The 115343-nt window shown below is 38.2% G+C and carries 105 protein-coding genes (2 of these 105 only partly in view); 27 read left to right on the top strand and 78 right to left on the bottom strand.

What is annotated here, in order from left to right:
• The 7 genes from LZF87_RS06430 to recR form a co-directional block, all read right to left on the bottom strand.
• Positions 1–855, bottom strand: the 5' portion of a protein-coding gene (locus LZF87_RS06430; protein ID WP_244343136.1) for a lipopolysaccharide biosynthesis protein. 594 nt of this gene lie to the left of the window's left edge; 855 of the gene's 1449 nt are visible here — the first part of the coding sequence; the start codon lies at positions 853–855; its stop codon lies beyond the left edge, outside the window.
• A gap of 89 nt (positions 856–944) precedes the next feature.
• Positions 945–2222 (bottom strand): nucleotide sugar dehydrogenase, encoded by a 1278-nt coding sequence (locus LZF87_RS06425; RefSeq protein WP_244343134.1) that lies wholly within the window; start codon positions 2220–2222, stop codon positions 945–947.
• 15 nt (positions 2223–2237) lie between these two features.
• Positions 2238–3626, bottom strand: coding sequence for a UDP-glucose 6-dehydrogenase (locus LZF87_RS06420; protein WP_244343132.1), 1389 nt, complete (start codon positions 3624–3626; stop codon positions 2238–2240).
• Between the two features lie 4 nt (positions 3627–3630).
• On the bottom strand, positions 3631–4611 hold the full coding sequence (locus LZF87_RS06415) for an SDR family oxidoreductase (protein WP_244343130.1): 981 nt from the start codon (positions 4609–4611) through the stop codon (positions 3631–3633).
• A gap of 90 nt (positions 4612–4701) precedes the next feature.
• The gene (locus LZF87_RS06410; protein WP_244343127.1) at positions 4702–7161 is read right to left on the bottom strand and encodes an exopolysaccharide transport family protein; all 2460 of its coding nucleotides are present in this window, start codon (positions 7159–7161) and stop codon (positions 4702–4704) included.
• 5 nt (positions 7162–7166) lie between these two features.
• The gene (locus LZF87_RS06405) at positions 7167–7958 is read right to left on the bottom strand and encodes a polysaccharide biosynthesis/export family protein (RefSeq protein ID WP_244343735.1); all 792 of its coding nucleotides are present in this window, start codon (positions 7956–7958) and stop codon (positions 7167–7169) included.
• 83 nt (positions 7959–8041) lie between these two features.
• On the bottom strand, positions 8042–8662 hold the full coding sequence (gene recR, locus LZF87_RS06400; protein WP_244343125.1) for a recombination mediator RecR: 621 nt from the start codon (positions 8660–8662) through the stop codon (positions 8042–8044).
• A gap of 84 nt (positions 8663–8746) precedes the next feature.
• On the opposite strand from recR, the gene LZF87_RS06395 reads away from it, so the two are divergent.
• Positions 8747–10243, top strand: coding sequence for a sodium:solute symporter (locus tag LZF87_RS06395; RefSeq protein ID WP_244343123.1), 1497 nt, complete (start codon positions 8747–8749; stop codon positions 10241–10243).
• Here LZF87_RS06395 and LZF87_RS06390 read toward each other — a convergent pair.
• Positions 10240–10596 (bottom strand): CoA-binding protein, encoded by a 357-nt coding sequence (locus tag LZF87_RS06390; RefSeq protein ID WP_244343120.1) that lies wholly within the window; start codon positions 10594–10596, stop codon positions 10240–10242. The genes LZF87_RS06395 and LZF87_RS06390 overlap by 4 nt on opposite strands.
• A 143-nt stretch (positions 10597–10739) precedes the next feature.
• Between LZF87_RS06390 and LZF87_RS06385 the strand changes: the two genes are divergently transcribed.
• On the top strand, positions 10740–11363 hold the full coding sequence (locus LZF87_RS06385; RefSeq protein ID WP_244343117.1) for a MarC family NAAT transporter: 624 nt from the start codon (positions 10740–10742) through the stop codon (positions 11361–11363).
• Between the two features lie 48 nt (positions 11364–11411).
• Here LZF87_RS06385 and ctlX read toward each other — a convergent pair whose 3' ends face one another.
• Complete coding sequence (gene ctlX / locus LZF87_RS06380) at positions 11412–12368, bottom strand: citrulline utilization hydrolase CtlX (RefSeq protein ID WP_244343115.1); 957 nt, start codon at positions 12366–12368, stop codon at positions 11412–11414.
• 4 nt (positions 12369–12372) lie between these two features.
• Positions 12373–13326 (bottom strand): arginase, encoded by a 954-nt coding sequence (locus tag LZF87_RS06375; RefSeq protein ID WP_244343113.1) that lies wholly within the window; start codon positions 13324–13326, stop codon positions 12373–12375.
• Positions 13327–13586: 260 nt separating this feature from the next.
• Here LZF87_RS06375 and LZF87_RS06370 point away from each other — a divergent pair, with 260 nt between their 5' ends.
• Complete coding sequence (locus tag LZF87_RS06370) at positions 13587–13979, top strand: hypothetical protein (protein WP_244343101.1); 393 nt, start codon at positions 13587–13589, stop codon at positions 13977–13979.
• 46 nt (positions 13980–14025) lie between these two features.
• On the opposite strand, the gene LZF87_RS06365 is transcribed toward LZF87_RS06370, so the two are convergent.
• The 4 genes from LZF87_RS06365 to LZF87_RS06350 form a co-directional block, all read right to left on the bottom strand.
• Positions 14026–14625 carry a YiiX/YebB-like N1pC/P60 family cysteine hydrolase gene (locus LZF87_RS06365; RefSeq protein ID WP_244343084.1) on the bottom strand — a complete coding sequence of 200 codons (600 nt, stop codon included), beginning with the start codon at positions 14623–14625 and terminating at the stop codon, positions 14026–14028.
• Positions 14625–15218 (bottom strand): hypothetical protein, encoded by a 594-nt coding sequence (locus tag LZF87_RS06360; protein WP_244343081.1) that lies wholly within the window; start codon positions 15216–15218, stop codon positions 14625–14627. Before LZF87_RS06360 ends, LZF87_RS06365 begins: the two co-directional genes overlap by 1 nt.
• 4 nt (positions 15219–15222) lie before the next feature.
• Positions 15223–15882, bottom strand: a complete 660-nt coding sequence (locus LZF87_RS06355) for a hypothetical protein (RefSeq protein ID WP_244343079.1) — start codon at positions 15880–15882, stop codon at positions 15223–15225.
• A gap of 142 nt (positions 15883–16024) precedes the next feature.
• Complete coding sequence (locus LZF87_RS06350; RefSeq protein ID WP_244343078.1) at positions 16025–17308, bottom strand: citrate synthase; 1284 nt, start codon at positions 17306–17308, stop codon at positions 16025–16027.
• A 421-nt stretch (positions 17309–17729) separates the two neighbouring features.
• On the opposite strand from LZF87_RS06350, the gene LZF87_RS06345 reads away from it, so the two are divergent.
• Positions 17730–18413, top strand: coding sequence for a hypothetical protein (locus LZF87_RS06345; protein WP_244343077.1), 684 nt, complete (start codon positions 17730–17732; stop codon positions 18411–18413).
• A 61-nt stretch (positions 18414–18474) separates the two neighbouring features.
• Here the strand turns inward: LZF87_RS06345 and eno are convergent, their stop codons facing one another.
• From eno to rpsL, 34 genes are all read right to left on the bottom strand, one after another.
• Entirely contained in the window at positions 18475–19770 is a 1296-nt protein-coding gene (eno, locus tag LZF87_RS06340) for a phosphopyruvate hydratase (RefSeq protein WP_244343076.1), read from the bottom strand.
• A gap of 35 nt (positions 19771–19805) precedes the next feature.
• The gene (carA, locus tag LZF87_RS06335; RefSeq protein WP_244343075.1) at positions 19806–20915 is read right to left on the bottom strand and encodes a glutamine-hydrolyzing carbamoyl-phosphate synthase small subunit; all 1110 of its coding nucleotides are present in this window, start codon (positions 20913–20915) and stop codon (positions 19806–19808) included.
• A gap of 322 nt (positions 20916–21237) precedes the next feature.
• Positions 21238–21723 (bottom strand): 50S ribosomal protein L17, encoded by a 486-nt coding sequence (gene rplQ / locus LZF87_RS06330; RefSeq protein WP_023574079.1) that lies wholly within the window; start codon positions 21721–21723, stop codon positions 21238–21240.
• A gap of 62 nt (positions 21724–21785) precedes the next feature.
• The gene (locus tag LZF87_RS06325; protein ID WP_035629583.1) at positions 21786–22778 is read right to left on the bottom strand and encodes a DNA-directed RNA polymerase subunit alpha; all 993 of its coding nucleotides are present in this window, start codon (positions 22776–22778) and stop codon (positions 21786–21788) included.
• Between the two features lie 25 nt (positions 22779–22803).
• Positions 22804–23409 carry a 30S ribosomal protein S4 gene (gene rpsD / locus LZF87_RS06320; protein ID WP_023574077.1) on the bottom strand — a complete coding sequence of 202 codons (606 nt, stop codon included), beginning with the start codon at positions 23407–23409 and terminating at the stop codon, positions 22804–22806.
• Positions 23410–23495: 86 nt separating this feature from the next.
• Positions 23496–23879, bottom strand: a complete 384-nt coding sequence (gene rpsK, locus LZF87_RS06315) for a 30S ribosomal protein S11 (protein WP_023574076.1) — start codon at positions 23877–23879, stop codon at positions 23496–23498.
• 11 nt (positions 23880–23890) lie between these two features.
• A complete protein-coding gene (gene rpsM / locus LZF87_RS06310) occupies positions 23891–24265 on the bottom strand; it encodes a 30S ribosomal protein S13 (RefSeq protein WP_023574075.1) in 375 nt (124 codons plus the stop codon).
• A gap of 2 nt (positions 24266–24267) precedes the next feature.
• Positions 24268–24384 carry a type B 50S ribosomal protein L36 gene (gene ykgO, locus LZF87_RS06305; RefSeq protein WP_002987490.1) on the bottom strand — a complete coding sequence of 39 codons (117 nt, stop codon included), beginning with the start codon at positions 24382–24384 and terminating at the stop codon, positions 24268–24270.
• Positions 24385–24395: 11 nt separating this feature from the next.
• Positions 24396–24611 (bottom strand): translation initiation factor IF-1, encoded by a 216-nt coding sequence (infA, locus tag LZF87_RS06300; RefSeq protein ID WP_007136545.1) that lies wholly within the window; start codon positions 24609–24611, stop codon positions 24396–24398.
• 5 nt (positions 24612–24616) lie between these two features.
• Positions 24617–25963 (bottom strand): preprotein translocase subunit SecY, encoded by a 1347-nt coding sequence (gene secY / locus LZF87_RS06295; RefSeq protein ID WP_244343074.1) that lies wholly within the window; start codon positions 25961–25963, stop codon positions 24617–24619.
• Between the two features lie 14 nt (positions 25964–25977).
• The gene (gene rplO / locus LZF87_RS06290) at positions 25978–26430 is read right to left on the bottom strand and encodes a 50S ribosomal protein L15 (RefSeq protein WP_244343073.1); all 453 of its coding nucleotides are present in this window, start codon (positions 26428–26430) and stop codon (positions 25978–25980) included.
• An 11-nt stretch (positions 26431–26441) separates the two neighbouring features.
• Complete coding sequence (gene rpmD / locus LZF87_RS06285) at positions 26442–26624, bottom strand: 50S ribosomal protein L30 (RefSeq protein ID WP_244343072.1); 183 nt, start codon at positions 26622–26624, stop codon at positions 26442–26444.
• A gap of 12 nt (positions 26625–26636) precedes the next feature.
• Positions 26637–27161 (bottom strand): 30S ribosomal protein S5, encoded by a 525-nt coding sequence (gene rpsE, locus LZF87_RS06280; protein WP_023574071.1) that lies wholly within the window; start codon positions 27159–27161, stop codon positions 26637–26639.
• Between the two features lie 5 nt (positions 27162–27166).
• Positions 27167–27517 (bottom strand): 50S ribosomal protein L18, encoded by a 351-nt coding sequence (gene rplR / locus LZF87_RS06275; RefSeq protein ID WP_023574070.1) that lies wholly within the window; start codon positions 27515–27517, stop codon positions 27167–27169.
• Between the two features lie 11 nt (positions 27518–27528).
• Complete coding sequence (gene rplF / locus LZF87_RS06270) at positions 27529–28071, bottom strand: 50S ribosomal protein L6 (RefSeq protein WP_244343071.1); 543 nt, start codon at positions 28069–28071, stop codon at positions 27529–27531.
• 15 nt (positions 28072–28086) lie between these two features.
• Complete coding sequence (gene rpsH, locus LZF87_RS06265; protein WP_244343070.1) at positions 28087–28485, bottom strand: 30S ribosomal protein S8; 399 nt, start codon at positions 28483–28485, stop codon at positions 28087–28089.
• A gap of 77 nt (positions 28486–28562) precedes the next feature.
• Complete coding sequence (gene rpsN / locus LZF87_RS06260) at positions 28563–28832, bottom strand: 30S ribosomal protein S14 (protein ID WP_023574067.1); 270 nt, start codon at positions 28830–28832, stop codon at positions 28563–28565.
• A 3-nt stretch (positions 28833–28835) separates the two neighbouring features.
• Entirely contained in the window at positions 28836–29387 is a 552-nt protein-coding gene (gene rplE, locus LZF87_RS06255) for a 50S ribosomal protein L5 (RefSeq protein ID WP_035629576.1), read from the bottom strand.
• 2 nt (positions 29388–29389) lie between these two features.
• Complete coding sequence (gene rplX, locus LZF87_RS06250; protein WP_023574065.1) at positions 29390–29704, bottom strand: 50S ribosomal protein L24; 315 nt, start codon at positions 29702–29704, stop codon at positions 29390–29392.
• Positions 29705–29716: 12 nt separating this feature from the next.
• Positions 29717–30085 (bottom strand): 50S ribosomal protein L14, encoded by a 369-nt coding sequence (rplN, locus tag LZF87_RS06245; RefSeq protein WP_007803649.1) that lies wholly within the window; start codon positions 30083–30085, stop codon positions 29717–29719.
• A gap of 2 nt (positions 30086–30087) precedes the next feature.
• Positions 30088–30345, bottom strand: coding sequence for a 30S ribosomal protein S17 (gene rpsQ, locus LZF87_RS06240; protein ID WP_023570336.1), 258 nt, complete (start codon positions 30343–30345; stop codon positions 30088–30090).
• A 17-nt stretch (positions 30346–30362) separates the two neighbouring features.
• Positions 30363–30554: a 50S ribosomal protein L29 gene (rpmC, locus tag LZF87_RS06235; protein WP_023574064.1), complete on the bottom strand. Its 192-nt coding sequence runs from the start codon at positions 30552–30554 to the stop codon at positions 30363–30365.
• 11 nt (positions 30555–30565) lie between these two features.
• Positions 30566–30985, bottom strand: coding sequence for a 50S ribosomal protein L16 (rplP, locus tag LZF87_RS06230; protein ID WP_035629573.1), 420 nt, complete (start codon positions 30983–30985; stop codon positions 30566–30568).
• Between the two features lie 19 nt (positions 30986–31004).
• Positions 31005–31739 carry a 30S ribosomal protein S3 gene (gene rpsC / locus LZF87_RS06225; RefSeq protein WP_023574062.1) on the bottom strand — a complete coding sequence of 245 codons (735 nt, stop codon included), beginning with the start codon at positions 31737–31739 and terminating at the stop codon, positions 31005–31007.
• Positions 31740–31747: 8 nt separating this feature from the next.
• The gene (gene rplV / locus LZF87_RS06220; RefSeq protein ID WP_023574061.1) at positions 31748–32158 is read right to left on the bottom strand and encodes a 50S ribosomal protein L22; all 411 of its coding nucleotides are present in this window, start codon (positions 32156–32158) and stop codon (positions 31748–31750) included.
• A gap of 6 nt (positions 32159–32164) precedes the next feature.
• A complete protein-coding gene (gene rpsS, locus LZF87_RS06215) occupies positions 32165–32443 on the bottom strand; it encodes a 30S ribosomal protein S19 (protein ID WP_023570340.1) in 279 nt (92 codons plus the stop codon).
• A gap of 9 nt (positions 32444–32452) precedes the next feature.
• A complete protein-coding gene (gene rplB, locus LZF87_RS06210; protein ID WP_023574060.1) occupies positions 32453–33277 on the bottom strand; it encodes a 50S ribosomal protein L2 in 825 nt (274 codons plus the stop codon).
• Between the two features lie 6 nt (positions 33278–33283).
• Positions 33284–33574 carry a 50S ribosomal protein L23 gene (gene rplW / locus LZF87_RS06205; protein WP_244343068.1) on the bottom strand — a complete coding sequence of 97 codons (291 nt, stop codon included), beginning with the start codon at positions 33572–33574 and terminating at the stop codon, positions 33284–33286.
• Between the two features lie 7 nt (positions 33575–33581).
• A complete protein-coding gene (rplD, locus tag LZF87_RS06200; RefSeq protein WP_244343067.1) occupies positions 33582–34211 on the bottom strand; it encodes a 50S ribosomal protein L4 in 630 nt (209 codons plus the stop codon).
• Positions 34211–34828: a 50S ribosomal protein L3 gene (rplC, locus tag LZF87_RS06195; RefSeq protein WP_244343066.1), complete on the bottom strand. Its 618-nt coding sequence runs from the start codon at positions 34826–34828 to the stop codon at positions 34211–34213. The genes rplD and rplC overlap by 1 nt, the downstream gene beginning before the upstream one ends.
• A 113-nt stretch (positions 34829–34941) precedes the next feature.
• The gene (gene rpsJ / locus LZF87_RS06190) at positions 34942–35247 is read right to left on the bottom strand and encodes a 30S ribosomal protein S10 (RefSeq protein WP_023579610.1); all 306 of its coding nucleotides are present in this window, start codon (positions 35245–35247) and stop codon (positions 34942–34944) included.
• Positions 35248–35258: 11 nt separating this feature from the next.
• A complete protein-coding gene (gene fusA / locus LZF87_RS06185; RefSeq protein WP_023574056.1) occupies positions 35259–37415 on the bottom strand; it encodes an elongation factor G in 2157 nt (718 codons plus the stop codon).
• Positions 37416–37425: 10 nt separating this feature from the next.
• Positions 37426–37902, bottom strand: a complete 477-nt coding sequence (gene rpsG / locus LZF87_RS06180) for a 30S ribosomal protein S7 (protein WP_023574055.1) — start codon at positions 37900–37902, stop codon at positions 37426–37428.
• Positions 37903–37926: 24 nt separating this feature from the next.
• Positions 37927–38310 (bottom strand): 30S ribosomal protein S12, encoded by a 384-nt coding sequence (gene rpsL, locus LZF87_RS06175; protein WP_007136570.1) that lies wholly within the window; start codon positions 38308–38310, stop codon positions 37927–37929.
• Positions 38311–38490: 180 nt separating this feature from the next.
• Between rpsL and LZF87_RS06170 the strand changes: the two genes are divergently transcribed.
• Together LZF87_RS06170 and rlmB are read left to right on the top strand one after the other, a co-directional pair.
• Complete coding sequence (locus LZF87_RS06170) at positions 38491–40155, top strand: outer membrane protein assembly factor (protein ID WP_244343065.1); 1665 nt, start codon at positions 38491–38493, stop codon at positions 40153–40155.
• A 121-nt stretch (positions 40156–40276) separates the two neighbouring features.
• The gene (gene rlmB / locus LZF87_RS06165; RefSeq protein ID WP_244343064.1) at positions 40277–41011 is read left to right on the top strand and encodes a 23S rRNA (guanosine(2251)-2'-O)-methyltransferase RlmB; all 735 of its coding nucleotides are present in this window, start codon (positions 40277–40279) and stop codon (positions 41009–41011) included.
• A gap of 239 nt (positions 41012–41250) precedes the next feature.
• On the opposite strand, the gene LZF87_RS06160 is transcribed toward rlmB, so the two are convergent.
• Both LZF87_RS06160 and LZF87_RS06155 read right to left on the bottom strand, forming a co-directional pair.
• Positions 41251–41940 carry an alpha/beta fold hydrolase gene (locus LZF87_RS06160; RefSeq protein WP_244343063.1) on the bottom strand — a complete coding sequence of 230 codons (690 nt, stop codon included), beginning with the start codon at positions 41938–41940 and terminating at the stop codon, positions 41251–41253.
• Positions 41941–42002: 62 nt separating this feature from the next.
• Complete coding sequence (locus tag LZF87_RS06155; RefSeq protein WP_244343062.1) at positions 42003–42803, bottom strand: rhomboid family intramembrane serine protease; 801 nt, start codon at positions 42801–42803, stop codon at positions 42003–42005.
• A gap of 155 nt (positions 42804–42958) precedes the next feature.
• Here LZF87_RS06155 and LZF87_RS06150 point away from each other — a divergent pair, with 155 nt between their 5' ends.
• On the top strand, positions 42959–44236 hold the full coding sequence (locus LZF87_RS06150) for a replication-associated recombination protein A (RefSeq protein WP_244343059.1): 1278 nt from the start codon (positions 42959–42961) through the stop codon (positions 44234–44236).
• A 29-nt stretch (positions 44237–44265) separates the two neighbouring features.
• On the opposite strand, the gene LZF87_RS06145 is transcribed toward LZF87_RS06150, so the two are convergent.
• From LZF87_RS06145 to radC, 6 genes are all read right to left on the bottom strand, one after another.
• On the bottom strand, positions 44266–44964 hold the full coding sequence (locus LZF87_RS06145) for a hypothetical protein (protein WP_244343056.1): 699 nt from the start codon (positions 44962–44964) through the stop codon (positions 44266–44268).
• Between the two features lie 2 nt (positions 44965–44966).
• Positions 44967–45656, bottom strand: a complete 690-nt coding sequence (locus tag LZF87_RS06140) for a YjjG family noncanonical pyrimidine nucleotidase (RefSeq protein WP_244343053.1) — start codon at positions 45654–45656, stop codon at positions 44967–44969.
• Positions 45657–45738: 82 nt separating this feature from the next.
• Entirely contained in the window at positions 45739–46275 is a 537-nt protein-coding gene (locus tag LZF87_RS06135) for a hypothetical protein (RefSeq protein ID WP_244343050.1), read from the bottom strand.
• Positions 46268–47482, bottom strand: a complete 1215-nt coding sequence (locus LZF87_RS06130; protein WP_244343036.1) for an ABC transporter permease — start codon at positions 47480–47482, stop codon at positions 46268–46270. Before LZF87_RS06130 ends, LZF87_RS06135 begins: the two co-directional genes overlap by 8 nt.
• Entirely contained in the window at positions 47479–48108 is a 630-nt protein-coding gene (locus LZF87_RS06125) for an ABC transporter ATP-binding protein (RefSeq protein ID WP_244343035.1), read from the bottom strand. Before LZF87_RS06125 ends, LZF87_RS06130 begins: the two co-directional genes overlap by 4 nt.
• 86 nt (positions 48109–48194) lie before the next feature.
• Positions 48195–48887: a RadC family protein gene (gene radC, locus LZF87_RS06120; protein ID WP_244343034.1), complete on the bottom strand. Its 693-nt coding sequence runs from the start codon at positions 48885–48887 to the stop codon at positions 48195–48197.
• Positions 48888–48936: 49 nt separating this feature from the next.
• Between radC and LZF87_RS06115 the strand changes: the two genes are divergently transcribed.
• Positions 48937–49524, top strand: coding sequence for a DUF1287 domain-containing protein (locus tag LZF87_RS06115; protein WP_244343032.1), 588 nt, complete (start codon positions 48937–48939; stop codon positions 49522–49524).
• Here LZF87_RS06115 and LZF87_RS06110 read toward each other — a convergent pair.
• The 3 genes from LZF87_RS06110 to LZF87_RS06100 form a co-directional block, all read right to left on the bottom strand.
• Positions 49521–50876 carry a UDP-N-acetylmuramate--L-alanine ligase gene (locus tag LZF87_RS06110; protein WP_244343031.1) on the bottom strand — a complete coding sequence of 452 codons (1356 nt, stop codon included), beginning with the start codon at positions 50874–50876 and terminating at the stop codon, positions 49521–49523. The genes LZF87_RS06115 and LZF87_RS06110 overlap by 4 nt on opposite strands.
• Positions 50877–50895: 19 nt before the next feature.
• A complete protein-coding gene (locus tag LZF87_RS06105; RefSeq protein ID WP_244343030.1) occupies positions 50896–51579 on the bottom strand; it encodes a tetratricopeptide repeat protein in 684 nt (227 codons plus the stop codon).
• A 251-nt stretch (positions 51580–51830) separates the two neighbouring features.
• Positions 51831–53981 carry a S46 family peptidase gene (locus LZF87_RS06100; RefSeq protein ID WP_244343029.1) on the bottom strand — a complete coding sequence of 717 codons (2151 nt, stop codon included), beginning with the start codon at positions 53979–53981 and terminating at the stop codon, positions 51831–51833.
• A gap of 663 nt (positions 53982–54644) precedes the next feature.
• On the opposite strand from LZF87_RS06100, the gene LZF87_RS06095 reads away from it, so the two are divergent.
• Positions 54645–55385: a DUF6261 family protein gene (locus LZF87_RS06095; protein WP_244343028.1), complete on the top strand. Its 741-nt coding sequence runs from the start codon at positions 54645–54647 to the stop codon at positions 55383–55385.
• A gap of 114 nt (positions 55386–55499) precedes the next feature.
• Here LZF87_RS06095 and obgE read toward each other — a convergent pair whose 3' ends face one another.
• From obgE to LZF87_RS06075, 4 genes are all read right to left on the bottom strand, one after another.
• A complete protein-coding gene (gene obgE / locus LZF87_RS06090; protein ID WP_244343026.1) occupies positions 55500–56507 on the bottom strand; it encodes a GTPase ObgE in 1008 nt (335 codons plus the stop codon).
• Between the two features lie 147 nt (positions 56508–56654).
• Entirely contained in the window at positions 56655–57884 is a 1230-nt protein-coding gene (locus LZF87_RS06085) for a hemolysin family protein (RefSeq protein WP_244343734.1), read from the bottom strand.
• A gap of 65 nt (positions 57885–57949) precedes the next feature.
• Positions 57950–58522, bottom strand: coding sequence for an adenylate kinase (locus LZF87_RS06080; protein ID WP_244343010.1), 573 nt, complete (start codon positions 58520–58522; stop codon positions 57950–57952).
• A 65-nt stretch (positions 58523–58587) separates the two neighbouring features.
• Positions 58588–59118 carry a phosphoribosyltransferase gene (locus LZF87_RS06075; protein WP_244343005.1) on the bottom strand — a complete coding sequence of 177 codons (531 nt, stop codon included), beginning with the start codon at positions 59116–59118 and terminating at the stop codon, positions 58588–58590.
• 178 nt (positions 59119–59296) lie between these two features.
• Between LZF87_RS06075 and LZF87_RS06070 the strand changes: the two genes are divergently transcribed.
• Positions 59297–59830: a hypothetical protein gene (locus LZF87_RS06070; protein WP_244343004.1), complete on the top strand. Its 534-nt coding sequence runs from the start codon at positions 59297–59299 to the stop codon at positions 59828–59830.
• A 37-nt stretch (positions 59831–59867) separates the two neighbouring features.
• Here the strand turns inward: LZF87_RS06070 and LZF87_RS06065 are convergent, their stop codons facing one another.
• Positions 59868–63245 (bottom strand): T9SS type A sorting domain-containing protein, encoded by a 3378-nt coding sequence (locus LZF87_RS06065; RefSeq protein ID WP_244343003.1) that lies wholly within the window; start codon positions 63243–63245, stop codon positions 59868–59870.
• A gap of 305 nt (positions 63246–63550) precedes the next feature.
• Between LZF87_RS06065 and LZF87_RS06060 the strand changes: the two genes are divergently transcribed.
• The 3 genes from LZF87_RS06060 to LZF87_RS06050 all read left to right on the top strand — a co-directional run bounded on the left by LZF87_RS06060 (position 63551) and on the right by LZF87_RS06050 (position 67467).
• Entirely contained in the window at positions 63551–64708 is a 1158-nt protein-coding gene (locus LZF87_RS06060) for a 5-(carboxyamino)imidazole ribonucleotide synthase (protein ID WP_244343001.1), read from the top strand.
• A 74-nt stretch (positions 64709–64782) separates the two neighbouring features.
• Positions 64783–65268 carry a 5-(carboxyamino)imidazole ribonucleotide mutase gene (gene purE / locus LZF87_RS06055; protein ID WP_023574028.1) on the top strand — a complete coding sequence of 162 codons (486 nt, stop codon included), beginning with the start codon at positions 64783–64785 and terminating at the stop codon, positions 65266–65268.
• Positions 65269–65439: 171 nt separating this feature from the next.
• Positions 65440–67467: a M3 family metallopeptidase gene (locus tag LZF87_RS06050; RefSeq protein ID WP_244342999.1), complete on the top strand. Its 2028-nt coding sequence runs from the start codon at positions 65440–65442 to the stop codon at positions 67465–67467.
• Between the two features lie 189 nt (positions 67468–67656).
• On the opposite strand, the gene LZF87_RS06045 is transcribed toward LZF87_RS06050, so the two are convergent.
• The 7 genes from LZF87_RS06045 to LZF87_RS06015 all read right to left on the bottom strand — a co-directional run bounded on the left by LZF87_RS06045 (position 67657) and on the right by LZF87_RS06015 (position 92142).
• Positions 67657–72894 (bottom strand): T9SS type A sorting domain-containing protein, encoded by a 5238-nt coding sequence (locus tag LZF87_RS06045; protein ID WP_244342997.1) that lies wholly within the window; start codon positions 72892–72894, stop codon positions 67657–67659.
• 488 nt (positions 72895–73382) lie between these two features.
• Complete coding sequence (locus tag LZF87_RS06040; protein WP_244342994.1) at positions 73383–80879, bottom strand: T9SS type A sorting domain-containing protein; 7497 nt, start codon at positions 80877–80879, stop codon at positions 73383–73385.
• 299 nt (positions 80880–81178) lie between these two features.
• A complete protein-coding gene (locus LZF87_RS06035) occupies positions 81179–87382 on the bottom strand; it encodes a T9SS type A sorting domain-containing protein (protein WP_244342991.1) in 6204 nt (2067 codons plus the stop codon).
• A 514-nt stretch (positions 87383–87896) separates the two neighbouring features.
• Complete coding sequence (locus LZF87_RS06030; RefSeq protein WP_244342989.1) at positions 87897–88940, bottom strand: phosphotransferase enzyme family protein; 1044 nt, start codon at positions 88938–88940, stop codon at positions 87897–87899.
• Between the two features lies 1 nt (position 88941).
• Entirely contained in the window at positions 88942–89862 is a 921-nt protein-coding gene (locus tag LZF87_RS06025) for a nucleotidyltransferase family protein (protein WP_244342986.1), read from the bottom strand.
• Positions 89849–91240: a Gfo/Idh/MocA family protein gene (locus LZF87_RS06020; protein ID WP_244342983.1), complete on the bottom strand. Its 1392-nt coding sequence runs from the start codon at positions 91238–91240 to the stop codon at positions 89849–89851. Before LZF87_RS06020 ends, LZF87_RS06025 begins: the two co-directional genes overlap by 14 nt.
• An 86-nt stretch (positions 91241–91326) precedes the next feature.
• Positions 91327–92142, bottom strand: a complete 816-nt coding sequence (locus LZF87_RS06015) for a hypothetical protein (RefSeq protein WP_244342980.1) — start codon at positions 92140–92142, stop codon at positions 91327–91329.
• Between the two features lie 182 nt (positions 92143–92324).
• Here LZF87_RS06015 and gcvP point away from each other — a divergent pair, with 182 nt between their 5' ends.
• Positions 92325–95174, top strand: coding sequence for an aminomethyl-transferring glycine dehydrogenase (gene gcvP, locus LZF87_RS06010; protein WP_244342977.1), 2850 nt, complete (start codon positions 92325–92327; stop codon positions 95172–95174).
• A gap of 1053 nt (positions 95175–96227) precedes the next feature.
• Complete coding sequence (locus LZF87_RS06005) at positions 96228–97286, top strand: 3-oxoacyl-ACP synthase III family protein (protein WP_244342974.1); 1059 nt, start codon at positions 96228–96230, stop codon at positions 97284–97286.
• Positions 97287–97416: 130 nt separating this feature from the next.
• Here LZF87_RS06005 and LZF87_RS06000 read toward each other — a convergent pair whose 3' ends face one another.
• Together LZF87_RS06000 and LZF87_RS05995 are read right to left on the bottom strand one after the other, a co-directional pair.
• Positions 97417–97824 carry a hypothetical protein gene (locus tag LZF87_RS06000; RefSeq protein ID WP_244342971.1) on the bottom strand — a complete coding sequence of 136 codons (408 nt, stop codon included), beginning with the start codon at positions 97822–97824 and terminating at the stop codon, positions 97417–97419.
• A gap of 156 nt (positions 97825–97980) precedes the next feature.
• Complete coding sequence (locus LZF87_RS05995) at positions 97981–98499, bottom strand: hypothetical protein (protein ID WP_244342968.1); 519 nt, start codon at positions 98497–98499, stop codon at positions 97981–97983.
• A 410-nt stretch (positions 98500–98909) separates the two neighbouring features.
• Here LZF87_RS05995 and LZF87_RS05990 point away from each other — a divergent pair, with 410 nt between their 5' ends.
• Positions 98910–100607, top strand: a complete 1698-nt coding sequence (locus tag LZF87_RS05990; RefSeq protein WP_244342965.1) for a T9SS type A sorting domain-containing protein — start codon at positions 98910–98912, stop codon at positions 100605–100607.
• A 193-nt stretch (positions 100608–100800) separates the two neighbouring features.
• On the opposite strand, the gene LZF87_RS05985 is transcribed toward LZF87_RS05990, so the two are convergent.
• Positions 100801–101316 carry a DinB family protein gene (locus tag LZF87_RS05985; RefSeq protein WP_244342962.1) on the bottom strand — a complete coding sequence of 172 codons (516 nt, stop codon included), beginning with the start codon at positions 101314–101316 and terminating at the stop codon, positions 100801–100803.
• A 366-nt stretch (positions 101317–101682) separates the two neighbouring features.
• On the opposite strand from LZF87_RS05985, the gene LZF87_RS05980 reads away from it, so the two are divergent.
• Both LZF87_RS05980 and LZF87_RS05975 read left to right on the top strand, forming a co-directional pair.
• Positions 101683–102483, top strand: coding sequence for an SDR family NAD(P)-dependent oxidoreductase (locus LZF87_RS05980; RefSeq protein WP_244342959.1), 801 nt, complete (start codon positions 101683–101685; stop codon positions 102481–102483).
• 197 nt (positions 102484–102680) lie between these two features.
• Complete coding sequence (locus LZF87_RS05975) at positions 102681–104081, top strand: serine hydrolase domain-containing protein (protein ID WP_244342956.1); 1401 nt, start codon at positions 102681–102683, stop codon at positions 104079–104081.
• Positions 104082–104542: 461 nt separating this feature from the next.
• Here the strand turns inward: LZF87_RS05975 and LZF87_RS05970 are convergent, their stop codons facing one another.
• The 3 genes from LZF87_RS05970 to LZF87_RS05960 all read right to left on the bottom strand — a co-directional run bounded on the left by LZF87_RS05970 (position 104543) and on the right by LZF87_RS05960 (position 106354).
• Positions 104543–105019 carry a TlpA family protein disulfide reductase gene (locus LZF87_RS05970; protein ID WP_244342953.1) on the bottom strand — a complete coding sequence of 159 codons (477 nt, stop codon included), beginning with the start codon at positions 105017–105019 and terminating at the stop codon, positions 104543–104545.
• Positions 105020–105022: 3 nt separating this feature from the next.
• Entirely contained in the window at positions 105023–106075 is a 1053-nt protein-coding gene (locus LZF87_RS05965) for a hypothetical protein (protein WP_244342950.1), read from the bottom strand.
• 63 nt (positions 106076–106138) lie between these two features.
• The gene (locus LZF87_RS05960) at positions 106139–106354 is read right to left on the bottom strand and encodes a hypothetical protein (RefSeq protein ID WP_244342947.1); all 216 of its coding nucleotides are present in this window, start codon (positions 106352–106354) and stop codon (positions 106139–106141) included.
• Between the two features lie 608 nt (positions 106355–106962).
• Here LZF87_RS05960 and LZF87_RS05955 point away from each other — a divergent pair.
• From LZF87_RS05955 to LZF87_RS05925, 7 genes are all read left to right on the top strand, one after another.
• On the top strand, positions 106963–107355 hold the full coding sequence (locus tag LZF87_RS05955; RefSeq protein WP_244342944.1) for a DUF1801 domain-containing protein: 393 nt from the start codon (positions 106963–106965) through the stop codon (positions 107353–107355).
• A 17-nt stretch (positions 107356–107372) separates the two neighbouring features.
• Complete coding sequence (locus LZF87_RS05950) at positions 107373–107831, top strand: SRPBCC domain-containing protein (RefSeq protein ID WP_244342940.1); 459 nt, start codon at positions 107373–107375, stop codon at positions 107829–107831.
• 310 nt (positions 107832–108141) lie between these two features.
• Positions 108142–108564, top strand: coding sequence for a VOC family protein (locus LZF87_RS05945; RefSeq protein ID WP_244343732.1), 423 nt, complete (start codon positions 108142–108144; stop codon positions 108562–108564).
• 149 nt (positions 108565–108713) lie between these two features.
• On the top strand, positions 108714–109271 hold the full coding sequence (locus LZF87_RS05940) for a hypothetical protein (protein WP_244342938.1): 558 nt from the start codon (positions 108714–108716) through the stop codon (positions 109269–109271).
• A gap of 481 nt (positions 109272–109752) precedes the next feature.
• Positions 109753–110148 carry a hypothetical protein gene (locus LZF87_RS05935; protein WP_244342936.1) on the top strand — a complete coding sequence of 132 codons (396 nt, stop codon included), beginning with the start codon at positions 109753–109755 and terminating at the stop codon, positions 110146–110148.
• Between the two features lie 78 nt (positions 110149–110226).
• Positions 110227–110814, top strand: coding sequence for a hypothetical protein (locus LZF87_RS05930; RefSeq protein WP_244342934.1), 588 nt, complete (start codon positions 110227–110229; stop codon positions 110812–110814).
• A gap of 104 nt (positions 110815–110918) precedes the next feature.
• Positions 110919–112229: a hypothetical protein gene (locus LZF87_RS05925; RefSeq protein WP_244342932.1), complete on the top strand. Its 1311-nt coding sequence runs from the start codon at positions 110919–110921 to the stop codon at positions 112227–112229.
• 203 nt (positions 112230–112432) lie between these two features.
• On the opposite strand, the gene LZF87_RS05920 is transcribed toward LZF87_RS05925, so the two are convergent.
• The gene (locus LZF87_RS05920; RefSeq protein WP_244342930.1) at positions 112433–114106 is read right to left on the bottom strand and encodes a T9SS type A sorting domain-containing protein; all 1674 of its coding nucleotides are present in this window, start codon (positions 114104–114106) and stop codon (positions 112433–112435) included.
• A gap of 435 nt (positions 114107–114541) precedes the next feature.
• Between LZF87_RS05920 and LZF87_RS05915 the strand changes: the two genes are divergently transcribed.
• Both LZF87_RS05915 and LZF87_RS05910 read left to right on the top strand, forming a co-directional pair.
• Positions 114542–115072: a dihydrofolate reductase family protein gene (locus tag LZF87_RS05915; RefSeq protein ID WP_244342928.1), complete on the top strand. Its 531-nt coding sequence runs from the start codon at positions 114542–114544 to the stop codon at positions 115070–115072.
• Between the two features lie 143 nt (positions 115073–115215).
• A protein-coding gene (locus LZF87_RS05910) for a ligand-binding sensor domain-containing protein (protein WP_244342927.1) crosses the window boundary here: on the top strand, positions 115216–115343 show its 5' end (the start). Its footprint extends 1048 nt past the window's final position; only the first 128 of its 1176 coding nucleotides appear in the window; the start codon lies at positions 115216–115218; its stop codon lies off the right edge, out of view.

Below are 115343 nucleotides of genomic sequence, written 5' to 3'. Positions count from 1 at the left end.
TTTATAGGTTTCATTAAAACGTTGTTCATCATTCTGTATCTTCGAAAAAATAGGCAATAACACTTTGCCTGCCGAACCATAAACATTAGATATCGGTACCTGCCTTAAAGTAAGTGCCTGGGTGTAGTAGCCTACCTGGGAAATGTTGTAAAATTTACCAATAACAATCTGATACAAATTGGCAAAAACACTGTTCAGCATTTCAGCTACAGTGAGTTTAAAACCATACCCAAAATGAGATTTAAACAAACTTTTATCAAATACAAGTGTAGGTTTCCAATCACTAAAAACCCAATGAAACAAAACCCACAAAAAGGATTGTATCAAATACATAAATACCAGACTCCAAACACCATACCCCTTAAAAGCCATAACTATACCCACTGTCGAACTTATCACCAGCGAAGGAATTTTCATCAGTGCCTGTCTTTTAAAATTCAAATTTTTGAGCAATACGGCCGACTGAACTACTGCAAAGGACTGTATCAAAATTGTTAGCGAATACACCCGCAGAATACTCCGCAACTCAGGTTTGTGATAAAATTCTGCAACAAAGGGTGCTGCGAGATAAAGTACACAATAAAGAAAAAGACTTACCAGAATATTGATCCAGAAAACGGTTGAAAAATCTCTTTGATCCGCGTCCTTTTTCCGGATTACGGAAACGGTCATCCCGCCGTCTACAATAACATTAGCGATACTGGTAAAAACAAATAACATCCCTAAAGCTCCAAAATCTTCAGGGAATAAGGTTCTTGTTAAAATGATATTGACAAGAAAATTAATTATCTGTCCGCTAAACTGCTCCGTATATGTCCAAATAAAACCATATAACGCCTGTTTCTTTAAAGACATTGGCAAAATATATTCTGACCTGCTTATAAAAACCTTGCATAAAGCGAGGGATATTGGCAAAATCAATAAAATTAAATCATTACAGAAAACTAAAGTTTAGCATCAGCGATATTGCCCAAGATTCCTTTTACATCATACAGCAAGCTGTTCTCTTTTTGCAAAGAACCAAAATCCATACTCAGAAATTCTTTATGTGCTACGCCCAAAACAATGGCATCAAACTTCTCAGTTGGAATTTCATTGGTAGTTGTCAGTCTGTATTCGTGCATCACTTCCGAAGGATTGGCCCACGGATCATAAATAGTTACTGATGTTTCATAATCTTTCAGTGCATTGATCACATCTACTACTTTGGTGTTGCGGACATCGGGACAATTTTCCTTAAACGTAACCCCCAGTATTAAAATCTTGGAACCGTTTACTTTGATATTTTTTTTGATCATCAGTTTTACCACCTGCGAAGCCACATATTCTCCCATGCTGTCATTTAAACGACGTCCTGCAAGAATAATTTCGGGATGGTAACCGTGTTCCTGCGCTTTTTGAGCCAAATAATACGGATCGACGCCAATACAATGTCCGCCTACCAATCCGGGTCTGAAAGGCAAAAAGTTCCATTTCGTTCCGGCTGCCTCTAAGACGGCTTGCGTATCAATATCCAGAATATTAAAGATTTTAGCCAGTTCGTTTACAAAAGCAATATTGATATCGCGTTGCGAATTTTCGATTACTTTCGCTGCCTCGGCTACTTTTATGGTTGGCGCCAAATGGGTACCTGCAGTGATTACGCTTTTATACAGCGCATCGACTTTTTGTCCGATTTCAGGAGTGGAACCCGAAGTCACTTTTAATATCTTCTCTACCGTATGCTCTTTATCTCCGGGATTAATTCGCTCTGGTGAATACCCGGCAAAAAAATCAACATTGAATTTCAGTCCGGAAATTTTCTCCAGCACCGGAATACATTCCTCCTCGGTAACTCCAGGATAAACGGTAGATTCATAAATAACGATATCTCCTTTTTTCAGCACTTTACCAACAGTTTCACTGGCTCTGTACAAAGGGGTTAAATCGGGTCTGTTATTTTTATCAACCGGTGTCGGTACGGTTACGATAAAATAATTGCAATCATGGATGTCTTCCGTAACTGCTGAACAGAAAAGTCCGTTCATGTCAGATGCATTTTGTTTCAGAACTGATTTCAGCACATCATTATCTACTTCTAACGTTGCATCGATTCCTTTATTAAGTTCCTCTATACGGGTTGAATTAACATCAAACCCGACTACAGGATATTTTGTGGCGAATAATCTTGCCAGGGGCAAACCAACATACCCAAGCCCTATGACTGCAATTTTTATATTCATTCTGTTTTTATTTGTTTAAGATCCTATCGATTGATAAACAAATCCAATTTTTTCAAGTTCTTTTCTATTCAATAAATTTCTTCCGTCAAATACAAATGCCGGTTTCAACATGCTGTCGTAAATTTGCTGCCAATCATAATTCTTAAACTCATCCCATTCCGTTAAAACAGCAATAGCATGAGCATCTTTGCAGGCAACATAAGGACTTTCAGCGACAATAATTCCATTTTTATTATCCGATTCCGAACGGGTTTCAAGATAATTCAAATCCGACAAAATCTGGCCTTCTTTCACTTTCGGGTCGTAAACAGAGACATGTGCTTGTTCACTCAATAAATCGTCGGCAACGTAAATCGCAGCTGATTCCCTGGTATCGTTAGTATCTTTTTTGAAAGCCCAACCCAAGAAAGCGATTTTCTTTCCGGAAACCGTATTGAACAAGGTACTGATGATATTTTTGGCGAAACGGCGTTTCTGATGATCATTCATGATAATCACCTGTTCCCAGTAATCAGCAACTTCATTTAAACCATAGGTCTTAGCAATGTACACCAGATTCAGAATATCTTTCTGAAAACAAGAACCTCCGAAACCTACCGAAGCTTTCAAGAATTTAGCTCCGATTCGGCTATCCATCCCGATTGCCTTAGCCACTTCATTAACATCGGCTCCTGTTCTTTCACACAATTCACTCATGGCATTAATGGAAGATACACGTTGAGCCAGAAAAGCGTTCGCAGTTAATTTTGATAATTCCGATGACCATACGTTGGTAGTCAGAATACGCTCTTTAGGAACCCAGTTGGCATAAATATCCACCAAAGCCTGAATTGCTTTTTGTCCTTCGGGCGTAGTATCTCCTCCAATCAAAACCCTGTCCGGAGCCAGCAAATCGCTTACAGCTGTTCCTTCTGCTAAAAATTCAGGGTTAGACAAAATCTGGAATTGAACCCCGTTTCCGGTATGATCCAAAATATCTTTGATAGCGCTGGCAGTTCGTACTGGTAATGTCGATTTTTCAACAACAATTTTATCGGATTTGGCTACTCGGGCAATTTGACGCGCACACAATTCAATATATTTTAAATCGGCAGCCATCCCTTTACCTACACCATATGTTTTTGTTGGGGTATTTACCGAAATGAAAATCATATCTGCTTCTTCGATTGCTTTGTCCACTTCCGTAGAGAAAAACAGATTTCTTCCACGAGCTTCTCCTACAATACTCCCTAATCCCGGTTCATAAACCGGTATATTATCGGTATTATGATCATTCCATGCAGTAATTCGTTTCTCATTCAGATCGACTACAGTAACTTTGATGTGAGGGCATTTCTGAGCAATAACCGCCATTGTAGGCCCTCCAACATATCCTGCACCGATGCAACAAATATTCTTTATCATTTTTTTATTTAAGGTTTTCCCAATACCATTTCACTGCTTCTTTTAGCCCTTGTGAAATGGAGTATTGCGGATTGTAATTTAATAGTTTTTTTGCCTTTTCAATACTGGCCAGAGAATGTGGAATATCACCCACACGGTTTGGCCCGTGAACGGCATTTATATTTGCTATTTCCGGATCGAATTCGGAAAGGTACTTTTTCAGATAATGAACCAAATCATTCAGCGTGGTTCTATCCCCAAAAGCAGTATTGTATACTGTATTGATTGCTTCAGGATTCTTGGTCAGCATCGCGAGTTCATTCATCTGAAGCACATTATCAATATAAGTAAAGTCTCTGGAATAATTCCCGTCTCCGTTAATAACCGGGCTTTCATGCTGCATTAGCTGCATCACGAATTTAGGAATTACCGCAGCATAAGCTCCGTTGGGATTTTGCTTACGTCCAAAAACGTTGAAATAACGCAGACCAACGACTTCCATCCCATATGTTTTATTGAAAATATCAGCATACAATTCGTTCACATATTTGGTGATAGCATAAGGTGACAGTGGTTTCCCGATAATATCTTCTTCTTTTGGTAAGTTCTCCGAATCACCATAAGTAGAAGAACTGGCTGCATAAACAAATCGTTTAATACCCGCTTCCTTTGAAGCGTGCATCATATTCAGAAATCCGGACACATTTACTTCATTCGTTGTAATCGGATCCTGGATCGATCTTGGCACCGACCCTAAAGCGGCCTGATGCAAAACATAATCAACCCCATCAAGAGATTTCAGACAAGTTTCATAATCCTTTATATCACCTTCCATCAATTGAAAATCAGGGTTTGAAAAAAAAACTTCAATATTGTGCCTGAATCCGGTTGAAAAATTATCAAGACAAACTACCTTATACTTCTTTTCAAGAAAGTACTCACACAAATTGGAGCCAATAAATCCGGCACCACCGGTTATCAGTATAGTTGCATTAGTATCAGTCATCTTTTATAATTTTATTGATGCAAAGGTAGTTCAATTTTATCAATGCTTTTATGGAAATACAAGTCCGAAAATCAGTATCTTATTTAAAAATTAGTTCTTAAACAAAACGGATTTCACTTTCCCCATGAATGTTTTTGGAAGTTCCATTTCCATATAACTGTTGCCATAAGCTCCATAGCCATAACCGTAACCATAACCGTAGCCGTAACCGTAGCTATATTTTGCCAGGTTTTCAAAATCATTAAGCAGTATACTTATATTGTGCAATTCACCTCTTTTATGTTTTTCATTCACAATGGAAAGCATTCCTTTCTTGGTAAAGTTCTGACGGGTTACATATAGCGTCGCATCACAATACTGAGCCAATTCGAGTGCATCAGCAACCAAACCAACTGGTGGGGTATCCAATATGATGTAATCATACATCTCTTTTAACTCTTGAATCATTTCACCCATCATATCACTCAGAATCAATTCGGAAGGATTGGGCGGAATAGGCCCGGATGTGATAACATCAAGATATGGAATATGGGTCCCTTGAACAATCTCATTGATTGATTTTTGACCGATAAGATAATTAACCGCTCCAATGTTATTTTCAATATTAAAATCACCAAATATTCTTGGTTTTCTCAAATCGAGCCCAACAATTACCGTTTTCTTTTCACCCAAAGCAAAAACCGTCGCCAAATTTATAGAACAGAAGGTTTTTCCTTCCCCCCCAACCGAAGAGGTTACCATTAAAATCTTTGTACCATCCGCTTTCTGCTTTTTGTACATAAATTGCAAGGAAGACCTAACTGACCTGAACGATTCTGCTAAAGGCGATTTCGGTTTTTCAAAAACCGAAAGATTATTCGCTGTGTTCTTTTTACCAATTACACCAATCATAGGAATCTTCGTCAGTCTCAAGATTTCATCTGCGGTATGAAGGGTGTTATCCAAAAGGGTAATTACAAAAACAATTAATAATGGTATTAAAATCCCAAGCAGTAAAGCCAAAATGTAATTAACACTGGTTTTAGGCCCCAATAATCCTCCCCCGGTATCTTTGGCCGTATCAATAAACTCGATGTCTGATACGTTAGCCGCTTTAACAATATCCGCTTCGCTTCTTTTCTGTAAAAAAGTGTTATAGATATTGTCGTTCAAATCATACTTTCTTTTTATTTTAGACAACTCTTGTTGCTCTTCAGGTAATTTTTTGATAGTCCCTTCCGCTTCATTTATCTTCCTGTCAACAAGTGCCAGATCATACTCCAATGCTCCCTTTGCACTTTTGATATTCTCCAGCAAAACCTGTTTAATAGCCTCCATGTCTTTATCAAATTCCTTGAAAAGTTTTTCGCTTTTTAAAGAATATGCTTTTTCAGAGCGCTCAGTAGAAAGCATTATCAGCTTACTTACATTACCTACAATATTAGGATCATCAATTCCGGCAACTGTAGGAGCCGGTAACCTCGAATAGTCTGTACTCTTTCTAAGATAGCTACTTAAGGAATTGTAATACACCATTTTGCGCTCAATCGCATCGTGCTCGATATCAAAATCCGTCAGTCGCTCCGTTAACTTTTCACCACCGTTTTCTAGTTCAAATACATTTTTATCTCTTCGGAAATCCTCTAGCTCCTTTTCGGTATTTTTCAACTGCCCTTCCATCGCCAGTAACGTACTGTCAATAAAAGCAATAGTATTGATGGCAAACCGATTCTTACTATCCAACTGCTTCTTTCTTAGAATTTCAACAGTTGAGTTAAGATAATCAACAAGTCTGGCTTTATTTGTCCCTTGAAGTCCCAAAGTAATAACAGACCCGGCTTTGTCACCGGCTTCAACATTTATTCCTTTGTATCGTGCCACTGTCCCGTCAAAATCATTGAAACGGATATAATATTCATTGCCTACATAACTACCCGGATCTTCATTGATTTGCAGTTTAAAATTCAGAAAAGGCAAATCAACCGTTTCCCCTACCCTATATTTTTTAGAAATCTCTTTATCACGAACCAGCGCTGATTCATAGGAATTTGTTGCATAAACAATAGTTCCCACTTCATTGTATTCAAAATTAACACTTAACTGATACTCATTCTCACTTAAGAATTTTATTCGGACAGGAATACCTGCCAGCTGCTCTCTCCTCTCGTCAATTGCCACATAAAAGGGAACCTCCCCATAGGCATCGATTAAACTGTATTCTCCTTGTATAAGATAATCAGTGTAATAATTAAGTTTTTTTACTACCTCCTCGTTGTGCGATCTTGATTTTAAAGCCGTTACAATAGTTTGTACCTTATCCGAAACCCCACCCCAGTTAAACACCAAACTGGTGTTTGTAGTAAAAAAGGAATTATTCTCATCTTTAACGACAATGGAAGCATCCATACCGTAAATTTTCTCTTTGCGTATATTAACTTGGTACGCAACTGTAAAAGTGATGATCAAGGAAGCCACAAACCATTTCCAATAGCTTGAAATTTTTAGCAGAAAACCTTTAAAATCAAAACTGCTCTGATTTTCTGTAAAAGAAAAATCTTTAATATCCAGCATAACAATTATAGGTTTTTAAATAGTAAAAGCGTTGTTGTGACTAATGATAAAGCCGTAATAATGGTAGCTACGGATTGCATTCCGGTCGTACCCGTTCCCCAAGATTTTTGTCTTAACGGTTTAATATAGATATAATCATTGGGTTGCAGATAGTAGTAAGGGGATTGCATTGCTTTTGCATCGGTCAAGTCAATACTATGTGTTTCCGTTCCATGAGGATACTGCCTGATAATCGACACTTCTTTTCTGTTTCCGGTAAGGGTAATATCTCCGGAATTAGCTATTGCTTCCATTATGCTTGCCTTTTCCTGAAAAAGCATTTTTGTACCAGGACTACCAATCTCACCATTGATCGTATAACGCAATCCCGCTAATTTAACGGTAACGAAAACATTTGCCTCTTTTTTAAAATACTCATCCAACAGTTGTTTCTCTATTTTAAGTCGGATTTCATCCAAGGTAAACCCTATAACGTTTATCTCTCCTAAAACCGGCATTCTGATGTTTCCGTGATCATCCACCGTAAATCCGTCAAAATACAGCGTTTGTTCCGACTGACCTCCTTCCTGATCTCCAGACTGGGAGAACATATCCACCAGTTTCTGATCTAAAGCCTTAATATTTACACGCAATATATCATTCACTTGAACTCTGTAAGGTTTATTACCAATCGGATGAACATTTACAGACAAGCTGTCCTGAGTTTTATTTTGAAGGTATGTCAAATCTTTTGTAGGAATGCACGAAACCGAAGAAATCCCTATAATTAACAGTAAAAGAAATAATTCTTTTTTCATCATTTTTATTTAAAAAAAACAAATATAGTTTTTCAATTGATATTTTTAAACATATTAGCCGATAATAAAGAAAAAAGCAACAGCTACAAATTCTTCAACGAATTCTCAAACGGAATCCGGTGCATCAAACTGCGTCCTAAAGTTACTTCGTCAGCATATTCCAGCTCATCACCAATGGCTATCCCGCGAGCAATTGCAGAAGTGATTACCTCACAATCCTTAATTTGCTTATAGATATAAAAATTGGTAGTATCACCTTCCATAGTGGAACTCAACGCAAAAATAATTTCTTTTATTGTTCCGGATTTTACTTTCTCCACCAACGAATTGATGTTCAACTGACTTGGCCCGACACCATCAATCGGAGAAATTTTACCTCCCAAAACATGATACAACCCTTTAAACATTCCGGTATTTTCCAGAGCCATCACATCGCGAATGTCTTCCACAACACAGATAACCGAACCATCACGAGATGGGTTCGAGCAAATTTCGCAAATCTCCACATCTGAAATATTGTGGCACTTTTTACAAAATTTTATCTCCTCCCGCATCTTGAGCAAAGCTGACACAAACTGTTCTGTCTGTTCTTTCGGCTGTTTTAATAAATGCAGTACAAGTCGCAATGCCGTTCGTTTCCCTATACCGGGTAACTGAGCCATTTCGTTTACTGCTCTCTCTAATAGTTTTGAAGAAAATTCCATGGCGCAAAAGTAATTAATTTGAATCTTATCCGATTTGACAATTTGAAGATTATTTGTGTAAATTGGCGCAATAAAATTTAAGCAATGACATCGGCAACCATACTCACCATTATCATCATTTACTTTGGACTCCTTATTCTGATTTCCAACATCGTAAGTAAAAAAGATCACAGCAACGATACTTTTTTCAAAGCGAATAAAAATTCAAAATGGTACTTGGTTGCTTTTGGAATGATCGGAACCGCACTCTCAGGCGTTACCTTTATCTCGGTTCCCGGTGAAGTAGGGAATCCTGATTTGCAATTCAAATACTTCCAATTTATCTTAGGAAACGCTATCGGATTCATTATTATTGCCAAAGTCCTCCTGCCGCTATACTACCGAATGAACCTGACATCCATCTACGGTTATATCGAACAACGACTGGGAACAATAAGTTACAAGACTTCAGCAATCATTTTCTTAATCAGCCGAACTATCGGATCGGCTTTCCGTTTGTACTTGGTTGTAATTGTGCTTCAGCGTTATGTTTTTGACGATTTCAATGTACCTTTTGCAGCTACCGTGCTAATTTCTCTTGGTTTGATTTTCGCATATACCTATCGAGGCGGACTAAAAACCATCATCATCACTGATACATTACAGACTTTTTTCCTGGTTTCCTCCGTATTCCTGACGATTATTTTTGTTTGCAGAAGTTTGGATTTCAGCGCAATTGAAGCATTTGAAGCCGTTAAAAACAGTAATTATTCCAAAATATTTTTCTACGAAAATTACCTTCAGGGGAATTATGTCGTAAAACAGATTCTGGGCGGAATCTTTGTAACAATTGCCATGGTGGGATTGGATCAGGATCTGATGCAAAAAAACTTGAGTTGTAAAAACATCGGCGAAGCACAAAAAAACATGTTTACCTTCACCGGGATTTTTGTGTTAATTAACATCTTCTTCTTAAGTGTTGGTGCTTTATTATATATGTATGCCGAAAAGAACGGTGTCGCTATTCCAATGGTTGATGGAGTTACCCGAACCGACTATCTTTTCCCTGAAATCGCCTTCAAACATTTAAGCATTATACCAGCTGTAATTTTCCTGTTAGGATTAACAGCAGCCACATTTGCAACAACCGACAGTGCATTAACCGCTTTAACCACATCGTTTTGTGTTGATTTTCTTGGGATGGACAAAGCCGAGAATGTAAACAATATGCAAACGGTAAAAACTAGGCATATGGTTCACCTTGCGTTTTCATTTTTGATGTTTTTGGTGATATTGGTTTTCAATTCGCTTAACGACAAATCTGTGGTGACAATGATTTTTACAGTCGCCGGTTACACTTATGGTCCGCTTTTAGGATTATATGGCTTCGGACTTTTCATAAAATCGAAAACCGTTAATGATAAACTTGTACCTCTTGTTTGCGTTGTTTCGCCATTGATTACTTATTTCATCAATTCCAATTCGAAAGAGTGGTTTGGCGGCTATGTGTTTTCGTTTGAATTGATCATTGTTAACGGATTGATAACACTGCTTGGCTTACTGCTGATAAGCAAACCGGCTACCGGAGAAACCCGATTCTAATACTGATTAGTGGCAAGCAATACCAATGTACAGACAGCCTCAAATGGGATATCAGCCTCTTCGAGTAAATCAAAAAACTCTTTGTTTTCTGCTCCCGGGTTAAAAATAACCCTTTGCGGTTTAAGGCGAATGATATAATCGTAATATTCCTTTTGGTGTGATGGATTAAGATATATTGTGACGGTATGAACGTTTTCAAAGGGCAATTTTTCGGTTTCAATTTTGACATTTCCGATATTGTCATTATGACCTCCTATAGCCACCACTTCATGGCCATGTTTAAGCAGACTGTCGACCGCCAAAAAAGAAAAACGTTCCGGATGTACCGAAGCTCCAAGCACCAGTGTCTTCATTAGTATTATTTTTTAATAAAGTTACTATTTTTATCCTTTTTTTCCTATTTTAGTGAATTAGGGATTTTTCAATAAAATAATTGTTGTTTAACCCAATATTTACACACGTCTTTATTAATCGATTTAATTTTGCAACAAAACCAATGGAGTTATTTATTTACATTTTTGCGGCCGTATTTTCAGTTTTAAACCCTTTAGGCGCCGTACCCATTTTTGTTGGATTAACGCAGCACGACAGTAAAGCCGAACGTTCCCGAATTTCGTTTTGGACAGCCATAAACGTTTTTATCATACTAATCATTTCCTTTTTTATCGGTGAATATGTTTTAAAGTTCTTCGGAATCAGTATTGATGCATTGCGTATTGCCGGAGGGCTTGTAATCGTAAGTTCCGGTTTTGCCTTGTTAAGCGGGAATTTAGGAAAAAAGAGAGGGGTTAACAAAAAAGTTGCCAGTGATGCTCAAAAAAGAAATGATATTGCTCTTACTCCTTTAGCTATCCCGATGCTGGCCGGACCGGGATCCATTTCGCTATTGATTGCTTTTTATCAAGACTATCCAGAAATCGCTGATAAAGCTGTTGTTTGCGGAGCTATTTTAGCTGTAGCACTATCCATTTTTATTATTTTAAGAAGCGCACATTACTTATCCCGAATCCTAGGCGCTTCAGGTATTGTTGCGATTTCGAGAATCATAGGCTTTATCGTTATTGCCATTGGTGTTCAATACATCAGCAGTTCGATAGTAAATATTTTCAAAACGATATAAAAAAGGGCCTCGATTGAGGCCCTTTTTTATATCGTTTTGAAAATAAAATTACTCAATATCTTCTTCATCTTCTGTATCCGGCAAAAATACTTCAGCCATCATGCAGCGCGCACTTCCTCCCCCGCATGATTCGATAGTATCCAGGTTTGACGTTAGAATTTCGCAATGTTTTTCAAGAGTGGCGACCTGTTTCGGAGTCAAACTTTGGTAAGCAGTTGTACTCATAACCAAATAACGTTTGTCATTGACGCCACGAACCTGAAGCATATTTCCGGCAAAACTGCTCATTTGATCTTCTGTTATCAGTATAATTTCTTTTCCATCCGATTTAAGACAATCCAAAACCATCTTTCGTTCTTTATTGTCGTCAATACAATCAGCACAAATTACCGCAAAAGTTTCTCCTATACTCATCATCACATTAGTATGATAAATAGGTTTACGTTCACCGTTTACCGTTTGAAAAGCTTCAAAAATCATAGGGTTCATTTCAAAGTCTTCACAAAACTCGATCATAAGTTCTTCATTGGACCTTTCGGAAAGCGCACAGTACGCCTTAATATTTTCACGGTCTAACACCAAACTTCCTGTTCCTTCAAGAAAAAGACCTTCTTCTTCTGCCGAACTGTAGTCAACAAGCTGATCAATATAAAAACCATTTTCTTCCATAATATCCAAAACATCTTCTCTTCTTTCCAGACGACGGTTTTCTGCAAACATTGGGTACAAAGCCACGTCTCCGTTCTGATGGAAAGAAATCCAGTTGTTTGGAAAAATACTGTCCGGTGTATCAAATTCCAGGGTATCATCAACAACAATAACGTTTACACCAACTTTGCGTAATTTAGTCACCAACGTATCAAATTCTTCCAGAGCCTTGGCATTAGCTGTAGCCGGCAATAATGTTTCTCCTGTTTTCTGGTAGTAATTATTAACCAAGGTCTGCTCGTTCCTGCGAAATGCCACTGGGCGAATCATCAGGACAGTGTTTGTAGTTTGTTGCATATAGCTAGTTGTTTAGTTGTTTAGTTACATCACTAATGATATCTAATGTAACCTCTGCCATTACGTTTATTTTTTCATCTAAGCACGGATTAACTTCAACGACTTCGATACAAACAGTTTTATCGTTTTTTGCCAAATGAAGCAATATGTCTTTTGCTTCCTCCGGGGTTAACCCGTTTTCAACAGGAGTACCTGTTCCGTGAGAGGTCAAATCAGGATCCATAGAATCTACGTCAAAAGAAACGTAAATCAAATCACAGTCTTTCAACTTTTGGTCGATTTCCGACATTATAGTGACTACACCCCTACTTCGAACATCGGCAACCTCATAATTTTTTATTCCTAAACGGTTCAAGATAGCATCCTCCTGCTCTTCCGTGTCTCTGACAGCAATGTAAACCAAATCTTCCGGATTCATTTTCGGATAAACATTTCCGGTATGTTTTAGTGCATTCCAAAGAGCGATTGTTTCCTGATCAACCTCATTTACTTTACACTCTAAATTATCTACATTCAAAGCTGTTGCCAAAGGCATCCCGTGCATGTTTCCAGATGGAGTGGTAAAAGGAGTATGAATATCAGCATGTGCATCAATCCAAACTACGCCCAAACGTTTATCCGGGAAAGCCGTTTTAACTCCGGCAATCGTTCCTCCGGCCGAACCATGATCGGCAGCCAAAACAATTGGGAATAAATTATCCCCCAGCAATTCAGAAACTTTATCATTTAAAACAGCATACACCTCTGCTAGCCCATCAATGCGTTTAGCGAATTTGTGTGTTGCTGGTTTATCCAGCAATTCATTTACATTTTTTAGTCTCTCAACTCTATTTTCACCGAAAATATAATTTTCTTTTTTACGGGCAGCAGTCATAATCGCATCCGGTCCTAATGATGCTCCACGCGTACCTGCAGTAATTTCAGATTTATTAATTAAAAAAACGATATTTTTATCCATAAAGTATGGTATTACTCTTTTACTCCGCCGGATCAATTCTGACTTATAAAAAACAGTATTAATGGCTGGTTCTTTATTTTAGGGCTCCTGACAAAGATAAAAAAAGGGCAATGATAAAAGAAAGACTTCTCCGAAAATAACCTACACTAAGCAATTACCACACAACTTATTGAATACCATAGAATTACCCATCACAAAAACCACCTATTATAAACAAATTCCTAATATTTTTTAGTAATTTTGATAAAAATAAGTCAATTATGGGATTATTAGATTTTTTCAGATCGCTTTTCGGTAAAGCCCAAAAAAGCACCGAAGGCTTGGGGGAAAATGTCTCCAATATGGCTGATATTGCCGTTAATAAGGCAGAATCGTTTGCTAAAGAAGCTGGTGAAATGGCATCAGCAATGGCAGACAAAGCCGAACAAAAGTTTGAAGAGTTGGATATTCCGGACAGAATGGATAATTTCATTGATGCAGCAAAAGAAAAAGCTTCACATGCTGCTGACTGGATTGAAGACAAAGCACATGATGTGAAAGAAGCTGTTTCCGGTGTGGTAGACAGCGCTGAAAATAAAATTGAAGACCTAACAGGAAAATCAGAGGAAAAGAAAACAGATGAAAATTCCGAAGAAGAAAAAAAAGTGGAATGACTTCACTGTATCAACAAACAAAAAGTCCCGATTGCTCGGGACTTTTTCATGATATACTTTTAAATCTTTTATCAAAAATAAAAATATCAACGGGATAATAGTACAGTATCTCTTTCTGCAAAAATGACGATTCAATATTGTTTAATTTCTTTCTATGCAATTTAAAACCATATTTCACAGAATCTATCGATTTCAAAACTTCACAAACAAATCTTGAGCAATAAATTGATTTATCATTATTACAGGAAAAAGAATAATCAAAATCCAAATTCCGATTTTTGAATGAATCAATTGTCGAAACTAATAGCTTTTTCGACCTAAAATCCGAAATTTCAAGAAATCTTAAATTCAACTTTTTTTCATCTGCACTACAAAAGTCAAGAAATTCTATTTGCTCTACACAATTTCCCTTCTTATTAATTGCATGAAAAACTTTCCATGAATTGCCTGTGTAAACCAAAAATCCTACATGAGTAACATTCAAATTTCCGAGGTTGAACTTTTTAACGAAAAAGCCTTCTTTTGATTCCGAATCTCTGAATATAAAATAAACCCTATCAGCATCAATATTAAATTCCTCATTATGACTTTGACCACAAGACACACAAAAAAAAAGAAGAATCAAACCAGAGAAAACCGATTTCATTAGAAAAGGTTAACCCCAATACCAGCCTCAACCCCAATCTGGTTTTTAATTTTGACATCCGGAATTTCCGATTTTAAACTTGTTGCAAAATCTTGCGCACCAAATAATGCAATATTAATTTTTACAGATTCAGTAAAAACAGAAGTGTACCCTAACTTATAAAACACACCAAAATTATTACCGGAATTCTTGTACTTCATCGTCTGACCAATATCGTTATCCAAAAACTTAGCATTATAAAGATAATTCGCATAAGCCCCGAATTCAGCAAATAGCGCTTTGTCATTATTTATAAAATACGAACGAAAAGAAACCGGAAGACCTACATACTTTGTTTCAATATTGAAATTTGAAGCATTCAGATTAAAGTTATTTAATGTAAGTCCGGCCAAAATCGAATATTTCTTACCTAATGAAAATTCTCTTTTAACATCAGATCCTACAAAAAACCCCACACTTTTCACTTCATCAATTTGTACAGAAGCATTTCCATATTGCAACGAAATCTCAAATTCTCTTTTCACACTGTCTTGAGAATACCCTAAAGCACATATAAAAAAAAGCAAACTAAAAAACGACTTTATTATCCTCATCAAACTAATCTTTTATACTGGTTCCAACAATCAGACCTATTACTCCTCCAAAAACACAACATGCAGGACCACAAATCGCAGCACCAATCCCTGCTCCTAATAAAACCAATGAAAAAGTACAAGCTTCTCCCGGACACGGAACATCAATATATCCATTCTGAGCCGCTCTATTAAATTCATCAACCAAATTATTTGAATTCAGCAAGACAACTTTTTCAGAATCAGACAACTCTTTAAATTCAGTTTGAATATGTAAATCTTCTATGAAACCCGTTTCTTTAATTTCAATAAGTTTTTCTTTAGTGTAGGCAGATAAGTTCAGAGCATAAATTTGATTTTCAAAATCAACTCCTTGAGCATCACCCAATTTCTGAAGAATTTCAGTAGCTGTCTCAACACTCAATTCCCCTGGTTCAAAACCGGCAGCAACTAGATATTCGTCAACTAATTCCTGAGACAATCCATTTGTTCCCAACACCACTCCTCTTTTTGTGCTACTCCCCAAATCACGAAATAACCCAACTGCTTTTTTAGCATTCAATTTGGCTTCATCGTTTAACTTTTCATTCTCTTTACCAATATCCGTAGGGGAACACGCCGCTACGGAAACAAACAAATAAATCCCTGATAAAGGAACTGACAACATTCTTAAAAAAAATTTCATGGCTTATATTTTATAATTAGTACCACAAATATATACTGTAGGAATTTTACATCAAAATAATTTGTAATATTTTTACTATAAAAAATTTTTGCACACAAAAAAAGTCCCGATTACTCGGGACTTTTCAATTATAACACTAATACTATCTTTCATTCATTTCCTTAAAAGGACGTAGCGGATAACCTGTATACACCTGACGCGGACGACCTATAGGCTCCTTGTTCACGCGCATTTCTTTCCACTGAGCAATCCATCCTGGCAGACGTCCGATAGCAAACAATACCGTGAACATATCAGTTGGAATTCCTAAAGCACGATAAATAATACCTGAATAGAAGTCAACGTTAGGATATAAGTTTCTTGATTTGAAGTACTCATCCTGCAATGCAGATTCCTCTAATTTTTTAGCAATATTAAGGATTGGATCATTAACTCCTAATTCAGCCAATACTTCGTCAGCCGCTTTTTTGATGATTTTCGCTCTTGGGTCAAAGTTCTTGTATACACGGTGTCCGAAGCCCATCAAACGGAACGGATCGTTTTTATCTTTTGCTTTGGCTAGGAACTTATCAGCATCCCCTCCATCTTTCTGAATCTCTTCCAACATTTCCAGCACTGCCTGGTTAGCTCCACCATGAAGTGGTCCCCAAAGCGCAGAAACTCCTGCTGAAATTGACGCAAACAAACCTGCGTGAGAAGAACCAACTATTCTCACTGTCGAAGTAGAACAGTTTTGCTCGTGATCAGCATGCAAGATGAATAATTTGTCCAATGCATTTACCACAACCGGATTAACTTTGTATGGACCTGTCGGCAACTCAAACATTAATCGCAAGAAGTTATCAACATACCCTCTAGTATTATCATAATAATTCAAAGGATACCCCATACATTTTCTATAAGTCCAGGTTGCAATCACAAGAAATTTACCCATTGTCTTGCAAACCGCCTCGTACATTTCTTTATCATTCTCAACATTAACCACTTTAGGGTTGAATGCTGTTAATGCACTTGTCAGTGAAGACAACACGCCCATTGGGTGGGCAGTTTTAGGAAAACCATCAATGATGTTTTTCATTTCCTCATTCACCAACGTGTATTTACGAATATCATTCTCAAACTGCTCTAATTGTTGTTTGGTTGGCAATTCTCCAAAAATCACCAAATAAGACACTTCCAAAAAACCAGCTTTCTCAGCCAAATCTTCGATAGCATACCCCCTGTAGCGAAGGATTCCTTCTTCACCGTCAAGGAAAGTGATTTGACTTTGGCATGAGCCTGAATTTTTATATCCCGGGTCTAACGTAATAGCGCCGGTTGCAGCACGTAATTTTTCAATATCGATAGCAACCTCGTTCTCACTTCCCACGATAACCGGAAATTCATATTTGTTGCCATCAATTTCTAATATTGCAGTTTTCGACATGTGTATTAGGAATTAAATGTAATTATTTTTTGTTGAAGGCGAATTTAAGAAATTACATTCGAAATAAAAAGAAAATAACCGTCTGAAATAGTAAATACTTATAAAATTTTCATAGCACTTTTAGTCTAAAGCGACAACATAAAAATTCCGTAATAATGGATTGCCCGAAGAGGAATTCCAAAATCTTTTCAACTATTATCAAACATATCCTACAACAACAAAACAAAACCACAGCCTTTTAAAACTCTTAAACATTTTTAAGAGTCAGAAACAAAATACAATTCACTGATAATCAAAACAATCCCATAATTGTAGTAATTTTGTTATAACCAATCAACTAATTCACAATCTCCAAAAAAAAAAAAAAAAAACACATCTATCGACAACACTCATAAACAAAATCCGAACAAAAATGAATACAATGAAATCACATCTTACCCTCTATTTCATTTTTGGATTTTTGTACTTCCTTTCAGTAGCCATGGACTGGACACTTCTAGCTTATATTGCAAAACCTTCTTTTATAGGAGCCATTTTCTTTCATTATATTGAAGAAAGCAAAAAACCCATAAACTATTATTATTGTTCAGTTTTGATCCTATTGTTCATTTCTGCTTTAATGAATTTACTGGAAGGCTACAGCTATTTTATCTATGTATTGCTCTTCAATTTTTTGGCCTATTGTATCCTTTTTCATCAGCTTATCAAGGATCTGGTAAAAAAACAGCATTACAGAATGAAGAAAGAACATTTTCTTCAACTCATTTTAATGCTTATTTTTTTGGCCTGCCTTCTTTATATTTCATCTTTTATTGTTTTTGACCACACATTCGAGTTATACAAAGCAGTTTTGGTTTACGGTTTTGTATTGACTTCTTTCGTTCTCTGCTCTACATTTTTCTATTTAACAGATTCAAGCACTAAAAACATGTTTCTTTTGCTTTATGCTTTAGACATCATCATCTGCGAACTTTTTTACGTAATTTATCATTACTATTACAGTTACCCATTCTTCCGGTTTACCAGCCTTTTCTGCTATATCTTTTCGTTCTATATTTTAATTAATTACTTTCTGAAAGAAGACAATTATCAAATAGAGAAATAAGCCCCAACAAAAAAACCAGCAAGAAGACTTACTGGTTTTTTAAAATATTCTAAACGGATAATTATCCTTTTACTTTAAACGCTTTTTCTTTTGGAAAATAAGCCACTTCTGCTAATTCTTCCTCAATGCGCAACAACTGATTGTATTTTGACATACGATCAGAACGGGAAGCCGATCCGGTTTTGATTTGACCACAGTTTAATGCCACCGCTAAATCAGCAATCGTATTATCCTCAGTTTCTCCAGAACGATGAGACATTACCGAAGTATAACCCGCATTGTGTGCCATATTTACAGCCGCAATCGTTTCAGTCAAAGTTCCGATTTGGTTAACTTTAATAAGGATTGAGTTTGCAATGTTTTGCTCGATTCCCTGAGAAAGACGCTGTACGTTGGTTACAAACAAATCATCCCCAACCAATTGCACTTTGTTTCCGATTTTCTCAGTTAAATATTTCCAACCAGCCCAGTCATCTTCGTACATACCGTCTTCGATGGAAACAATTGGATATTTAGCGCATAATTCAGCCAAATAATCCGCTTGCTCTTCTGATGTTCTGATTTTACCTGTTTCACCTTCAAATTTCGTGTAATCGTATTTACCGTTTACATAGAATTCAGAAGCAGCACAATCTAAGGCAATTTTAATATCATCACCGAAAGTATAACCTGCATTTTCTACTGCTAATTTAATAGAATCCAAAGCATCTTCCGTTCCTCCTGCTAAGTTTGGTGCAAAACCACCTTCATCTCCTACAGCCGTAGAAAGATTCCTGTCATGTAACACTTTTTTCAGGTTATGGAAGATTTCAGTTCCCATTTGCATTGCGTGGGTGAAATTCTGCGCTTTTACAGGCATGATCATAAATTCCTGGAATGCGATAGGCGCATCAGAGTGCGAACCTCCATTGATAATGTTCATCATCGGAACCGGAAGCGTGTTAGCAGAAACACCGCCAACGTAACGGTATAATGGCAATCCTAACTCATTTGCAGCCGCTTTAGCCACAGCTAATGACACTCCTAGAATTGCATTTGCACCTAAATTGGATTTGTTCGGAGTACCATCCAATTCGATCATCATTTTATCAATTGCATTTTGCTCAAAAACCGACATTCCAACCAATTCCGAAGCAATAGTCATATTCACGTTTTCAACAGCTTTCAAAACTCCTTTACCCATGAAGGCTTTTCCGCCGTCGCGTAATTCCACTGCTTCATGTTCTCCGGTTGACGCACCTGACGGTACAGCGGCTCTTCCTAAAATACCGTTTTCTGTAATCACATCCACTTCAACCGTTGGATTTCCTCTTGAATCTAATATTTGTCTTGCGTGAACTTTGATAATCATGCTCATAATACTGTCTTTTATTTTGATATCGCTAAGGCGAATTATTTTTTACTTTCTTTGATATTATCTACAAACTGATCGAATAAATAACGGGCATCGTGTGGTCCCGGACTTGCTTCAGGGTGATACTGCACCGAGAATACCGCTTTGTTTTTCATACGCATTCCAGCAACTGTACCATCATTTAAATGTAAATGTGTGATTTCGAAATCAGGATGTTTTTCTAATTCTTCCCTGTTTACAGCGAAACCGTGGTTTTGAGAAGTGATTTCACCTCTATTGCTAATTACGTTCATTACCGGGTGGTTAATACCACGGTGTCCGTTGAACATTTTATAGGTAGAAATTCCGTTTGCCAAAGCCAATGTTTGGTGTCCAAGACAAATCCCGAAAACCGGTTTGTTTTCCGCGATGATTTGAAGCGCAACCTGTTGTACACCTTTCAATGGTTCCGGATCACCAGGACCGTTTGACAAGAAGTAACCATCAGGATTGAAAGCTTTCAATTCTTCAAAGGTCGCATTATATGGGAATACTTTTATGTAACAATCTCTTTCAGCAAGACAACGAAGGATATTCGTTTTGATACCTAAATCCAAAGCCGCTACTTTATACGTTGCGTTTTCGTTACCGAAGAAATAAGGTTCTTTGGTTGATACGGAAGATGCTAATTCCAAACCTTTCATGTTTGGCACATCGGCTAACAATTTTTTAAGCTCCTCTACCGGAGTTCCGTCTGTACAGATTACGGCGTTTTGAGCTCCGTGATCACGGATGTAGGAAACCAAAGCTCTGGTATCTACATCGGAAATGGCAACCAGATTTACTTTTTCGAAGTACTCCAACAAACTTTCTTCCGCATCCGGTCTTGAATAGTTAAAACTGAAGTTTTTACAAACCAAACCTGAAATTTTAATGCTGTCTGAATCGGTTTCATCGGCATGTATACCGTAGTTTCCAATGTGTGCGTTGGTCGCCACCATGATCTGACCGAAGTACGACGGATCGGTAAAGATTTCCTGATATCCTGTCGTTCCGGTGTTGAAGCATACTTCTCCGAAGGTTTTCCCTTCGATCCCGATAGATTTTCCGTAGAAAACCGTTCCGTCATTCAACAAAAGAAGCGCTTGATTTCGATTTGAATATTTCATCTCTGTAGTTGTGTTGTAAAAAGTTGTGCAAATTTAATTCAAATTCTGCCGTTAAAAAAATTTCGTTTAAAAGAAGCCGAAAGTTTTTCTTCAGCCCCGATGGGAGCGGCATCTTTTCTGTCAGGCAGGTTTTACAAAACCTGTCTGACGGAAAAATACAGCGGACAGCGGGAACATGGCAAAAAAAATGCCCAAAGTCGTGCTCCAAATGAACGCAACCCTATTAGGCACTCCCCTCAAAAGGAGAAAAATTGGCAAAAAAAAAGGACAAACTCTAAAAAGTTTATCCTTAATTTTTATTGAAAAATCAATTGTTTCATGATTATTCAGTAGCTTCAGTGTTTTCTGTAGCCTCAGCTGCAGGAGCTTCTGGAGTAGCTTCAGTTTTTTTAGCTCTACCACGACGTGTAGTAGCTTTTTTAACTTCTTTTTTACCTCCGTTGTACAATTCGTTGAAGTCTACTAATTCGATCATTGCCATATCAGCGTTATCCCCAAGACGGTTTCCTAACTTGATGATACGAGTATATCCACCTGGACGGTCTCCTACTTTCGCAGCAACTTCTCTGAATAACTCAGTAACACCGTATTTGTTTCTCAGGTAAGAGAAAACGATACGACGGTTGTGAGTTGTATCTTCTTTTGATTTTGTAATTAATGGTTCCACAAACTGTTTCAAAGCTTTTGCTTTAGCAACAGTAGTGTTGATGCGCTTGTGCTCGATTAACGAACAAGCCATATTAGCAAGCATCGCCTTTCTGTGACCAGTTTGTCTGCTTAAATGATTTACTTTTTTTCCGTGTCTCATGACCTAGTTTTTTAACCTTCATCTTGCTTCAATCCTCTTGGGAGCGCAAAATATGAAGTAATTTATTCTTTATCTAATTTGTATTTAGCTAAATCCATTCCGAAATTCAAACCTTTAACAGCAACTAATTCGTCTAACTCTGTTAATGATTTTTTACCGAAGTTACGGAACTTCATTAAATCATTTTTGTTGAATGATACTAAATCACCAAGTGTTTCAACTTCAGCCGCTTTCAAACAATTTAATGCTCTTACCGACAAATCCATATCAACAAGCTTAGTTTTAAGCAATTGTCTCATGTGCAATGACTCTTCGTCATAGGATTCCGTTTGAGCAATTTCATCAGCCTCAAGCGTGATTCTTTCGTCAGAGAACAACATAAAGTGATGAATCAATGTTTTAGCTGCTTCTGTTAAGGCATCTTTAGGATGGATTGAACCGTCTGTGATGATTTCGAAAACCAATTTTTCGTAATCGGTTTTTTGCTCCACACGGAAGTTTTCAATTGAATATTTTACATTCTTTACCGGTGTATAGATAGAGTCTGTAAAAATAGTTCCTATAGCTGCGTTTTGCTTTTTGTTTTCTTCTGCAGGAACATAACCACGACCTTTCTCGATAGTTAATTCCATGTTGATAGTGATTTTACTATCAAGGTTACAGATAACCAATTCCGGGTTCAACACCTGGAAACCTGAGATGAATTTTTGGAAATCACCTGCAGTTAATTGGTCTTTACCTGAGAAGGAAATAGATACAGATTCGTTATCGATATCCTCAATCTGACGTTTGAAACGTACTTGTTTAAGGTTAAGGATAATTTCCGTAACATCTTCAACCACTCCAGAAATAGTAGAGAATTCGTGTTCAACACCTTCTATACGTACTGAAGTAATTGCGTAACCTTCCAAAGAAGAAAGCAAAACACGTCTTAATGCGTTACCAATAGTCAATCCATAACCCGGTTCTAAAGGTCTAAATTCAAATTTACCTTCAAAATCGGTTGAATCGATCATGATAACTTTATCGGGCTTCTGAAAATTAAATATTGCCATATTTATTTCGACTGATGTCTAATTATTATTTGTTGTACAACTCTACGATTAACTGCTCTTTAATGTTTTCTGGAATCTGAAGTCTTTGAGGTACAGAAACAAAAGTACCTTCTTTAGTATCATTATTCCAAGTAATCCATTCGTAAACAGCGCTAGAATTAGATAACGAACGTTCGATAGCCTCAAGAGATTTTGATTTTTCACGAACGGCAACTTTATCACCTGGTTTTAAGTGGTAAGACGAAATGTTTACTACTTCTCCATTTACAGTGATGTGTCTGTGACCAACGATTTGACGAGCCGCACGACGAGAAGGAGCAATACCCATTCTGTACACAACGTTGTCTAATCTTGCTTCACAAAGTTGTAAAAGGATTTCACCTGTTACTCCTTTAGACGCAGCTGCTTTTTCATATAAATTTCTGAATTGTTTTTCAAGAATACCGTAAGTGTACTTCGCTTTTTGCTTTTCCATTAACTGTACAGCGTACTCTGATTTTTTACCTCTCTTTTTGGCTAAACCATGTTGCCCTGGAGGGTAATTTCTTTTTTCGAAAGCTCTATCGTCTCCGAAGATTGCTTCGCCGAATTTACGAGCAATTTTTGTTTTTGGACCAGTATATCTTGCCATTGCTAAAAATTAAAAAAGGTAGGGATTATGAATTCAGGTCGCATCCTCCGATAATCTTTTATTCCTACCTTGGTTATACTATAAAATTAAACTCTTCTTCTTTTCGGAGGACGACATCCGTTGTGCGGCATTGGAGTTACGTCGATGATTTCAGTAACTTCAATTCCTCCGTTGTGAATAGATCTGATGGCAGATTCTCTACCATTTCCTGGACCTTTAACGTAAACTTTTACTTTTTTAAGACCAGCTTCTAACGCTACTTTGCTACAATCTTCCGCGGCCATCTGAGCTGCATATGGAGTGTTCTTTTTAGAACCTCTAAAGCCCATTTTACCAGCTGAAGACCAAGAAATAACTTCACCTTTCTTGTTAGTTAAAGAAATGATGATGTTGTTAAAAGTCGCATTAATATGTGCTTCGCCCGTTGATTCAACGATAACTTTACGTTTTTTTGTACTTGCCTTAGCCATACTACTACTTATTATTTAGTTGCTTTTTTCTTGTTAGCAACAGTTTTTCTTTTACCTTTTCTTGTTCTGGAATTGTTCTTAGTTCTTTGTCCTCTTAAAGGAAGACCAGCTCTGTGACGGATTCCTCTGTAACATCCGATATCCATTAAACGTTTAATGTTTAAAGAAACTTCAGAACGTAACTCTCCTTCAATTTTGTAATAAGAAACGGCATCACGGATAGCTCCGATCTCGTCGTCATTCCAATCTTGAACTTTTTTATCCTCGCTAACGTTAGCTTTTTCTAAGATATCTTTAGCTCTGCTGCTACCAATTCCGAAGATATAGGTTAGAGCAATAACTCCTCTTTTGTTTTTAGGTATATCTACCCCTGCTATTCTTGCCATAATTATCCTTGTCTTTGTTTAAATCTAGGATTCTTTTTGTTTATAACGTATAATCTTCCTTTTCTACGCACGATAATGCACTCGGCACTTCTTTTTTTAACTGATGCTCTTACTTTCATTTTAATAGCCTTTAGTATCTATAAGTAATTCTTGCTTTTGACAAATCGTAAGGGCTCATCTCCAGTTTCACTTTATCACCAGGTAATAATTTGATGTAATGCATTCGCATCTTCCCGGAAATATGAGCAATTACTATATGTCCATTTTCTAATTCTACACGGAACATCGCATTTGACAATGCTTCAATGATTGATCCGTCTTGTTCTATTGCTGATTGTTTTGCCATAAAAATTAAGCTACCGCTTTTCTATTTTTACCACTTTTCATCAATCCATCATAATGCTTATTCAATAAATAAGAATTTATTTGTTGAATAGTATCGATTGCAACTCCCACCATAATTAACAATGATGTTCCGCCATAAAACATAGCCCATCCTTGTTGAACACCGATCAAACTTACTGCAATAGCTGGGAACACAGCAATCAAAGCAAGGAATAACGAGCCCGGAAAGGTTAGTAATGACATGATTTTATCAAGATAATCACCTGTTTCCACACCTGGTTTGATACCCGGAATAAAACCACCACTTCTCTTCAAGTCGTCAGCCATTTTATTTGTAGGTACCGTAATCGCGGTGTAAAAGTAAGTAAAAATTATGATTAACAAAGCAAAAACTAAATTATACTGCCATCCAAAGATATTTTGGAAGCTGGTAGTAATAGTCTGAGCGGCATCTGATGTAGATAAACCAGCTACTGCAGCAGGAATAAACATGATTGCCTGCGCAAAGATAATCGGCATAACTCCGGAAGCATTTAGCTTTAACGGAATCCATTGTCTGTTACCTCCCATAGCATCTTGCTCGAACTCACCAGTTGTAGTACGTCTTGCATACTGAACCGGAATCTTTCTAACAGCCATGGTCAATAAGATACAGGCGATAATGATCAATAACCAAATAATTACCTCAAGAACAATTAACATTGGTCCTCCGTTATTCTCAGTCACACGGGAAGAGAACTCCTGAATGAATGCCTGAGGCAAACGAGCCAAGATTCCCACCATGATCAATAACGAAATTCCGTTACCAATTCCTTTATCAGTGATTTTTTCTCCTAACCACATTGCGAATATCGTACCTGTTGTCAAAATGATAACAGATGAGAATATGAATGAGAAAGAGTTAAATCCTAATAGGAAAGCATCTGCCGGTAATTGCTTGTACAAGTTATAGATATAACCTGGCCCTTGTAACAAAGTGATACCGATAGTCAACCATCTTGTGATTTGGTTAATTTTCTTTCTTCCACTTTCTCCGTCTTTTTGTAGTTTTTGCAGATAAGGGATAGCAATACCCATTAACTGCACAACGATAGACGCAGAAATATATGGCATGATACCCAATGCAAATACAGATGCTTGCGAAAACGCACCACCTGTAAATACATTGATTAACCATCCTATACCTTGATCAGTTTGAGTCGATAAATTTTGCAATTTAGTAGCATCAATACCTGGCAATGTTACTTGTGCACCAAAACGGTACACAACTAACATTCCTAAAGTAATTAAAATTTTATTTTTTAATTCTTCAATTTTCCAAACATTGACAAACGATTCTATAAACTTCTTCATCGTGGTATATTAGTTTATAAAGTTACAGCTTCTCCACCTGCAGCCTCGATAGCCGCTTTTGCAGTCGCAGTAAATTTGTGAGCAGTTACTTTTAATTTTGCTTTAAGCTCTCCTCCTCCTAATATCTTTACAAGCTCATTTTTGGTTGCCAAACGGTTTTCAACTAAAACTGCGAAATCCACAGTATCAGTAACGATTCCGTTATCAACAAGCAACTGTAATGTAGAAAGGTTTACACCTTGATAAGCTACACGGTTGATGTTTTTGAAACCAAACTTAGGTACACGTCTCTGAAGCGGCATCTGACCTCCTTCAAATCCAATCTTTTTAGAATAACCAGAACGAGATTTTGCTCCTTTGTGACCACGTGCAGCAGTACCACCTTTTCCAGAACCTTCTCCTCTACCTAATCTTTTATTCTGATTGTGAGTTGACCCTTCAGCCGGTTGTAAGTTACTTAAATTCATAACTATTAATGTTATTTAGTTTCTTCTACAGAAACCAAGTGTTTAACTTTATTTACCATTCCAAGGATAGCAGAATTTGCATCATGCTCCACAACTTGTCCTAATCTTTTAAGACCTAAAGCCACAAGTGTTCTCTTTTGAGTAAGAGGACAGTTGATTTGACTTTTTACTTGTTTTACTATTATTTTTGCCATAATTTCCTTGAATTAACCTTTGAATACTTTTTCTAAAGACACTCCTCTTTGTTTTGCAACAGTGTGAGCGCTTCTCATTTGTAATAAAGCGTCAAAAGTAGCTTTAACAACATTGTGAGGGTTTGAAGAACCTTGAGATTTCGACAATACGTCGTGAATACCTACAGACTCCAATACCGAACGAACTGCACCACCGGCAATTACTCCAGTACCATGAGAAGCCGGCATCAATAATACTCTTGCTCCACCAAATTTACCTTTTTGTTCGTGAGGCACAGACTGACCACTCAAAGGAATTCTCACTAGATTTTTCTTAGCGTCTTCTACTGCTTTTGCAATAGCCTCAGAAACATCTTTAGATTTCCCTAAACCGTGACCTACTACACCGTTTTCATCACCTACCACTACAATTGCAGAAAAACCGAAAGCTCTACCACCTTTTGTAACTTTAGTAACACGATTAACACTAACCAAACGATCTTTTAACTCAAGACCGCTAGGTTTTACCAGTTCTACGTTTTTATAATTATGATACATAATTCTTAGAATTTAAGTCCGGCTTCTCTAGCGCCTTCAGCTAATGATTTAACACGTCCGTGGTATAAATTTCCACCTCTGTCAAAAGTGATGGTTTCGATACCTGCTTTTAAAGCCTTCTCCGCGATCAATTTTCCAACTGATGCAGCCGTTTCTATTTTAGTTCCTTTAGTTACACCAGCTTCTCTTGAAGAGGCAGCAGCTAAAGTTACACCGTTTACGTCATCTATGATTTGAGCATAGATTTCCTTGTTACTTCTGAATACAGACAAACGAGGTTTCGCAGCAGTTCCGCTAACGATCTTTCTGATTCTGTACTGTATTCTCTGTCTTCTATCCGATTTTGTTAATGACATAGTCTTAGTTTTTAAGCTGATTTACCTGCTTTTCTTCTTAATACTTCACCCACAAACTTAACTCCTTTTCCTTTGTACGGCTCTGGTTTACGGAAACCTCTGATTTTCGCAGCAACCTGACCTAAAAGTTGTTTGTCGTGTGAAGCTAGTTTAATGATTGGGTTTTTACCTTTCTCAGAAACTGTTTCTACTTTAACTTCCGGAACTACTTCAAGAACGATGTTGTGAGAAAAACCTAAAGCGATATCCAATTTTTGACCTTGGTTAGCTGCTCTATAACCTACTCCCACTAATTCTAATTCTTTAGTGAAACCTTCGGATACACCAACAATCATATTGTTGATTAAAGCTCTGTATAAACCGTGCTTAGAACGCTCATTTTTGTGATCTGAGGTTCTTTCAACGATTACATTTCCTTCTTCAATTTTAACAGAAACATCTGAAAACTCTTGAGAAAGTTGACCTAATTTTCCTTTTACTGTAACTACACCTTCGTTAACCTCTACAGTTATACCCGCTGGAATTGCAATTGGACTTTTACCTATTCTTGACATTGTTGAATCTTTTTATTAGTATACGTAACAAACAACTTCTCCACCAACGTTTAATTGCTTCGCTTGTTTTCCGGTCATTAAACCTTTTGAAGTAGAAACGATAGCAATACCTAAACCATTCAAGATTCTAGGCAGTTTAGCGGCACCTGCGTACTTACGTAAACCTGGTTTACTAATTCTTTGGATATCTTTAATTACAGACTCTTTAGTATCTTTATCGTACTTAAGAGCGATTTTGATAGTACCTTGAACTGTACTGTCATCAAATTTGTAACTTAAGATATATCCTTGATCGAATAAAATCTTAGTGATTTCTTTTTTCAAATTAGAAGCAGGGATTTCAACCACTTTGTGGTTAGCACGCACTGCATTTCTGATTCTTGTCAAAAAATCTGCAATAGGATCTGTATACATATGTATAAAATTGCGATTGTGGTTTTCGATAGGCACACGCCTATCGAACCTTCAATCAATTAATAAACTTTTTTAAATTACCAGCTGGCTTTTTTAACCCCTGGAATCAATCCACTATTAGCCATTTCACGGAAAGTAACACGTGAAATACCGAATTGACGCATATACCCTCTTGGTCTTCCAGTTAATTTACAACGGTTGTGTAAACGTACCGGAGAAGCATTTTTTGGTAGTTTTTGTAGTCCTTCATAGTCTCCAGCTTCTAATAAAGCTTTTCTCTTTTCAGCATACTTTTCTACCAACGCTTGTCTTTTAACCTCGCGGGCTTTCATTGATTCTTTAGCCATGTCTTAATTCTTTTTAAAAGGTAAACCTAATTGAGCTAATAATGATTTTGCTTCTTTGTCTGTGTCTGCAGAAGTTACAAAAGTAATATCGAAACCAGCGATTTTGTTTACTTTATCAATATCAATTTCAGGGAAAATGATTTGCTCAAGTACACCTAAGTTGTAGTTTCCTCTTCCGTCAAAACCTGTAGCTTTGATACCACCGAAATCTCTTACACGTGGTAAAGCAGAAGTAATTAAACGATCCAAGAACTCATACATTCTTTCTCCACGCAAAGTTACTTTAGCTCCAATCGGCATACCTTTTCTCAATTTGAAAGACGCGACGTCTTTTTTAGAGATAGTAGCAACAGCTTTCTGACCAGTAATTTTTGTTAACTCTTCAACTGCATGATCAACTAATTTCTTATCTGATACAGCAGCACCAACACCACGGCTGATAACGATTTTCTCAAGTTTAGGAACCTGCATCACGTTTTTGTAACCGTACTCCTCTGTAAGAGCAGCAATAACTCTGCTCTTATATTCTTCTTTTAGTCTAGGTATATAAGTCATGACTATAATACTTGATTAGATTTTTTAGAAATTCTCACTTTCTTATCTCCTTCAACTTTAACTCCTACTTTAGTCGCTGACTTAGTTTTAGGATCAATTAAAGCGATGTTAGAAATATGAATAGGAGCTTCTTTTTTAACGATACCACCTTGAGGGTTTTTAGCACTTGGTTTTGTATGTTTAGAAACCATGTTTACACCTTCAACTACCGCTTTATTTTTCTCGCGAAGAACACGTAAAACTTTACCTTCAGCACCTTTATGGTCACCTGCGATAACTTTTACCACGTCTCCAGATTTAATTTTTAGCTTTATCATTGTCTAAACGAATTAAAGCACTTCTGGTGCTAATGATACAATTTTCATGAATTGTTTTTCACGAAGTTCTCTTGCTACAGGACCAAAAACACGAGTTCCTCTCATTTCACCAGCAGCATTCAACAATACGCAAGCGTTATCGTCAAATCTGATGTATGAACCGTCGGCTCTTCTCACTTCTTTTTTGGTACGTACAACAACTGCAGTAGAAACAGCACCTTTCTTAACGTTTCCGTTTGGTGTTGCATCTTTAATAGATACTACAATTTTATCTCCAACAGAGGCATAACGACGTTTCGTTCCTCCTAAAACACGGATTGTCAAAACTTCTTTTGCTCCCGTGTTATCTGCTACTTTTAATCTCGATTCCTGTTGTACCATAATTACTTCGCTCTTTCAATGATTTCAACTAATCTCCAACATTTTGATTTAGATAAAGGTCTTGTTTCCATGATCTTTACTGTATCACCAATATTGCAATCGTTTGTTTCGTCGTGTGCAACGTATTTTTTAGTTTTTAACACGAACTTACCATATAATGGGTGTTTTACTCTTCTTGTTTCAGAAACAACAATAGATTTCTCCATTTTGTTGCTAGTAACCACACCAATTCTTTCTTTTCTTAAATTTCTTTTTTCCATCTTTCAGAAGAATACAATTATAGTAACTCTCTTTTAGTTAACTCAGTCGCTACTCTTGCAATTGATCTTCTTACAGCTCTTAACTGTAGTGGGTTTTCAATTGGAGAAATTGCGTGAGCATTTTTTAGGTCGGCATATGTCTTCTTTAACTGACTAAGTTGTCCTTGTAACTCAGCTGCAGATAGATCTTTAATTTCTGATTGTTTCATAATAAAATTGATTATGCTTCGAAATCTCTAGCAACGATAAACTTAGTTTTAACAGGCATTTTTTGAGCCGCAAGACGTAATGCTTCTTTTGCAACCGCCAAAGGCACTCCGCCTACTTCAAACATAATTCTACCTGGTTTAACAACTGCAGCCCAGTATTCAACTGCACCTTTACCTTTACCCATACGTACTTCAAGAGGTTTCTTGGTGATAGGTTTGTCTGGAAATATTTTGATCCATAATTGTCCTTCACGTTTCATGTAACGAGTTGCAGCGATACGTGCAGCTTCGATTTGACGAGAAGTAATGAATGAATAATCTAAAGATTTGATACCAAACATTCCATTTGAAAGCTCGTGTCCTCTTTGAGAAACGCCTTTCATCTTACCTTTCTGTACCTTACGGTATTTTGTTCTTTTAGGCTGTAACATTTTTCTTTAGTTTAAATAATTACTTTCTTTTGCGTTGGTTTGGTTTACCACTTCCTTTAGAAGCACCAGAAGATCCTGAAGGTTTAGACTGTTTTTTGTCCATACCTACTAACGGAGAAAGATCTCTTTTTCCATAAACTTCACCTTTCATGATCCACACTTTGATACCCATTCTACCGTAAGTAGTATGAGCTTCACCTAGTGAGTAATCGATGTCAGCTCTGAAAGTTGATAGAGGAATACGTCCTTCTTTGAACATTTCTGAACGTGCCATTTCAGCTCCGTTCAAACGACCAGAAATCATAACTTTGATACCTTCTGCGTTCATACGCATAGCAGCAGCAATAGCCATTTTGATTGCACGTCTGTAAGAAATACGACTTTCAATCTGACGAGCGATACTTGTAGCTACTAAATAAGCATCAAGTTCAGGTCTTTTGATTTCAAAGATGTTGATTTGAACCTCTTTGTCAGTAATTTTCTTAAGTTCTTCTTTCAACTTGTCTACCTCTTGTCCACCTTTTCCGATAATGATACCAGGTCTAGCAGTAGTGATAGTAACGGTTACAAGTTTTAAAGTTCTCTCGATGATTACTTTAGATACACTAGCTTTTGATAAACGAGCATGGATATACTTACGGATTTTAGCATCTTCTGCTAATTTATCACCATAGTCATTTCCACCGTACCAGTTTGAGTCCCATCCTCTGATGATCCCAAGGCGATTTCCGATTGGATTTGTCTTTTGTCCCATACTGCTTATTAATTGCTTTGTGTGTTATTAATATCTCCAATCACGATTGTAACGTGGTTAGAGCGTTTTCTGATTCTGTGAGCACGACCTTGTGGAGCTGGACGAAGTCTTTTCAACATCATACCACCATCTACTGTGATCGTTTTTACGAATAAACCTGCTTCCTCCATATTAGCGTCTGCGTTTTTAGCTTGCCAGTTGGCGATAGCTGATAACAACAATTTCTCTAATTTACGAGAAGCTTCTTTAGAACTGAATCTTAAGATGTTTAAAGCGTTTTCAACTTTCTGACCTCTTACCAAGTCTGCAACTAAGCGCATTTTTCTAGGTGAAGTAGGGCAGTTATTCAATTTTGCAAAAGCAATAGACTTATTAGCCTCTTTTCTTGCATCAGCTGTTTCTCTTTTACGAACTCCCATAGCTTCTTATTTTTTACCTTTATTTTTTGCACCGGCATGACCTCTAAAAGATCTTGTTGGTGAAAACTCTCCTAATTTATGACCTACCATGTTTTCTGTAACGTAAACTGGTACAAATTGACGACCATTGTGTACTGCGATAGTCTGTCCAACGAAATCTGGAGTAATCATTGAAGCTCTAGACCAAGTCTTAACAACCCCTTTGTTACCTTTTTCGATATTTTCCTGAACTTTCTTCTCTAATTTAAAGTGTACGAAAGGTCCTTTTTTTAATGAACGTGCCATATCTACTTATTATTTCTTTCTACGTTCTACGATATACTTATTACTCGGGTTAACTTTAGAACGAGTTCTATAGCCTTTAGCAGGTAAACCTTTTCTTGAACGTGGGTGACCTCCAGAAGAACGTCCTTCACCACCTCCCATTGGGTGATCAACAGGGTTCATTGCTACCGGTCTAGTTCTCGGTCTTCTACCTAACCATCTTGATCTACCAGCCTTACCTGATACAACCAACTGATGGTCTGAGTTAGAAACTGCTCCAATTGTTGCTGAACAAGTCAACAAGATCAATCTTGTCTCACCTGAAGGCATTTTGATTGTAGCATATTTTCCGTCTCTTGCCATTAACTGAGCGAAAGTTCCAGCCGAACGAGCGATTACAGCTCCCTGACCTGGTCTTAATTCGATACAAGAAATAACAGTACCTAGAGGAATTTTGCTTAAAGGTAAAGTATTACCAATTTCCGGAGCCGATTCAGGACCAGAAACTACAGTTTGTCCTACTTGTAATCCATTCTGAGCGATGATATACGTTTTAGCACCATCTGCATAGTGCAATAACGAAATAAATGCTGAACGGTTTGGATCGTACTCGATTGTTTTCACTGTAGCAGGAACTCCTACTTTAGTTCTTTTAAAATCAACAACACGGTACTTTTGTTTGTGACCACCACCTGTGTAGCGCATGGTCATCTTTCCTTGACTATTTCTACCTCCAGAGTTTTTTTTCGGTGCGATCAAAGAACGCTCCGGCTTATCAGTTGTAATAGTGTCAAAGCTATTCACAACTCTAAAACGCTGACCCGGGGTAATAGGTTTTAATTTTCTAACTGACATTTTCTATTAGATATTAGTATAAAAATCTATTGTTTCTCCTTCTTGTACTTGAACAACTGCTTTTTTGTAAGCACTAGTCTTTCCACTGATTAAACCACTCTTAGTGTATTTAACCGATCTATCAGCTCTGTAATTCATTGTGTTCACAGCAACCACATTCACACCAAAAGCAGCTTCAACAGCATTTTTGATCTGGATTTTGTTTGCTTTTTTGTCAACAACAAAACCAAAGCGGTTGAAAGTTTCTCCCTCTTTGGTGATTTTTTCAGTAATGATAGGTTTAATTATGATACTCATAGCCCTATTATTTGCTTAAATTTTCTACAATTCCTTCTACTGAACCTTCCAAAAGCACTAAACTGTTCGCGTTCAAAATCGCGTAAGTGCTTAATTCTGAAGAAGTTACAACATTAGAAGCTTTTAAATTGCGTGCCGACAAATATACATTTTTATTTGATTCACCCAACACGAATAAAGATTTTTTGTTTTCTAACCCTAAAGCTTTCAATACGTTAATGAAATTTTTAGTGTTTGGAGTTTCAAAATTGAAGTCTTCAAGAACTACTAAATTTGATTCTTTCACTTTTAAAGAGAAAGCTGATTTACGAGCTAATCTTTTTAAAGTTTTGTTCAATTTGAAAGAATAACTTCTTGGTCTTGGACCAAAAACTGTACCTCCACCTTTAAACAAAGGATTCTTTACAGATCCAGCACGAGCTGTACCCGTACCTTTTTGTTTTTTAATCTTACGTGTACTTCCGGTTACTTCAGCTCTTTCTTTAGCTTTGTGAGTACCTTGTCTTTGATTTGCTAAGTATTGCTTAACATCAAGATATACAGCATGATTATTAGGCTCAATTGCGAATACAGAGTCAGCAAGTTGTACTTTACGACCTGTATCTTTTCCGTTGATATCTAATACTTTTACTTCCATTACTTCTGAATGATTACGTAAGAGTTTTTGTGTCCAGGAATCGCTCCTTTAACCACAAGTAGATTCTTGTCAGCCACTACTTTTAAAACTCTAAGGTTTTGAATTGTTACATTTTCTCCTCCTGTTCTTCCCGCCATACGCATTCCTTTGAATACTCTTGATGGATAAGACGATGCTCCAACAGAACCTGGCGCTCTTAAACGGTTGTGCTGACCATGAGTAGCTTGTCCAACCCCACCAAATCCGTGACGTTTAACAACCCCTTGGAAACCTTTACCTTTAGACACACCTTGTACATCTACAAATTCTCCTTCAGCAAAAACTTCAACAGTGATAACATCACCTAATTTATGCTCCGTTACGAAATCCTGGAATTCAACGACTTTCTTTTTAGCAGAAGTACCTGCTTTTTTAAAGTGACCTAAGTCAGCTTTAGTAGCATGCTTTTCTGTTTTGTCATCGAAACCAAGTTGCAACGCTTCATACCCGTCAACCTCATTGGTTCTGACTTGGGTAACGACACACGGACCAGCCTCAATTACAGTACAAGGAATGTTTTTCCCGTTCTCATCGAAGATACTAGTCATGCCGATTTTTTTTCCAATTAACCCAGACATATAAAACTAATTATTAATTATTTATTAAAACTTTTTGTTTTTAGAGTGCGCAAAAGTAAGCATTAAGTTTTGAATTACAAAACTTAATGCTTAAATACTTTTAAATGCGGTACTTATACTTTGATCTCTACTTCAACACCACTTGGCAACTCTAACTTCATTAGAGCGTCGATAGTTTTTGAAGAGGAAGAGTAGATATCTAATAATCTTTTGTATGAACTTACCTCAAACTGCTCTCTAGATTTTTTGTTTACGTGCGGAGAACGCAATACAGTGAAAATCTTTTTGTGAGTTGGTAACGGAATAGGACCAGTTACAACAGCTCCTGTACTTTTTACAGTTTTTACGATTTTTTCTGCTGATTTATCAACCAACATATGATCGTATGATTTTAATTTTATTCTGATTTTTTGACTCATTTTCTTTAGAATTAAGCGTTTCCTTTTGCTTTTTTGATAACTGCTTCTGAAATATTAGAAGGCGTTTCAGCATAGTGTGAAAACTCCATTGTTGAAGTTGCTCTACCTGATGACAATGTTCTTAATGTAGTTACATAACCAAACATTTCAGATAATGGCACATCAGCTTTGATCGTTTTAGCACCAGCTCTGTCACCCATATCATTCACCTGACCTCTACGACGGTTCAAGTCACCTACGATATCACCCATGTTTTCTTCCGGAGTAATAACTTCGATTTTCATGATTGGCTCAAGAATAACAGCTCCAGCAGCTTTTCCAGATTCTTTGTATCCCATTTTAGCAGCTAACTCGAAAGAAAGTGCATCGGAATCCACCGGGTGGAAAGATCCATCCAACAAAGTAACTTTTAAACTGTCCACAGCGTATCCTGCCAAAGGTCCTTGCTTCATAGCTTCACGGAAACCTTTTTCAACTGCAGGGATATATTCTTTAGGAACGTTACCACCTTTTACCTCATTAACAAACTGCAATCCAACAAATGGCTTACCGTCTACCATATCAGCAGGTTCGATTCTAAATACGATATCACCGAATTTACCACGACCTCCAGATTGTTTTTTATAAGTCTCTCTGTGTTGTGCCGATTTAGTGAAAGCTTCTTTGTACTCAACCTGAGGCTCACCTTGGTTCACTTCAACTTTGAATTCACGTTTCATACGATCCACTAAGATATCCAAGTGAAGCTCACCCATACCAGAGATAATCGTTTGACCTGAAGCCTCATCAGTTCTAACCGTAAACGTAGGATCTTCTTCAGCTAATTTAGCTAAAGCCATACCCATTTTATCTACGTCAGCTTTTGTTTTAGGCTCAATCGCGATACCAATTACCGGATCAGGGAATTTCATTGACTCAAGAATGATTGGGTGTTTTTCATCACACATTGTATCTCCAGTCTTGATATCCTTAAATCCTACAGCAGCCCCAATATCTCCAGCCTCAATATATTCGATTGGATTTTGTTTATTAGCGTGCATTTGGTAAATACGAGAGATACGCTCTTTGTTTCCTGAACGTGTGTTCAAAACATAAGAACCAGCATCTAAACGACCTGAGTAAGCACGGAAGAACGCTAAACGACCAACATAAGGGTCAGTAGCAATTTTAAACGCTAAAGCCGCGAAAGGCTCTTTTACATCAGGACGACGTAAGATTTTAGTTTGATCTTCTTCTAATAAATCAGCGTCATCAGGGTGAATACCTTGAATACCTTCTTTATCCAAAGGAGATGGTAAATATTTACAAACTGCATCTAACATGAACTGAACTCCTTTGTTTTTGAAAGAAGAACCACAAATCATCGGAATGATTGCCATGTCGATTGTAGCAGCACGTAATGCATTGTTGATTTCTTCTTCAGTAATAGAGTTCTCATCCTCCATATACTTATCAAGAAGGTTCTCATCATACTCAGCAACCGCTTCGATTAATGCAGAACGGAATTCTTTAACTTCCGCTACCATATCAGCAGGGATGTCAACGATATCAAAAGTAGCTCCTTGTGTTTCATCATGCCATACGATAGCTTGATTTTTCACTAAATCCACTACTCCTTTAAAATCACTTTCTTCACCGATTGGTAATGTAATCGCAACTGCATTAGACTTTAACATGTCTCTAACTTGCTGACATACGTTCAAGAAGTTAGAACCCTGACGGTCCATTTTGTTTACGAATCCCATACGTGGTACTCTATATTGATCTGCAAGTCTCCAGTTAGTTTCTGATTGAGGTTCAACACCATCAACAGCACTAAATAAGAAAACCAATCCATCCAATACACGTAACGAACGGTTTACCTCTACAGTAAAGTCAACGTGTCCCGGAGTATCAATAATATTGAAGTGGTACGGTTTTGATTCAGGTAATACTTTACCTTGCTCAGTTGGGAAATTCCATTCACACGTTGTAGCAGCAGAAGTAATGGTAATACCTCTTTCCTGCTCTTGTGCCATCCAGTCCATTGTTGCAGCACCTTCGTGCACTTCACCAATTTTGTGTGACTTTCCAGTATAAAACAAGATACGCTCCGTTGTTGTTGTTTTACCAGCATCAATGTGAGCCGCAATCCCGATATTTCTTGTGTATTTTAAATCTCTAGCCATTTCTTATGAATTAAAATCTAAAGTGAGAGAATGCTTTGTTAGCCTCTGCCATTTTGTGAGTATCCATTCTTTTCTTAACAGCAGCACCTTCTTCTTTAGCCGCAGCCAAGATTTCAGACGCTAATTTGCCTGCCATTGATTTTTCATTTCTTCTTCTTGCATAAAGAATCATCCATTTCATCGCCATAGAGATTTTTCTGTCTGGACGAATTTGCATAGGAATTTGGAAAGTAGCTCCACCCACACGACGTGAACGAACTTCTACGTGAGGCATAACATTCGTTAATGCATCTTTCCAGATTTCTAATGATGATTTCTCAGCATCTTGCTTTTTAGATTCTACGATATCAATTGCATCATAAAATACTTTGAAAGCTGTTGATTTTTTACCGTCCCACATTAAGTTGTTCACAAAACGCGTTACCAATTGATCATTAAATCTTGGATCTGGTAAAAGAGGTCTTTTTTTGGCCTGTCTTTTTCTCATGTCTTTTTCTTAAAAGTTTTTAAATTACTTTTTAGCTTCTTTAGGGCGTTTAGCACCGTACTTAGATCTTCTTTGCGTTCTTCCCGCAACACCTGACGTATCAAGCGCTCCACGAACGATATGATATCTAACACCTGGTAAATCTTTTACCCTTCCGCCTCGCACTAATACTATCGAGTGCTCTTGTAGATTGTGTCCTTCTCCAGGGATGTAAGCATTCACTTCATTACCATTAGTCAAACGCACACGCGCAACTTTACGCATTGCCGAGTTTGGTTTTTTTGGTGTAGTAGTGTAAACACGCGTACAAACCCCTCTTCTTTGAGGACAAGAATCTAAAGCAACCGATTTACTCTTCTTAGTGATCTGAGTTCTTCCTGTTCTTACTAATTGTTGAATTGTTGGCATAATTAAATACTAAAAATTTCTTATTTTTAAATTCCCGACACTTTTCGGGGTTGCAAATGTAGGGATTAATTTTTAGATACCAAACCTTAAACATTTAATTTTCAATACAATTATGGATCACAGCAAAATCCTATCCCCAAAATCCATTTTTTACGTTATTTTTACCAAAACATTTTTCACTTGAAACCACTCCTTCTTTTTACATTTCTGATTTTATACAGCTTTTCTTTAAAAGCACAAAATCTGCATCTGAAAATCGAAGGGAGTTCGACCGAAGAAAACAAAATCATCGACAGCATCGGTTACAAAAAACTGCACGAAAACACAAAATCCATTCTTGATGAAACCGGTAACCTATCTGCCACACTACTAAAAAAAGGATATTTGGAAAGTCAATTGCTAAACCAAAAAAAAGTAAACGACAGCTCCTTCGTATTTTTCTATTCAGTCGGAAAACAAACCTCACACATACATATATATATAGGTACACTTTCAGAAGAAGAAAAAAAACTATTGGAGTTCCAATCCGATACCATAACCCTTCCTACTCCCGAAGTCGAAAACTTCATGAATTCCAATCTGGCCAAATTAGAGCAAAAAGGCTACTCGCTAAGCGAACTGCAACTAACCAATCATAAAAAAACAGGCAACCAACTTTCCGCTGCATTGCACATCAAAACAGAAAAGAAACGAAACCTGAACGACATCGTAATTGTAGGCTACGACAAATTCCCGGAAGGCATCCGAAGAAATCTGACTAAACAGTATCGAAAACAACCTTTCAGTCAGGAAACCTTAAAGAAACTGAACAACGATTTTAAATCACTGCCTTTTGTAAGTCAAATTAAATATCCGGAAATTCTATTCACCAAAGACAGCACCAAAGTATACATATATCTCGAGAAAACTAAAGCCAACCGATTCGATGGTTTCATAGGTTTTGCCAACGAAGAAAATTCAGGTGTTCGCTTTAATGGGTATCTCGACCTGCTTCTAAACAACGCATTAAACTCAGGGGAAAAATTCAACCTGTATTGGAAAGGCGATGGAAAGAAACAAACCACATTCAACATCGGAACAGAAATTCCGTATATTTTCAAAAGTCCGCTGGGCATTAAAGCCAACCTGAAAATCTTCAAACAGGACAGCCTTTTCCAAAACACGACAACCGACATCGATTTAGGCTACTTCTTCAATTACAATTCCAGAATATACCTTGGGCATCAATCAGCCGAATCAGTAGACATCCAAAAAACAACTTCCGGCACTATCAGCAGTTATTCCAATTCGTTCTGGACCGCATCCTACCTGTTCTCCGATATCGATCCGGATGATTTTATGTTTCGGGAAACCGCAAATATCAATGTGAAATTCGGAAACGGAAGACGCTCGTCCGAAACAGCAACCAACAGCCAGTATTTTACACAGCTCAACGCACATTATAATTTCCACCTGAACAAAAAAAATCTCATTTTTGTCAAAAACCAGAGTTTTTACCTCCAAAGTGACACCTATCTCAGCAACGAACTGTACCGTTTCGGGGGAATTAATTCCATTCGCGGATTTAGCGAAAACAGTCTTCAGGCCAACCTCTACACGGCTTTCATCACCGAATACCGTTATGTGCTGACACCCGGTTTATACATACATTCCATCACAGATTACGGTATTTTTCAGGATAAAACATCTAACATTAAAGAAAACCTGCTCGGGCTCGGGTTTGGCTTCGGACTACTAACCAAAAACGGCTTGTTCAATTTAATCTATGCCAACGGAACCACAGGCGATCAGGCCATAAAACTCTCCAACTCCCTTGTTCATTTAAGTTTCAAAAGCATTTTTTAAAAAAGACTTTTCGATTATTTGACTATGCGATTATCAGAAAAGCCAGAACGTTCAAATAACCCAACAATCTAAAAATCTAAAAATCCAGAAATCTAAAAATCTAATACACTATCTTTACCCCATGGAAAAAGAAAACCTAATATTCGGAATCAGAGCCATTATAGAGGCAATCAACGCAGGAAAAGAAGTTGACAAAGTTTTTATTCAGAAAGATGCACAAGGCGATTTGATGCAGGATTTGATGAAAACGATGAAAAAAAACAACATCAATTTCTCTTATGTTCCCGTAGAAAAATTAAACCGATTAACTTCAAATAATCATCAGGGTGCCGTGGCCACCATCGCTCCTATTTCGTTTATATCATTGGAAACTATGGTAGAGAACGTTATCGAAAGTGGTAAAAAACCATTATTCCTGATTTTGGATCAGTTGTCAGATGCACGTAACTTCGGAGCCATCATCAGAACAGCCGAATGTACAGGTGTAGACGGAATCATAGTCCAAAAACAAGGTTCAGCTCCCGTAAACGGCGATACAGTTAAAACCTCTGCCGGCGCGGTATTCAACGTTCCTATCTGCAAAGTAGATCATATTAAAGATGCTATTTTCTACTTACAGGGTTCCGGAATCAAAACCGTAGCCGCTACCGAAAAAACAGAGCAAAACATTTACGATATCGACTTTAGCGAGCCTGTTGCCATCATTATGGGAAGCGAAGACCGTGGTGTGAATCCATCGGTTCTAAAAATCGTGGACGAAAAAGCAAAACTGCCTATGTTCGGTTCTATCGGATCGCTGAATGTATCCGTAGCTTGTGGGGCGTTTTTATACGAAACCATCCGCCAAAGAAGCTAACATTGTAACAATAATTAAAAAAGCCCGGAGCGAAAGTTTCGGGCTTTTTTGTTATCGCAATTCCCGCTTTACTCATGCGCTTATAATTGTTTAGTATTCATGAATGTAAACATTTCACCTTTAGCTGCCTCCTCCCGTCGGGAAGCTACCGGCTCCATCGGGGCTATCTGGATTAGCATTTTCTGATTTGGATTAACAGTATCACTTCAAACACAGAATACGCGGCAGGAGAAACCCGTTTAATTAAAAAAGTATTCGATTTCTCTCGACAGTTTATCCAGATTTACTTTTTCAAAAGCATGTACCGTATCAGGTACAACCCACAACTGGTTATTAGTTTTTGACTTATACAACGCCAACGTTTCATCAAAATTCACCATAGCATCTTTATCTCCCACCGAAAAAAGAATAGGTTGCTCCAAACTGCCTACTTCAACCAGTGTAAGAGGTGGCTGCTGCCCCATAGCAAGCATCATTTCAGCCGTTTTTTTAACTAATTTCGGCGCTTTATCAACCTGATGCAATCCCTGTAAGTATTGAGTAAATTTAGGCACCTTCTGTTCCATGATTTCCCAATTCAGCATAGCGGCTTCTTTTTTACTGCTTTCCGGATTCCAGTCAAACTTAGTGGCCAGCGTAAACACTTTACTAACCATGTGCGGATAATGTTTCGCCAGATACAAGGCCACATATCCACCCATACTGTAACCGAAAATTGCTACATTATTAAGCTTGCGCTCTTCCAAAAAAGTAAGTACCTGTTGGGCAAAAGAAGAAATACTAAGTACTTCATGATCATTCATTGGTGAGCTCCCGTGACCAATAAAATCAAGGGTGTAGACTTGGTAACGTGCAGAAAGTTTTGTCTTTAAGGCTTCGAACTGGGCTTGAGAACCCAATGCTCCGTGTAAAAGTAGTAAAGGCTGCATAGGCATACTGATTAAAAACCAAAGATATATTTTTAAAAGATTTTTTTGATACTTTGTTTTTATTAATGCAGATGTTCTTTATCAGCAACATCCTGTCCGGCAGGTTTATTCTCAGTATCATCAGATTCCTTCCAAAAATAAATCACAGGCAAATTCGATATAAAATAGGAATATTGTTCCTCAATCGGTTCTGGTTTTGGAGTAGGCACAAAATTACCATACTCATCAAAATGCTTCATGAAAGGATCCTGACTCGGGTCGAAATCCGGTCGCTCCCAATCGTATTTTATCGGTTTCTGATAATCCTGGGTTTTGATGAAATACGACAATAAAAATCCGGAGATAAATCCCGCCATATGTCCTTCCCAGGAAATATTTTCCTCAGGAGAAGGAAAAAGATACCACACCATCCCGCCATATAAAACCACTATTGTTAACGACAATGCGACCAATCTGTAATAACCTGACTGTACCCCCTTAAAGAACATAAAGCTGACAAGCACATAAATCAGTCCGCTTGCACCAATATGCATACTTTCCCTCCCTATCAGCCACGTTCCGAATCCCGACATCAAAATCCCCCACACCAAAACCTGTAAACTCTGTTCGCGGTAAAAATAACGTAATGCCATCACCAATAGGAAAAGCGGAATCGAATTATTATACAAATGCTGTAAATCGCCATGCAAAAACGGGCTAAAAACAATACCCTTCAATCCTGACAGTGTTCGCGGGTAAATCCCAAAGTCATACAGACTCATCTTGAAACGGATTTCAAACCAAAAAACCACCCAAATTGCCAATAAAAACAAAAAGGGCCAGGCAATCACGGATGCGGAAAATTTAAAATCAGATTCTTTCATAAATGGAATTTGCAAAAAGATTATCAAAAACAAATCCAAAAGCAATTTAATGAAGTTTTGTCATATCTGATGATTTAGCTAAATGTTGATTTCAAAGTTGAAATGACGTAAATTTGACCATTCAAATAAACAAAGCTATAAACAGCCCAATAAAAATGGAAGCACCTTTAGCCGAGCGCATTCGTCCGAAGAATTTATCGGAATACATCAGTCAGTCGCATTTAGTGGGTGAACAAGGTTCGCTGACCCACCAGATTGCCCGTGGAATGATTCCGTCCCTGATTTTATGGGGACCTCCCGGAACAGGAAAGACTACATTGGCGCAGATTATGGCAGAGGAAAGCAAACGTCCATTTTACACGTTAAGCGCTATCAACTCGGGCGTTAAAGATATTCGCGATGTGATTGACAAAGCCAAACAGAGTGGCGGATTGTTCACGGCTAAAAACCCGATTTTATTCATTGATGAGATTCACCGATTCAGCAAATCACAGCAGGATTCCTTACTGGCCGCGGTTGAAAAAGGATGGGTTACGTTAATCGGTGCCACTACTGAAAACCCAAGTTTCGAAGTTATTCCCGCTTTATTGTCAAGATGTCAGGTCTATATCCTGAATGCCTTTTCAAAAGAAGATCTGGAAGCGCTGCTGCACCGCGCTATGGAAACCGACGTTATCCTAAAAACGAAAGATATCCAACTCAAGGAAACCGAAGCTTTGTTACGGCTTTCCGGCGGAGACGGGCGAAAACTGCTCAATATTTTCGAACTGATCGTGAATGCCTCCGATTCGGATTCGATTGAAATCACCAACGAAAAGGTAATGCAGTTAGTACAGAAAAATACGGTATTATATGACAAAACCGGTGAACAGCATTACGACATCGTATCGGCATTTATAAAATCAATACGCGGAAGCGACCCAAACGGAGCGGTTTATTGGCTGGCCCGAATGATTGAAGGCGGTGAAGATGTAAAATTCATTGCCCGAAGAATGCTCATCCTAGCTTCGGAAGATATCGGAAACGCTAACCCAACGGCATTGATAATGGCCAATAACACTTTTCAGGCGGTAACCACCATCGGCTATCCGGAAAGCCGGATTATTCTGAGTCAATGCGCCGTTTATCTGGCCACTTCTGCAAAAAGCAATGCGAGCTATATGGCTATTGGCAACGCGCAACAAATAGTAAAGCAAACGGGAGATCTACCGGTTCCGTTGCATCTGCGCAACGCTCCTACTAAACTAATGAAGGAATTGGGCTATGGTGATGAATACAAATACTCACATGATTTTCCCAACAATTTTGCGGAACAGGAATTCTTGCCGGAAGCACTTTCCAATACCACTTTTTACGAACCGGGAAACAATGCCCGAGAACGCGAATTACGTCAGTTTTTAAAAAATCGATGGAACGATAAGTACGGGTACTAATGGAAAATGGTGGATGGTGAATTATACAACTAAAACTTGATTTCCAGTTTTTCAGAAACCAGTTTATCGTTTTGGTAGTATTCAAAAACCCATTGGTTGTTGAAATTAAAAACAACGCCCTGTTGATTTTCCTTCTGTCCGATATAAAAATTACTGGTCGAAGTCTTTAAAAGTTTCATCACCACTTTTGGAGAAGAATCTACCAATTGGAATCCGTTTAGAATAGGCTGCGCAAACAACTGCCCACTTACCACGTTCAGTTGAATGACTTCACTTGTTTTTGCAGGCGTTTTTACAACATCCTCTTTAGGTTTGCTGTTTAAAATTTCAAGCGATTTCCCAACCGTACGGAATGCCTGCACATAGGCTTTGGCATAATCTTTTTCTCGACTTACCCCTTCTTCCGAAACATACACCACCTGATTTCTGCAATCCTTAAGTTCAATCTTAATTTTTGTGGTAAGCAAAGTATTATCCTCAAGCATATCAGCAAAAAGAGCTCTGCAACGGTTTTCTGCCAACTCCTGAGGAAAAATATCGCCATCATAATAAACCTGATACCCTTCTTTTTCAAACACTCCTTTGGTCAATGAATTGAGATTATACATATTAGGTTCTTTTAAAAAGCTGAACTTTTTAGGAACAATGATGTATTTATAATCACTTACTCCTTGTGAAAAAGCAAACGAAGCAAACAATAAGGCAATCAGTAAAGTTGTTTTTTTCATTCCTACAATATATTTTTTAATTCTGAAAGATGATAAATCTCTGGAAAATCATGTTGTTGTTCTGTTCGGGCTTCGTTAAAAAACAAAGCGTCAAGACCGATATTTTTGGCGCCTTCCATATCCGCTTCCAAGCTGTCCCCTATCATCAGACTTGTTGTTTTTTTGGCTTTAGCCAACTCCAGTGCATATTCAAAAATTCCTGGGTGAGGTTTTTTCACTCCGGCCAGTTCCGAATTGGTCACGGTGTCAAAATAATGTTCAATTTTAGCATTTCTCAACTTTCCGTTTTGCACTTCCTGAAATCCATTGGTTATGATATGCAAATTGTACTTCGGCTTTAAATACTCAAGAACATCGAGGGCACCATCAAACAAATGGTTAAACATAGGAAGGTATTTGATATATTCTTCAGAAATCAAATGAATATCGTCATCATTTATTTCAAAAGCAACCAAATCGAATACTTCTTTAAGGCGCATAAAACGAAGGGTCACATGATCGATTTTATCATCACGGTACAATGCCCAATATTTCATATTTACCGGAACATAATACTTAAGAAACGCTTCTACATCCACAGCAATACTGTTCTCGGCAAAAACCTTTTTAAATGTCAGTGCCGAATTACGCTCAAAATCCCAAAGCGTATGATCTAAATCAAAAAAAATGTCGGTCTTATTTGTAAATCGCATAGTTCAATTTCAATTTCACTATTCAGGTTCATTGCTATACAACATTCAATTTCAATAACTGAAGACTGTCACTATAACTAACTTATTTACCTTTCACAATCACAGCGTCTTCGATATGGTAAATCCAATCATCCACATTCGAATCGTTATAACGGAAAGTCCCTTCAAGGGTTACGTATTGATCCGTTCTCAGTTTTGGATTTCCTCCTCTGAATTTAATTCCCATTATCGTTTCCGGTCCTGATTTTCCGCAGAAAAAACAAGAAGCGAAAACATTTTTACTCAACGCATAACTTTTATTGTCAATCGGAACAATAAAACCGCTCATTACGATTCGTTTCTTTTGTGTCTGTTTCAGTTTCGTATTGATTACGGGAAACTGTACTTCTCCGTAAACTTTATCCTGTTTTTTCAGAAATTTGATTTCACCCAATAACTTCCACGTCAACGTATCCGGGTTTTTCTGCAAAAATGCATTATCACCGGAAAAAGAAACAAAACCAGCTTTCTCTAACTTAGCATTATTCGTTTCCGGAGTTTTTCCCTTCAGATCATAAAAAGTTTCCAAAACAAAAAACGCTATTACTAAAACGGCTACTATTATATATGGTTTACGCATTTGATAATGTTTTTGAAATATTGAGTTGGTACGCCTTTATTGCGGGTATAATGGCCGCCAAAAGTCCGACAAATATAGTTACTAATAACAAAATCCCTTCTTTATCCCAAACAAAATCCAACGGATTGAAAGCAATTTTAAATTCCTCATCTGATGATTTGGAAATAAAGAGCAATGCTACCCTACCAAGAATTGTTCCAAAGACAAATCCGATAACACACAAAACAAGACTTTCAATAATGATAGCCTGCAAAAGCTGAAAACGGGACGCTCCCTGAATGCGCAGCAAAGCAAACTCATATTTTCGTTCTTTCAGCGTATTGAACAAGGCAATAAAAATACTTATACCGGAAATAAGCATGATCCCGTAGGCCAGGTACTGCAATGCTTCCAAACCAATGCCGAAAAGCGTAAACAGACGGTTGATTTCAATTGCCGGAGAAGCAGCCTGCATTTTGGCGTTTTGTGCGATCAGCCTCGGCCACAGAACAATTCCCATCTTATTCCGGAATTTAATCAGAACGGCTGTAATTTCCTTTCCTTCGTCAGAATTCAGTGCTGCCTCGTGATTTGCTTCACCTTCCTCATGATCATGCACATCATGCATTGCCCAAACACTTTTAACATTGGAAAGAATCAAATTATCGACCACTTTTCCGGTTTCCGAAGCGATTCCCACCACCTTATAAGCAGCTTCCTCGTGCTTTTCACCTTCCTTTGCATCGCCGTGGGAACCAAAAAAAGTATCACCTACTTTCAATTGCAACTTATCCGCAATTTCACTACCAATAACCACTTCAAAAGTATTTGCGAACATTTTGCCTTTTTCGACCTTTCCGCCAAACTTAGCCAGATAATCGGGTGTGGTTCCAAGAATCTTAAACCCTAAATAATTATCCCCATACGCCAAAGGAATGGCTGATTTCACGAACGGGTTCTGCATCCATGTTTTTGCTTCGGTATAATCTATATTTCCTGTTGGAGCATCCATCTGATAAACAGATGACAAAATTAACTGCAACGGACTACCCTGAGCACCCAGCACTAAATCAATATCGTCGGCATTACTGGAAAACTGCTCTTCGAATTGCTTTTGCAGTAAAATCAAAACCGTAATAATGGCAACGCTCGACATCAGCAAAATGATGCTCAAAACTGTACTTAACGGTTTAAACCACGTATTTCTCCATGCTAGCTTTCCTATCATGACAATGAAATTTGGTTGGAAAAACGTCCTTTTAATCGCGAATCATGCGTTACGATTACCAAGGCGGTTTTGAATTCTTCAGCTAATTGCTCAAGTAAATCAGCTACTTTGAATGCATTTTCGTCGTCCAGACTTGAAGTCGGCTCGTCAGCCAATAATAATTTCGGCTCGTTGATTAAGGCTCTGGCAATAGAAACACGCTGCTGCTGCCCGACGCTGAGTTGTGATGGCAATTTGTGCAGATGATTACCTAAATCTAAATGTTCCAAAAGCTGTTTCGCCTTTTCTATTTTTTGCTTTCCTGTAGCCAGCCATGAGGCTAAAGCTACGTTTTCCAAGACGGTAAATGCTTCTATGAAATGAGATTGCTGCAAAACTAACCCGATATTTTGTCCACGAAAATGATCCAATTTACGTTCGGAAAAAGAGTTAATCACAATGTTATCAATGGCAATCTCTCCCGATTCGGGACGTAGTAAACCTCCCAACAGATGGAGCAATGTGGTTTTACCAACACCAGAGTTTCCTGTTACAAGCAATGTTTCCCCCTCATTGCAAACAATATCGGGAAAAGCAAACATCATGGATTTACCGTATGAAAATGTGATTCTTTTTGTACTTATCATTTCGGTTTTTCGTATTCGGAATCGAAATCCGATTCCAGCGCAATTTATAAAATTGGAAGCGAATAAAATATTAAAGAACCTTAAATCTATAAAATCCCATCATCAGCAAAACTGAAATAGCTTTTCTCAGTAACAATAACATGATCCAATACTAAAATATCGAGGTGCTTGCCGGCTTCTTTTAATTTTCGGGTAATCTGTTTGTCGGCTTCGCTGGCTATTAAAGTCCCTGAAGGATGATTGTGTACCAGGATAACAGAAGTTGCATTATGTTCTAAAGCCATTTTGTAGATAACCCGTGTATCGACAACCGTTCCCGTGATTCCTCCCTTACTGATTTGCGCTTTGTAAATCACTTTATTGGAATTATTCAGAAACAATACCCAGAATTCTTCGTGTTGCAATTCGCCGACAATGGGTTGCATGATTTCGAAAACTGCTTTACTTGAGGTGATTTTGGACAATTCAAGACTTTCTTCGGATTTCCGTCTGCGACCTAATTCAGCGGCAGCTACAATCGATATCGCTTTTGCTTCTCCAATACCTTTGAAATTCATCAGTTGTTTTACAGATAATTTTCCAAGTACGTTCAGATTATTGTCTACCGAAACTAAAATGCGCTTGGAAAGCTGAACAGCACTCTCATTACGACTTCCAGAGCCAATCAGAATGGCAATTAATTCGGCATCACTTAGCGCAGACTTGCCTTTAAGTAGTAATTTTTCACGTGGTCTATCGTCTTCAGCCCAATATTTTATTGCGAAGTTTGTTGTTTCCATGGCGTATATTAAAAAGTGTTTTTTGGCGTTATATCAGAAAAACGAAGATATGAAAGTTTTTAAATTTTTAATCATTTTCTTACTTTTAAATAGTTTCACAACATCTGAAAAAGATTTCTATGAAAAGCTGTCAGATGCAGCATTACTGCTCACCAAAGACAAAGTAACCTACGATCCCAGTTATATCGCTATCCCATATCCAAACGGAGACGTACCAAAAAACAAAGGTGTTTGCACCGATGTAGTGATTCGGGCTTATCGTAAATTAGGCATTGATTTACAGAAGGAAGTTCATGAAGACATGAAATCAAATTTTTCAAAATACCCGAATCTAAAAAAATGGGGACTAAAGACAACCGATACCAATATCGACCACAGAAGAGTCCCAATTTTAGAAGTGTTTTTTAGCAGAAAAGGACAAATATTGAAAATTACTGAAAATCCGAAAGATTATAAAACGGGAGAATTAGTCACCTGGATGATTAACGATAAACTTCCGCATATTGGAATTGTCACCAACAAAAAATCATCGGACGGAAAACGCCCGATGATTGTTCATAATGTGGGTGCCGGACAGGTTTTAGAGGACTGTTTGTTTTCCTATAAAATCGTTGGGCATTATAAATATCCTAACTAGTTGATCAAACCTTTGACGTCGTCAAAATTCAAACCTCCGTAATTTCCGGAACTCATCAATAACAAAGCCGAATTCTCTAAATCGCGATTAAATAAAAAGTTCTTGAATTCTTCCGGATTGGTGTAAATAATCAAATCATTGCGTTTAAAAGCCTGTGCAATTTGATCGTAAGTCACTTCTTCCAACTGTTTGATTTTAACAGCGTCAGGCGAATAGAAAACCACAGCAACATCCGCATGATTCAATGCCCCTTCGTATTCTTTTAAAAATTCGGCATTTAAACTGCTGTAGGTATGTAGCTCCAAACATGCTACCAATGTACGATTCGGATATTGTTCTTTCACCGCTTTGGTTGTTGCAGCTACTTTACTTGGCGAATGTGCAAAATCCTTATAAGCGACTTTCGTTTTGCTTTCAGCAATTTTTTCCAAACGTTTGGAAGCCCCTTTAAAACTGGCGATCGCCTCGTAGAAATCCGCTTCATCAACGCCCATGTTCTGGCAAATCCATTTTGCTCCTGCTAAATTATTCAGGTTGTGTGCACCGAAAACTTCAATCGGCATTGGTCCTTCCGGAGTTTCTAAAAGTGTCACGCCGTTTTCTACCGAATAATCCGGTGTTTGGTATGCAATTTTACGGATTGGATTTGTCGCCGCTTCCGCAACACGTTTCACTTCCGGATCGTTTTCATTGTATACCAGAATACCACCGTTTGTAATTTTTTGGATGAAGATTTCAAACTGTCCCACATAGTTTTCATATGTTGGAAACACGTTGATATGATCCCAGGCAATTCCGCTAATCAAAGCGATATTCGGCTGGTACAGATGGAATTTTGGTCGGCGGTCCATCGGAGAAGACAAGTACTCATCCCCTTCCAATACGATAAAATCGTTTTCTTCGGTCAAATGCACCATGGTATCAAATCCTTCCAATTGTGCCCCTACCATATAATCCACATTGATTCCGTGATAATGCATAACGTGCAGAATCATAGAAGTTATGGTAGTTTTCCCGTGGGATCCCCCAATAACTACGCGAGTCTTATTTTTCGATTGCTCGTATAAGAATTCGGGATAGGAATAAATTTTCAAGCCTAATTCCTGAGCTTTCAACAACTCAGGGTTATCGGCTTTAGCGTGCATCCCTAAAATAACTGCCTCGATATCAGAAGTGATTTTTTCAGGAAACCAGCCCATTTCTGCCGGCAACAACCCTTTCTTTTCTAATCTTGATTTTGAAGGTTCGAAAATCGCATCATCGCTTCCGGTTACCTGATATCCTTTACTATGCAGCGCTAAGGCTAAATTATGCATCGCAGCACCACCTATGGCTATAAAATGTGTACGCATTTGTTTACTTGTGTGTTATTTATGTGTTGACTCCGCCTTTTAATTTTTTAGCTTTTTCAACATCTTTTAATTTGTTCAAATATAAGTCATATAGTTTTTCAAAAGTGGTTTTGGAATGCCCAATTTCATGTGCCTTTTTCAGATTGGCTTCTGCTCTGACGTACCGCTTGAAATAGACATCGATATACCCTTTAGCCAAATAACCGTCCACTTTGGAAAGTTGCTGCAATTCACCGGCATACTTCTGTGCCTTAGCTTCACTGCCACCAACAATTCCAGGTAATTCAATATAAAAAACTACTAATGCCCATCTGGTATCGACATGCTTTGAGTCCAATCGAGCAGCAGTTTCGAAAGCTTTTTTAATTTCATCGATCATTCCGAATGCCTTAATTTTATTGGATTCTTTGGCTTTCATTCCCAAAGCCCCTCCGAATTTATAATGATAATCAGCATTTTTGGGGAACTGGGTTTTTAATTTTTTATAGTACCCAATGGCTGCATCCCATTGATTCTGATGCGCTGCAATATCGCCAAGATATTCAGTCGCTTTGGGGTCAGCTCCTTTTTGCCGAGCATAATTTTCAAATAAGAGTTTCGCCAGAGTGTATTTCTTTTCTTCGAAAAACGTTTTGCCTTTATCGAAATCTGATTGTGCACTGAGGAGCAGCGGAAAAAATAAAAAGAAAAAAATTTGCCTCATGGTTCAAAAATAAAAAAAAGTATCAAAACACAAAAGTCCTACCCTCTTTAGCCTCGATGGCAGTGATATCCGTTTATGGAGTGACAGCGGAATAAAAGGTAAAACGTCCCGATAGCTATCGGGAAGCGGCAACAGGGAAACCAAAAAATGCCCGAACCATTGCTTCGCCAATTCGCTATCGCTTGGGTCCCTCCAAAAAAAATCCGGATACATTACTGCATCCGGATTCTCAATCCTTTGATTAAGGAGTATTATTTAATGATTGTCATTTCGTCCACGATGTGTTTAGCTCCTGAGAAGTTCTCAATTACCCACAATACGTAACGAATGTCACAGTTGATTGTTCTTTGTAATTTAGTGTCAAAGATTACGTCACCAGCCATAGCTTCGATGTTACCGTCGAAAGCAAGACCGATCAACTCACCTTTTCCGTTCAATACAGGAGAACCAGAGTTACCACCTGTAATATCGTTGTCAGTCAAGAAGTTCACGTGTAATGAACCGTCTTTGTCTGCATAACGACCGAAATCTTTGTTTTTGTTCATTTCCAATACTTTCGCAGGCAAGTCGAACTCTTTGTCGCCTTTTTTGTATTTTTTTACCTGACCTGTTAAAGTAGTATAGTTGTTTACAGTTGCATCGTTACGTTTGTCAGCCGGTAAAGAACGAACTTTTCCGTAAGTTAAACGCAATGTTGAGTTTGCATCCGGATATTTGATTGTTCCTATGTTAGACACACGTAAACCTTCTACCAATTTACGGTAAGCCGCACCGAAATCGTTTTGTGCTTTTGCAACTTCGTCTGATTTAGCGTTGTAGTGCGTCATCAAATCGTTAGACAATTTCATCAATGGATCGTTTGTAATCAATCCTTCGCTTGGAGCATCTAAAAACGCTTTGATTCTGTCTTTAGAAGATAAGATACTTAAATCGAAAGCAGCATTAACGTATTTAGAGAAATCGTTGTTGTTTGCTTTTCCTAATTCAGCCACAGCTGGTGCAATTGCATATCCTGTAGATTTCGTAGCATACAATTTCAATTGTGCAGCCATGATATCTTTTTCAGCAGGAACGTGAGCTTCTTTGAACATTTCGTCAGTCATTTCAAGGATAGCCGGAGCCATTTGCGCACGTTTAGCAGCATCAGCCTTAGCATAGTTTTCCAACTGTTTTCCTAAACCTCTTGAAATTGTTGCGAAAGAACTTGTTCTGAAAAGCGTCATTAAGTAGTTGTCATGACGTGACTTTTCGTTTGTCAACTTGTAATAGTTGTTGATTGTAGTTACTACGTTTCCGTATTTTGCTTTATTCTCAGGCTTGTTAGCCCATTTGTCGAATTTAGCCTCTTGAGCTGCTTTAGTTTTAGCAGTACCGAATTTACTTAACGCGTCAATCATTCCCTGACGGTTTTTCCAGTAGTTAGCTACACCAGCATATTTTGAAGCATATACTAGGTTCAAAGCATCGCTCTGATCCATGTATTTTTTCATGTTATCCATACCGGTTTTAGAACCTTCAACCCAAGCAGGATAAGCATATTTTACGTTTTGCTCGATTCCAGCAGCAGGCATCCAACGGTTAGTTCTACCAGGATATCCTAAGATCATTGCGAAATCGTTTTCTTTAACACCACCGATGTTTACCGGTAAGTAATGTTTAGGCTTAATCGGCACGTTTTTTTGAGAATACTCAGCAGGATTTCCGTTAGCATCTCCGTAAACACGGAACATTGAGAAATCTGCAGTGTGACGAGGCCACTCCCAGTTGTCAGTATCTCCACCAAATTTACCTAAGCTTTCTGGTGGTGTACCTACTAAACGAACGTCTTTATAATCTTGGTAAACGAAGTAGTAGAACTCATTTCCTTGGAAGAAAGAACGAACAGAAACAGTATATTTTCCGCCTTCGTTGTTTTCTTTTTCGATTTTAGCGATTTCAGCATTGATTGCTTTTTCACGCTCAGCTTCTGTCATTTGATCGTTTACAACTGACAAAATTCTTTTCGAACAGTCATCCATACGAACGAAGAAACGAACGTATAAGCTTGACGGTTTTAATTCTTCAGCTCTGGAGTTTGCCCAGAAACCGTTTTTAAGATGATTTTTTTCTGCTGTAGATAATTCAGTAATCGCATCGTACCCACAGTGATGGTTAGTTAATACTAATCCGTCTTTAGAGATAATCTCAGCTGTACACCCTCCGTTAAACTGAACGATAGCGTCTTTTAAACTGTGATGGTTAATGCTGTAGATTTCTTCAGCAGTAAGCTGCAATCCCATTTTTTGCATATCTCGGTGGTTCAAACGCTCAATGAACATCAAAAACCACATTCCTTCATCGGCTTTTACGCTTGCCGGAACAAGCATAATCCCTACGATTAAGGATAAAAGTAATTTTTTCATAGTTAAATTTATTTTTAGTGGTGCGAAGATACTTTTTTTTGGTAATTAGCTGAAAATAATGATTTAGAAATATTTTTCATTAAGAAAATTTTAACAAAAAATCCTCGTTACGAAAAATAAAAAAAATGCCTTTTGAGCATCTTTTTTTAAGTTCCAATCCAAATCTATTATTAAATCAGATTTTGAAGTATCAAATTATAAACATCATCAAACTACAACAAACCTGATTATATTATTTTTTTGTCATTCTCAAACCAAATTGAAAGGAATTTGCCCTTCATAATGATTTTACCAAATTTAAAATCTTCTCAAACTTCATCAAAACCACATCGTAAGAAGATGAATTCGCAAGAAATAACTGTAATCTTAGCAATAAAAGTACGCTTTGTCGATTTTTTATAACACATCAACAGATTTTTAACTTTTCTTTAAATAAAACTGAAAAAGCAAAAATATTTTTTTATAAGCTTACACATATCACAACACAACCAAAAACAAATTATTATGAAAACCTGTCACTCACCGCCCAACCGGTCATAAGAATTCAGGATAGTTTCACGACAGTAGAAACATACTTTTCTGAAAAAAGGAAATCTTACAAAGACAATACGGACTTTTCCGAAATTTTAAAAAACCAAAAAAAAATTAAAAAAAAACATCGACATGATAAATTCTATTACACTTAACAGTTTGAGAAACGCTGAATTCATCCAATTCTGCAAAGATTTTACTTCTATTGTTGCAAACAGCAGCCTTACCGTTCACTCCCTACAAATACAGCATGACACCATGGTCAGAAAAATCTCTGAAATGGAAACAATGTTTAAAAACACCACGCCAAGCCCTATCACTCCAGAGTTAGAAGAATTGGATTGGTGCAGAAACAAAAACATTATGGGAATATTTGGCATCGTTAACGCTTACACTTGCCATTTCGACCCTACTTACAGCTATGCTGCCACTTTGCTACAGAACAACATCAAACTGTATGGTTCAGATATCACGAGAGAGACTTATCAGTCGGAAACTGCTATAATCAGTAATATTATTTCGGATTGGGAAACAAAACCTGAATTGACATCAGCCATCGGCACCCTGAATTTGGGTCAGTGGGTCATCGAATTAAAAAAAGTCAATCAAACTTTCCGTGACACTTATCACAGATACACTCAGGAGTTTACCAACAATTCACCTGGAACTTTTAAAAGCAAACGCAACGAAATGGTTTCTATTTACCATGATCTTTGCAAATATCTGTCTGCTTTTTCAGTAGTACAACCAATATCATGGGGTGCTAACACAATTCATGAAGTTAACACGTTGATTAATCAATACAACCAAGTTATCGTCGGGCGTACAACTTCAGTAAAAACAGAAAAAACTGTTCCTGTTAGTTCAAATTAATCAAATTACAACCTGACAAATCCAATAGTTTACCAAGACTTTTGTTTTTAACGGTTACACCAAAATAAAAAGCGTTCCCAAAAGGAACGCTTTCTTATTTTATAACCTAACAGCTTATATTTCTACATTCAGCATCTGCCATAATTTATCTTTCAGTTCTGTAAGACCTTGTTGTGCGACTGATGAAATAAACATATATGGAATTCCTTTAAAGTCTTTATCCAAATGCTTTTTCATTTCAGCTTTCAACTCATCGTCCAGCATATCGGATTTTGAAATAACCACCAAGCGGTCTTTATCCAACATCTCCGGGTTGTAGCGGCGTAATTCATCCAACAGGATATCGTATTCTTTTTTAATATCCGGCGCATCAGCCGGAACCAGGAACAACAACGTTGAATTACGCTCAATATGGCGAAGGAAATAATGCCCTAAACCTTTACCTTCTGCAGCTCCTTCGATAATTCCGGGGATATCAGCAATTACGAACGACTGGAAATCACGGTAGGCCACAATTCCTAAATTCGGTTTCAGTGTTGTAAACGGATAATCGGCGATTTTTGGTTTTGCGGACGTCAGCACCGATAACAATGTGGATTTTCCGGCATTCGGGAATCCAACCAAGCCAACATCTGCCAATACTTTCAATTCCAGCGTCACATCGATTTCTTCCGACGGCATCCCTGGTTGGGAATATCGTGGTGTTTGATTCGTAGAACTTCTGAAATGCCAGTTACCCAATCCGCCTTTTCCGCCTTTAGCGAGAATTTTTTTCTCTCCGTGTTCTGTGATTTCAAACAAAACCTCATCAGTTTCTTTATCGCGGACTACAGTCCCCAAAGGCACTTCAATGTATTTATCTTCACCGTCAGCTCCGGTACTGCGCGCACTTCCACCGTCTCCTCCGTGCCCCGCTTTAATGTGACGGGCGAATTTCAGGTGAAACAATGTCCACAAACCTTTATTTCCAACCAGATACACGTGTCCGCCGCGACCACCATCACCTCCGTCCGGACCACCTTTTTCAATAAACTTCTCTCTATGCAAATGCGTAGAACCTTTACCTCCTTTTCCGGAAGCAACGTATATTTTTACGTAGTCTACAAAGTTCCCTTCTGTCATTTCTTCTTTTCGTTCTGTTAATTAGCTTATAGCCAGCGAAAGTTCAAATTTATATTAGTTAATAACTATCAACCTTCAAACCTCCTGTTATATTCTCTTTCTGTTATAATACGGACATCTGCTCTTTCTTATGCAGCTGACACATATTTATTCACCATCCTTTAAAAGGCGAACCAATACTTTATCAATTTTGATTCCATCCATATCGACGACTTCCAACTCCATTTTGTTCCATATAAGCTTTTCACCCTCTTTTGGAATATACGTCAACTCTGTCATGATCAAACCGCTTACAGTCGTTACGTCATAATCGTTAATTAGATCATCTAAATCGAAATATGTTAAGAAATCATGCAACGAGTAATGTCCATCAACCAACCAAGTCCCGTCTTCACGGGCAATTAACTGGAATTCCTCTTCGTAAAATTCCGCCGCATCACCCACCAATGCCTCAAGGATATCGTTAAGGGTGATAATACCCTGGCAGATTCCGTATTCATCAGTTACCAAAGCATAATGTACTTTGGATTTTTTGAAATTCTCTAACGCTTTATAAGCCGATGTATGTTCTATAAGATATACCGGTTCTTTGGCAATAGTTTTTAAATCGAACTCGCCTTTTTCGAAGCTGGCAAACAAGTCCTTCAGTAAAACCACGCCAACTACTTCGTCGAGATTTTCAACACAAACAGGATATACCGAATGCAACTCATCCAAAACCTTTTCTTTCAATTCCTGAATAGTTTCATCCAAAGAAAGATAAACCACAGACTTTCTGTGTGTCATCAGTGAATTTACTTTTCGGTCACCGATATGAAACACACGCTCCACGATATCTTGTTCAATCTCCTGCACTTCACCAACTTCAGTTCCTTCTTTAATGATGGCTTTAATTTCCTCTTCGGTTACTTTACCATCGGCTGTAGGTTTGATTTTGAAAACATCCAGAACAAACTCAGTAGAAACAGTCAACAACCAAATGAATGGCATTGTTACGACTGAAACCGCTTTCATAGGCACTGCCACAGCTTTTGCGATTGATTCCGGGTAATTCAGACCGATTCGTTTAGGCAACAATTCTCCTATAACCAAAGAAAAATAAGTTAAGACCACCACCACAATTCCTACTGAAAGGCTTGGTGAATAAGGACGAAGCATTTCAAAACCTTCTAAAAACAACCTAACATTGTCGGTAATTTTTTCCCCACTGTAAATACCTGTAAGAATCCCGATAAGGGTTATCCCGATTTGTACCGTGGACAGAAATTTGTTAGGCGAATTGGCTAATTCCAAAGCCGTTTTCGCACTGGCATTTCCTTTTTTTGCCGCAGATTCAAGACGGTTTTTTCGCGCTGAAATCAATGCGATTTCGGACATAGAAAAAACACCGTTAAGTAATATTAAAAAGAAAATTATGAGTATCTCCATGTTTGTTTTTTAGGTTACAACGTGTCTATCACAGCGCTTAGTCGCTCTGTAATTTCTTCAATAGAACCAATACCATTTACGGCATGAAATTTATCCTGTGCTCTGTAAAAATCCATTAACGGAGCAGTTTTTTCATTGTATTCCTCATAACGGTTACGGATTTTTTCGGCATCCTGATCGTCTGCTCTTCCGGAAGTTTTTCCTCTTTCTAAAATACGCTCCACCAAAACATTATCATCCGCTTCAAGCGCTATAGTTGCTGTTACTTCCCAGTTTTTGGTTTTTAAAAACTCGTCTAAAGCATTGGCTTGCGGAATTGTTCTCGGAAAACCATCAAAAAGAAACCCTTTGGAATCCATATTTTTCTCTACTTCATCCTGTAGCATTTTAATGGTTACAGTATCCGGAACCAATTCTCCGTTATCGATATAACCTTTAGCCTCTTTCCCTAAAGCAGTGTCGTTTTTCATGTTGAAACGAAAAATATCACCTGTAGAAAGATGGATTAAATTGTATTTTTCTTTTAAAAATTCTGCTTGTGTTCCTTTTCCTGCGCCCGGTTTACCGAACAAAACAATGTTGATCATTTTAAAAAATTGTAATTTGTAGTTATGTTGTTTTATTATTCTTTATTTAAAATCAAATCTTTTCATCACTTAAGCTGATAGACTTCCGGAAGATTTCTTCCCAAACCGTCATAGTCCAGTCCGAAGCCTACGATAAATTTATCCTCGATTTCGATACCAATATAATCAATTTTTATGTCTTTTTTGTAAGCTTCCGGCTTCAAAAACAAAGTAGCAAATTTTAATTGCTTAAGGTTTTTATCCGCAAACTGATTATACAACTCTTCGATAGTATTTCCGGTATCCACGATATCTTCTATAACAACTACCGTTCTGCCAGACAAGTCCTGATTCAACCCAATAAGTTGTTTCACATCATTGGTCGTTTCCATTCCGTCATACGATGCCATTTTGACAAAACTGACTTCGCACGGCCTCTTATAATGCTTCATAAAATCCGAAACCACCATAAACGAACCGTTCAGAACACCAATAAAAACAGGGATTTCTCCATTTAATTCAGCCGCAACCTGTTTGGCCATGCGTTCGATTGCCCAATCCAGTTCTGCAGCAGAAATATAAGGAACAAATCGTTTGTCGTGAAGTTGAATTTCCATTTTTACATCAGGGAATAATTTGCAAAGATAATTATTTTTAGGTATGAGTTGCGTATTATAAGTTATGATTTACGAGTTAACCCTTTTTAGCCGAAAAACTCATCCCTCTCAATACCTGAAATTTGTCATTCTGTCAAATTCACTTACATTAGCACTACCATAAGCATTCATTTGTAAAATGAAGGAGATTTTATTCAGTCGATTAGAAAAAAGCAACGCCGGCACCGATTGCCGAAAAGGGCTTCGGGATTTCATTTTTGATCATCCGGGACATCTGAAAGATCTGATTGCATTCGGCACTGACCTCAACAACAAAAACCACCACAAGGCGGTTTGGATTATCGAAATGATTGCCGAAGTAAAAACCGGAATGCTTCTGCCCTACATCGACAGCATCTGTGAAATCATTTCAGCTTACAAAAACGATTCTGCTATAAGAGGAATATCGCGTGTAGCTTTTTTTCTGGGAACTTCAAAAAATATAAAGCTTACGGAATTTCAGAAAGAAAAACTCATCGAAATATGCCTGGACTGGCTTATCCGTGACGAACGGGTTGCCTGTAAAGTATATGCGATGAAAACACTGGTTCATTTCGGCAAAAAAGAACTTTGGATCAATGAGGAATTAAAGGAAATTCTTGATAGGGATTATGCGCAGCAATCAGCAGGATACAAAGCAGCCGCACGGGAAGTTTTAGGAAAAATTAAATAATAACAGATCTTGAACCCATCACAAAAAAGCGGGGATGCTATTTCTTAAGCACTTTGAAATCCTGTCTGTAACCATCATAATCAATTTCCACAAAGTATAATCCTTCGGAAACTTGCGACAAACTTAAAGAAACTTGTTGCTCACCAGAAAAACGATTGACAGAAATGGTCTCACCCAATATGTTAGTGATTTTCGAAGTGATTTCAGAAAACGCATGAGGAAACTGAATTTTAAAATCCCCATTTGTAGGGTTTGGATAAAGCACCAGTCCATTCAAACTGCCCGGATTATCGACACCTAAAACCGAATGACACGTCGAGACGACCTGGCAATCATTATCGGTAATAATCACGGCATAATTTCCTGCAACAAGAGGACTGAACGACTGATTAGTTGCCCCATTAACAAAAGTGCCGCCATTATTACAGTCAATCCACTGGTAAGCATCAGCGACTGCGTTTGCGGTCAGCGTATTGCCAGCCACAGCGATTGTGTTATTCAGATTTCCGCACAAACTGTATTTCGCCAAAAACATATTATCGTTATTCAGGCAATTAAGCGTAGTAATACCCCCAGTGGCATCAAAATCCCCTTCACCTGAAAAATTCCCGGTAAGAAGCAATTTATTTTTCTTTACCGAAAGCGACAAGCCATAATCATTCCCATCACCACCGATGGATTTGACCCAGAGATAATTACCGTTTCCATCATACTTAGCAAAAAAAGCATCACTGGTAGAAGTCGATGGAATCAAAACAGCCTGATTTTGAGCATCCGGATTAAAATCAGTTGCATCCGAATAATATCCGGTCAGGTAAATATTCCCCAATGAATCTGTTTTAACTGCATTTACATTTGCAAAATCAGACAGACCGCTAATTCCTTTTCCAAAAATAAAATTACCATTGCTTGCATACTTTGCAAAATACATGTTTGCAGTTCCCTGTCCGTTCAGAGTGCCATTGTTTCCACCCGGATTTAAATCAATACTACCACCACCGAATGTACCGGCAACAATCAAATTGCCCGTTGGATCGATTGCAATAGATCTTCCCGCACCAAACCCTCCGCCTTCAGGCACTTTTACCCATACAAAATCACCGTTCGAATTGTATTTTACAACAAATACATTATAGAATTGATTGTTTGTATCATAAATTACTGCTGGAATTCCCGGATCAAAATCGGTTGTCCCGTTAAAATAACCGGTACAATAAAAATTACCATCATTATCACATACCACGGAATTCGTTGTCATCTGATCACTATTATCGATACGCTTCGCCCAAATATAATGGCCATTTATATCATATTTGGCAATGAATGCATCAGAATAGCCATTAGATGTCAGGTTGGCTATTCCAGTATCGGGATCAAAATCGCCTGTCCCGATAAAATATCCGGATACCAAAATATTCCTGTGAGAATCCAAAGCAATCGAATTGAATGCTCCGCTTGACCCGATAGCCTTTGCCCAAATATAATTTCCATTAGAATCATATTTTGCCAGAAAAAGTTTTGAAGTTATTTCACTACCCTCATTCCCGTTTAGAATTGCAATTCCGGGACCTGGATCAAAATCAATTTCTCCTGAAAGACTACCCGCCACATAAATATTATCGTCTTGATCCAAAAGCATAATAGAAAGAAAAGCCAGTCCCTGACCTCCTATACTCTTTGCCCATACATACCCTCCGGCATTATTATATTTTGCTATAAATGTATTAAATGAGGACGGTGAATTTAAAAAACTCTGATTTGGCCCCAAATCAAAATCTGCGGAACCGCGAAAATATCCCGCAGAATAAACATCTCCGTTACTTCCATGTTCCACACAAACCCCTATCTGACTTGTATCTGTTCTACCATAACCTCCAATTGTAACCGCATTAAGATAATTTCCTAAAGTATCAAACCGCATCCAAAAGGCATTGGAATACGGCACAGGAGATGATATATTTACTGTTCCGAAACCAGGATCAAAATCAGCAGTTCCATAAAATACCCCTGTGAGATACACCTGCCCGTTACTACCCGAGGCAAGAGAAAATCCCTTTTCTAAAATCCCTTCTGTATGTTCATCCGGCGAAGGATTCTGCCCTCCCAATGATTTGCTCCATATATAGTTCCCTGTGATGTCGTACTTTGCCCAAAAAACATCATTGTATCCGTTCGAAGTTAAATTCGAAGTTCCTGACCCCGGATCGAAATCAGAAGTCCCAAAAAACCATCCCGTGATATAAATAGCATTATTATTGTCCAAGAGAAGGGAAAAAGCCTCTTCATAGCCGGTTCCGCCAATCGATTTACTCCACAGGTAAGCACCGGAAGATGTATACTTTGCAATAAAGATATCCCCCGAACCGGCCGCAGCATGCATATGTACACCTGGACCGGGATCAAAATCGACTTTATCAAAAAACCTTCCTGATGCATAAATATTTCCGAGCGGATCTAATTTCAGCACATTTCCTTTTTCACTATTAATCCCTCCTATTTGCTTTACCCACAAATAACTCCCTGAACCACTGTATTTCGCAATAAAAGTATCTCTACCGCCAATAGAAGTTAGTGAATTAATAGCAGCATCGGGATTAAAATCGCAACTTCCTTCAAAATCACCTGTTATAAACACATTCCCTCCGGAATCTACTGCTACGGAATTTATATAATCATTCCCTCCATTACCCGCAATAGATTTTGCCCACACATAATTCCCATTGCTGTCATATCGGGCAAAAAAACCATCCAACCCCTGTATGGCGTTCAATACATTTACGCCAGGTCCGGGATTAAAATCTGCCTGAGAATCAAAAACACCTCCGAGGTATATGTTATTATTGGTATCCAAAAAGAGGGACTGTATTCTCACATGCGAAGAACCAGCCCCGCCCATGTTTTTAACCCAAACAAAATTTCCGTTTGAATCGAATTTTGATATAAAAACATCCGATGATCCATTTGGTGAAACGGTTACCACAGCAGGTCCCGGATCAAAATCGACGGTACCAAAGAAAGTGCCGCTGAGAATAAGATCTCCATTACTGTCCAAAGCCAAATTAAAGGATTGATCACTATCTGGAATTGCATTTATTGGAAAGCTTGTTCCGGCAATTTTTTTTGCCCAAATCAAAGTTCCATTGCTTTCATATTTTGCCAAAAAAAGACTCCCGCTTCCGGAAGTCAGGCTGTATGCATTTCCACTGAAATCAAAATCGGCTGTGCTTTCAAAATATCCCAAAACAAATACTTTCCCAAAATCATCAACAGCAATTTCCTTACCATTTGATTCCCCACCACTTATCGGAGTACCTGTCGTATTAAAAGCCCATTCAAACGCAGGGTCATCCTGAGCGTGTACAACAAACTGAACCCCCATCAGAAAAAACCAAAAAAAACAGTATAACTTTTTCATAATGTGAGATTTACATTTTCACAAATTTAATTTATTAATAAAAAGAACATTCACAGTTTCAAGTGATTTTTCATAATAATAGATGAAAAACCGTTTTAAACGGTCTTCTCCAAAATTTAACCCCATGAAACTTCTTTTTTTCACTTCTTACTAATCAAAAAATCCCCAAAAACATGTCAAATATTTAAATTAGTATCATCGATTGTTAATTATCAATGGAGTAAGTATCTTTGCACACAAACAACAACACAATGGTACGAGCGAAGCGATTGCATGAAACCATTAAAAAACAATAACTACAACGAATGAATTATTTCTCATCCGATTTTAAATTAGGTATTCTTGGCGGCGGACAATTAGGAAAAATGCTTCTTGCCGAAACCAGAAAATTCGATATTCAGACATACGTTTTAGATCCGAGCGACGAGGCTCCTTGTCAATTCGGCGCGACTAAGTTTTTCAAAGGCAGTTTAATGGACTACGACACCGTGTATCAATTCGGTAAAGCGGTTGATGTGTTAACCATCGAAATTGAAAACGTAAATCTGGATGCGTTAGACACTTTGGAAGCAGAAGGAAAAAAGGTGTATCCATCACCAAAAACCTTACGAATGATTCAAAACAAAGGCCGTCAAAAGGATTTTTATGCCGAAAACAATATCCCTACATCATTCCATATTCGTTTTGCTGACCTTACCGGTTTAAAAAATGCATTGGATAAGGAAGAAGTAACATTCCCGTTTGTGTGGAAATGTGCTGAATTTGGTTATGACGGAAACGGCGTGAAAATTGTTCGTTCCGCTCAGGATTTAACAGATTTACCAGAAGTGGAATGCATAGCGGAACAAATGGTCCCTTTCAAAAATGAATTGGCCGTAATAGTTTCTCGAAATGTTTCCGGCGAAATCAAAACGTATCCGGTAGTGGAAATGGAATTCCATCCCGAAGCCAATCAGGTGGAATACGTAATCTGCCCGGCGAGAATTGACGATAAAGTAGCCGACAAGGCAAGAAATATAGCTTTAAAAGTTTCGGAAGCCTTTAACCACATCGGACTTTTAGCCGTAGAAATGTTCCAAACAGAAGACGATCAAATCCTGGTTAATGAAGTGGCACCGCGCCCTCACAATTCAGGTCATTACAGTATCGAAGCCAGTTACACTTCGCAATTCGAGCAACATATCCGTTCTATTTTAAATTTACCTTTAGGAAACACCGACAGCAAAGTAGCCGGAATCATGGTTAACTTGGTGGGTGCCGAAGGTTTTTCAGGTCCGGTAGTTTATGAAAATATCGAAAAAATCATGGCTATTGATGGTGTAACACCTCACATTTACGGAAAAAGAGAAACCCGTCCGTTCCGAAAAATGGGACACGTTACCATCGTAAACGAAAACATGGCCGAAGCAAGAAAGATTGCAGAGGAAGTTAAAAACAGCATCAGAGTAATCAGCGTTCAGTAAGCAGTGTTCATACGGCAGAATGCAGATTGTAGATTCATAGCGATTACAGAAACCAAATAACCAAACACACAACAATGAGTAAAGTAGCCATCGTAATGGGAAGTGTTTCCGACATGCCGGTCATGCAGGAAGCCATCGACATATTAAAAAATTTCGGCATTGAAACCGAAGTTGACATTGTTTCCGCTCACAGAACGCCGGAAAAACTGTTCGATTTCAGCAAAAATGCACATACCAGAGGTATTTCAGTAATTATTGCCGGTGCAGGTGGTGCCGCGCATTTACCAGGGATGGTAGCATCAATGTCGCCGCTTCCCGTAATTGGAGTACCGGTGAAATCAAGCAATTCCATTGATGGTTGGGACAGTGTTTTATCCATTTTACAAATGCCAGGCGGTGTTCCGGTAGCTACCGTAGCTTTAAACGGCGCCAAAAATGCCGGAATTTTGGCTGCACAGATTATAGGAAGTCACGACAAAGCCGTATTGGATAAAATGATTGACTATAAAGAAGGATTGAAACAGGCTGTGCTGACCGCAGCGGAAAACCTAAACAAATAAAAGTGAAAAAAGCCCCTGTGGCTGGGACTTTTTTCGGGGTCCACAGACTAATGGGTTAAAATTAGCCGGTGTTTATTGTTCTTATTATTGGGAGCAAAAAGGATATTAAAATTCGGATTCCAATTTTACTCGATAAAAATATAAATTTTACCGATAAACTGCAAATAAAAAATGAAGATTTTAACAACTAAATTCCTAACCAAGCATAATACTGCACCTTTTTCGAAAATTAAAATCGAAGATTATGCTCCGGCTATCACTAAAGGCATTCAACTCACGCGTGCTGAAATAGATGACATCGTAAATAATGCGGATAAACCTACGTTTGAAAACACCATCGAAGCATTGGAATTTTCCGGTCAGACATTGGATCGCATTACCAGTATTTTTTTCAATTTGAATTCTGCCGAAACCAGTGACGAAATGCAGAAAATTGCACAGGAAGTTACTCCGATGCTTACCGAATTGAGCAACGACATTACTTTAAACACTGCTTTATTCGAGCGCATCAAATCGGTTTATCAGCAAAAAGAAAGCCTGAACCTGAACACAGAGCAGGCTATGCTTTTAGACAAAAAATACAAAAACTTCTCGAGAAACGGAGCACTGCTGGCAGAAGACAAAAAAGCCCGTTTGCGTGAAATCGATACGGAACTGGCCAAATTGAAACTAACTTTTGGTGAAAATGTATTGGCAGAAACCAACGCCTATCAATTACTTATTACAAACGAAGCCGATTTAAAAGGATTGCCGGAAGGCACCGTTGAAGCCGCTCGTTCATTAGCAAAAAGCAAGGAAAAGGAAGGATGGATTTTCACTTTGGATGTTCCAAGCTACTTACCATTTGTTACCTATGCCGAAAACAGGGAACTTCGTAAAAAACTTGCGATCGCTTACGGAAAAAAAGCATTCCAGAACAACGAATTCGACAATCAGCAGAATGTTTTAAAGATTGCCAATCTTCGCCACGAACGAGCCAACTTATTAGGCTATAAAACCCATGCCGATTTTGTATTGGAAGAACGCATGGCTCAAAATCCGGAAAAAGTAAATTCATTTTTAAATGATTTGCTTTCCAAAGCAAAACCGGCTGCCGAAAGAGAATTTAAACAACTGACCGATTTTGCCAAAAACCTTGACAACATCGATCATTTGGAAAAATGGGACAGTTCCTATTATTCGGAAAAACTGAAACAGGAATTATTCAATCTGGACGATGAAAAACTGAAACCGTATTTCAAATTACAGAACGTTCAGAACGGAGCCTTTACCATTGCCAACAAACTTTTCGGATTGACCTTTACGGAAGTTTTCGACATCGACAAATACCATGAAGATGTACACACTTTTGAAGTTTCGGACGCCTCAGGAGATTTGGTTGCCATATTCTACTCCGATTTCTTTCCGAGAAAAGGAAAACGAAATGGCGCCTGGATGACTTCATTCAAACCACAATATGTAAAAGAAGGTGTTAACGAAAGACCTCATGTTTCCATCGTTTGTAATTTCACCAAACCGACCGAGACCAAACCGTCGTTGTTAACTTTCAATGAAGTAACCACATTATTCCACGAATTCGGACACGCTTTACATGGTATGCTGGCCGATACTACCTATCCGAGTTTATCGGGGACATCTGTATACTGGGACTTTGTGGAATTGCCGAGCCAGGTAATGGAAAACTGGTGTTATGAACCTGAAGCATTAGCTTTATTTGCACATCACTACGAAACCGGCGAAATTATCCCGCAGGAATTTGTAAATAAAATAAAGGAAAGTGCGAGCTTTTTGGAAGGAATGGCAACGCTTCGTCAATTAAGTTTTGGCTTGTTGGACATGGCGTTCCACGGAAAAAATCCTAGCTATATAAAGGATGTCAAAGTTTTTGAAAAGGCAACCATGGAAGACACTGCATTATATCCTGATGTCGCCGTAAATTGCATGAGTGTTTCGTTTTCGCATATTTTCCAGGGAGGATATTCATCTGGTTATTACAGCTACAAATGGGCAGAAGTATTGGATGCCGATGCGTTTTCCTATTTTCAGGAAAAAGGTATTTTCAATAAGGAAGTCGCCGATAAATTCAAAGACAACGTACTTTCAAAAGGCGGTACCGACCATCCGATGACCTTGTATAAAAAATTCAGAGGACAGGAACCGAAACCGGAAGCCTTGTTAAAACGTGCCGGATTGATTTAAAAATCTGATTTAATAGTTTAAAAACCGAAGTTTACGCTTCGGTTTTTTTATTGTCATAAGTAAAAACTTTTTTTTCCACACACAAAAATGACCTATTGATATAAAAAAAAGACTGTCTTTACAGACAGCCTTTTCCAAGTAAACTAAAAAACTTAAACTACTTCAAACTTAAACTACTTCAAACTTAAATTACTGCTTCTTAATTACTTTTATTGTTTTGACAGCATCATCAGTAGAAACTTTCACGAAGTAAGTCCCTGCTGCAAATCCACTTACTGGAATAGTTGCCATCATAGCGTTAACTGATTTTGACAATACCATTTGTCCTGTAATAGAATACATTTCAACATTGGTAATAGATTGAGGATTCTCAATTTGTAAAACATCATTAACCGGGTTAGGATATACTTTCAGATTTGACAAAGAGAAATCATTCACTCCTAAAGTTACCGTAACTGTAACTGCCAAATATGAAGTACTTCTACAACCTCCTTCAGTCTGCATCGCATAATAAACGCTTCCGCTTGTCAATTGAGTATTTGCAACAATTGCATTGGTTCCCGCTAAAGCATCAGCCGATGTAGGATACCAAACAATACCAGGTCCATTAGGTGTTAAATCTTCAATAGTAGCTTCCGAAGGCACTCCTCCTGAAATCGTTTGTGTTGAAGGTCCAACTGGAGCCGGAGTCGTATTTACCGTTACAGTTGAAACACTGGAATAACCAGACATTCCTGCTGAACAAGTAACCTTTAATCGATAGTAAGTTGTTGCGGTAATAGTCGGCGTTGTTAAATTAGCATAAACTGCAGTTGAAACACCCTCATTTACCGGTGTGGTAAATGCAGCATCCGATGCCGATTCCCACTGATATGTAATTCCGGTTCCAGTAGTATAACCGGTAGCTGAAATTGTTGTACTGCCTGAAGTACATAATGTTGCTGCTGTTGGTGTACTTGTTCCACCCACAGCTGCAGCACAAACAGATGAAAACTCATCAGCTCCCATATCTGGAGTTGATGCACTTCTGGTTTGTCCGTCAATATCGGTTGTAACCGCAGCAACAGGAGTTCCTAAATTATCTAAAGCGCTATTGCTTGCCGGCACCAAGTGTAAATCATTATTAAAAGTGAAAACCGGCAATACATTTGCAGAATTAGTATTACCGCCAAAAGCAGTTACAAAATCAGCAAAAGTTGCTTTATCTCCATTCAAATATCCTAAAACTGGTGTTCCACTACCCGCAACATAATAATCGTTATAATCGATTGCCGCGAACTGTGTATTACCAGATGCCATAGAATAAACGGCATACGATTTATCGCCGGTTGATGCAGTATTATCATAAGTATTCACCAAGATATTGTTGCGGATATCCAAGCCGGTTCCAGATGTCTCTAAAAAGATACACGAAGCCATACCTGAAGTTGTATTTGCAGCATTTCCTGCACGAGTTCCAAAAAGATGAACGGTATTATTAATCAAACTAACATTGGCAGCCGTTCCACCAATAGCAACACCTATTGTTGAAGCAGATCCTAAAACTGAACCTTGAGCATTATAAATATCTGAAATCATATTGTTAGTAATGGCAGTTCCGTTTCCTAATATTATAATTCCTCTTACTCCGTATGCCCCCGTAGAATTATTACCTATATCAGTGATTACATTCCCTTTAATTATCGCATCGGTATTCCCAGCAGGTACAATGACACCAGCCACACTGTTGTCTCCAGTCAGGTTCGCAATTGACTTAATATTCTTGATAGTATTATTCGACATTACTACACCCGAAGTATTTGCCAATAAAAGAATTCCACCAACTTTTGTAAAAGGAGATGGTAAGATATTTACCGACAAGATTCCTTGTATAGTATTGTTATCGACAACTGTACCCATTTCGTTCATTAAAGATACACCACTAATACCAAGCGTAGTACCAGCCGCTCCAATGCTATTTCCAGAAATTACTGTTCCGGACTGTATAGCCACAGGCCCAAGGATTTCAATACCATTTTTGGCTAATGAAATAGCATTGTTTTGAAATTTATTTCCTGAGTTCGCTATTTCTGCTACAGCACTTACAGTACTACCCGAAGTTATAATTGCTGAACGGGTAGTAGTAGTACCCTGTCCTTTCACTACACTGTTCTTAATAGTATTGTTAGTCGCTCCGGTAGTAGCAGAACTTGCCAACCATACAACTGTAGCCAACGTTGAATTACTAGTATTTGCAATGGTTAAATCTTTTGTATTTGTCCCATTATTCGAACCGTCAATAGTTACATAATCAGCTCCGTTTAATTTCACTATAGCCGAAGTACTACTTCCAGTAATTGTTGGAGCAATACCTGCAGCTGGCTTAACAGTTAAAGTATTTACCGCACTCGCATCAGCGTGCTGCTGGATTGTAATAGGGAATGTTTCCGAAGCACTATAAGTTGCATCAAGTAACGAGAACGTAACCGCACCCGCCAAACATCTTGAGTTATAAGCTGCAACTGCTGCTGTTAGTGTTGTGTAATTTCCACCTGTTCCTACTGTATAAACACCATTCAATGGCGTTACAAGCGCAGTTGGCGCCGTTGGCGCTGTTCCCGCCGCCGGAGGGTTAGCTGTTAGTCCTGCTGCTCCAGTTGAAGGAGATACAGACACATTAGGAGTCGTTGCAGCATCCTGAGCAACCACATAATAACTTAGAAAATCTCCTGCTACGCTTCCGGTTCCTATCGTAAAATTATAAACACCAGCTCCCATAGATATTCCTGTTGCTGCTGTATAAGCCCCTGAATTTATTCTCCAGTAAGCTACCGGCAATCCTGTACCTGCTGTAGGTATACCTGAAGCATCAGTAATAGTTGCAGAAACCGTTCTTGTTCCAATAGAACATGTAGTATCTGCAGTAAGAGTAATTACTGGCTTTGTCAAATCTAATGGTACACCTGTAAACTCATCCGCTCCGATATCAGGAGTAGATGCATGTCTGATATTTCCATCAAAATCTTCCGTTACCAAAGCTACGTTTGTTCCACCACCTTCAATCTGCGTAGCTACCGTCGTATTGACATGCAAAAAGTCAGGACTTGTGCCTACCATACTCACAAAAGAAGGGTTTTCACTTACAGATAAACTCTCACGTGGCGCCGTTCTAGCTTTATAAGCATCTATTGTTGTATCGGCGTTGGTTCCGTCAAAATAAATAGTGCTTGCATACAACAAGTTATTATTCGATCCGGCTACATAATTCGTTAAATTAACATTTCTTCTGTACGCAACCGTTTTTCCGGTACCCGCAAATCCCGAAGTATTAACCAAAACATTATTTTTCATTGTTATTACAACATACTGCCCAGCAAAAAGTGCAGCCGATCCAAAATTGGCAACTGCAGGAGCAATAGCGTTTAACACAACGGTGTTATTGTATACGTTTGCCGTCCCTGATCCTCCAATATTAATCCCTACGATCGCATTAGCGAAATTCGCTGACGAACGTAAGTCCCCGATAATATTATTGTAAATATCATGTTGACCAGCTATTGTTGATGATCCTCCTACAATACCTATAACAGTAGTCCCAGCAGGAGTACCTGTACCGCTTTCTAAATTATATATCTTGTTTTTGTAGATAGCATGTATTCCCTCAACAAATTCAATTCCATAAACTGTTGCCATATCTGTTCCTTTGAACGCTTCCAAAGTGTTACCAAAAATACGGTTTGAACCATTCGCCGTTGTTATTCCTTTAACAGCACCTGTAGTTGTATTAATACCCGAAATCGTATTACCGGAAACACTTTGGTTTCCATTAGCTAAATCAATTGCCGTAACCGCTCCTGTAGTGGTGTTGATATTTGAAATAACATTGCCGGAAACACTGTTAACTGTAGCACCGTTGCTGTTTGCAACGCTCAAAATCACAATAGAACCCGTTCCTCCGGTGATATTCCTAAAAGTATTTCCTGTTACCGTTTTAGCTGGTCCGAATGGTGCTGCCGTTGCTCCATCTTTGGAAATCCAACCGGTAATTGATGTTCCACCATTAATTGTTATATTCGAAAAATCGTTATTAAGATTGTTTTCTACAGCACCGTTAGCCGAATTAGTGGTGTTCATGTAAAAACTAGTAGCTCCGCCAGAATTAGGTCTCGTAAATGTTCCTGTAATTTTGTTGCCATTAACATTCGTCACAGCACCTGCAGGCCTAGCCCCACTATTATAAATAAAAGTAAAAGCCCCTGTAGATATGATGTTCAAATTCATGAACTCATTGTAATTGATATTCGTGTTTAATGCCGCTGCCTGATTGGATATCAAAGTAATTCCTCCTGTAGCTGTCGCCGTTGTGTGTCCACAGTTTACAAAATCGTTATCCGTGATATTCAGCGTAGAAGTATTGGTAACTGTTGAACCTTCAAGCATAATCCCGCTAATACCAGAAAGAGCTGCACCAACACGCAATGAAACGGTGTTATTTGTAAATGAATTAGTAAATGTTCCTGTAACAGCATTTGTATTAGTCGGCAAATAAATTCCTCGAAGTATCCCTGAAGTTGTACCTCCGTCGGAACTTGTTATTGTATTATAGGAAACATTGATATTTTTCGAATTCTTTATTTGTACCCCTGCCACCTGGCTTTGGCTAACTGTTGAAAAAGCCGAAAAACTACCTGTATTACCGAAATTTGTAAGAGCGTTTCCGGTAGCAGCACTATTACCTCCAATGTCCAATCCGTCATTATGGTCAGCCGCCGCACTTGGCCCGACAACCACAATCGGATTGTTAACATCAGTAATGGTATTGCCGTAAATTTTCAGGTTGTGATTTCCACCAGTTGCCCCAGATGCCGATGCCCCAGATGTCGGAGCTGTAGCATTATGAGTCGAATTACTGTAGATACCAAAACTGTTTTGATACATTCTGTACAAATCAATAGTGTTGTTTTGGATCGTAACATTCTGACATCCGTTGGTAGTCGATGCATATAATAATGCAACTCCCCATTCAGTCATATTGTTTGTTCCTTCTGCCGTAGTTATATTAGCTGGATTTTCCAACATTGTAAAGCCTTGCAAAGTTGTAAAATCAGCACCCTGAAATTTAAAAATTGCATCTGATAAAGATCCCGCAGTAAGCGCACCGGATGCTGTAATTGTATAACCAGTACCAGTAATAGTAATTGTGTTTACTGCTGTTCCTTCAGCTGTAATTACATACCCCCCTGCAGGAGCTGTTTCATTTCCAGTCAAAGTAATCACGACCGGACTTGTAATTGTTGCACCGTTTAGAGCCGTAATGGCTGTTGCCAAATCCGGATAGGCTGCATTTAATCCCGAACCTCCATTTGTGGTCACCTGGGCCATACCTGTAACTGACGTAAAAACAGTTAACAAAACGCCCAAAACCAATGAAGAACAGTTTTTTTCCATCTGGGTATGTTTGGAGAATCCCTCATTAAAAGAAGGACTACCTAAACAATTTCTTCCAAATGTCGAATTTAAAAAGGAAAGGACTCTCACCCTTTTCAATAAATTGTAAGCTTTGTTCATAATACATTTTTAGTTATTCTGATGGCGAATCTACTGAGAATTACTATTTTAAAAAATTTTACATCCCAAAAAAATAGCATTCCATCCCATATATAACAATATTTTAAAAAAACTACATTTTTTACTAAAAACAAATCCAATCACTACAAATATGAAAACAGAGCGAAAACTAATCAACAAAAACAAACATCTTCAAAATTTATTAAATCAGAAAAAACAACAATTTTCCTATTTAACAAGCTTTTCTTTTCATCAAATACCAATCATTGATTTCACATATAGAACTTAAAAATTCTAAAAAAATAAAATAATAAAAAAACCGCCTGAATCATCAGGCGGTCTTTAAATAGGCAGATATTAGTTAGTAATTATTTTTTAATCACTTTAACTGTTTTAACCGCATCATCAGCAACAACTTTAACTAAATATGTTCCTCCGGCCAAAGGCGACATATCGATTGAAGCAGACATTGCATTTACAATTTTAGTCATAACTCTTTGCCCTGTAATACTGTAAACCTCTATAGTAGAAATAGCTTGTCCATTTTCAACTTTTAAGATACCAGCAACCGGGTTAGGGTATAATTTTAAATTACTTAAAACAAAATCATTCACCCCCAATGTCACCGAAACGGTAACAGCCAAAGAAGAGGTACTTCTACAACCTCCTACAGTCTGCATTGCATAGTAAACGCTTCCGTTTGTCAATTGCGTTCCCGCAGGAATTGCATTGGTTCCCGCTAAAGCATCAGCTGCTGTAGGATACCAAACAATACCAGGTCCTGTAGGTGTTAAATCTTCAATAGTAGCATCCGAAGGCACTCCTCCTGAAATAGTTTGTGTTGAAGACCCAGTTGGTGCAGCAACTGTATTTACAGTGACGGTAACCGCTAATCTAGGGCTTTCACATCCCGAAACAGTCTGCGTTACATAATACGTTCCGTTTGACAAAGCATCTGTTGACAATAAAGCCGAACCGCCTGTCAAACCAGCATACCATTGAACGCCTGTTCCTGTTGCTGTCAAATTAGCAACTGTAGCACTGTTACAGAAAGTCTGTGCAGAAACTGTTGGCTGAGCCGTTGTATTTACAGTTACAGAAACTGGCAGTCTTGGACTCTCACATCCTGAAATCGTTTGAGTAACATAATATGTTCCTGTTGATAAAGCATCTGTTGACAATAATACTGAACCACCAGTTGATCCCGTATACCACTGAATTCCTGTTCCTGTTGCCGTTAAATTCGCTACAGTTGCAGCAGTACAGAAAGTCTGCGCAGAAGCTGTTGGCTGAGCCGCTGTACCTACAGTTACAGAAACGGCCAATCTCGGACTCTCGCATCCTGAAATCGTTTGGGTAACATAATATGTTCCTGTTGATAAAGCATCAGTCGATGATAAAGCTAAACCTCCTACTGGGTTAGCATACCATTGAATTCCGGTTCCTGTTGCCGCTAAATTCGTAACAGTTGCAGCAGTACAGAAAGTCTGCGCTGAAGCTGTCGGCTGAGCAGTACCGATAGTCACCGGAACTGCCATTCTTGGACTCTCACATCCAGAAATAGTTTGAGTAACATAATAAGTTCCGGTTGTTAAAGCATCTCCCGGCGACATAGGCGATCCTCCCGCTGGAACCGCATACCACTGAACTCCATTTCCTGTTGCATTTAAATTTGCAACTGTTGCATTACCACAGAAAATATGTGCTGAAGCAGACGGCTGAGCTGTTGTATTTACAGTTACAGTTATAGGAGCCGTAGTTACTGTACATCCTCCGGAAGTTAATGTAGCAGTATAGGTTGTAGTAGCTGTTGGCGATACAGAAAGATTGTTAGTTGTTCCAACTACCGTAGTTCCGTCTGACCATGAGTAATTAGTTATAGCCGATGGTGCTCCTGAAACAATTTTCACATTGTCAATCAACCAACCATAATAATTATTACTAGCGTTTACTATATATCGGAAACGGATTCTGAATTGCGACGTTAAAGCCGCCGTTGGAATCGCAATCGTTTCACTCTGCCATAAAGAATTGTTTGGCGTTGACCCAGGCGCAACAAATGCACTGGTCCAGTTAGTATAACTTCTTGCCGAAAAACATACTGCTGAATTGAACAATGTCCCCGCTCCTTGGTAGCTCGATGTAGGGAATGCAATCCAGTTGGTTCCTCCATCTGTAGAATATTCCACATAACCTAAATCGGTTGCTGTTGATGGACCTTCCATTCCCGCAATATGAGAAAACGTCAGATAAGCCTGAGGTAAAGTACTCAAATCAACATTAGAAGCAAGGCTCGCGTATACATTCGAATTAACTCCCACCGGTTTTAAATACATTGAAGCAGTTCCATTAGACACATAGGCCGTAGACTGCGTTAAATTAGCTGTACCTGCAACAGCACCTCCTGTAAACTCAGTCACCCCAGTTTCAAAAGAATTACTGTATTGTGTTGTTTGAGGTACTATACTTGCAGATAAAACTGAAGAACCTCCCGGACAAAGATTATTTAGAGAAGCCGAAGCAGCCCCAACAAGACCAAATAAAGGTGCATCTTTATATGCAGTCCCCACTTTTAATTTAGTCGTTACCGCATCGGTTGCATATACCTCCCAAGTAACGCTCACATTAGACACCATCGGAATGGTTGCTGTAAAATCAGATGTTGTTCCTGTCGTTAGAGTTCCACCTGTCATTGTGATAGGCGTTTGTGCCACTCCATTAAACCAATATTTTAAAACTACAGAAGTAATAGCAGTTCCTCCTGCAGTAACGTTAGCTGTAACGGTTCTGCTTACTGCTGTACATTGATCACCTGACGGTGTAATTCCAACATTGTTAATAGTCACTACTGTTAGTGGTGTACCTGCAAATTCATCAGCACCTAAATCTGGTGTAGTTGCATTTCTTGTATCTCCGTCAAAATCAGTTGCACCAGAAGTAATGTTTACTCCAGCACTTTCAATTTGAGTAGGTATAGCAGGATTAATATGCAGATAATTCGCATCTGAACCTACCATACTTAAGAAATTCGGATTCTCACTCACAGAAAGACCATCGCGGTTCACTAATCTGTTTTTAAAAGTATCCAATAAGTAATCTGTAGCCCCAGCATTATCTGTATAATAAGCCTGACCGTAGAATAGGTTGTTGTTAGATGCCGCGTCATAACCTACAACACCAGCTCTTCTCATCATAGTAGCCACCCCTGTACCAGTAGCGACACAATTATTTACAAAAACATTGTTGCGCATAAGTAATGCAACCGCAGGTCCGCAACCGATTATAGTCGATCCGAAATTAGCTCCGGAACTTGTCCCGCTAAGTACGACTGTATTGTTATACAGATTCAAAGCTACGGTTCCAGCCGCTGCAGTTATACCATTAACCTGACTAGGTGTTCCCGCAAGAGTTGTCGCTGTTGCAGTTATATTACCGATAATGTTATTATAGACATTATTGGTCGTTCCACCACTAAGATACATACCCCATAACGAAACTGAAGCTGTCGAAGCAGTACTTAATCCGTAGATTTTGTTTCGGAATACATTGTTAGTTGCACCTCCGCCTATAGAGATACCCGTTATTGAACTTCCTCCCGTAAACGTATGAATGGTATTACCGGAAATCTCATTTAAAGCACCACTATTTGGCATTCTGATTCCGTACATCGTACCTGTACCTGTCGCCGGAAGCGAAAAATCACTTATAGTGTTATTGCGGAATATTCTATCCCCTGTAGCTACAGAAATATTATTCCAAATACCGTAAATTGGAATAAGCTGAGTAGATAACGATGACAAATTACTGATTGTATTGTTTGTAAATGTCTCCGTAGCAGAGGCTGAATTAGCATAAAAACCGGCAAAAGTAGTTGTTCCTGTTGTAGCTGTCGAACTTAAATTAGTAATAATATTCGAATCAAACGTAGCATTTGTACACTGAGCGTAGTTAATACCATAGAAACTTCCAATGCCATTTCTGGAAATATTATCAATTGTATTATTATTACAATTTAATGTAGCTGCCTGTCCCGCATAAATCGGATTAACAACACCGGTAGTAGTCGTAGTTACAATATTCTTAACAACGTTACCATTTATATTGATTGTATTTGAAGCTGCTCCTGAACCATTGTAAATACCAAAAAATCTTCCTGTACTGGACGCTAATGAAATATTTGCAAACGTATTGTTATTTATATTAGACACAGTTGTAGCGCTAGGAGAACTATTAAAATAAATACCCTGAAATTCCCCTGCGACACCAGATCCAGCCAATACCATATTTCCGGCTCCTGTACTGTCAGCATACCCTATAGTATTCCCTGTTATCTTTACATTTTCACCAGCTGAATTAGAAAAAGCAATACCATACAAAATCCCGGCAACCGTAAACGTACGGGTCGCCGTTTGATACATTTTGTTGTTTGTGATAGTCCAATCAGTATTCCCTGCACCTGCATAAATCGCAGAACATCCGGAAGACATAAAGAAATCATAGAAATTACAATTGGTAATTGTTATCCCACTGTTCGCAATCCCTGCATTCGTCGTAGAACCGATACTTCCAATTAATTTAGAAGGGTTTGTTCCCGCAGGACCGATGTTACAATTCGAAATAGTATTCCCGTCATTTCCGTTGGCAGTACCTGTTCCAAAGAAAATCACACCTCCGGCAACAGTATTGGCCACTGTAGTTGAACCCAATACAAAACTGTTCGTTATGGTATTATTTGTTGCATCGTTCTGGAATTTAATCGTACCAGCAGTTGCAGTTGCATTAGTATTTGTAATTGTCAGTGAGCTTGCACCTGAATTCAATCCATCAATAGTAACATAGTCAGCACCATTGAGTTGAATCAACTCAGAAGCCACATTCCCTGAAATTGTTGCCGTAACACCTGAAGCCGGTTTAATTGTTAATGTCTTAACCGCGCTGGCATCAGCATTTTGCTGTATGATAATCGGATATGTTTCGGACGCATACGCCACATCAGTTAACGTAAAAGTTACAGGTCCGTTCAGACATCTTTTATTATAATCCGAAACCGCCGCAGTCAATGTTGTATAATTTCCACCAACCCCTACTGTATAAATACCATTCATAGGAGTTGCCAGCGTTAGTGGCGCTGTTGGTGGTGTTGCTGCTAAAGGAGGGTTAACACCAAATCCGGCTGCACCAAGAGAAGGATATACCGACACATTTGGAGTTGACGCATTGTCCTGTGCAACAAAATAGTAATAAACACCATCTCCCATAACACTTCCTGTACCAATGGTAAACTCATAGACACCATTCCCCATAGACGTTCCTACCGCAGCAGTATAAGCCCCTGAGTTTATTCTCCAATAAGCTACCGGCAAACCGACACCCCCTGTAGGCACACCTGAAGCATCTGTAAAAGTTGCCGAAATAGTTCTGGTTCCCGAAGCACATGTTGGATCCGGAGTATGAACAACTATAGGCCCCGTTAAGTCAAGAGCAATCCCTGTAAACTCATCCGCCCCAATATCTGGAGTACTTGGATTTCTAGGATTTCCATCAAAATCATCAGTTACTGTAGTAATCGGAGCACCGCCACTTTCAATTTGTGTAGGCACAGTTGTATTGATGTGTAAATAATTCGCGTCGGAACCCACCATACTTACAAAAGTAGGAGTCTCAGTCACCGACGAAACATCGCGGCCTGCAGCTCTGATTTTAAATGCTGCCAATGTTGCATCTAAATCATTCGTTACTGGGCCTGCCGCTTGGTTTTTCACATGGATGTTAGTACCTGCTAATAAATTATTATTAGATGATGCGTCATAAGGCGATATACCACCTGCCAGTCTCAATACTACAGATACTCCTGTACCTCTGGACGGCAGATTATTAATCAAAATATTGTTTCGCAGCGTTAACGGACCTCCACTAGACACAGCGCTCGATCCGAAATTAGTTCCAGTATTTAAACCGTTCAGTACAATGGTATTATTGTATAGATTCATAGGCATTCCCCAAGAGTTAATACCGATTACGTGATGAGGTTCAACTCCACCGTTTGTCGCCACTGGCGCAGTTAAATCACCCATAATATTATTATAAATATTATAGGTTCCACCGCCTGTAATGCCAAAACCAATAACCTGAGATGCAGCTCCTGTACCGCTTAATCCCCACACTTTATTGTTGTAAACATTGTTAAGGGTTCCTGCTGACATAGAAATACCATTAATCCCACCACTGTTTCCTCCTGAAAATGAACAAACAGTATTCCCTGAAATAACATTAACAGGTCCTGCGTTAGCCATTCGGATTCCATGAATAGTTCCTGTTCCCGTAGCCGGAAGAGTAATATTACTCACAACATTATTTTGAATCGTTTTATTTGCAGTACCCGTTCCGATCTTAATACCATCTATCGTTTGAGCACCTGTTGATGAAGAAGTCAAGCCTGTAATTGTATTATTTTTAACTGTCTCCAGCTGAGAGGCTGTCGATGAAAAAATAGCAGCCATGGCAGATGTACTTGTAGTACTTGTAGATCTCAAATTTGTAATTGTATTACCGTCAACTGTTACATTAGGTGCCGAACCATAATTAATTCCATAGAGAATTCCAGCCGCATTTCTGGTCAGATTATCAATCGTGTTGTCATTACAATTCAATGTAGCGGCAACCCCAGCGGAAATACCATAAAACATACCTGTATTATTAACATTAGAAAGATTTCTGATTGTATTCCCTTCAATATTAATCGTATTGCTGGTGCCTGTCGTTGCGCCATTGTAAATCCCATAAATAGTACCATTAGTAGCAGATGTAGATGTTAAAGCTACATTAGCAATCGCGTTATCAGCAATATAACATGTTTCTGATGCAGTAGGCGAAGTATTGGTAAAAATACCATAAAAACTTCCATTAAATGTTTTCACATCAATGTTCAATGTTCCGGTTGCTGCATTAGTAGCATATCCTATGGTATTCCCGATGATGCGTACACCATTACCATAATTAGCACTGGAAAAACAAATACCATACATTACATAACCAGAGGCAAACGTACGCGTACCCGTCTGGTAAATCTTATTATTCGTGATGTTCCAGGCAGAACTTCCTGTCGAAGCAAAAATCGCCGCACTATTATTAGATGCAAGAAAATAGTCGTACAAATTACAGTCACTGATTGTTATCTCACTGTTACAAGTGCCCTCATTGGTATTTGTCCCTAATGAGAAAATCAGTTTAGCCGGAAGAGCCGTTCCTGCCGGACCAATATCACAACTTGAAATAGTATTTCCGTCATTACCGGTTAAAGTTCCGGTACCGAAAAAAACCACTCCCCCTGCAGTAGAGGTATTAGTTGTATTTGAACCTAATATATTACAGTTCGTTATTGTATTGTTAGTAGCATCTCCCACGAAACTTATAGTGGAAGTATTGATATTAGCCGATGTACTTAAATTGGAAATTGTCAGTCCTTTTCCTCCTGAATACAAACCGTCTATGGTAACATTATCCGCACCATTAAACTGAATCATTTCAGAAGCCAAATTACCTGAAATTGTCCTATTTCCCCCGACCGGTTTAATTGTCAAGGATGACCAATCCCCCGCATCAAGTTTTGCAAGAGTAAGCTCATTAGTATCCCCGGAAATATCAATATTGATATTAGCCGCAGTTTGAGTAGTTCCAATGGCCGTAAATGCCGCGCCCAAAGTAGTATAGGTCCCGTTGCCTGTCAAAGCACCATAAACCGTAACCTGTCCCTGGACATTTGAAACTCCAAAAAAAACAAACAAAAGCAGCACGAGCAGCTTTTGTGACCTCATCAGAAGCCCGGATGATGGCTCATCCGGCCCTTTAATGTATTTTTTCTTCATAAAATAAAAAATTTTTGTTAATAGTTGGACTAAACTACACAGAATTAACGTTTAAAAAAATTTTATTTCCCAATAAATTAACATTTAATCCCTAATATAACAATTTTTTAAAAAACCAATTTTTTATCGCAAAGAATCAAAACCAAAAAATACCTTTAACAAATAAAAAGAAATTAAAAGCCTAGATTTCAAAAATTCACATTCATTCACAAGGCAATAGCCTGCCAGGACCGACGCCGATATAAAAAAACCGCCTGAATCATCAGGCGGTCCTTAAATAGGCAGATATTAATTAGTAATTATTTTTTAATCACTTTAACTGTTTTAACAACATCATCAGCTACAACTTTAACTAAATATGTCCCTCCAGCCAAAGGCGACATATCAATTGAAGCCGACATTGTATTTACAGTTTTAGTCATAACTCTTTGCCCTGTAATGCTGTAAACCTCTATAATAGAAATAGTTTGTCCATTTTCTACTTTTAAGATATCAGCAACCGGGTTAGGGTATAATTTTAAATTACTTAAAATAAAATCATTCACACCCAATGTCACAGAAGCAGTAACAGCCAAATAAGAAGTACTTCTACAACCCCCAACAGTCTGCATTGCATAGTAAACGCTTCCGTTTGTCAATTGCGTTCCCGCAGGAATTGCATTGGTCCCCGCTAAAGCATCAGCTGCTGTAGGATACCAAACAATACCAGGTCCTGTAGGTGTTAAATCTTCAATAGTAGCATCCGAAGGCACTCCTCCTGAAATAGTTTGTGTTGAAGACCCAACAGGTGCTGGAGTCGTATTTACTGTAATGGTCATCGTTGCTGTTGAAGCACACTGACCTAAACTTGGCGTAAATGTATACGTAGTTGTTGCCGCATTGTTTAATGCCGGAGACCAAGTTCCCGCGATTCCGTTATTGGATGTTAAAGGCAATGCCGACAATGTTGATCCGGAACAAATAGCTGCTACCTGAGTGAAGGCTGGAGCTGTAGCCGGATTTACCGTAATGGTCATCGTTGCTGTTGAAGCACACTGACCTGAATTTGGTGTAAACGTATACGTAGTTGTTGCCGCATTGTTTAATGCCGGAGACCATGTTCCTGCAATTCCATTGTTTGATGTTAAAGGCAATGCCGCTAACGTTTCTCCCGAACAGATTGGTGCTACCTGAGTAAAATCTGTTGCAACAGTTGGAGTAACTGTTACAGTTGAAACAGTGGAATAACCAGACATCCCTGCCCCACAAGTAACTTTTAACCTATAGTAAGTAGTCGCAGTAATAGTAGGCGTTGTTAAATTAGCATATGTTGTAGCTGCCACACCTTCATTTACTGGTGTTGTAAATGCAGGGTCAGATGAAGATTCCCACTGATATGTAATTCCATTACCAACAGTATGACCGTTAACTGAAATTATTGTACCTCCTGAAGTACATATTGTTGCTGTCGCTGGTGTACTATTCCCACCCAAAGCGGCAGCACATTGTACAAGAGCAAATTCGTCTGCTCCAATATCAGGAGTTGATGCATTTCTTGGTTCTCCATCAAAATCAGTTGTAACCATAGCAATGTTTGTTCCCGCATCTGCAACTTGTGTTGCTATAGCAGCATCGATATGCAGATAACCAGAATTTGAACCTACTTGACTTACAAAATTAGGATTCTCAGTCACCGAAACAACATCACGACCCACTGCTCGGCCTTTAAATTCATTTAAAGTCAAATCTGTAAGTCCGGCATTGTCTGTATAAATAGCCGTACCGTAAAACAAGTTATTGTTCGACGCATTATCATACGTATTTAATCCAGGCTTTCTTAAGACTACAGATAACCCTGTACCGTTAGCCGCGGAAGTATTCACTAAAATATTATTGCGCATCGATAAAGCCACAGTACTTCCGGCACTAACCGCACTACTTCCAAAATTAGCACCTGTACTGGAAGCATTTATTTTAACTGTATTATGATACAAATTAAGCGTAGCAACACTATTGGTCGCATTAATCCCAACCACCTGATTAGGAGTCCCCGCAAGGTTAGCTGCAGAAGCCGTTAAATCTCCGATAATATTATTATACATATTATGAGTAGTTCCTCCGGAAAGACCAATACCATATACAGCAGTCGATGCCGTAGAAGTACCCAATCCGTAGATTTTGTTTCGGAACACATTGTTAACAGCGCCCCCGCCTATCTGAATTCCATTAATCGTACTTCCTCCTGTAAATGTATGAATAGTATTTTCCGAAATGTCTGTCAAAGGACCACTCAATGTCAGTCTGATTCCATATAACTGTCCAGTTCCTGTCGGCGCAAGAGATAGATTGCTTATTACGTTTTTGCGGAATGTTCTGTTCCCTGTAGAGGCTACAGTAGAATAAATACCATTAACCGCCATCACAGCAGTAGAAGTTGATGACAAATTACCGATTACATTGTTTGTAATTGTTTCATTTGCAGAAGCGGCACTGGTAAAAATACCGGCAAGGTTATTTGTACTTGTAGCATGTGTCGAACTTAAATTTGTAATAATATTACCATCTACCGTTACATTCGGTGCTGCACCATAATTAATTCCGTATAAAGTTCCCGCGCCGTTTCTGGAGATATTATCAATTGTATTATTACTACAATTTAGCGTGGTTGCCGCTCCCCCAAAAATAGCCCAAACATTACCTGTAGTCGTTGTGGTAGCAATATTTCGGATTGTATTACCGTTGATGTTAGTTGTGTTTCCGGAAGCTGATGTTACCCCATTATAAATCCCATAAAATATACCCGTAGTGGATGTTAAAGAAATATTGGAAATAACATTATTGTTTAGATTATTAGCCGGAATTGAATTTGTCGGTGCACCAAAATAAATACCCTGGAAATGACAGGCACCACTACCACTTTCCGCTAATGTTAAAGTACCGGTTCCTGTACTGCTGGCATATCCCATGGTATTCCCTGTAAACTGAACATTACCTCCATTTGTCGGATCTGAGTAATGAATACCATACATGATTCCGACAGCTGTAAAAGTACGGGTCCCTGTCTGATACATTCTATTATTTGTCACAGTCCAGTCCATATTTCCTGCCAATACGTAAACCGCGGCACAACCTGTGCTTAAAAAATAATCATACAAATTACAATTGGTGATTGTAATCCCACTGTTTCCAATTGCTGCACTTGTAGTCGTACCTTTTCCGTAAATTAATTTGGAAGGAAGGTTAGAACCTGCAGGGCCGATGTTACAATTTGATATTGTATTGCCATCGTTCCCTGTTGTCGTTCCTGTGGCAAAATAAACCACACCACCGTCAGTAAGATTTGGCACAGTAGCCGAACCTAACACTGTACAATTCGTAATTGTATTGTTAGTCGCATCGGCCTGAAATTTAATAGTGGAAGTTCCAGCTGTGGCAGACGTACTTATATTCGAAATTATCAGTGAGCTACCACCTGTATTCAATCCATCTATGGTAACATAGTCCGCACCGTTGAATTGAATCAACTCAGAGGCCAAATTACCTGAAACTGTTGCCGCAACACCTGAAGCAGGTTTAATTGTAAGGGTCTTAACCGCGCTGGCATCAGCATTTTGCCGTATGACAATCGGATACGTTTCGGACGCATACGCTGTATCAGTCAACGTAAAAGTTACCGGTCCGTTCAGACATCTTTTATTATAATCTGAAACCGCTGCAGTCAATGTTGTAAAATTTCCACCAACCCCTACTGTATAAATACCATTCATAGGAGTCGCCAGCGTAAGTGGCGTTGTTGGTGGTGTTGCTGCTAAAGGAGGGTTAACGCTAAATCCGGCTGCTCCAAGAGAAGGATATACCGTCACATTTGGAGTTGCAGCATTATCTTGCGCTACAAAATAGTAACTAACACCATCCCCCATAACACTTCCTGTACCGATGGTAAACTCATAGACACCATTCCCCATAGACGTTCCTACCACAGCAGTATAAGCTCCCGAGTTTATTCTCCAATAAGCTACCGGCATACCGGTACCCGTTGTAGCCACACCCGAAGCATCTGTAAAAGTTGCCGAAATCGTTCTGCTGCCCGGAGCACATACTGGATCCGGAGTATGAACAATTGCAGGCGCCGTTAAGTCATTAGCAACTCCTGTAAACTCGTCTGCTCCAATATCCGGAGTAGTTAGACTTCTTGTGTTCCCATCAAAATCATTAGTCACCACTGAAGGAATTGCAGCACCACCACTTTCAATTTGTGTAGGCACAGTAGTATTAATATGTAAATAATTTGGATCGGAACCCACCGTACTTACAAAAGTAGGAGTCTCAGTCACCGACGAAACATCGCGACCTGTAGCTCTGGTTTTAAATGCAGCCAATGTTGCATCTAACCCTGTAAACCCGCTCGTTGTATGGATGTTAGTACCAGCGAATAAATTATTATCAGATGTTGCTCCATAATTTGCCATACCACCTGGCAATCTCAATACTACAGACACTCCTGAACCTCTGGACGGCAGGTTGTTGATCATAATATTGTTTCGCAATGTATACGGACCATCAGAATATACAATACTCGATCCGAAATTAGTCCCGGAATTTGAACCGTTCAGTACAACGGTATTATTGTAAATATTCATAGTCGGCGACCAGGAATTAAAACCGATTACCGCATGAGTGTCATTCGCTGTTGGCGCAGTTAAATCACCCATAATATTGTTATAAATATTATAGGTAGTTCCGCCTGTAATTGCAAAACCAATCACGCCAGATGCAGCTCCCGGACCATTTAATCCGTACACTTTATTATTGTAAACGTTATTAACTGTTCCTGATGACATACTAAACCCATTGATCCCGTTACCGGCTCCTTTATTCGGCCCCGCAATTGAACTGATGGTATTCCCTGAAATAACATTAAGAGCACCTGCGTTCGTCATTCTTATTCCATGAACAGTACCCGTTGACGCAGCTGCCATAGTAATATTACTCACAATATTATTTTGAATCGTTTTATTTTGATTACCCGTTCCGGTATTAATACCAAATACTACTTGAGAAGATGTTGACGACGAAGCCAAACCATTAATTGTATTATTGGTAATTGTCTCTGTCAAAGAGGCCACTGAACAATAAATCCCACCAAAAATAGCTGTACTCGTAGCACCTGTTGCGGTTGAACTTAAATTTGTAATTGAATTACCATTTACCGTTACATTCGTCGCTATGCCATAATTAATCCCATAGAAAATCCCCGCTCCGCTTCTGGAGATAGTAGCTATTGTATTAGTATTACAATTTAACGTGGCAGCCGCCCCTCCAAAAATAGGATTAACAACACCTGTATTCCCTGCACCAGTAATATTTCGGATTGTATTACCGTTGATATTAACAATAGAAGAGGAAGGTGAACCCACCCCATTGTAAATCCCATAAAAAGAACCCGTACTTGAATTTAAAGAAATATTCGCAACGGTATTGTTGTTTACGTCATAAGTCTTAGTTCCACCTGCCAATCCTGTGAAATAAATACCTTGAAATTGACCGGCAAAAGAACTTCCCGATAAATTTACAAATCCGGTTCCCGCACTGCTGGTATATCCTATTGTATTCGATGTAACCTGCAAATTACTCCCAAACGTCGCATTTGAGAAATAAATACCGTACATAACCCCGGCAGCCGAAAAAGAACGAACTCCCGACTGATATATCTTATTATCGTTTATAATCCAATCCGAGTTTCCTTGTCCAGCATACACTGCAGCACAACCAGTACTTAAAAAATAATCATACAAATTACAATTTCTGATGGTTATTCCGCTGTTTCCGGCAGTCTCTGGCGTTGTCGTACCATTACTGTAAATTAATTTGGAAGGAAGAGCAGTACCTGCAGGACCGATGTTACAATATGATATTGTATTCCCGTCATTACCGGTACCAGCGGCCGTTCCGGCAGCAAAATAAACCACACCACCAAGATTGGCAGCTGCAACTCCAGTAGGCGCAATACCTGAACCTAACACAGTACAATTCGTAATTGTATTGTTAGTTGCATCGGCCATAAACTTTATTGTAGCAACCCCTGCGGTATTAGTCGCATTCGTGTTGATAATTGTCAATCCGTTACCCCCGGCATTCAATCCGTTGATGGTAACATTGTCAGCTCCATTAAGCTGAATCAGCTCAGAAGCTAAGTTACCTGAAATAGTCCATGACCCACCGCTTGGAGTAATCGTTACCGACGACCAATCCCCTGCTCCAAGTGAAGCTGTGACAAGTTCAGTCGTATTACCGGTAATAGCAATATTGATATTAGCCCCTGTTTGCGAAATTCCAATAGCCGTGAACGCCTCACCCAAAGTAGAATAAGGTCCATTACCGGATGTTGCACCGGAAACAGTAACCTGTCCCCGAACATTTGAAACCCCAAAAAAAACAAACAAAAGCAGCACGAGCAGCTTTTGTGACCTCATCAGAAGCCCGGACGATGAGTCATCCGGCCCTTTAACGTATTTTTTCTTCATAAAATAAAAAATTTTTGTTAATAGTTGGACACGAATCTACACACAATTAACATTGTAAAAAATTTTATTTCCCAATAAATTAACATTTTATATCCAATATAACAATGTTTTCAAAAAAATACATATTTAACTAAAAAAATGATTTTTTTATAAAAAAATAATACGCAAAAACAATATTTAGCCAAACAAAAACAACTTTAAGTTATAAATTAAACATTATTTTTAAAAAACAAAGCCGGCCCATTTCTAATTATTTAATAGATAATTTCAAAAAAAACTGCAAATTCATCAACAACAGAGAACCCAGTTTCCTCCAATAAACATGAGCAAAAACCCACAGAAAAACGCTCTTCTGCTAAGGTCAAAAAACAGGTTTGTCCTATTTTACAGCAGCCTTTAATGTATTTTGAAGATTCTAAACAGATTGCCGATGGCAGAGATTTATGATCAGTCGCTTTTTGAAAACTGAGTCTCCGATCAGAATATCAACAGAAAGAAAAAAAATGCACTTCTATTAACAAAAAGTCAAAATCCCTTTCAGCAAATTAATCTGATTGACAGTGCGGTATAAATTATGATTTTCATAGGAGACATGATAGTAAGTATCCCCATTTAAGTAGTCGGTCAAAAACCGGATTGCCTGAATAAACACAACCACTTTAGCCGCATAATCCAAATTTTCCTTTTCAATGGGTTCTAAAACTGTTTCAAGGGAGGACAGAAAACCTTTCTTAGCAGCAGCAAACAGTTCCGGATCAAAATTGGTTTGGACAGAAATTGTGCTTTCATCATCTGTAATGTTGGTATACGACCGAATCATGTCACCAAAATCATAAAGCAACGTTCCTTCCATTACGGTATCCAAATCGATTACAGCAATTGCCTCACGTTTCGTTTCATGAAAGAGCACATTACTGATTTTAGGATCGGCATGAATAATTCTCTTGGGAAGTAAATTATTTTTCTGCAAATCAATCCAGGCATTTGGCAACTCAAGATGATCGTTAACAAACTGCACTACAGAAGCCGAAGCTGTTTTCCGTTCTTCCGACGCAGTTTCTAATGTTCTTTTATAATCCGAAATTCGTTTTTCGAAATTTATAAAATCCGGAAGCACCGGTTGTAGTTCTATATCACAGGAAGGACTGTTCATCACTTTATAAAACTGGCTGAATGCTTTAGCCGCTTCAAACGCAAGAGCAGGTGAGTCGGCCTTTATCAACGAAACGCTGTCCTTTATATAAGTAAACATCCTCCACGGATCATTATTGTCATCCAAAAATAACGGCTTGTTCCTTTGTGTAGGTACCGGCAAACTAACTTCTAAAGGATAATCCGATTGCTGCAGAAAAGCAATCACGCTATTGGTATTATGAGAAAGCGCATCCACATCCTTAAAGACGGCATTGTTTATTTTTTGAAGGATGTAATCCTGATTTACACTCTTATCGGTTATCAGATACGTTGCATTAATCAGTCCGTGTCCAATTTCCGAAACACAGATATCCCTTAAGGGTATTGGGAGAAATTTAGCTGCAATCTGCCGAACCTTTTCCATATTACCAAAGTTGAACCGGATAATTTCCTTTTTTGATTTCACCGAAAAGAAAAGCTTTCATAGTCTCTTTATCCTCAGGATACGTGAGCCCCATCCATTGTGAATTCGATTGATGAACCTTAACTTTCACATGATGATCGTTTATCATATACTGAATGGCTTCAGGGATATAAAATTCAGATTTTAAACTAGCTCCTTTTTGAAAGTATCGTAAAAATTCATCTTGCAAAAAATCGAAAACCGAAGGATGAAAACACCAGAAATTCATCGAAACCAAATCATTTTCATTTAAAATTTCCTTACCGGAAGCCATTTCAGACACAATTTCTGAACCCTGCCTTTGTATACGGGTATGTTCCACAACTTCAATCAGATTATGCGCATCATCGACCTTACACACACCTCTGGAAACAGGGCCGTTTTCACTCAGCGTAGTGCTGACAGGAAAGGCAATCATTTCATATCTATTTTTTTTTATAGCATCATCAGACATTGATTCCATAATTCTGACGTAGGAAGCCCGACCGTAAAAATCATCGGCATTAATAACAACAAAAGGTTCATTCACCAAGGTTTTAGCTGTCAAAACCGCATGCGCTGTCCCCCAGGGCTTGCTTCGTTCTTTAGCCAAACCAATATATTCTCGAGGCACAAAACCATCCACTTCCTGAGGAACAAAATGCATCTCGACATTATTTTTAATGCCGATTTGTTCCAGCAGAGCGAAATAATCTTTAGCTATAGTCGGATTTACAATTAAGACAAACTTATTAAATCCGGCACGGATTGCATCGAAAATCGAAAACTCAAGCAGCGTTTCTCCCGAATCCAATAAGGCATCGGTTTGCTTCAGACCTCTATAGCGGGAACCTAATCCGCCGGCTAAAATCACAAGCGTTTTATAACTTTTAGAATGCTCCATCAAAACCAAAAACAGGTTTACGGGTTTTCCAGGCGCCTTTGGTAAAATCGGGAATTTCCTGCACAGCACCATTGTTTTTAATCGACATTTCGCTTAGCGGCGTAATCGCATACCAGGTCGCCAAATCATAAACATCCAGTGGAAATTCCACATTACGCTTAATGCATTCGATAAAGGTATTATCCACAAAGAAATCCATTCCTCCATGACCTGAATTTTCTGCATCTTTAGAATAGCGCTGCCATAATGGATGATCGTTTTCAGTGAGCCATTTTTCGGTAGTCTCCCACTCATGGGATTTTTTCATAGCTTTCTCGAAATAAATAAAGCCTTTGTTCAGTTCGCCGGCACCGAAATCCTGCCACAACCCTTCTGTTCCTTGTACACGAAATCCTAAATTATAGGGACGTTGTAAACTGGTATCGTGCGTTAACAAAATGGTTTCGCCATTAGCACATTGTATCTGCGTGGTAACAACATCTCCTTGTTTAAATTTTACATTTGCATTCGGATGCTCTTTCCCTCCTTTGGGATGCTCCACTATATATTTATTCAAACCCCTTGCCTTGCTTGAGAACGAAGACAAACGCAATAATCTGTTTCCTCTGTTGACATCAAACATAATTGCCACAGGACCCAATCCGTGGGTTGGATACAATTCACCATTTCGGTTAACATAATGATTGGTTCTCCATTTGGCTTCGCTATATCCTTTTTCTCCAAAATCCACGCCCGAATTATATGGGCTTTGACCATCATTGAACAGTACACCTCTCAAATCATGTTCGTACCCGCCCTGCCCGTGGATCAATTCCCCGAACATCCCTTTGCGTACCATGTTCAGCACTGCCATGATATCACGGCGATAGCAAACATTTTCAAGCATCATGATTGGCACTTTGGTTTCCTCGTAGGCTTTTACATATTCCCAGCAATCAGAGAGTTTCATGGCACCGCAAACTTCCATACCCACTATCTTTCCGGCCCGCATCGCGGCAATCCCCTGCTCTTTGTGCCATTCCCAGGGAGACGATATGATGACAGCATCAATATTCTTTTCCTTTAAGAGGTTCTTATAATCATGATCCCCATTGGAAAATTCTTTTGGAGCGGGCTTCTTGTATTTGGCGACCAATTTTTGCGCCATTTCAAGCATTTGCTTATCCGGATCGGCGATAGCCACTATTTCGACATCAGCCCTTTTGAGCATTTCCTGCATGTGCCACTGTCCTCGCAATCCGGTTGCAATAAAACCCAGACGGACTTTTTTGGTTATTTTTTCATCAAACGCAAATAATGAGTTGGGCAGAATTAGAGCCCCAAAACCGGCAAGCGCCGTTGTCTTTATAAAATCGCGTCGGTTGGAATTATGAGTCATAGCGGTCCTTTTAGTGTTACTAAAATAGTGTTTTTAAAGGAATTATCCTTTTTTTAAACACAAAAAAAGCTTTGCATCCAAAAAAACTACCTCCAGAAAATCACCATCAGCCACCAAAAAACAGGAATGCTTTCCACCCAAAAATCGGTGTAGTAAATCGAGCGTTTCGGATTGGCAAAAACGGTAAAAAGGGCAATGACGATAACCAATACCAGATTGATCCATAGTTGACGTACCTCAACATCGGATTTCAAAAATTCAAGGAAATAAAACGGAACCAACAGGAACAAGTTGAGTATTTTGGTTTTTTTCACACCCAGCTTCTGAGGAACGGTCTGCAACGATAAATCATCGTGTTTCAAATCGATGATTTCAAAAATCAATATCAAGATAATTACCAGTAAAAAGCGCTGGCAGAATTTCAGCCATACATCATGGGAAAGCGGTAAATCCGCATTGATTATCGGCAAAAACATGGTGATTCCCGCCCAGCAAAAAGCGACAATATAAATCTTTACCCCTGCCCAGTTGCGGGCATTTCCAATCTTGGGAAAAACGGGAAGGGTGTACAAAACAGTCAAACCCAAAAAGACCACTGATACTATCTGCGTAGGTAGTTCCAGATGAAAAAAATAGTAGACCGTCGCCAGAAACGAAACAATACTCAAAGCCACAATCGCCTTTCGTTCCATAGTCATTTTCAGTTTTTTAGCACGTACTAACTCATCATATTTTACGAAATTATAACCCACGATTGTTCCGAAAAAAGCAAATAAAACCATCGGCTCATCATACCCAATATGGAAGAAATGGAACGTCATACGCACCAAAGCATACACCGACAAAGCCACATGAATGCTTCCGTTCAGGTAAAAATCGAATATCTTTTTGAGTAATTGCATCCTTACAAAATTAAGCAATCTGACAACAACTCTAGTTTTAAGTTGAAAAATCCTCTAAAAATTGGCGTTAAAAAACGAGTTTATTAGCAGATTAATAATTATTTTTGTACCCTTTAAAAACACAACGTAATCATAGTTTGCGCCTCTGGCCCAAACACTTAAACAAACAGTAGAGAAAACTGATGAAAACAGATGCATTTGCTTTAAGACACATCGGTCCGAGAGAATCGGATTTACAACACATGTTTAAAACCATTGGCGTTAAGGACATGGACCAATTGCTTTACGAAACTTTTCCTGACGGAATCCGTTTAAAACAAGATTTACAGTTAGACCCTGCCATGACGGAATATGAGTATTTAACTCACATAGCTCAGTTAGGCACAAAAAATAAAGTATTCAAATCATACATCGGTTTAGGATACCACCCAGCGATTGTTCCGCCGGCTATCCAAAGAAACATTTTCGAAAACCCGGGATGGTACACGGCTTATACTCCGTATCAGGCTGAAATCGCACAAGGTCGTTTAGAGGCTTTGTTGAACTACCAGACTATGGTTATCGAATTGACCGGAATGGAAATCGCCAATGCATCACTTCTTGATGAAGGAACAGCTGCAGCGGAAGCAATGACGTTACTTTTTGACGTAAGAACGCGTGACCAAAAGAAAAACAACGTTAACAAATTCTTCGTTTCGGAAGAAATTTTACCACAAACGTTATCGATTTTACAAACTCGATCGACTCCTTTAAACATTGAGTTAGTTGTCGGTAATCATGAAACTTTTGATTTCTCAGAAGATTTCTTCGGGGCAATGTTACAATATCCTGGTAAATACGGACAGGTTTTCGATTACGCAGGTTTCATCAACACCGCAAAATCAAAAGAAATTAAAATAGCCGTTGCTGCTGATATCTTATCGTTAGCAAAATTAACTTCTCCTGGAGAATTAGGTGCTGACGTAGTAGTTGGTACTACACAGCGTTTCGGTATTCCGATGGGTTACGGAGGTCCTCACGCAGGTTACTTCGCAACTAAAGAAGAGTACAAACGTTCGATGCCAGGTCGAATTATTGGAGTTTCTATCGACGTAAACGGAAACCGTGCCTTACGTATGGCATTAGGTACTCGTGAGCAACATATCAAACGTGAAAAAGCAACTTCTAACATCTGTACCGCTCAGGTATTGTTAGCGGTTATGGCGGGTATGTATGCTGTATACCACGGTCCGAAAGGACTACAGTACATCGCTGATAAAGTACACGCGTCAGCAGTTACTACAGCAAAAGCACTTTCTGTTATCGGTGTAAACCAAGTGAACTCTGCTTTCTTCGATACAATTTTAGTGAAAGCCGATGCTGCTAAAGTAAGAGCTATCGCTGAGAAAAACGAAGTAAACTTCTTCTATCCTAACAACGAAAGCGTTTCAATCTCTTTCAACGAGACGACTTCAATTTCAGATATCAACACTATCGTTGCTATTTTCGCGGAAGCGGCTGGAAAATCAGCTGTTCACGTTTCGGAATTGGCTACTGAGGCATACTTACCTGAAAAATTAATCCGTACCTCATCGTTCTTACAACACGAGGTATTCAACAACCATCATTCTGAAAGCCAGTTGATGCGTTATATCAAAAAATTAGAGCGTAAAGATTTATCATTGAACCACTCGATGATTTCTTTAGGTTCTTGTACGATGAAATTGAACGCTGCTGCAGAAATGTTGCCGCTTTCAATGCCAAACTGGAACAGCATCCACCCGTTCGCTCCGGCAGATCAGGCACAAGGTTACCTGACAATGCTTAAGAAATTAGAAGAGCAATTGAACGTGGTTACCGGTTTCCAAGGAACATCGTTACAGCCAAACTCGGGAGCACAAGGTGAATACGCAGGATTGATGGCAATTCGCGCTTACCACATCTCTCGCGGTGAAGGACACCGTAACGTATGTTTGATCCCATCTTCTGCTCACGGAACCAACCCGGCTTCTGCAGCTATGGCGGGAATGAAAATCATCGTTACTAAAACTACTCCGGAAGGAAACATCGACGTAGAAGATTTAAGAGCAAGAGCTATCGAGCACAAAGACGATTTGTCTTGTTTGATGGTAACGTACCCTTCTACTCACGGGGTTTACGAATCATCTATCATTGAAGTTACTAAATTAATCCACGACAACGGCGGATTAGTATATATGGACGGTGCAAACATGAACGCGCAGGTTGGATTAACAAATCCGGCTACTATTGGTGCTGACGTTTGTCACTTGAACCTACACAAAACATTCGCTATCCCTCACGGTGGTGGCGGACCTGGAGTTGGACCAATCTGTGTAAACGAGAAATTGGTTGACTTCTTACCAACTAACCCGGTTGTGGCTACAGGCGGTAAAGACGCTATCTCTGCTATCTCTGCCGCTCCTTACGGTTCTGCTTTGGTATGTTTGATTTCTTACGGTTACATCTGTATGTTAGGTGCTGAAGGTCTACGTTCTTCTACCGAGCATGCTATTTTAAATGCAAACTACATGAAAGCGCGTTTCGAAGGCCACTACCCTATCCTTTATTCAGGAGAAATGGGACGTGCAGCTCACGAAATGATCCTGGATTGTCGTTCATTCAAAGAAAACGGAATCGAAGTAGGTGATATCGCAAAACGTTTAATGGACTATGGTTTCCACGCGCCAACAGTATCGTTCCCGGTAGCGGGTACTTTAATGGTTGAGCCTACTGAATCTGAAGATTTAGCTGAGTTAGACCGTTTCTGTGATGCGATGATTTCCATCAGAAAAGAAATCGAAGCTGCTTCTACAGATGACTCTAACAACCCATTGAAAAATGCTCCTCACACGTTAGCCATGCTAACTGCTGAGCGTTGGGACTTCCCTTACTCAAGAGAGAAAGCGGCATATCCGTTGGAATATATCGCAGACAACAAATTCTGGCCTTCTGTTCGTCGTGTAGACGATGCTTACGGTGACAGAAACCTTGTTTGTTCTTGTGCACCGATCGAAGCTTATATCGAGAGCTAGTTTGCAGAAGGCAGATAACAAATAGTAAAAACCCTTTCGGAAACGGAAGGGTTTTTCTTTTGTACTGCCTTTTGTTTTCAATAGCCGAACCACTTGATACGGTGGCTGAGGCCCTCGAAGCCACGTGTTATATAATTGTATTCTATCTTTAGATGTGCCTTCGAGAGCCTCAGGCACCGCGCGTCATTCATAATACCGCGCGTCATTCATAATATGGTTTTGGGGAAGGGTTTTCTTTTGTACTGCCTTTTGTTTTCAATAGTCGAACCACTTGATACGGTGACTGAGGCCCTCGAAGCCATGTGTTTTATAATTGCATTCTGTCTTTAGATGTGCCTTCGAGAGCCTCAGGCACCGCGCGTCATTCATAATATGGTTTTGGGGAAGGGTTTTCTTTTGTACTCCTTTTGTTTTCAATAGCCGAACCACTTGATACGGTGGCTGAGGCCCTCGAAGCCACTTGTTTTATAATTGTTTTCTGTCTTTAGACGTGCCTTCGAGAGCCTCAGGCACCGCGTGTCATTCATAATATGGTTTTGGGGAAGGGCTTTCTTTTGTACTGCCTTTTGTTTTCAATAGCCGAACCACTTGATACGGTGGCTGAGGCCCTCGAAGCCACGTGTTTTGTAATTGTATTCTGTCTTTAGATGTGCCTTCGAGAGCCTCAGGCACCGCGCGTCATTCATAATATGGTTTTGGGAAGGGTTTTCTTTTGTACTGCCTTTTGTTTTCAATAGTCGAATCACTTGATACGGTGGCTGAGGCCCTCGAAGCCACGTGTTTTATAATTGTATTCTGTCTTTAGACGTGCCTTCGAGAGCCTCAGGCACCAGATGTCATTCACAATATCGGGCATCATTCATAATATGGTTTTTGGGAAGGGTTTTCTTTTTGGAAACAATCAAAACATTTCAACTGTAAACTATAAAATAAAAACTCATTTAATACTCTCACTAATTTTACCACATTTTTTTGTAAAAAAAGGTTAGAAAACTAATTTTTAAACAGTAAATCCGACAGATTTCTTACCTTAGTGCGGTTAAAACCTACGTCATGACCATAAAAATAACGGGATCAGGAAGTTACATCCCAACACAAGTTGTTACGAATACCGATTTTGCACGTCATCAGTTTCTAAATGAGGACGGCTCCACTTTTGCTGTTCCCAATGATGTAATTGCCGAAAAATTTTTGGACATCACCGGAATTGAGGAACGCCGCTATGTAGAAAATAATTTAAACACTTCTGATATTGCCTTCTTTGCGGCCGAAAAAGCCATCAAAGACGCCAATCTGGATCCGGAAACACTGGATTACATTATCATGGCGCATAATTTTGGCGATGTCAGACACGGTGCCATTCAAAGTGATACGGTGCCCAGTATTGCATCACGCGTTAAAAACAAACTGAAAATAAAAAACCCAAAATGTGTCGCTTACGATGTTATGTTCGGTTGCCCGGGCTGGATCGAAGGCATGATTCAGGCACAAGCGTTCATCAGAGCCGGCATGGCCAAAAAATGTCTGGTAATCGGGGCTGAAACCCTTTCCAGAGTGGTGGACATACACGACAGGGACAGCATGATTTATTCTGATGGTGCGGGCGCTACTGTTCTGGAGGAAACGGAAGGTAACGACGGAATACTTTCCCACGAAACCGCTTCTTTCACGTATGAAGAAAGCAACTTTTTATTCTTCGAAAAATCCTACAACAAAGACCATAACCCCGATGTCCGCTACATCAAAATGTATGGGCGTAAGATTTATGAGTTTGCATTGAGCCAGGTACCGGCAGCCATGAAATCCTGCCTGGAAAAAAGCGGTATCCAAATCGCCGACTTAAAAAAGATCCTGATCCATCAGGCAAATGAAAAAATGGACGAAGCCATCGTACAGCGTTTCTATAAATTACATCAGCTTACACCTCCTGAGAATGTAATGCCGATGAACATTAAAAAACTAGGCAACAGCAGTGTGGCTACCGTTCCTACCCTATACGATTTAATCCTGAAAGGCGAAATTGAAAATCAGGAGCTGAACAAGGGCGACGTAATTCTATTTGCTTCGGTAGGTGCAGGAATGAACATTAATGCGTTTGTGTATCGTTTTTAGGGAGAAGAGAAAAGGAAGAAGAGAAAAGGGAAAAAGAGTAAAGAAAATAGAGAAAATTCCAAATCTAAAATCGAATTATATACTCCATAAAAAAGGGGCTGCTCGTTTGAGACAGCCCCTTTTTGTTTTACTATAACGTAACCTTATGTGCGGTTACCGTTGTGATGAACGCTTCCACTTCATCTAATTCTTTGCTAATGCGTTCGCGGTCGAGTTCTTTTTCCACCAACGCTACCGATCCGTAGCTTTCTTTTCGGTTTTCAAGTAAGAACTTTTTGTATTCAAGCCTTTTCTTCTTTTTCTCCAAATCCTCTTTGGTAGGTCCTTCCGGTAAAACAGCCAGTACTGATGTAGTGGCTTCAAGCTCCACTAATACTCCCTGCAGAATGGCTTCTATTTCTACTGAGGTAGTACTATAGTTAACGGTAAGTCGGTCTACCGATATTTGTTTAAACACTAAATCGGATTTTTCTTTTTCTGCCCATGTTAATAATACATCGCAATCGGCTACTGTGGTAATTTTGTTTAATGAATACATAATTCTAAAAATTTTAATGGTTACTAATGCTTGTACAGTTTCCAAATGATATGTCAAAAAATTCTCACAATATCCTTCATGCGAAATTTTAACATTTAGTAAGAAAATATACCACTTTTAAATCGTAGCCATTTTTCTGATATTCAACAACTTTTCTTATATTTTTAATTTTATTCCGATTTTATTTTTTAACATTTCGGTGGTTTCTTTTTTTAATTGCAGTTGCTCCAAATGATGCAAACTGTTCTTACTTAAGCTTAGTTCGATCCGTTCTTTTACATCCAATGCCAAAGCGGCAAAGGTGATATTGTCCGGAAACAGCTCTAAATACTGCACTACCCCTAACGCAGCAAAGCAGTCTTTCCGCATCTTTTCCACTGTTTGTATTTTACGCTCCAGGAGTATTACCTTGTGCTGCTGTGCCCGGTATTCTTTTTCTAACCATTTTTTATGGTTCTTTTTCTCGGCTTCAATAATTTTTTCAGCTTCTTTAGTGCCCGATTTCGATGTATGGACCCAGGTCAGCAAATCGGCAACTATCGTACTGGAGCCCGGTGGCATTTCGCGTTGTCCTATTTCAGACATAGCCCATTGCGATCGGCTCACTCCGGTTAGCTTCGCCATTTCTTTTTGGGACAAACCCAAAATACCTTTTATACCTGTTTTAGATTTCATTGTGACATTTTTTTCGTGACAAATAGTTTGTCACAAATAGCTTGCCACAAATTTGTGACAGTTTTTTTCGATTGGTTTTTTTGTCACAGTTTTTTGTTGTGGGGGCTGAGATTATCGTAATCACAGTTGCTGTAACTTTTTTGAAAAATCACCATTTTTGGTGATTGTGTAGGTTGTTTTTTTTTAGGCAAGCCTGGAAAATTATGTTAAAAACAATTCATGTTACCGAATATTATTAGGAGAAATTGAATTAAAAACATAGTTTCGCCGGCCAGTACGTTTGTTTGACCGTATCAATCAAAAAAATAAATTTAGTATAACACAGCATTCATTTTTTTCCTTTACTACTCAACATGTTTTCAAGAAATCAGCCAACATTTTTAAACCCAAACAAACAATAACATATTGAAATGAAAATTACCAAAACGCTATTAACAATCTCAATCCTTCTATTTAAAAGTATAGCTGGTTTTGCACAATGGAGTACAGACACAAGTATAAATAATCCTATCGGTACCGAACAAAGAGATCAAACTGCTCCAAGAATAGTTTCAGACGGCAATGGCGGAGTCATAATTGCATGGGTCGACTTCCGACAAAGTACAACTAACAGCAACATATGGGCTCAACGTATTGATTCTAATGGAGTAACACAATGGCTTACTAGTGGCGTTTCAATTTGCACAGCATTAAATAACCAAGACCAAGTAGAAATTATTTCTGATGGCAATGGAGGAGCTATTATTGTATGGAGTGATAGAAGATACAATAGTACTTACACGGATATATTCGCACAAAAAATCAACGCTGCAGGAGTTGTCCAATGGACAACCAATGGTGTCGGCATTTGTTACGCACCAAATCATAATTATAATCCGCAAATAATTGCAGACGGCAATGGAGGTGCCATTATTACGTGGATGGATAATAGAACTGATGGTCGTGGAGATATATATGCTCAATCCATTAACTCTTCAGGAGTGGTACAATGGACAACTAACGGAATTGCTATCTGCAACATTCCTGATAAGGAAAGTGATTTAAGTGATTATCCAGCAATAGTTTCAGATGGAAATAATGGTGCAATAATTACATGGGCTGACTTCAGAAATGGCTTGAACTGGGATATATACGCGCAACGTGTTAATTCTTCTGGAGCTATTCAATGGTCTGACAATGGAATCGTTATCTGTGATGCTGCAAATCATCAGCCTGATCCTACTATTATTTCAGATAATAATGGAGGCGCTATAATTGTATGGAGTGATGAAAGAAATTCAGGTACCAGTACTGACGTCTACGACATTTACGCTCAGCGGGTAAATTCAAATGGAATTGCACAATGGGAAACTAATGGCATTACCATTTGCTCCTCTTTAAATTCTCAACAAAATCCCGTTTTAATTTCAGATGGAAACGGTGGTGCTATAATAGCATGGGAAGATTTTAGATCATCGAATGATTCGCCTGACTTATATGCTCAGCGAATTAATTCGTCTGGAGGCGCACAATGGACAACTAATGGGGTTCCTATCTCAACAGCAGCGGATGATCAATGGCTTGGAAACATTATCCCTGATGGAAATGGTGGCGCTATAATTGCATGGCAAGATGAGAGACTCGGTTCTTCTTCTGCTGATATATATGCGCAACGTATTAATCCTAATGGAGCTGTACAGTGGACAACAAATGGTGCCCCAATTAGTACTGCTGCTAACATTCAAAGAAATCCCTATCTAGCTTCGGATGGCAATGGCGGGGCTATTATTGCATGGGAGGACTATAGAACCGGAACAAATTATGATGTATATGCTCAACGCATTAATATGGTTGGAAATCTATCCACTGAAACAGTATCCTATATGAATAATTCTTTTGTAAAGGCCTTTCCAAACCCTTCTAATGGCAGGATTACATTTCAGTCAACAGAGATTTTTTCCGATGTTTATATAATAAATCAACTGGGAGAAACAGTGTATAAAGAAACTTCAGTAAACAACCACAAAAAAGAACTTGATCTGACGAATTTATCAGACGGCATTTATATCTATAAAACAATTTCTAACGGGAACATAATTTCAAACGGGAAACTGATTATTGCACATTAATTTTTAGTGTACCCGCTGCGCAAAGTCTGACTACGTCGAACCACTTCGTTAGGTTTCCCGACTTTGAGCAATAATGTTTGCAATAATAACTTTGAAATAAAAAGAAAAGCTACAACTTAACGCTGTAGCTTTTCTTTTTTGGTCTATAAATGAGCAAACAAATTCGTCAGACTTTGCGGAGCAAGGGTTGTTTTTATTCGCTCCAGGGCGGTGTTATTCCGTTCACTCGAGCATAAGCAATTAATTGTCCGAGATGTTCATTTGAGTGCCCCAGAACAATCAAAATTGCACTCATGTTGGTAAAATCACCGGGGAATGGAAACACGATCTTATTCGCCAAAGCACCATCCTTAGTATTTTTGATCGTTTCGATTATTACATCATAGGATCGTCTCAATTCCTTTTCAATAGCGTCTTTTGTTTTGAGGTCTTTTTCAAGCGTTTCCATTTTCACATCTGCAGGGATTTTAGCACCTAGCTTCGATGCAAAAAAATAATTCGATGAAATAATATGGCTGCAGACCTCGGCAACAGACCGAACCCCTTTTCCAGGTGAATAAGAATATTTTTCAGCCGGAATAGCCTTTGCAAGTTGCATTACATGTCCAGATACATAAGTAAGGGAGCCTACAGATTCTTTCTGAAACTGGCCCTGGCAAAATGCTGTTGACGTAAGCAAAAGCGCGAAAAATGTAAGTAGATATTTCATAAGCTTTAATTTTATTTTTACTATTCTAAAGATAGTGAAAAACGTTGAATGTTTTTTGTTTGTAAAGTACCCCGATAGCGCGGATATACTTCGTCAGTTCGGCTAAAGCCTCGGGTATAATCCGCGCCCACAAACAGAATAAACAAAAACTACAACCAGAACAGTTGTAGTTTTTTATTTTAAAGATGCGGCTGAGCTATGGTTAAAAGTTGATAAAATTTAATTACGATTAAAGAGATTTAGTACAATTCATTATCTTAGTATGGGTTCAAATTTTCTTTTTGATAAAAGATAGAGTTTGATTGTAGATATATTCAAGTTGTGCGTCAGCTTGAGAAACAATTCTATTAACTAAAAACGCTTAAAATGACAAATACACAAGAAAATGTAATATGGATAACTGGTGCTTCATCTGGCATTGGCAAATCAATGGTCTTTGAATGGGCAAGATTAGGATATAAAGTTGCTCTTTCCTCCAGACGTAAAGAACTATTGGATAAAGTGGCAGACGAGATTAGGCATTCAGGCGGGGAAGCATTGGTAATACCGTGTGATATAATGGAAGAAACCGCTATTGAAAATGCAGTCCAACAAATCATTAAAACCTGGGGGCGTTTGGATGTAGTTATAGCTAATGCCGGTTTTGGTGTTTTTGGAAATATGGAAAAGCTAACAGCCAAAGATTGGAACAGACAATTACAAGGCAATGTCACAGGCTTAGCCTTAACGGTTAAATATGCCTTGCCACATTTAAAGAAAAACAATGGCAGGATTGGGTTAGTGGGCAGTGTAGGTGCATATCTTCCTAATCCTAATTTGGGCGCATACGGTGCTTCAAAAGCTGCCGTACACTCAATTGGTCAGACTTTACAAGTTGAATTAATGGGTACAGGTGTGAGTTGTACTACGTTGCATCCCGGATTTGTGGTTTCGGAAATTGCAAGAATTGATAATGACGGCGTTTGGCATCCTGAACGACCAGACCCACGTCCGTCAAACTTACTCTGGCCTACTGATAAAGCTGCAAAAGTAATGGTAAATGCTATATTAAAACGAAAGAGAAATTATGTTTTCACCGGACACGGCAAAGCCTTTGTATGGGTACAACAATGGTTTCCTGGATTAATGAGATTTATAATTTCAAAAAGCCCAAAACCAGATGCCTAATAAAGCAAAGCGAACGCAAAACAGCGCAACCAAGATTATTGTTGCTTTCCGCTTGTCTTTTGTTTCAGTTTCAAAATAAACTTCTGTCTTACCGAGTAAACTCGGTTTTAATTACCACAACGTCGCAGTTACATGAAACGTTAGTGGTAATAAAAAAGTGAACACTCTAAACTAGAATAATACTAAATCCAGTAACCATGAGTACAAAATTACATAGGTATTTCCTAGCTCAAATTATTCTCGCAGTGAGTTTATATTGTTCCGCTCAATCTTCAACTAAATTGACGCGCAGTTTGGATTCCTTGGTTAATTCAGAAATGCAAAAGCAGAATTTCCCTGGACTTTCACTCGCAGTCGTAAGAGACGGAAAAATTGAATATGTGAAGGGTTATGGTTTTTCCAACATAGAGCATCAAGTACCAGTTAAGCCCGAAACGATATTTCAATCTGGCTCCCTGGGAAAACAATTTGCGGCATTCGCAGTTATGCTTTTGGTAGAAGACGGAAAAATGACATTAGATGACCGGCTTACAAAATATTTCCCCGATGCTCCTGCGGAATGGAATGCTATTACGATCAAAAACCTCTTGACACACACTTCGGGATTTGGCGAATACACAGACGGCTTTGACTTAAAGAAAGATTATACTGAGGATAATCTGTATCGGATTTTCAGAGAGAAGCCCTTAAAGTTTGCACCTGGTGAAAAGTCGGATTATAGCAACATGGGTTATGCAACACTCGGGATAATAATAAGTAAGGTTACCGGCGACTTTTACGGCAATTTTTTAAAACAACGTATTTTTGATCCGTTGGGAATGAGTACTGCAAGGGTCATATCCGAAAGCGACATCATTGTCAATCGCGCTGCCGGATACAGAATGGTCAATGGTGAAATAAAGAATCAGGAATGGGTTTCACCATCAGTTAACTCAACAGCCGATGGCTCGCTTTATTTAACCGCACTTGATATGGCAAAATGGGAAGCAGGACTAAATGCAGGGAAATTGTTAAAAAGAGAAAGTTACGAGGCAATATTTTCACCCGTAAAACTTAATGACGGCACTACTTTCCCTTATGGTTTTGGATGGAGAATCAATACTTTAAACGGCAAACGCATATTCGATCATGACGGCACTTGGCAAGGCTTTGAATCAACCATTATACGGTATCCCGAAAAAAAAATAACGGTTATTGTTTTTGCGAACTTAATACGAACCAATACCAATAGAATTGCTAAAAGAACTATGGAGTTATATCAGCCAGAACTCAAAATAACAAAGTTAAAACCTATTAAAGACAACGAACCAAAAGTTACAGCCTTGGTTAAAGATTTTGTCACGAGGGTGATTGAAAAAACGCTGGTAGCAGATATGTTCACACCTGAGCTTGGAGCAGAATTCATACCCCAGTCCGAAAAGACGTCTGCATACTTGAAAAAACAAGTAATCTTTAACGGTTTAGAGCTGCTTGACCGAAAGAATCTGGACAGTAAAACCAGAATGTACCATTACCGATTGCATTTCAGCAAAGAGTCCATAGAAATACTGGTAACCTTAACGAAAAACAATAAAATTTCAGGAATAGAGGGAAGATAGTAAGCTTATTGAATTTGGGTCAAAAAAGATTCACTACTGCTAACAGTACATTAGCGCAATTTGCTATATTTTCATAACCGGAAATTCCAAAACCCGATATCACAGATTTACTTCGTTAGTTCGGCTAAAGCCTCGGGTGCACTCGAGCATAGCGACAGCCGAAGGAATCCGTGCTCACAACCAGAATAAATAAAAAACTACAACCGCAAAAAGTTGTAGTTTTTTATTTTAGCAACCAGCCGCAATGTTCATTGACAGCACGAGCAAGATGCTCGCGCTAGCGAAGAGGGTTCGGAATGAATATTAATGCGATTGTTTATAGGTTTTAGATTTATCTTTAGGGATAAGAGATAAGAAAAAAAGGGAACGTTTGTTTTAATCGTTCCCTTTTTGGTTTTATGAAAAGCTTTGCTTTTTGCATGGCTTCTCATGGATTATTATTAGTAACTGCTCAAGCTCTTCTATATTTTACGGATGCCTTCAAGTTCTTTTATGGCATCTAACAGCTTGCCATTTTTGTCATATGCTTTAACAACCGGATACGAAATGGAAATACCTAATGAAAAATCAGAAGGAAAATCATCGTCAGCATCCAACAAAAGATGCCCTTTGAAATTGGTCATCTTTTTCATATCAAAAAAAGAAATAAGCTGTACTACATCTCTGCCTTTTGCAACCAGCACATAAGTAACGTCTTTCTCTCTGGATTTAAAAAAATCCAAATATTCATTAATTATACTGCAATCTGAACAATCTGTCGTGTAATATATAAATACCGTTTTCTTGTTTTCCATCAAATCCTCACGGGTAAAAGTTCTTCCGTTAGTGGTTGAATACTCAAAATCGGGAATTGTTTTAGAAGCGTAGAATCGACTGAAAAGAAACCAGAGGATCAGTAAAAGACATATGCCTGCAGTGAGTTTAACTATTTTTTGCATCTATTATAAAAATTTGTAGCTCATAAAATCAAATAAAGCGGTTTGGGAAGTAGCAAAGTCCGGTGTTACTTCTTTTCTGCATTTATTGTAAAACACATCGTTTTTAAACGCTCCGTTGAGAGCCCGCAACTCACTGTCTGAAGCATACATCACCAAATCATAAGTGCCGGAATCGTTCCTGTCATATTTAATATAACAGGATTCTTTTAAGATTTCAAAATTTAAGATTTGCGAATTATACGCAACACTTCGTTTTACTTGTTTCCCTGTTGTGTATAATTCGGATTTAAATTCATAAATACCTAAATCTATTTTATCGACGATAAGAAAACCTACGTATGGGTATTCGGTGTTATCTTTTTTAGGGGAAAACTCAATTTTATACAGGTTTGTATCTTCCGACACTTTAAAGTTGAATCCGTCTCTGAATTTGGATATCAGCTGTAGTTCTGAGCTGTTAATCGGACTGTTGGAATGTGTTAAACTTTTATTGAAAATCAACGTACTTTCTTTGTATAAGAAAACAGGCTTCCCTTGCACCAATTGAAATTTTGAAATAATGGCATTGCACTTTTCAGCGAAATACCCCCGCTGTTTCATCAAATGAAACCTGTTGTTTAAAAACAACAACGTATCCCTGTCGGCTTTCAGCAGATTATACACATGAAAAGAGCTGGGCTGATTCACATTCCTCAAACTTAAAGAACGCTTATAAACACTGTCTAAAATAGAGGTAATACTGTTTTTTACAATGACAATTTCAGCAAGCTTTATGCCTTCAATCTTACTCAGATAAATCTTATTCCCGTTAAATTGTGCTGTCTTGATAATGGTATCGTAATAATCTTCTTTAACTACTGTAACCTCATTGATTTTCTTCATATTAACTTCCACAATACCTTTACCATCGGTCCTACCAATAATGGACTCGCTGTCATAAAGCAGCACATCCCTTAAGGGCATTTTATCTTTTGCGTCAAAAATTTCAATTTGCTTCTTCTGTGAAAAAGAAACGTTACACAGTAAGAGTAAAGTAAAATAAAAGAGTTTCTTCATTTGCCTATTTTCATTTCAAAAAGTTAAAAGAGTGGAGTTAAACCCCACTCTTTGTCGTTGATTTTATTCCCAAAACCACTGCCATCTGTCACCCGCACTACATTTAACTTCCTGTAGCTCGTACATAGGCTGTAAATTCTGATCGTATCCTACAAATACCTCCTCTAAATAAGTTCCGGTAATAACTGTTACGAAACCTAAACTAATTGAACCACACTTTGCAAAAGCCGATGTGGAAAGCAACAATGTTGCTGCAACTATATAAAAATTTTTTTTCATTTTTAATCTTGATAATTTCTTTGTTAAATCAAATTTTATCCTTTTGTGAATTTTGTGCACAGATCCACAGCTCCATTTTTTATTTTCTTTGGGATAAACGGCAAATCCCTCAATTATCGGCCAAATAATGCGCTTTAATTCATAAGAATTAAGCTACGGCAAACATAGTAAAAAAATAACAAACACCAGTAGAATTGTTATTTTTTTAAAAAAATCACAAAACAAACTAATACTAAAAGTCTTACAATGCCATTTTAACAGAATATTAAATATTGACAGCCTAGAAATAGCAACTGAGAAAATTATAAATCAGCGTAAAAACGCTTTTAGAGGGCAATGAGTCCCCCGTTAGTGCGAGCATCCTGCTCGTGCCCACAAACAGACTTAATAAAAAAATACAACCGTAAAAGTTGTAGTTTTTTTTTGTTTTAGAGACACTTGCGAGTGATAATTAAAAGTTGACAAACTTTAATTACGGTTTGATGAGTTCTGTTTCAAATGATTATCTTAGTGCAAGATCAAATTTTCTTTTTGACAAAAAGATAGCGTTTGATTCCAGATGTATTCAAGTTATAGGCTATGTTAAAAGACAGTGACACAAAACAACTATGAACTCAGAAATTCAAGCATTTAACGACAAGCAAATAGTAGGTGACAAAGAAATTTGTGACTTGCTTGCCAATATCATTGACAGCGAACTAACCGAAGCTGAAAGCAAAATTTGGCACGCACATCCTGTCTGGTTCTTGGACGGCAACCCGATTGTTGGTTACAGCAAACAGAAAAAGGGAATTAGACTGATGTTTTGGAGCGGTGCTGACTTTGACGAAGTCGGACTTAATGTTAAAGGTGAGAAATTCAAAGACGCTTCAATTTTTTACAACAAACTATCTGATATCAACACTGACGACTTAAAAAGATGGCTGATTAAATCAAAGGAAATTCAATGGGATTATAAAAATATAGTGAAGAGAAAAGGAATACTCATAAAATTAAAATAACCAAACACTTTATATTTATGAAAAAACTTCAATTCAAAGTAAAAATTAATGCACCTGTAATTAAGGTTTATGATGTTATGCTTGGCATTAGCAATAAATCAAATTATGAACAGTGGACTGCCCTCTTTAACCCGACATCCACTTATGAAGGATTTTGGTACAAGGGCAACAAAATGCTCTTTATCGGGACAGATGAAAAAGGTGAAAAAGGAGGAATGGTTTCTGAAATAGCAGAAAACATTCCCAATAAATTTATATCCATCAAACACATCGGGATTTTAGTTGCAGGTAAAGAGATGACCGAAGGCCCTGAAGTTGAAAAATGGGCGGGAGGTTTTGAAAACTATACCTTCGAAGAAAACAATGGGACTACAACCATTACTGTTGAGTTAGACTCCACAGAAGACTTTTTAGATTATATGAACGAGACCTACCCAAAAGCGCTCGACAAGCTGAAAGAAATATGTGAACAATAGGACGGTTATGAAAATCCCCCGCTGGCGTGAGCGTCCTACTTCTGCCCACAAACAGAATAAATAAAAAACTACAACCCCAAAAAGTTGTAGTTTTTTTGTTTTAGAGACGCTTGCGAGCTATGGTTAAAAGTTGATAAACTTTAATTGCGCCTTGAGGATTTTTATGACAAATGATTATCTTAGTACAAGATCCAATTTTCTTTTTGATAAAAAGACAGCGTTTGATTGTACATATATGAGTTATGCTCAACTTTAAGAAAATCCGCTAAACCATAAATTTTAGACTATGACAAAACATAATTTGCTTCGAATGGACAATGTCGGAATTGTGGTAGAATCTCTCGACGAAACTATTTCTTTTTTCCTTGAACTCGGCCTGGAGCTGGAAGGAAGAGCAATGATTGAGGGCGAATGGGCTGGCCGTGTTACGGGACTTGGCAATCAATCCGTAGAAATTGCCATGATGGTTACACCAGACGGAAACAGTCGGCTGGAGTTATCGAGATTCATTAATCCGAAAGTAATAGAAGATCATCGCAATGCTCCGGTAAATGCCCTAGGCTATTTACGCGTTATGTTTGCGGTTGCCAACATAGACGATACGCTCGAAAGACTTTACAAACGCGGCGCACAACTTGTCGAAGAAGTAGTACAATACCAAGACGCTTACAGACTTTGTTACATTCGTGGACCTGAAGGGATTTTAATCGGACTTGCTGAACCACTTAAATAAAACTAAGCAGCGCATAACAGCGGTTTTAAGAAATCGGGCTTTAGACAGGAATTAAAAGCAATTTACATATACAACCTCAGCCCTAATGAAGTGGTTCAAAAAACTAAAACCTCAACTTCATGAGGCCTACGGAACATTACCTATTAATTATGAAAAAATACATCCTAATTCTATTATTAATTCCAATTTTAGCTTTTTCACAAAAAAAGAAATCTAATGATGAATTAATTGACAATGTAAAAACGAAAAAGCAGGCAGAAATAATTGAAAAGGAAATAATTGGAATTTGGCTTTATAAAAAATGGACAGATAAAACCGGAACGGAAATAACCAGCCGTGAAATTCAAATCGATACAATTGTTGCTATTGAAACTTTTGTTAGAGCAGATATAGAATTTAAAAACGATGGAACTTATAAATTTTTAAATTGCCCTTTTGATAATGGATGCCAGAATGGAAAATGGAAATATAACAGAACTGAAAAGAAAATAAATTTCATATTTGACAAACCAGTATATAATGTGCCTATAGACAAAATTGAACCAGAATTATTAGAACAACTAAAAAAAGAAGGAGTATTAATTGCTACAAAAGGTTTTGAATGGGAAATTGCAGAAATTAATCCAAATGAATTACAAATAATTGAACATTTACCCCATAATGAGTTTGAATTTGACTATGAATTGAGTCACTACATAAAAAAATAACTGCAAGTAACAACGGTTTTGACTCCGATAGCCCAGATTTGTACTCGAGCGTAACGACAGCCGAAGAAATCCTTGCCCACAAACAGAATAAATAAAAAACTACAACCGTAAAAAGTTGTAGTTTTTTATTTTAAGGACACTTGCAAGTGATGGTTAAATTCAGATTAGTTTTAATAATGATTTTTCTTTTAATGATATGCGGATGCAGCCACGGATTGCACCTGAGGCTTTAGCCTAACTGAAGAAGTAAATTCGCCCCACCTCCACTTATTGATACATTTACATATATCACATATAATAATCATGCAGTTATAAAAAATTTTAACAAAAATTTTAAATATTTATCATCTATTCCTATTTTAGTACAAAGAATAGATCTTACGTTTCGTTTCTAAAAAGACGGTTTTTTTTTATATAAGCGAGTTACCCGCTAATGTTGCCAAAATTGCATTGAGAGTCAAAAACTTAAAATCTAATATTCATGCATACTATCGAAATCGAGGAACCAGCAATTCTATTTAGAATAAACAAAGCCCTTAAATCTTCATTAACTGATTATGAACTTTATGAATATACACGCGGTCGTTGGAAACTAAATCCTATCCGAGCGAAAAAGGCAAAATATGGAATTGCTGTGTTCAAAGGCGTTGTCAAAGAAGTTTACGAAATTGAAGATTGGCATCATGCCGGATCTACAGAAAGTTTAAGAAATTTAGATACGCGTTCTGAATTGAACTCAAAAGAAAGCTTTGTAGGTCGCTTTGAATTCACAGGTAAATTAGCATCAAAATCGATTAGGGAAAAATACAATAACAAATCCGTTAAACATTATTTCAACCAAGGAAATTCCAACCCTATAAATTACGTAAATATTTAAGCAGCAACCGCTAACAGCGGTTTTTTTTATCAGCATAAACCAACTTCATCACAAATGTAAACTAACAAGATAAACAATATGAAGACAAAGATTCTCACATTATTGATTGTATCATTTACGATCGTTTCGTTTGCTCAAAGTCAAACATCAGAACACCTTACTTTTAAAGGAGTTCCTATTGATGGTACACTTGATGAGTATGCTTCTAAAATGAAACAAAACGGCTTTGCACATTTAGGAAAAGGAGACGGCACTGCTCTGTTAAATGGTGATTTTGCCGGTTACAAAGATTGTATTGTTGCTGTCTCTACATTAAAACAGAAAGATTTAGTTCATAAAATAGCAGTCATTTTTCCAAACAAAGAAACTTGGTCAACACTTTCAGGAAATTACTTTGACTTGAAACAGATGCTAACTGAAAAATATGGAAAACCTTCCGATGCTCTTGAAAAATTTGACGCTGATTCGCAACCAAGAGATAATGATTCCAAAATGAGTGAAGTTACTTTTGACAGATGTAAATACTATTCTATTTTTAAAACAGAAAAAGGCAATATTGAGTTAACAATAGAGCACGATGGCGCTGCTCTCTGCTATGTTCGATTAACATATTTTGACAAAATCAACAATGATATAATAAAAGAGAAAGCAAAAGGCGATTTATAATATACCCCCCGATAGCGCAGATTTCCTGCGTCAATTCTACTAAAGCCTTGGGTGTATTCCGTGCCCAAATGCAGAATAAATAAAAAAAATAAATAAAAAAAGAGATGAAAATATTCAAAATTATTTTAAACCTAATAAGATGGTTTATCGGAATGACATTTATTCTTGCCTCATTTGGCGGAATAATTTCAAAAGAATACACAGCAGCAATAATTTTTTTGCTTATTGGTCTTTTGTGTCTACCTCCAATTACAAATCTTCTTTTTAATAAAGATGCAGTAAGTCCGGGAGGCCTGCTAGGATTCTTACAGAGCTTGAATTTAGACAGTTCAGGAAAAATGATTAATTCTTTAAATTTTAATGATAAAGAAAATTTGATATCTATAATTAATCATCAAATTTCGACAAATAAAAAACCTGTAAATGACAAAAAAAAGTATAATATCGGAAAACAAGTCTATCAAAAAGCACTTCAAAACTCATTAACTGATTTACATATATCTGAGTATGAAAAACAGCATTTAGAAGACATTGTTTCAAATTTCAAATTAAACCCCTCAGATGTATCAAATATTAAAAAAACACTGAGTGAAAAAACAATCCAAAGTTTAATTCAAAAATCATACGACGATAAAGTTTTAACAGAAGAAGAAAAAAATGAAATTTTCATTCTTTCTGAATACTTAAATATCCCAAAAGACAAAGTAGAAAGCCTAAGATTGAAAATAGCCTCTTCTTTACTTAAAACAGCATTGAATGAAAAACTTTCTGATAAAAAACTTTCTCCAAAAGAAGAAACAGAATTAAACGGAATATTGAATGATTTACAAATTGACAACAGACAGATATCATCAATTATTCCTAAAAAAAGCTTAGATGAATTAGCTTTTGCTAAACTATTATGGAGCTTAGATAACGGAATTTTTTATTCTATCCCAAATGCTCCAATTACATTGAGAAAATCTGAAGAATGCTATTTAGGTTTTTCCTCAAAACTGATGGAAAGAAAAATAATCCACAAAGGATACTCACATACAAGTCAAGGTGTGTCTATTCCTATTATGAAAGGTGTTAGATACAGAGTTGGTTCAGGCCGCTCTGTACCAATAAAAGAAGAAGTAACCATCAAACATCCAGGGAATATTTTTCTAACCAATTTAAGAATTGTATTTTCTTCAGGTAGCAAAAGCTTTGAAATTCCATTTTCAAAATTACTTACGCTTAATGTATATAGTGATGGCATTGAGTTTATTCTAAACAACAAAAATTTCCTTTTGCAAATGAATAATAAGGAAGTTGAATTATTTGCAGTTGGAATGTCGAGTGCAATCAGAAACTTTGTTGATTCAGATAACGAAAATTTAATAAAGGCAATGAAAGAAATTGAAACCAACGAAAAGTTTATTACTTCATAAAATGTAACCTTAATGGGCTCAAGTCACACGACTTTAAGCAATAATATTTCCAACAATACTAATGCGAAATAAACAGAAAAGCTACAACTTAACGCTGTAGCTTTTTTGTTTGTGCTATTTTAAGACATATAAAGCAAACAAAGACCGTCAAAATTTAAACAAAAAAAATGAGGCCATTGATGCCTCATTTTTGGTTTAGAAATTTATTTCTTTATCGCTTTAGCGACTTTCACACTACCGTCTTTCATGGTCATGTTTAGAAAGTAAACACCAGCTGTTAAATCCCCTAAATAAACAGCATATTGTGGCTGTACGATTGTTTTTACCTTCTTCCCGGCAAGATCTGAAAGAACGATGGTTTCTACTTCAACTGCTCTATCAATACGAATCATATCTGTAAAAGGCGTTGGATAAACTCTTATCTCCTGTTGGTTTGTTACCTCAGTTGCAGATAAAGTAGTTGCCACAAGAGTAACAGTTATTTTCCAGGAATTGTTATCTACTTTGTTGTAATTAGTACCGCAACCAGTCCCTCCCCAGGTTCTCCACGCTCTAAGTTCGAAGCTAACATTACCCGTTAGACCATTGGCAATATTTAATCCAGTTCTGTTATACGAATAGGTTCCACTGTTACCAACTCCCGATGCCAATGCTGCTTCAGATGTACTGCTAGTAGTACACAATAAAAGACTTCTTTGCTCACTCATATAGCCACCACTTGCTGCCGTCATACTATAAGAAACATCGGTTGATGCAATTTGATAACCTGCCGGAACATTTATTGTTAATGTCGCCGGACATGAATTTGAACTTGCTGTGGTAGGCGCCGGGGACGCAAATTCAGTATTAATATCCGCTCCTGTATAAGTAGTGATAATTTGCCCGGTTGTAAACATTTTCATTTGCCAGAAACCAGGTTCGCCCCCACAATTAGATCTAACCCAAAGGTAATATGTTGCTCCCAGGTTTAATCCTGTAAGGGTAAGATTGGTTACCCCAGCAGCAATATTACCCATTGGTACAGTCGCAGCCGTTGGTGGTGTTGGGGAACTATTGTAGTAATATTGATAACCGGATGATGGCGCACTGGATGGCGCAGTCCAGTTAAAAATTCCTCCATCATTAGTTGATGTATAAGTTATGTTAGTAGGCCCTGGACAACTGGTATATGCATCAGCTGAAAAAGCAAAGATATTAGGAATTCCTCCAGTCCCTGATTTTGTAACAGTGATACTTTGTATAGGTTTTGATTGATTGGCACTACTTATGGCTAACGGAATTTGATAAAGTCTAGGATTGGTCCCACCTCCGGCTTCTAAAACATCATTAGTAATATTAACTCTTCCGATGCCTTGTATTGCATAATTACTTCCACCATACCAATCTGCAATACTGGTATTTGTAAATGTTTGATTTGTAGCATCCGCAAAGTTAACAGTTACATTTACCGTACAGGCACCACTTCCTCCCGTAGCCAACATATATAAATTGACTGCCGCTAAAGGATTGGTAAAGATTAAGGTTCCAGAGTCACCCGTATTTTGGAGTCGCAAAGCGTTGTCTCCACTATACGAAGCGAGTTGGTAGCGTAACCCGCCCGGAGAACTTACAGCACTAGTAATAAGTCCGTTTGTTGGAAGTCCATACGTTAACGGGGTGCTTGCTGCGGTTAATTGAAAGTCTCTGGAAATAAAGGCAAAACTCACTCCATCAACATCACTATTCGTGGACGCTGAAGATGATCCGACACCATTGGCAATCACATCGGCATTAAAACCACTTTGAATTGGGATTGTTTGAAGGTTTTGTCCCATCGTTTTTTGTGAAACCAATACAGACAATGCAATAAAAGAAGTAAATAGTAAAGTTTTTTTCATAAAATGTTACAATTTAAATTAATAGCTGTGGCTAATTTACTATTTTGAACTTATCACAAATTTTTTTTACTTCCCACTTTTGCAATTTCACAAAATAATTGATTTTTGTTGCAAATGCAAAATTGAGTTTGTTAATAAGCAGGTATGCTTTTTTTAAACCACTGTAGCACTAAACACACCTAGACAACAACGTTATAGCTTTAGTGATTTAGATTTTTATAGTTATCATCCATTTAATAGTAGGTGATTTTTTAATGACTACAAAAAAGAAGGTTTTGTACAAGCCTTCTTTTTCACCTTTTTCTTTCAAAAATTCAGTAAATTTATAACATCAGCCGCAAAAGTCTTTGCCTTCAAAAAACTGACGGATCGTTAACAGCAGCTGACAAAAGACTAAGGACAACTTAATGCAGAAAGAAAATGAGAAAACTTATAATGTGGAACATAATGACCCTTGACGGGTATTTCGAAGGAAACCAAAATTGGGATTTATCTTTTCATAATGTTATTTGGGGAGAAGAACTTGAGAAATTAAGCATTGAACAATTGAATGCCGCTGACTACCTCGTATTTGGACGTGTAACTTATGAAGGTATGGCGGAATATTGGACAAAGGCAGAAGGAGAAATTGCTGAACTAATGAATAGAATACCAAAACTTGTATTCTCTAAGACATTGAAATCTGCCGATTGGAACAACACAACACTTATAAGTGAAAATGCGGCTGCCGAAATCAGGAAACTTAAAGAACAAGATGGTAGAGATATGTATGTTTTCGGCAGTGCAAACCTTTCGGAGACATTGATCAATGATAATCTTTTTGATGAGTATCGTATAGGAATTTCTCCGGTTATTTTAGGTAGCGGACGGCCACTTTTCAGACAAGGAATTGCTACTAAGAATTTATCTCTCGTGTCAACACAGCAACTTTTGACGGGCGGTGTGGTTTTGACATATTCAAAATAATGAAGATTGACAAAAACAATGATCGAAAGACAAGAAAGCTGAAAACATAACTCGGGTTCTGCGTCATGCCTATACAATCTATAAACCTGAAACTTTATAGCTTTTTACGAACATTTTTTTTTTAGCACCTAAAACTGATAAAAATGACAAAATATTATTTTCGCAATCCAATTTACATTTTGCTTTTAGTGGGGTTATTTATAAATCCCTGCTATGGTCAAGTAGACAAAAACTCTCCGAAGCAGGCGACTGATGTACCTCAACCAGGCCC

This window comes from Flavobacterium enshiense (assembly GCF_022836875.1).
Taxonomy (GTDB): domain Bacteria; phylum Bacteroidota; class Bacteroidia; order Flavobacteriales; family Flavobacteriaceae; genus Flavobacterium; species Flavobacterium enshiense_A.
Note: the sequence above shows the minus strand (reverse complement) of the source record. Positions and strands in the feature narration are given on the sequence as shown.

Coding starts and splice junctions, on each gene's coding strand:
- LZF87_RS06425 (WP_244343134.1), bottom strand. CDS start 2,222: ATGAATATAAAAATTGCAGTCATAGGGCTTGGGTATGTTGGTTTGCCC.
- LZF87_RS06420 (WP_244343132.1), bottom strand. CDS start 3,626: ATGATAAAGAATATTTGTTGCATCGGTGCAGGATATGTTGGAGGGCCT.
- LZF87_RS06415 (WP_244343130.1), bottom strand. CDS start 4,611: ATGACTGATACTAATGCAACTATACTGATAACCGGTGGTGCCGGATTT.
- LZF87_RS06410 (WP_244343127.1), bottom strand. CDS start 7,161: ATGCTGGATATTAAAGATTTTTCTTTTACAGAAAATCAGAGCAGTTTT.
- LZF87_RS06405 (WP_244343735.1), bottom strand. CDS start 7,958: ATGAAAAAAGAATTATTTCTTTTACTGTTAATTATAGGGATTTCTTCG.
- recR (WP_244343125.1), bottom strand. CDS start 8,662: ATGGAATTTTCTTCAAAACTATTAGAGAGAGCAGTAAACGAAATGGCT.
- LZF87_RS06395 (WP_244343123.1), top strand. CDS start 8,747: ATGACATCGGCAACCATACTCACCATTATCATCATTTACTTTGGACTC.
- LZF87_RS06390 (WP_244343120.1), bottom strand. CDS start 10,596: ATGAAGACACTGGTGCTTGGAGCTTCGGTACATCCGGAACGTTTTTCT.
- LZF87_RS06385 (WP_244343117.1), top strand. CDS start 10,740: ATGGAGTTATTTATTTACATTTTTGCGGCCGTATTTTCAGTTTTAAAC.
- ctlX (WP_244343115.1), bottom strand. CDS start 12,368: ATGCAACAAACTACAAACACTGTCCTGATGATTCGCCCAGTGGCATTT.
- LZF87_RS06375 (WP_244343113.1), bottom strand. CDS start 13,326: ATGGATAAAAATATCGTTTTTTTAATTAATAAATCTGAAATTACTGCA.
- LZF87_RS06370 (WP_244343101.1), top strand. CDS start 13,587: ATGGGATTATTAGATTTTTTCAGATCGCTTTTCGGTAAAGCCCAAAAA.
- LZF87_RS06365 (WP_244343084.1), bottom strand. CDS start 14,625: ATGAAATCGGTTTTCTCTGGTTTGATTCTTCTTTTTTTTTGTGTGTCT.
- LZF87_RS06360 (WP_244343081.1), bottom strand. CDS start 15,218: ATGAGGATAATAAAGTCGTTTTTTAGTTTGCTTTTTTTTATATGTGCT.
- LZF87_RS06355 (WP_244343079.1), bottom strand. CDS start 15,882: ATGAAATTTTTTTTAAGAATGTTGTCAGTTCCTTTATCAGGGATTTAT.
- LZF87_RS06350 (WP_244343078.1), bottom strand. CDS start 17,308: ATGTCGAAAACTGCAATATTAGAAATTGATGGCAACAAATATGAATTT.
- LZF87_RS06345 (WP_244343077.1), top strand. CDS start 17,730: ATGAAATCACATCTTACCCTCTATTTCATTTTTGGATTTTTGTACTTC.
- eno (WP_244343076.1), bottom strand. CDS start 19,770: ATGAGCATGATTATCAAAGTTCACGCAAGACAAATATTAGATTCAAGA.
- carA (WP_244343075.1), bottom strand. CDS start 20,915: ATGAAATATTCAAATCGAAATCAAGCGCTTCTTTTGTTGAATGACGGA.
- rplQ (WP_023574079.1), bottom strand. CDS start 21,723: ATGAGACACGGAAAAAAAGTAAATCATTTAAGCAGACAAACTGGTCAC.
- LZF87_RS06325 (WP_035629583.1), bottom strand. CDS start 22,778: ATGGCAATATTTAATTTTCAGAAGCCCGATAAAGTTATCATGATCGAT.
- rpsD (WP_023574077.1), bottom strand. CDS start 23,409: ATGGCAAGATATACTGGTCCAAAAACAAAAATTGCTCGTAAATTCGGC.
- rpsK (WP_023574076.1), bottom strand. CDS start 23,879: ATGGCTAAGGCAAGTACAAAAAAACGTAAAGTTATCGTTGAATCAACG.
- rpsM (WP_023574075.1), bottom strand. CDS start 24,265: ATGGCAAGAATAGCAGGGGTAGATATACCTAAAAACAAAAGAGGAGTT.
- ykgO (WP_002987490.1), bottom strand. CDS start 24,384: ATGAAAGTAAGAGCATCAGTTAAAAAAAGAAGTGCCGAGTGCATTATC.
- infA (WP_007136545.1), bottom strand. CDS start 24,611: ATGGCAAAACAATCAGCAATAGAACAAGACGGATCAATCATTGAAGCA.
- secY (WP_244343074.1), bottom strand. CDS start 25,963: ATGAAGAAGTTTATAGAATCGTTTGTCAATGTTTGGAAAATTGAAGAA.
- rplO (WP_244343073.1), bottom strand. CDS start 26,430: ATGAATTTAAGTAACTTACAACCGGCTGAAGGGTCAACTCACAATCAG.
- rpmD (WP_244343072.1), bottom strand. CDS start 26,624: ATGGCAAAAATAATAGTAAAACAAGTAAAAAGTCAAATCAACTGTCCT.
- rpsE (WP_023574071.1), bottom strand. CDS start 27,161: ATGTATCATAATTATAAAAACGTAGAACTGGTAAAACCTAGCGGTCTT.
- rplR (WP_023574070.1), bottom strand. CDS start 27,517: ATGTCATTAACAAAATCGGATAGAAGACAGAGAATACAGTACAGAATC.
- rplF (WP_244343071.1), bottom strand. CDS start 28,071: ATGTCAAGAATAGGTAAAAGTCCAATTGCAATTCCAGCGGGTATAACT.
- rpsH (WP_244343070.1), bottom strand. CDS start 28,485: ATGTATACAGATCCTATTGCAGATTTTTTGACAAGAATCAGAAATGCA.
- rpsN (WP_023574067.1), bottom strand. CDS start 28,832: ATGGCTAAAGAATCAATGAAAGCCCGCGAGGTTAAAAGACAAGCGTTG.
- rplE (WP_035629576.1), bottom strand. CDS start 29,387: ATGACTTATATACCTAGACTAAAAGAAGAATATAAGAGCAGAGTTATT.
- rplX (WP_023574065.1), bottom strand. CDS start 29,704: ATGATAAAGCTAAAAATTAAATCTGGAGACGTGGTAAAAGTTATCGCA.
- rplN (WP_007803649.1), bottom strand. CDS start 30,085: ATGGTACAACAGGAATCGAGATTAAAAGTAGCAGATAACACGGGAGCA.
- rpsQ (WP_023570336.1), bottom strand. CDS start 30,345: ATGGAAAAAAGAAATTTAAGAAAAGAAAGAATTGGTGTGGTTACTAGC.
- rpmC (WP_023574064.1), bottom strand. CDS start 30,554: ATGAAACAATCAGAAATTAAAGATCTATCTGCAGCTGAGTTACAAGGA.
- rplP (WP_035629573.1), bottom strand. CDS start 30,985: ATGTTACAGCCTAAAAGAACAAAATACCGTAAGGTACAGAAAGGTAAG.
- rpsC (WP_023574062.1), bottom strand. CDS start 31,739: ATGGGACAAAAGACAAATCCAATCGGAAATCGCCTTGGGATCATCAGA.
- rplV (WP_023574061.1), bottom strand. CDS start 32,158: ATGGGAGTTCGTAAAAGAGAAACAGCTGATGCAAGAAAAGAGGCTAAT.
- rpsS (WP_023570340.1), bottom strand. CDS start 32,443: ATGGCACGTTCATTAAAAAAAGGACCTTTCGTACACTTTAAATTAGAG.
- rplB (WP_023574060.1), bottom strand. CDS start 33,277: ATGTCAGTTAGAAAATTAAAACCTATTACCCCGGGTCAGCGTTTTAGA.
- rplW (WP_244343068.1), bottom strand. CDS start 33,574: ATGAGTATCATAATTAAACCTATCATTACTGAAAAAATCACCAAAGAG.
- rplD (WP_244343067.1), bottom strand. CDS start 34,211: ATGGAAGTAAAAGTATTAGATATCAACGGAAAAGATACAGGTCGTAAA.
- rplC (WP_244343066.1), bottom strand. CDS start 34,828: ATGTCTGGGTTAATTGGAAAAAAAATCGGCATGACTAGTATCTTCGAT.
- rpsJ (WP_023579610.1), bottom strand. CDS start 35,247: ATGAGTCAAAAAATCAGAATAAAATTAAAATCATACGATCATATGTTG.
- fusA (WP_023574056.1), bottom strand. CDS start 37,415: ATGGCTAGAGATTTAAAATACACAAGAAATATCGGGATTGCGGCTCAC.
- rpsG (WP_023574055.1), bottom strand. CDS start 37,902: ATGAGAAAAAGACAGGCCAAAAAAAGACCTCTTTTACCAGATCCAAGA.
- rpsL (WP_007136570.1), bottom strand. CDS start 38,310: ATGCCAACAATTCAACAATTAGTAAGAACAGGAAGAACTCAGATCACT.
- rlmB (WP_244343064.1), top strand. CDS start 40,277: ATGGAAAAAGAAAACCTAATATTCGGAATCAGAGCCATTATAGAGGCA.
- LZF87_RS06160 (WP_244343063.1), bottom strand. CDS start 41,940: ATGCAGCCTTTACTACTTTTACACGGAGCATTGGGTTCTCAAGCCCAG.
- LZF87_RS06155 (WP_244343062.1), bottom strand. CDS start 42,803: ATGAAAGAATCTGATTTTAAATTTTCCGCATCCGTGATTGCCTGGCCC.
- LZF87_RS06150 (WP_244343059.1), top strand. CDS start 42,959: ATGGAAGCACCTTTAGCCGAGCGCATTCGTCCGAAGAATTTATCGGAA.
- LZF87_RS06145 (WP_244343056.1), bottom strand. CDS start 44,964: ATGAAAAAAACAACTTTACTGATTGCCTTATTGTTTGCTTCGTTTGCT.
- LZF87_RS06140 (WP_244343053.1), bottom strand. CDS start 45,656: ATGCGATTTACAAATAAGACCGACATTTTTTTTGATTTAGATCATACG.
- LZF87_RS06135 (WP_244343050.1), bottom strand. CDS start 46,275: ATGCGTAAACCATATATAATAGTAGCCGTTTTAGTAATAGCGTTTTTT.
- LZF87_RS06130 (WP_244343036.1), bottom strand. CDS start 47,482: ATGATAGGAAAGCTAGCATGGAGAAATACGTGGTTTAAACCGTTAAGT.
- LZF87_RS06125 (WP_244343035.1), bottom strand. CDS start 48,108: ATGATAAGTACAAAAAGAATCACATTTTCATACGGTAAATCCATGATG.
- radC (WP_244343034.1), bottom strand. CDS start 48,887: ATGGAAACAACAAACTTCGCAATAAAATATTGGGCTGAAGACGATAGA.
- LZF87_RS06115 (WP_244343032.1), top strand. CDS start 48,937: ATGAAAGTTTTTAAATTTTTAATCATTTTCTTACTTTTAAATAGTTTC.
- LZF87_RS06110 (WP_244343031.1), bottom strand. CDS start 50,876: ATGCGTACACATTTTATAGCCATAGGTGGTGCTGCGATGCATAATTTA.
- LZF87_RS06105 (WP_244343030.1), bottom strand. CDS start 51,579: ATGAGGCAAATTTTTTTCTTTTTATTTTTTCCGCTGCTCCTCAGTGCA.
- LZF87_RS06100 (WP_244343029.1), bottom strand. CDS start 53,981: ATGAAAAAATTACTTTTATCCTTAATCGTAGGGATTATGCTTGTTCCG.
- LZF87_RS06095 (WP_244343028.1), top strand. CDS start 54,645: ATGATAAATTCTATTACACTTAACAGTTTGAGAAACGCTGAATTCATC.
- obgE (WP_244343026.1), bottom strand. CDS start 56,507: ATGACAGAAGGGAACTTTGTAGACTACGTAAAAATATACGTTGCTTCC.
- LZF87_RS06085 (WP_244343734.1), bottom strand. CDS start 57,884: ATGTCCGAAATCGCATTGATTTCAGCGCGAAAAAACCGTCTTGAATCT.
- LZF87_RS06080 (WP_244343010.1), bottom strand. CDS start 58,522: ATGATCAACATTGTTTTGTTCGGTAAACCGGGCGCAGGAAAAGGAACA.
- LZF87_RS06075 (WP_244343005.1), bottom strand. CDS start 59,118: ATGGAAATTCAACTTCACGACAAACGATTTGTTCCTTATATTTCTGCT.
- LZF87_RS06070 (WP_244343004.1), top strand. CDS start 59,297: ATGAAGGAGATTTTATTCAGTCGATTAGAAAAAAGCAACGCCGGCACC.
- LZF87_RS06065 (WP_244343003.1), bottom strand. CDS start 63,245: ATGAAAAAGTTATACTGTTTTTTTTGGTTTTTTCTGATGGGGGTTCAG.
- LZF87_RS06060 (WP_244343001.1), top strand. CDS start 63,551: ATGAATTATTTCTCATCCGATTTTAAATTAGGTATTCTTGGCGGCGGA.
- purE (WP_023574028.1), top strand. CDS start 64,783: ATGAGTAAAGTAGCCATCGTAATGGGAAGTGTTTCCGACATGCCGGTC.
- LZF87_RS06050 (WP_244342999.1), top strand. CDS start 65,440: ATGAAGATTTTAACAACTAAATTCCTAACCAAGCATAATACTGCACCT.
- LZF87_RS06045 (WP_244342997.1), bottom strand. CDS start 72,894: ATGGAAAAAAACTGTTCTTCATTGGTTTTGGGCGTTTTGTTAACTGTT.
- LZF87_RS06040 (WP_244342994.1), bottom strand. CDS start 80,879: ATGAAGAAAAAATACATTAAAGGGCCGGATGAGCCATCATCCGGGCTT.
- LZF87_RS06035 (WP_244342991.1), bottom strand. CDS start 87,382: ATGAAGAAAAAATACGTTAAAGGGCCGGATGACTCATCGTCCGGGCTT.
- LZF87_RS06030 (WP_244342989.1), bottom strand. CDS start 88,940: ATGGAAAAGGTTCGGCAGATTGCAGCTAAATTTCTCCCAATACCCTTA.
- LZF87_RS06025 (WP_244342986.1), bottom strand. CDS start 89,862: ATGGAGCATTCTAAAAGTTATAAAACGCTTGTGATTTTAGCCGGCGGA.
- LZF87_RS06020 (WP_244342983.1), bottom strand. CDS start 91,240: ATGACTCATAATTCCAACCGACGCGATTTTATAAAGACAACGGCGCTT.
- LZF87_RS06015 (WP_244342980.1), bottom strand. CDS start 92,142: ATGCAATTACTCAAAAAGATATTCGATTTTTACCTGAACGGAAGCATT.
- gcvP (WP_244342977.1), top strand. CDS start 92,325: ATGAAAACAGATGCATTTGCTTTAAGACACATCGGTCCGAGAGAATCG.
- LZF87_RS06005 (WP_244342974.1), top strand. CDS start 96,228: ATGACCATAAAAATAACGGGATCAGGAAGTTACATCCCAACACAAGTT.
- LZF87_RS06000 (WP_244342971.1), bottom strand. CDS start 97,824: ATGTATTCATTAAACAAAATTACCACAGTAGCCGATTGCGATGTATTA.
- LZF87_RS05995 (WP_244342968.1), bottom strand. CDS start 98,499: ATGAAATCTAAAACAGGTATAAAAGGTATTTTGGGTTTGTCCCAAAAA.
- LZF87_RS05990 (WP_244342965.1), top strand. CDS start 98,910: ATGAAAATTACCAAAACGCTATTAACAATCTCAATCCTTCTATTTAAA.
- LZF87_RS05985 (WP_244342962.1), bottom strand. CDS start 101,316: ATGAAATATCTACTTACATTTTTCGCGCTTTTGCTTACGTCAACAGCA.
- LZF87_RS05980 (WP_244342959.1), top strand. CDS start 101,683: ATGACAAATACACAAGAAAATGTAATATGGATAACTGGTGCTTCATCT.
- LZF87_RS05975 (WP_244342956.1), top strand. CDS start 102,681: ATGAGTACAAAATTACATAGGTATTTCCTAGCTCAAATTATTCTCGCA.
- LZF87_RS05970 (WP_244342953.1), bottom strand. CDS start 105,019: ATGCAAAAAATAGTTAAACTCACTGCAGGCATATGTCTTTTACTGATC.
- LZF87_RS05965 (WP_244342950.1), bottom strand. CDS start 106,075: ATGAAGAAACTCTTTTATTTTACTTTACTCTTACTGTGTAACGTTTCT.
- LZF87_RS05960 (WP_244342947.1), bottom strand. CDS start 106,354: ATGAAAAAAAATTTTTATATAGTTGCAGCAACATTGTTGCTTTCCACA.
- LZF87_RS05955 (WP_244342944.1), top strand. CDS start 106,963: ATGAACTCAGAAATTCAAGCATTTAACGACAAGCAAATAGTAGGTGAC.
- LZF87_RS05950 (WP_244342940.1), top strand. CDS start 107,373: ATGAAAAAACTTCAATTCAAAGTAAAAATTAATGCACCTGTAATTAAG.
- LZF87_RS05945 (WP_244343732.1), top strand. CDS start 108,142: ATGGACAATGTCGGAATTGTGGTAGAATCTCTCGACGAAACTATTTCT.
- LZF87_RS05940 (WP_244342938.1), top strand. CDS start 108,714: ATGAAAAAATACATCCTAATTCTATTATTAATTCCAATTTTAGCTTTT.
- LZF87_RS05935 (WP_244342936.1), top strand. CDS start 109,753: ATGCATACTATCGAAATCGAGGAACCAGCAATTCTATTTAGAATAAAC.
- LZF87_RS05930 (WP_244342934.1), top strand. CDS start 110,227: ATGAAGACAAAGATTCTCACATTATTGATTGTATCATTTACGATCGTT.
- LZF87_RS05925 (WP_244342932.1), top strand. CDS start 110,919: ATGAAAATATTCAAAATTATTTTAAACCTAATAAGATGGTTTATCGGA.
- LZF87_RS05920 (WP_244342930.1), bottom strand. CDS start 114,106: ATGAAAAAAACTTTACTATTTACTTCTTTTATTGCATTGTCTGTATTG.
- LZF87_RS05915 (WP_244342928.1), top strand. CDS start 114,542: ATGTGGAACATAATGACCCTTGACGGGTATTTCGAAGGAAACCAAAAT.